The sequence below is a fragment of the Kitasatospora acidiphila genome, assembly GCF_006636205.1.
Lineage (GTDB): Bacteria > Actinomycetota > Actinomycetes > Streptomycetales > Streptomycetaceae > Kitasatospora > Kitasatospora acidiphila.
In genome coordinates, this window is sequence record NZ_VIGB01000003.1 from 4,847,851 (window position 1) to 4,959,427 (window position 111,577).

Here is a 111,577-nt window from a genome sequence, read left to right on the forward strand (position 1 = left end):
GGGCCTCCGCCAACAGCATCACCGTGGTGGCGCCGTTCTACGGCTACTCCCGGCAGGACAAGAAGCACAAGGGCCGGGAGCCGATCTCGGCCCGGCTGGTCGCCGACCTGCTGACCGCCGCCGGGGCGGACCGCATCATCACCGTCGACCTGCACACCGACCAGATCGTGGGCTTCTTCGACGGGCCGGTGGACCACCTGTTCGCGCTCCCGCTGCTCGCCGACCACATCGCCGCGCACACCGACCAGTCCCGGCTGACCGTGGTCTCCCCGGACGCCGGACGGGTGCGGGTCGCCGACCGCTGGTGCGACCGGCTCGGGGCGCCGCTGGCGATCGTCCACAAGAAGCGGGACAAGGACGTCGCGCACCAGGTCACCGCGCACGAGGTGGTCGGTGAGGTGGCCGGCCGGGTCTGCGTGCTGGTGGACGACATGGTCGACACCGCGGGCACCATCTGCGCCGCCGCCGACGTGCTCTACGCGAACGGCGCCGCCGACGTGATCGTGGCGGCCACCCACGGCATCCTCTCCGGGCCCGCCGTGGACCGCCTGAAGAACTCCCAGGTCAGCCGGTTCGTCTTCACCGACAGCCTGCCGAGCGCCGCGGCGGTCGACCTGGACAAGGTGGAGGTGCTCTCCATCGCTCCGGTGATCGCCCAGGCGATCAAGGAGATCTTCGAGAACGGCTCGGTGACCAGGCTCTTCGAGCAGTAGACCGGGCACGGAAGACGCCGTCCCCGGCATCCCGATGGGGGTGCCGGGGACGGCGTCCGGCGTTTCAGCCGCTGTTCCGTCCGGCGTTTCGGCCGGTCTATCGCCTGGTGTCTCGTCCTTGCCGACCCAGTGGGCCGCGCTATCCGGCGGTTTCCTCCCGCAGCGCCTCAAGTGCCTTGGCGAGCACCTTCGTTCGGAACGGGTTCGCGGGATCCAGCGCCGCGGCCACCGCCACCGCCTCCTCCAGCAACGCCGCACGGGCCTCGGGCAGTTCGCGCACCCGGGGCGAGCGGGCCGCCGCCACCAGCACATGGGCGAGCTTCGAGCCGTAGACCTCCGGGCTGACCTGGGTCAGAACCCGGTACACCCAGAGCGCGTCCGGGCCGCGCAGCACTCGGCGGTTGCTGCCGAGCAGTAGCACCCGGGCCCGAAGTACGGTGTCCTGATTCATCGTTACCCCTCCGTCGGTGCACTCCCCGGGCCGGCCCCCGCCGGCGGCGGGGCAGCACGGCGGATGTGCCGGCGCCCGGGTGGGACGCCGGCACATCGGCCGGGAACGTGGATGACGTCGAGTGTGCGGGTCGCGGGGGCGGCCGAACAAGGCCGAAGCCGCGTGCGCTCCGTCCTACCGAGATGCCCGGCGACCAGGCATGATGGAGTCGACACTTTCCCGCGCCGGTGCCCTCCTGCGCCGGTGCTCTCCCGCATCGCTTGTCAGGCCGCGAGCGGCTGACCGGTGATCGCCGGGCGGACCTTGGTGAGCATCAGGTCGATGAACTGGTCGGGGTGGCGGAAGCTCGCGAAGTGGCTGGCGTTCCGGATCAGCGCGAACTCCTTGACCGGTGCGCTGACTTCGTCGAAGAACCGCTTGGCGGGCTGCGGCGGGGTGAGCACGTCGCCGTCGCCCTGGAAGATGAAGAACGGGATCGCGAAGTCGGTGCCCTCGGCGCGCTCGTCGATGGTCGCGGCCTGCACCTGGAGCTGCTCGGACCAGGTCATGGCCTTGAGGTACGCCCGCAGGCCGCGCAGCGTGTGCAGGGGTGAGAACCAGAGCGAGCGGATCACCACGGTCTTCATGGTGTCGTAGGAGAGCGGGTCGCTGGTGAGGACCAGCTTGTTGAACTCGGCGACCTGCTTGACCGTCCAGCTCCTCCGGTCCGCGCCCATCTCCAGCGCGGTGGCCAACTCCCGCTTCTTGCCCGCCTTCTGGAGCCGGGCCAGCATTGCGTCATAGGCGGTGTGATCGCGGCCGCCGTCGATGATGTTCTGGTCGGTGCCGACGTAACCGGAGTACAGCTCGGGGTGGTTGCGGGCCAGGCGCAGGCCGAGCACGGTGCCGAAGGAGTTGGCGACCAGCAGCAGCTTCGCCACGCCGAGTCGGGCCCGGACGTACTCGGTGACCTCCAGGGCGTCGCGGTGGAGCCGGTCGTAGTTCAACTCGCCCTGCCCGTCGGGGCCGCCGGCGGCGAACGTGAAGCCGGCACCGCGCATGTCCCAGCGCACGATGGTGAAGTGCTTCTCCCAGACGTGGGTGCGGGGGAGGAAGACCAGGTTGGAGGCGCCCGGACCGCCCAGGATCTCCAGGATCACCGGGTTGCCGAGGTCCTCGCCGCGGATGGAGATCCACTGGTCGATGCCGCCGATCCGGACGAACCCGGACTCGTCGATGGAGTTCGGGGCGGTGATGCGGATCTTCTTGGCGTTCGCGGCGCGCTTGAGCTGCCGGTAGCCCAACAGGCCGGCGGTGGGAGCGGTGAGGGCGGCGACGGTGGCGGTGGCGATGGTGGCGATCACGGTTACTCCCCTAAACTGTTTATCGCGTCAGCGGATGCGTTTAAGGTATATACAGTTCTGATGGCGTGTCAACAGACATCGCCGAGCCGATGTGGAGGGAGAGCCGAGATGGCCAAGGAGAAGGCCCGCGACCTGCGGACGGGCATCGCGCTGCTGTGGGGCGAGCAGGACCAGCCGACTCGCGGACCCAAGCCGAGCCTGACTCCCGGCCGGATCGCCGAGGCTGCGGTGGCCATCGCGGACGCCGAAGGCCTGGCCGCGGTCTCCATGAGCAAGGTCGCCGCCACCTTCGGGGTATCCGCGATGGCGCTGTACCGCTATGTGCCCGGCAAGACCGAACTCATCGAGCTGATGGTCGAGTTCATCCTCGCCGAGGTCCCCGACCTGTCGGCGGTCGCCGGCGGTTGGCGGCCGCGCATCACCCAGTGGGCCCGCCTCTCCCAGCAGGTCCACCGTGCCCACCCCTGGCTGCTGGCCGCCGTCGCCATCCGCCGCCAGGCCATGGGCCCGCACCAACTCGGCTGGTTGGACGCCGCGTTCGCCGCCCTGAACGGCACCGGCCTGCCCGCCGCGCAGCAGCACCGGATCTTCGTGCTGATCGCCGGCCTGGTCCGCACCGTGGCCCAGGAGCAGCAGGACTTCGACCAGGCCCAGGACGAGGAGTGGAACCGCCTCACCGGCGAGCTGATCGCCCGCCACGCCGACCGTTTCCCGCACCTGACCCAGGCCATCGCCGCAGGCGCGTTCGCCCCCGAGCCCGCCGACCCGCTGGAGTTCGCCCTCACCCGAGTCCTCGACGGTGTGGCGGCCCTCATCGACCAGGCGGGGCGGGGGTAGTCCCGGGGCCCCGGCTCGGGCGGAAGGGGGATTCGACCGCGTCGGGCGGCGGCGGCCACTTCCTTGCCCGGGCGCGTGGGCCGGCTACGCCCCGTGGATCCGCGACCTCAGCGTTGAGCGCGACGGAACTCGCCTGGGGTGCGGCCGGTTTCGCGGGCGAAGAACTTGCCGAAGTTGGTGGCCTCGGTGAAGCCGAGCGCGCGCCCGATCGCGGCCACGGGCAGCTCGGTGTGGGCGAGCAGCCGCTGTGCCTGCAAGGCGACGCGGGCGTCGGCGAGTTGCTTGGCGCTGCGTCCGGTGGCGGCGAGGCAGGCGCGGGTGAGGGTGCGCGGGGAGTAGCCGAGCCGTGCGGCGTAGTCCTCGACGGAGCGGGTGGTGGCGAAGGAGCGTTCCAGCTCACGTCGGAAGGCGAGGTGGATGTCGGCACCGGGCGGGCGGGTGGCGGGGTGTTCGCCATGGACCGCGAGGCGCGCCAGCCGGATCAGCAGCGCGCCGAGCAGCTGGCGCATCAATGCGCCGGTCAGCTCGGAGAGTTGGTCATCGCGTAGCGCCCGGTACTCCTCGGCCAGCTCCATCGCGGCGCGATCGAATGCGTCGAATTCGGTGGGTGCCAACTGCCATGCGACCGGACCGAATCCGTCGAGCACCTCGCGGGTGGCGGGCAGCGGCGGAGGGAAGTCGGCGGTGAACAGCAGCAGAACGGCGTCGAGGTCGGCGGGGCGGCCGCTCGGGTCGGACGGCAGACGCTGCACCTGACCGGGCCGCAGGTGCAGCAGCGTGCCGGGGGTGCACGGGTGGGCGACGAAATCGACCATTGCGGTGCCCTTGCCGCCGCGCACCAGCATGACCTGGTGGAAGTCCAGGCGGCTCGGGCGGCGGGCAACTGAGCTTCGCAGGCGCGACTTCAGGGTGCTGAAGGTCAGCACCTCAAGACCGGAGGGCAGCCGGTCGGGGTTGTCATAGGCGATGTCGATGACATCGCGCTGTCCACTTTCGACCATCTCAGGTCGCGACTCTACCTCGTGGGGAGGGCGGCCACCGGGACATCGTGGATGCACGGCCGAACGGCCACTCCCACACCGGAAATGAGGGCTTTCACGATGTCCCCTGTCGTCACCGATCCCGCGAAGCTGCCGATGGTGTTCCAGGACGCCCTGAACGCCGGCGACATCGACGGCGTCCTCGCGCTGTTCGCCCCGGGCGCGGCCATGCGCACGGTCGCCCGCGAGCACATCACCGGCACCGAGGCGCTCCGTGCGGAGATCGCCGGTACCGTCGCCGCCCATGGCAGGCTGACCAACGTTCCACGGCACACCCTCGTCGGCGCGGACACCGCCCTCCTGGTCACCGACTGGACCATGGAGATCGACGGCCCCGATGGCTTGTGGGGGCACCTCCCGGCCGAAGGCCGGGGGAGGATCGCCCCGACCGGCACCACCGCCAACATCGCCCGCCGGGACGCCGACGGCGGCTGGCGCTTCACCCTCCTCAACCCGCTCGGCACCGCCTGAGCGGACACAACGCGACACAACGCGACACAACGCGACACAACGCGACGCAACGCGACGCAACGCGACGCCGCCCAGCCGGTGGCGCGGCGCCCGCTCGGGAACCCCCGGGGCGGTCGGCGGTGTCAGCCGCCCACCGCCCCCGCCTGGCGCGCCGCGGCGGCCAGGCGGGCGGCGGCTTCGGCGAGGTCGGCGGGTTCGGGGGCGGCGGCGAAGCCGAGGCGCAGGTGGGCGGCGGGCGGCTCGGCCGGGAAGTAGTGGTGGCCGAGGTTGACGGTGACCCGGTGGGCCGGGGCCGCGTCCGCGACGGCCGCCTCCGTGAGGCCGGGCGGGAGCCGGAGCCAGAGGTGCAGGCCGCCCTCGGGCACCCGCAGGAGCGTCCAGTCGGGCAGCTCGCCGGCCAGGGCGTCGGCCAGGACGGCGCAGCGGTGCTGCAGCGCGCCGGCCAGGGTGCGCAGATGGCGGTCCCAGGTGGGGGCGCTGAGCAGTTCGACGGCGGCTTCCTGGAGGGGGCGGGCGATGAAGAAGTCGTCGACCCGCCGCATGCCGAGCAGGCGCCGCATGACCGGGCCCCGGGCGATGACGGCGCCGATCCGCAGGCTCGGCGAGGCGGGCTTGGTCAGCGAGGTGAGGTGGATGACGGTGCCGTCGCGGTCGTCGGCGACCAGCGGGCGTGGCACCGGGCGCCCGTGGCCGAGGTGGCGGGCGAAGTCGTCCTCGATGAGGAAGGCTCCGGCGGCGCGCGCCACATCGACGATCTGCCGGCGTCGTTCGGGGGAGAGGACGGTGCCGGTGGGGTTGTGGAAGGTGGGCTGGCAGTAGAGCAGCCGGGCGCCGGTCATGGCGAAGGCGTCGGCGAGCAGGTCGGGGCGCAGGCCGTGCTCGTCCATCGGCACGGGCACCGGTTGCAGCCCGGCGGAGCGCGCGGCGGCGAGCGCTCCGTGGTAGGTCGGCGACTCGACCAGGACCGGGTTGCCGGGCGCCGCGATGGCGCGGAACAGCATGGACAGCGCCCCCTGCCCGCCTCCGGTCACCAGGACGTCGTCCTGGCCGACGTCACCTCCGGCCTGCCGGGCGAAGATCGTGCGCAGCGTCGACAGTCCCGCCGCCGGGGCGCGGCGCCAGGCGTCCGGGCGGCGGGCGGCGCGGGCCAGGGCGCCGCCGAGCAGCCGGGTGGGCTGGAGGCTCTCGTGCAGGTAGCCGCCGGACAGCGCGATGGTGCCGGCCGCCGGGGTCTCCGACTGCTCGTCGGAGCGCTCCGGCAGGAACTGACGGCCGGCCAGGGCGACCGCCTGCCAGGAGGTGTCCGGCTCGCTGTCGGCCGGCCGCGGCCGGCGGGTGGCCACGTACGTACCGCTGCCCGGCCGGGTGACGACCGCGCCCTCGGCGGCCAGCAGGGCGATCGCGCGGGAGACGGTGACCGGGCCGACCCCGTGACGTGCGATCAGATCCCGGCTGCTGGGCAGGCGATCGCCCGGGGAGAGACGGGCGATCTCGGTTCGGAGGATCGCCACCAGGGCCTCGATACTGCTACCGTCATACATGAAGAACCACGATAGCGCTTTCGTCGGTACCTCGGAACCGCTCCTCGACCTCGCCGCCCTGCGAGCCGACACCCCCGGGTGCGAGGAGGTGATCCACTTCAACAACGCCGGCTGCGGCCTGATGGCCCGTCCGGTGCTCCAGGCGATGCTCGACCACCTGCGCCTGGAAGCGACCATCGGCGGCTACGAGGCCGCCGCCGCCCGGGCCGCCGAGGTCGCCGACTTCTACGCCTCGCTCGCCGAACTCCTGGGCACCCGCCCCGGCAACATCGCCTTCGCGGCGAGCGCGACCCACGCCTACACCAAGGCCCTCTCGGCCGTCGACTTCCGCCCGGGCGACGTCATCCTCACCACCCGCAACGACTTCATCTCCAATCAGATCGCCTTCCTCGCGCTGCGCAAGCGACACGGCGTCAGGATCGTGCACGCCCCCGACCACCCCGACGGCAGCGGCGTCGACGTCGACGCCATGGCCGCGCTGATGCGCTCCCACCGACCGCGCCTGGTGGCCGTGACGCACGTACCCACCAACTCCGGGCTGGTCCAGCCGGTCGCCGAGATCGGCCGGCACTGCCGCGAACTCGACCTGCTGTACCTGGTCGACGCCTGCCAGTCGGTCGGCCAGTACCCCGTCGACGTTGAGGAGATCGGCTGCGACCTGCTCACCGCGACCTGTCGCAAGTTCCTTCGCGGCCCCCGCGGTTCGGGCTTCCTGTACGTCTCCGACCGGGTGCTCCAGGCCGGTTGCGAGCCGCTGTACATCGACATGCACGGCGCGCGCTGGGTCGCCCCCGGCTACTACCGCCCGGTCGAGGGAGCCGCCAGGTTCGAGGAGTGGGAGTTCCCGTACGCCACCGTGCTCGGCTGCGCCGCCGCGACCCGCTACGCGCTGCGGGTCGGCCTGGAGCCCGTCTCACGGCGCACCCCGGCCCTGGCCGGGCGGCTGCGCGAGCAGTTGGCGGCCCTGGCCGGTGTCCGGACGCTGGACGGGGGCGCTGCTCCCGCCGCGCTGGTCACCTTCACGATCGAGGGGTGGGAGGCGGCGCCGTTCAAGGCGGCCCTGGACGCGCGCCGCGTCAACTCCGCACTCAGCTACCGGGAGTTCGCCCAGTACGACTTCGCCGACAAGGACGTGGAGTGGTGCCTTCGCCTGTCGCCGCACTACTACAACACCGAGGACGAGGTCGACGCGGTGGTCGGGGCGGTCGCCGAACTGGCAAGGAGCGCCCGATGACACAGCTCTCCTCCCCAGCGGTCACGACGGACGCACCGACCTCCCCGAGTCTGTGGCGCAACGGCGACTTCCTCAGATTCTGGCTGGGCGAGACCGTCTCACTGCTCGGCACCCAGGTGACCAACCTCGCCCTCCCGCTCACCGCCATCGGCGCGTTCGGCGCGACCGACGAACAGGTCGGACTGCTGCGCTTCCTGCAACTCGTGCCCTACCTCGGGCTCGCCCTGCCGATCGGTGTCTGGACCGACCGGAGCCGCCGACGGCCGGTCATGCTGGGCGCCAACCTGGTCCGGCTGGTCCTGCTCGGCCTCGTCCCGCTGCTCTACTGGTGGCACCTGCTCAACCTGCCGCTGCTGATGGTGATCACCTGCACGGTCGGCATCGCGTCGGTGGTGTTCGACGTGAGCTGGATGTCGTACGTGCCGGTGCTGGTGAAGAGCCCGGACCACTACGTCGAGGCCAGCGCCAAGATGGGCGCCAGCTCCTCCACCGCCGACGTGGCCGGCCCCGGACTGGCCGGTGTCCTGGTCTCCGCGCTCGGCGCCCCGATGGCGGTGGTCGTCGACTCCTGCTCCTACGCGGTGTCCGTCGTCTCGCTCCTGCTCATCCGCACACCCGAGCCGCGCCCCGAACCGGTCGCCGAACGCCACCTCTGGCGCGAGCTCAAGGACGGCCTCGGCTGGGTCCTGCACGACAGGGTGCTGCGCGCCCTCGCCCTGATCGGCTTCTGCTGCAACTTCTCGATGATCACGGTGTGGACGATGTTCCTCCTCTACGGCACCCACGACCTCCACCTCGGCTCGACGACCCTCGGCGCCGTCTTCGCGACCGCCTCCGTCGGCGGCCTGGTCGGCGCGCTGATCTCGCGCAAGGTCATCGCACGGTTCCCGCTCGGCCGCGTCTACCTGGTCGCCCAGTCCGCCCTGCTGCTCGGCCCGTCCCTGATCCCCGCCGCCGGCGGGCCGCGACCGGTGATGATCGGGATCTTCGTGCTGTCCTTCTTCACCACCTACCTGGGCCTGGGCGTGGCCGGGGTCATCATCGTCAGCCTCCGCCAGGCCGTGACACCGCAGTCGATGATGGGGCGGATGACCGCGGCCTTCCGCACCCTGCTGTTCGGCGGCGGCGCTCTGGGCGGCCTCTGCGCCGGCCTCCTCACCGGCCAATTCGGCGCCCGCACCGCCCTGACCGTGGCCTCCGCCGCCTCCGCCACCGTCGTCATCGGCCTGCTGCTCTCCCCGGTCAGTCGCCTGGGGACCCTGCCGGCCGGCCCGCGACAGGCGGCAGCCAACCACTGAGGACCGGAGCGCCACACGGGCGAAGGCCCGGACCGCGCGATGCGGTCCGGGCCTTCGGGCCGGTGGAGGACGCGGGATCCCACGCTCAGCGGGTCGGTGCGTCCGGGCGCATCATCTCGTTGTCCTCGTGGTCGATGATGTGGCAGTGCCAGACGTAGCCCGGTCCTTCGACGGGGTCGAAGGGGTAGCGGTTCTCTCCCGGCGCGACGGCCGCAACCTCGGTCGTACCGGGCGCCCAGCGGGTGATCAGCCTGGTCACCTGTCCCGGATTGGCGTTGACGGTGTCCTTCCAGCCCGCCTCGTTCGGGTCCGGCGGCAGCACCGGGCCGGTCAGGAAGGGGCTGAAAGCGGGATTGCCGCCGAGCGCGCCGTCCGCGTTCGGGGTGGGGTAGGCGCGGGGCGGCCCGTAGCCCGGGATGACCGTGCCGGGCTGGTGGTCGACCTAGGAGAGCGCCGCGAAGCCGGTGCAGAGCAGGCGGATGCTCTGCGCGAACTTCTCGTCCTGGCTCAGGCGTGGCATCAACGGGCTCATGACCAGCGGGAACTGCTCGCGCAGTGCCGCATGGAGCTCGGCGGTGACGGGTGGTGGCGTCGCCGGCTGGTTCTGCTCCTGCAGCACGAAGCCGGTGACGTGGCTGAGCAGGGTGTCGGCGGCGATGCCGCAGTGGTCGGCGGGCAGGCCGGCGTCGACGAGGGTGCGCAGCAGGCGTTCCATCAGGGAGAGGGCGCCGGGGCTGAGCACGCCGGGGCTCTCGGCGAGGAGTTGGGCGCCACCGGGGTGCTGCTTGATGCTCAGGCGCAGGGTGGTGGCCTGGGCGTGGACGCGGTCCTGCCAGGTGGCGGCGGACGGGAGGGCGGCCAGCGCCTCGGTGCCGGCGTCGTACGCCCGGCGGCAGACCCGGTCGGCCATCAGGGCGAGCAACTCGTCCTTGCCGCGCACGTGGTAGTAGAGGCTGCCCGCGTGGGCGTCCAGGCGGTCGGCGACCTGGCGCATGGACAGGTTCTGGTAGCCGACCTCGGCGAAGACGGCCATGCCCGCGTCGACGATGCGCTCCTTGGTGAGCTTCATGCGGCCCACCGTACAACGTTTTCCAACACCGTTCGAAAACTGTGCTAGCTTTGCGCCATCAGGTTTTCGAACGGCGTTGGAAACGCCGCAAACGGGGGAGAAGCAGGCATGGGGGCGATCCTGTTCAACGTGACCACGGCCGCGCTGATGGTCATGATGGTCAACTGCGGGCTCGGCGTGGTCGGCCGCGACACCCTGCGCGGCCGGCCGATCCCGTGGGCAGCGGTCGCCCTGACCGCGCTCGCCGTCGGCGGCGTCCTGCTCCAGCTGCTCTGGTCCGGCGCCATGGACGCGCTGGACGCCGACCCCGCCAAGTCCGGCTGGTGGCGCGAATTCACCTCGGTGTTCATGCAGAACGGCGGCCTCTTCGGCGGCCTGTGGAACCTCGTCACCCTCGCCGCCATCGCCGCGCTCGCCCAGTGGTACTGGGGCGGCTCGCTCACCCTCGGCTTCTTCCTCGCCGGCATCCTGCTGCCCAGCCGGATCGACACCCTGCTCGGCTTGGGCAGCGGCCCCAGCACCGACCCCCGCAACTTCGCGGGCAGCTCCGGCGCCACCTACTTCCTCGGCGCCACCCTCGCCCTCGCCTTCCTCACCCGCACCCGCCTCCCCAAGGAGATCGCCCTGGCAGCCGGCGTCCCGGCGCTCGGCCTGGCGATGTGGTTCGCCCAGGAGAACGGCCACGGGCTGGTGTCCGTCTACGGGTTCGCCCTCGCGGCGGCGGCGTGGGCGGTCCGCCGCCGGCTGGCCCGGCCGGCCGGTCGCGCGGCCTGACCCTTCGGACGAAGCAAGCAGGACGACGAGGGCGGCGTCCGCTCAGACCCGCCCGTACCGGACTGTCCGCTCAGACCCGCCTGTACCGGACCGTCCGCTCAGACCCGCCCGTACCGGACCGTCTGGTCGGCGAACTCCCGGGCCATCTCCTCGGACACGGTCGGGCGGGTGCGGTGGATGACGTCCAGATAGTCCTGGGTGCTGGGCTGGGTCCGCCTCCCCGTGTCCAGCGTGCGCTCGAAGGCGCTCTGGGCGACCGCCATGGCGACCTGCCTGATGTCGGCGGGAGTGAAGCCCTCGCTGGCTTCGGCGAGGACCGCCGTGTCGGCAGCCGTACCCGTCTTCGCCGTGTAGCCGCCCCACAGCGCGTCGCGGGCCACGGAGTCGGGCGGCCCGACCGGCAGGACGTAGTCGAACCGGCCGTGGCGCAGGAACGCCGGATCCAGGGCGGCCACCGAGTTGGTCGCGCAGACGAGCAGCCGGCCGTCGCGGTCACGGAACCGCACGATCGACTTGAGCAGTTCGTTGACCACGCCGACCGACGCGGGGGCGGCGAGGTGGCGCGTACCGGCGACCTCCTCGACCTCGTCGATGAAGAGCAGCACGTGGTCCAGCTGCGCCACCTCCTCGAAGCGGCGGCTGAGCCCGGCGGCCAGCCCGTCCTCGGACGCCAGCCGGGACGGGAAGAGCTCGACGAACGGCCAGCCGAGCCGACCGGCCACGGCCTTGGCGAAGGTGCTCTTGCCCGTGCCCGGCGGACCGAACAGCACGACCGCGCGGGGCGGTTCCACCCCGTGGGCGTCCGCCAGCTCGGGATTCGCCAGGGGCAGCACCAGGCGCCGTTCGATGAGCCGCTTCTCGTCGGCCATGCCCGTGAGCCGATCCCAGAGGCGGGCATCGGGCATGACCGCGCCCAACATGGCCAGGACCGCCGTGCCCTGAGCGCTGACGGCCTCCGACTTCTCGAAGTACGTGAGCCCCCGACGGGGGCGGAACCCCGAGTTGACCAGTGCCGTGGCGCCCGTCTCCTCATCGGGCAGCAGCGCCGCGACGATCCTGGCGCCGGTGTCCCGCAGCCGATGCTCCAGCGCGGACAGCAAGGCGGTACCCAAGCCCAGGTTCCGCCACGCCGGGTGCAGCGCGATGCGCAGCACCCATGCCCGGTCCCCGTCCACCCGGCCCATCGCCGCACCCACGAGATGCCCGTCGGCCACCGCGACCACGCTCGGATTCCGTGCCTGCAACGCGGCGACGACATCGGAGAGGCGGAAGACGGCGGGGAGCCCCGTGGTGGTGCTCTCGCCGTCGAGCCGAACCACCGCTTCGAGGTCGTCCGGTGTGAAGTCCCGGACATGCCATACAGCCATACGCCGCTCTCGAACATCGCGCGCCCCCGGACTTCCATCATCGGGCGCCCCCGCCGCTACCGCCCGCCCGGCCGAGCGGCCACGACCGTTCGGCGAGGTGGCGCAGCTCGGGCAGCCCGTCGGGCCCGCGCGGTTCGGCGGTCCCCGGCCGCTTGGCGGGCGATGGGACCCGGACGACTCCAACGGCCACCGCGTGCCGGATGATGGGTACAGCGGACGTGAGGGGCGGCGCAGTGACAGACAGCGGATCCATCGGGTCGGAGTCGGACCTCCGGTCGGACCTCCAGTCGGACCGTGAGGAGTCCGAGACCGTCGTGGTCGTCACCCGGCCTGCGGCCGAGGCGGCACCCGTGCCGGGTGCACGGACCCCGGGCGGGAGCGCGAGGCGTCGGCGATCCCTGCCCCGGCGACTGGCCGTGGTCGTCCTGATCCTTGTGGTTCTGTGCCTCCCGCCCTGGTGGACGCTGTTCGCCTCCGGCGTCGACTGGCCGTTCCCGGTCTTCCTGGGTGGCACGGTCGTCTTCGCCGGCTGGCTGGTCTCCTTCCCCCTCCTGATGGTCGCGGGCCACGGGGCGCGGCGGGACGACCGGGCCGCTCGTGTCGCGGACACCTCCCTCGGTGTGGTCTGGGTGCTGTTCACCTGGTCGGTGCCGGGCGGCTTGGTGGACCTCGTGCTGATCGGGCTCGACATCGGCGGCGCCGACCGGGCCAGGGCCGTCGCCCTCGCCGTCGCCGTGGTCTCGGCCGGACTGCTGGCCTGGGGCACTACGAGGCGATGCGGGTGCCCCGGGTGAAGCGGCTGGACGTTCACGTGCCGCGGCTCGGCGGTGGTCTGGACGGGACCCGTGTGGTGGTGCTGGCCGACACCCACTACGGGCCGATCGACCGGGCGGCCTGGTCGGCGCGGGTTGCCGAGGCGGTCAACGCGCTCGACGCGGACGTCGTGGTCCACGCCGGCGACATCGCCGACGGCACCCCCGTCCAGCGTCGGGAGCAGTCCGCGCCGCTCGGGGCGATCCGGTCCCGGCTGGCGAAGGTCTACGTCACGGGGAACCACGAGTACGGCAGTGAGGCCCAGGGCTGGCTGGACCGCATGGCGGAGCTGGGCTGGGAACCGCTGCACAACCGCCATGTCGTGGTGGAGCGCGGTGGGGACGCCCTCGTGCTCGCCGGCGTGGACGACGTGACCGCGGAGTCCTCCGGCCTGGCCGGACACCGCGCGAACCTGGCCGGGGCGCTGGCGGGAGCGGACCCGGACCGACCCGTCCTGCTCGTCGCCCACCAGCCCAAGTACGTCCCGCAGGCCGCTGCTGCCGGCATCGACCTGCAGGTTTCCGGGCACACCCACGGCGGCCAGATCTGGCCGTTCAACTTCCTCGTCCGGATCGACCAGCCGGTGGTGCACGGCCTCAGCCGGCACGGCGAGCGGACCCAGCTCTACACCAGCCGGGGCACCGGCTTCTGGGGGCCGCCCTTCCGGGTCTTCGCACCGAGCGAGATCACCCTGCTCACGCTGCGCTCGGGCGGCCCGTCGCCCGCCGCGTAGCGCACCAGAGCCATCACCACGACACGCGCGGTCCGGGGATGCTGTTCACCGCGCCGAGGCGGCTGCCTCCAGTGCCCGGCGCGTGGAGGGATCCGCCGGGTGGCGCGCGACGAGGTGCAGGTCGGGGTCTTCTGCGGCGATCAGCTTCGCCTGCCGGAAGGTCAGCAGTCCCAACTGCGGGTGGTCGAAGCGCTTGAGCGCCGGGGTGAAGCCCGCAACGTCGTGGCGCTCCCAGCGCTCGGCGAACCCGGGGTCGGCACTGGAGACGTCCTCGACGATCTCGGTGAAACGCGGGTCGCCCGGGTGGCGGTCGGCGGAGGCGCGGAACTGGGCGAGTATCGCCCACGACTCGGTCTCCCAGTTCTTCAGGACGGTTCGCATCGGATGCCAGCCGAAGTACAGCCAGATCATGTTGCGGCGCTGCACCGGCAGTTCGTCGAGGCCGCCGTACAGGGCAGCCTCGGCGTCGTTGTAGGAGAGCACGTCCCAGTGCCGGTCCAGCAGGCAGGCCGGGTTCGGCGCCAGCGCGGCGACAGTGGCGCGGAGATGGTCGCCCACGGCAGGACAGCCCTCGGCCGCCGAACGCGGACCCGAGTCGCTCTCGCCGGCGAGGTCGAAGACGTGACGGCGTTCGGCTCCGGTCAGACGCAGCGTGGTGGCCAGCGCGTCGAGCACCTGGCGCTGGTGCATCGGATCCTGCCGCACGGGCTGGCGGCCATCGGCGGCGGATTCGTGGTCGTCGGATACACGGCGGCGGCCGTGGATCCCACCGTGTGGACCTATGCGCTCGTGGCCGCGCTGTTGGGCGCGGGCTGGGCGTTCCTGCACTCGACGCTCCAGGCGCGCGCGGATCGGCCTGCGTCTGGTGACCAATCCGCTGATATCCGGCCCGGGTGGATACCGCCTCGACCTGGACCGCCTGGAACGCGACTTCGCCGCGGGACCGAAGGCGTTCCTGCTGTGCAACCCGCACAACCCGACCGGAACCGTGTTCACGCGCGACGAACTGTCAGCCGTCGCCGACCTCGCAGAACGCCACGACGTCCAGATGGTCGTCGACGAGATTCTCGCACCACTCGTCCACTCGACGTCGCGACAGCACATTCCGTTCCCGTCGCTGGACCGGCCTGCCGCCGCCCGTGCGGTCAGCCTCGTGTCGGCCTCCAAGGCGTGGAACCTTGCCGGACTCAAGGCCGCACTGGCTGTGCCCGGCCGTGACGCGCACCCGATGGTCGCCGCCATGGACGGAGAACTGGACGAAGCTGCAGGCCTGTTCGGGGTCCTGGCCTCCGAGACCGCCTTCGCCGACGGCGAGCCCTGGTTGGACGAAGTCCTTCGCGCTCTGGACGGCAACCGACTACTGCTTGCCGCCGAACTGGACCGCCGGCTCCCCGACATCGGCTATCGGCCCCCGACGCGGGCTTCACGGCCTGGCTCGACTTCCGTGCGCTCCACCTGCCTGAGGACCCTGCCGAACGGCTCCTGCGCAGAGCCAGGGTCGGCGTCTCCTCCGGACTCCGGTTCAGTTCCCACGACCATCCAGGAGCGGACGGTTCCGGGCGAGGACACGTCCGGCTCAACTTCGCGACGCGTCCGGACCTGGTCGTCGAGGCCGTGCGGCGGATGGCGGCAGCGCTACTCCCGAAAGACGAGCGCGCGCCCGCCGGCGCAACGCATCAACTGACCGGCAAGAGCACACGGCCGCCCACGCCCGCAGGCTGAGCAGGGGGCAGACTCGTGAGGGGTTGCCCCCAACACGCCTTCCAATTCTCCTCGGCACTGTCCAGTGTTGTCCGCACGTGCTTCGACCTGCGACTTCCCAGCAGTTGAGAGGAGCGACTGAACCTGTCTGAACAGCGTTGAATGAGACCAGAACTGAGAGTATGTCGATCCGGTCCGGAGGTCAGCTGTCGGTGTCCTTCGGGTGGCGGGTGGACGCGTAGACCAGATGCACTGTGTGGCGGGGTTCGTCGATCAGGTATCGCACGCGGCCTCCGGCCGTCACCTCGTACTCCCACTGGGGATAGGTCGTGCCACCGAGCGTCGCGGTGGCAAGCCGACCGCGCAGTCGATGCTGCCGGTCGGGGTCGCTGTTGGAGGCCGGGGAACTACGCAACGCCTCGAAACAACGCCGGCTGTTGCCAGGTGCTTCAGCACAAAGCTCCCCCCACCCCTTGGCGGCCTCGTTCGTGGCGAATCGCAGGCGCCACTCGTCGTCGATGGGTGGGGGTGGAACGTCATCACCGCGCTTGGGGCTCACGGGGCAGGCACCTCGCCGTGGTCCTCGTCGGGGAGGGCCCGGGTCAGCTGAGCAGTGAGGTCGGGGTCCGCCAGGATCCTGGCGGTGGCGCGCCATTCGACTATGACGCGGTGGAGGTTGGAGTGGACATCCAGTTCGGCGGCGTCACGCGTCGCGTTGACGAGGTCCACTACGAACTCGCGTACCTCCTCGGCTGACAGGTGCCTGCTCCACGGGAACACCTCGGGCAGGGCCAGCAGCACGGCCCGCGCGCCTTCATCGCTGCGGATCAGGGCGCTGAAGAGACGGGCGGTGACGTCGGCGGTCTCCTCCCGCTGCTGATCGTGGCGGGCAGTGGTGAGGTAGAGGTCCTCGCCATCACGCCGCGTGACGTGAACGCGCTGGGCGCGCTCGACGGTGTCTGCGACCCGCTTGGAGTTCTTCGACAGGTCAGAGAACGACACGGTGAGAGTGGACATATGGGGCACGATAATTCGGAATATGTTCCGAAGTCAACTGCACTTGCGTTCGGGTAAATGGTGGCCTGTACGTACAGACTTCGGCGGCGCGGGCCTGAAGGATGCGGGAGGAAGTCGTTCACGGCGCTGAGCGGAGGCCTGTCGTGCGGAGAGCCGACGTCGAATGGAGCGCTTTCGCCATGTGGGGGGCGATGTTCGTCGGAGCCTTGCTTGGGTGCGTGCGGGTGCTCCTGCAGAGACTGGTCGCTGTCGTGCAGGCCTGGCGCGACCTCCGCCGCTTACTCCGGCGTTCGGATCGAGGGCCGGTTCGTCGCGGGTGAACGACGAAGGCCCGGGCCGCTGAGCGGTCCGGGCCTTCGTGAAGGCGGAGGATACGAGATTCGAACTCGTGAGGGGTTGCCCCCAACACGCTTTCCAATTCTCCTCGGCACGGTCCAGGGGCGTTCATAAACGTTCTGACCTGTGGTTTTCTGGCTGCTGGGCTGACGATTGAACCCGCCTGAACGGCGGTGGATGAGACCAAGACTGAGACCACGCGCGAGGTTGGTGCTCGGCGTTCGACGACGATAGTGCCACTGGGAACGGCCAGCGGGAAGATCGGCTGGCGCGGGTGTGACTTGGAAGCCAGCAGGCGAGGCAGTGACTGTCCGTAGCGGCCGACAGGGACGGTATGCGCCTTGTCGGCACCTGGGGCGTGCGGCAGATCAGACCAGGCCGTCGGCTGGCGGCGGGTGTCGCAGCCTGGAACCGGGCAGAAAGTCGGCCTCGCCCGTGGGTGACGGCGGCCTACCGGTGGGCGGTTCTGCCCGAACAGATGCAGCGTGCCTCAGTGACCGTCCTCCGGGATGGCGGGGCGGTCGTCCTGAGGTGAGTCGTTCCCCTGCGTACTCGTCTTCTGCGTGCGGGCGGCGTCACGCTGGTCGATCAGGGCATCGCGTTCCCTGCCGGCAGTGGCTGTCTCGCGGCGCGACTGCTCGAGCTCGCGGCGCGCGGCGTGGCCACGCCTCGAGGCGCGGCGCGCGCCAGTCAGGAGCAGACTCAGCCCGAGCAGGGCTACCGCTCCGACGATGACGCCGTAGAGGAACAAGGTGCCGGTGGAGCCGTTCACGTGGTAGCCGAAGACTGCGAAGCTGTCGTGGGTGAGCGCATGCCCGCTGCCGGTGTTGGTGACAACGCCGACGACGCCGACGACCACGGCGGCGACGAGGATGATGAGCCCGAGAACGATGATCATGGCGTGCTCCGATGATTTTCTCCGCGGGCAAACGGTGGAACCGCGTTGTTCGGGAGGCCGAGCTGAACCAACGGCGAGGCCGGGGCGCTGGTCGGCGCGCCGAAGATCATCGACCCGGTACGAGACCGACAGCCTCACGGAAAGACGACGTGTCCTTCGCCACGGGTGTGCCTCAGCCTGCTCCCGGCTGCGTGGAGTAGGCCGCCCTGCAGAGGGCCGCTGGCGGGGCAGACGGGTTCGGGCACCAGGCCGGGGCGCCGCCTGCCGGCCAGGGGCGAACAGGTACAGCGTTCTGGAGCCGGGCCTGCCGCGGAAGCGGGCGTCTCGCACTGGGGATGGCACGTCAGCGGGTCGGGCGTCGGCCTGAGCGCTGGGACCAGCGGATGCCGGCGTAGGCCATGTCGGCGACGAAGAGAATGATCGCGATGATGAGGAGGAAGAACCATCCGTTGGCGACGGCGCCGATGATGCCCAGCACGATCGCGACGATAACCAGAGCCAGGATGGGGACCATGGCGCGTCTCCTCGGTCGGGTGTAGGCGCTCAGCGGCGGGCGAGCTGCCGCTCGCCGCCGGCACCCTTCTGGTAGGTCAGGGCGTAGTACTGGAAGACGGCTTCCTCGTCCTCGGCGGGCAGGATGTCATCCATGCCGATGGGAGGGCAGTCCCTCACGAGTGCCTTGTCGTAGGCGACCTTGAGGTAGCCCGGTCCGACGCTCGCATCGTTCAGCGGGACGAAGACCAGCCGGTGCTGGGTGGGCATGCCGATCTGGACGGTCGCCATGGCCGGTTCGTCAGTGCTGGTATCCACGTAGATCGCCTCCAGCGTGCCGATCTTGTTCCCATCGGCATCGACGACGTCGTGGGTCCGCCACTCCCGGATATCCCCTACCTGGATCATCATGTCTCCCTTCACGCGGCCCGGTCACCGGGCGCGGGCCTGGCAGGCGCACCTGGCCGGTGGCGTGGAGCCTTGCAAATATCAGCCTGCCTCGGTCTGAGGGCCGAGGCCAACGCGAGCACCCCTTCCAGCAGCCGGAGCAGTCCGCACTCGGTCTCCCGGGTCGGGGCAGGTCCACGCTCTCGCAGGTTGCACCAAGGCCTGAAGACTCTCGTCTCGCCGGGGCCGCGCACACGGTTTCTCCCGCTTCCAGAAGATCCACCGCATTCTTACCATTGCCCCGTCGCGCGTGGGTCAACCAAGGAGGCCCGCACCGGTAGCTCTGCGGACGCGGCACCGGCCCGGGGCGCAGCGCGTCGCGCAGCGCGCCCGAAAGTGATCACGCTGGGTCCTGCCGGCATCGATCACTTGGTGATGAAACAGCAGGTCAGGACGTTAGTCCGTGATCCACGATCTGGTCCGAACCGGCATGTGCTGCGCCGTCCGCTCACGCATGGCTCACGCAGAGGCGCCGGCGAGGGCTCCGGACCCCGCCCCCACCGGCCTTGTCCCGCCCGGTCGGCAGTGCCAGCCGAAGCGATCTTGATTTGCCCACTCACATCAGATGCCCAGCGAGGCGCTCAGCGAGTTCCTCGGGTGTGATGGTTTCGATGCCCAGGGCCCGGGCCTTGTCGAGCTTGCTGCCGGCGTTCTCTCCGGCGACGACCAGGTGGGTGCGGGCGGAGACATTGGATGAGGCGCGGCCCCCTGCCCGGGTGATCAGTTCGGTCATCTCGGTGCGGGAACGGTCCGCGAGAGGTCCCGTCATCGCGCCGGTGACGACCACGGTCATCCCGGCCAAGGGCAGCTTGCTCCCGGTCGTCTGGGCGGTCGTCTCCGCGTCGACTCCGGCATCTGTGAAAGCTGGTGGGACGAAGCTGGGCTGCTCCATGTTCACGCCCGCGGCGACGAGTTTGTCGATCAGCGGGGCGAGGTCGGCCAGTTCCGCCACGATCACTGGGGCCTTCTCGCCGCCGATGCCGTCGACCTGTTCCAGGGCGACGGCATCGGCGTCTCGGATGGCCTGCATGGAGCCGAAGTACGTGGCGATGCGCAGGGACATGGAGCGGCCGGTGCCCAGGACGCCGAGGGCGCAGAAGACGCGATTGAGGGGTTTGGTCTTGGCGGCCTCGACGGCAGCCATGAGGTTGTCGGCGCTCTTGGCTCCCGTGCGGTCCAAGGTGAGCAGCTGGTCGCGGGTGAGGGTGAACAGGTCCGCGAAGTCCTCGATCAATCCCTTGTCGACGAGTTGCACGATGATCTTCTCGCCGAGACCGTCGATGTCGAGCGCGTCGCGGGCGACGGCGTACCGGATCGCCTCTGTCCGGCCGCAGGCGCGTCCCCGCTCACAGCGCCAGCGCTCCTGGCTGCGGTCGATGTTGGCGCCGCAGCGCGGGCAGAGTTCGGGGAAGACGATGGGCTGCTCGCTGCCGGTGCGCAGGCCGGCAGCCGCGCCTTCGACACGGGGGATGACTTCGCCGGCCCGGTAGACGATGACGTGGTCCCCGAGCATCAGACCGCGGCGGGCGATGTCGGCCGGGTTGTGCAGGGTGGCGTAGGTGATGGTGGTGCCTGCGACGTCCACCGGGTCGAGGACGGCGCGCGGGGCGATTACCCCGGTGCGGCCCACGCTCCACTCCACGGCGCGCAGCACAGTGATCTTCTGGGCGGCCGGAAACTTGAAGGCGGTGGCCCAGTGCGGGGTGCGGGAGCCCATCCCGGCCCGGGTCTGGTCGGCCGGGCTGTCGGCCTTGATCACGGCTCCGTCGAGTTCGAAGTCGAGCTCCGCCCGCAAGGCGCCGATCTCCCGTACGCGCGCCACCACCTCATCCAGGGTCGCGCAGGCCATGGTCGCGACCGAGGTGCCGGCCGTGGTCCCCAGCCCAAGGGCGGCCAGGCGGGCGACGAGCTGGGTGTGGGTGAGCCCGGCGAGAGTGCGGTCGTCGGTGTGCGCGGGGTCGGTCAGTGCGGCGTAGGCCAGGAAGGTCTGCCCGATCCGGTACGCCCGGTCCTTGGCGCGCAGCGAGCCCGACGAGGCGTTGCGGCGGTTGGCGAAGGCCGTGGCCCCGTGCGCGGTCCTCCGCTCGTTCGCGGCGGCGAACTGGGCCTCGGTCATGAGGACTTCGCCCCGCACCTCGATCGTGACCGGTTCGGCCAGGGTCAGGGGCAGGCCCGTGATGTCCCCGATGGCGTGGGACACGTCCTCCCCGGTTGTCCCGTCGCCCCGGGTGACCAGTTGAACCAGCCGGCCGTCGCGGTAGCGGGCGGCCAGGGCGACGCCGTCGAGCTTGGGCTCCACGGCCCAGCCCGCCACCGCCGCCCCGCCCAGTCGCCGCTCCAGCGACGTGGCCCACGCCTTCAGCTCCTCGTCCGAGAAGACGTTGCCCAGGCTGAGCATCGGCACGGTGTGTGTGACGTCGCCAGTGGTCACCCCAGCTGCGACCTGCTGGGACGGGGAGTCGGCCGCGATCTGCCCGGGGTGCGCGTCCTCCCAGGCGGTGATGCCGCGCAGCAGCCGGTCATAGGTCTCGTCGTCCAAGTCCGATTCGCCGGACCCGTAGTAGGCATCGGCGGCCTTTCGCGCCTGCGCTACGGCTTCAAGGTAAGCGGCCTCGTCAGCAAGGTCGACAGCGGGCGCCGCTGCGGAAGGCTTCGTCATGCTGCTCATTCTGCGGACCGGTACCGACAGCACGGCGGTGGCGCTGCCGCGATTCACCCTTGGTGCCGCGCGGGCGTGATCGGGCAGGGTTCCGTCCGTGGGCTCTGTAGGACGGAGCGACCGGACGGCGCCCGTTCATCGGTCCGGGATGGTGCTGGGGAGAGCCCGAGTGTGCGGTAGAAGGTGTTGTTCTCGAAGCGTCGGTGCGGGTCGAACCTGCTGACGGCCCGGCAGAACTCGGGGAAGCCCTCGGTGTTGGAGGCGGGCAGCAGTTCCGGGGTGAAGTACTTGCCCCAGTGCGGCCTGCCGCCCAGACCGTAGAGCAGGCGCTGGATGTCGTCGAACAGCGGACGTGCGGCGGTGATCAACCCCTCGGCGGTCATGTAAGACACGAAGCCGAAGTACGTAACCGGAACTGCCTGCGCGGGACTCAGGTGGCCACGGGCAGGGCCGGTGGTGCGCAGGATGACGGGGTAGTGCAACTTGTACGGGGAGGCGGGCAGGAGCTCCTTGAGGCCGGCGTATGCCTCGGGGACCGCGTCCAGGGGGACGGCGATCTCCATGTTCAGCTGCGGGGCCGGGATGCCGTTCTTGAAGATCTCGTGGAGTGTCCCCTTGGAGTCGGTCGCGCCGAGGAACTTCTCCAGCGTCTGGGCGGCCGGTGTCCGACCCTGACCGTCGCCGATGTCAGACATCAGCTGACGGCGGGTGTGTGTCACGATGCGATCCAGGTCAACTGGGCTCTGGGCAGCGGGGTCCGTGGGCGTCCAGGCGTCATCGTGGGTGACCCAGGTGTGCACGACCTGGTGTTCGGTGAACCACCAGCTCTTGGCGGCCACGGATTCGCGGTTCCAGGCGGCGTAGCGCTCGGGCAGGCTGTCCTCGGCGACGGTGAAACGGGTGCAGCGCAGCTCGGTTGCCGGTCGGCCGCGAAGTTCCAGGCCGACGACCACGCCGAGGCATCCGAGGTTGAGGACGGCAGCGTCGAAGTCGGCGTCACCGGGGGTGAGCCGGTGCAGGACCCCCGTCCCGTCCATGAGCTCGATGGCGGCCAGGCAGTCGGAGAATGTGCCGCCGGACAGGCCCTGTGCATGGGTGCCGGTGGCGAGGGCGCCGGCGACCGTCTGGCTTGTGATCACGGGCGGGCAGGCGCTGGGCTCCAGTCCGTGGATGTCGAACGCCCGCCACACGTTTTCGAGCAGGGTGTCCCCGGTGACGCGCAGGTGCTCGCCCCGCAGTTCCCCTGCGCCCCGGCCGGGGAGGTCGAGGAGGATGCCGTGCGTCCCGTCCAGGCACTGCAGTTGGGCAGGGTAGGTGAACCTGGACCCGAGGACGCGCAGTGGTCCTTCCTCGCGCGTCAGCAGCGACTGCAGCTGTTCCAGGGACGTGATGCGGGTCCAGTCGCCCTGGGCGGCGATGGTGACGTTGCCGCCCCAGTTGGTGAGAGTCATTGGAGAAGTCCTCACTGGTCTTGCACCACGACGGACAGCTATCTCGCCCTGGCGCTGGTGTGCCTGTGCTCGAACTCGCCGCCGTGGTCCCACGGGTACAGCTGCGAGTGAGAGGCGGAGGGATTGGGCGGCGCGGGCCCTGCCACGGACCCGCGCCGCGTCTCGCTTTTCAGGCGGGGCCGAACATGTGCTGCGTGGGCGGGTGCGGGTGGGGGCACGAGGTGAACTCGGGCCCGAAGCAGCAGGCGTGGGCCTTCGTCCAGGTCTTCAGATCGATGGTGGGTCGCCCCAGGATCAGCTCGGCGGTCCAGGTGGCTGGGGCGTCCCCTTCGGTACTGATCCGTTCCCACAGGCCGAGGACCTGCGCTGCGGCGTCGCGGCGCATCCCGTACCTGGCCAGGCTGGCCACGAAGTGCTCGTCCGTCTGGCACGCGAATGTGATCGGCCGCCCGCAGGCCTCGCTGAGGACCGACGCCCACTGGGCGCAGGTCGCCTGCGTGAAGTGGCTCATCAGGGCACCGCGCAGATCGACCGAGTCGGGAGAGAGGATCTTGCGGCAGAACAGCTCGGCGGCGTCGTCGCAGCTGATGTAGGAGAACGGGCGGTCGGCGTCGACGGGGAAGGTGAACGACCCTGTCTCGGCGATCGACTGGCACTGGTAGAGGATGTTCTCCAGGAACATGGGCAGTTGGACGAGGTCGAACGCGATCCCGGACTTCGCCAGGAGTGCCTCCAGCGCTGCTGCTTCGTCGGCCATCGTGCACTGTCCCGGGGCGAACTGGATGCCCAGGCAGACGATCTGCTGCACGCCGGCCTTCTGCGCCGCCCGCAGGTACATCCCGCCGATGTCGACTCGCCGGTCGATCGGAGGCACCATCAGCATGGTGTCGGTCCCGGCCAACGCCTCGGCCAGCGAAGCGGGGTCCATCGGCTCCCAGTCCCGAAGCTGCACCTCGATGTCGCTCACGGCGCGCCCGGCGATCCGGGCTTCGGGAATCGCCAGGCGCAGCGTCAGCTGCGGTGCTTCAGCGGCGAGTCGACGCAGTGTGTAGTGGCCGACCTTGAAGAAGTTCCGGGTCGCCCCGAGCACGGTGACGACCTTCGGCGAGTCCGTCATCGCGCGCACCAGCTCTCGGTGCTCGTCGGGTCCTTGTACAGGTCAACCGGGTTGACCTCGCTCGCGTGGTAGCCCAGCAGCATCCGGCTCTGCGGAGAGAGATGGTCGGCTGCGATGGCGGGGTCACACGGGTGGTCGTACGGGCGCAGCCACGCCTGCCCGAAGCGGATGATCGCGCTGCGTCGCTCCTGGGTCCGGTTGGGCAGCACGGCATGCCACATGGTGTTGCCGAAGACAACCGCGTCGCCAGGTTCCGCGTGGATGCTCAGGGCGCCGTCGGGAAGCACGCCCTGGGCGAGGGCGTCGTTCGCCGCCTCCCAGTAGGCGTCGTCCTTGCGGTTGGCCGGCCACCAGTGCGAGGTGGGGATGAGCACGAGGTTGCCGCTGTCCCTGGGCCGGGTGTCGGTGAAGAAGACCTGGGTCTTGAGGTGCAGAGGTCCGTTGAGCTTGTCGTACGGACGCTCCAGGTAGGGCCCGGAGTCGCGGTGCCACGGCTCGTGGGCCTGCTGGTAGATCCCCCGCCGCAGTACCTCGCTGCCCAGGACCTGGAGCGACCCGTTGAGGATCCGGTGGGGGACGGACATCAGGGCGCCGCACTCGAAGAGCAACTGGTACTCGGGGATGATGTTCGCGGCGTTGCGCACGTGCGTCAGGGCCGGGTTCGTGTTGAACGAGCTGTGCGTCAGGTCGGGGTCGCGGTCGTCGGTGAGCTTGCGGACGGCCGTGTCCAGCGTGCTGACGATGCTGTCGGGGACGGCCTGCTTGAGGAGCAGGTAGCCCTGTTCGGTGAACTGGGCGACGGCGTCGTCCGGTGAAGTCGTCACGATTGGCTGCTTTCTGCTTCGGCCATGGGCGGCAGCGGGTTGTTGAGGGCCGTGCGCAGGCGCTGTGCGACCTCGTCCTTGCGGGCCGGATCGGCCAGTCGAGGGAAGACGACGATCGAATCGCCGTCGTAGCGCGGCACGACGTGGATGTGGAAGTGGAAGACGGTCTGATGAGCGGCCCGGCCGGTGGCGTGGACCAGGTTGATGCCGGACGCGCCGCAGGAGTCCTGCAGAGAGTTCGCCACCTGCTTCGCAGCCGCCATGACGTGCTGGAACGACTCTTCCGGGATGTCGGAGAGGTCCCGGTAGTGCTGCTTGGGAACGACGAGGACGTGCCCGTAGGTCGCCGGGAGGTGGTCCAGGAAGCACACGGTGTCTGCCGTCTCGGCTACGACGTGGGCGTCCACCTCGCCGCGGACGATGCCGCAGAAGACGCAGGAGGACTCCGCGTTGGCGACCGAATCCTGTGCCGGGTATCGAGACAACCACTGGGGGTCGAAGGTCAAGGACATGGCGCAAGGGGCCCTTCTCTAGGGGAGCTGCCCACCAGCCGGAGGGGCTGGTTGGGCATGGCGGCATGGCCCGTTGGCGATCGATGCGTCGGGGCGTCGCCGGGTACCCCAGCTCAGGTGGAGGAGCTGAAGACGAGGGGGAGGGGCCGGGCGGCCTGGATCCGCTGGCGCAGCTGCTGCCGCTGCGCGGCGCTCGGCTGGGCGGCCAGAGTCAGTGTGGCCAGAACCCGCTTTCCGTGCTCGGTTGCCTGCGATGTCCAGCAACCGTCGGTGAGGTAGTCGACGATGAACAGACCGCGTCCGTGCTCGGCGTCGTCGGCGGCGGCGCGGAGTTCGGGCTGGGCGCTGCTTCCGTCGAGCACGTCGAGGGTCAGCGCCCGCTCACTGCGGCTGGCGTACAGGCCGAGGGTGACCAGCTGGCCGTTGCTGTGGGTGAACGCGTTGGTGAGCAGTTCGCTGACCAGCAGGGCCACGTCATCGGCCCGGTCACCCAGTTCGAAGCCCCACAGCCGCAGGGTGGCGATCACGAGCCTGCGGGCGAAGCCCACCGCGCCGTCGAACGGTGTCAGCGGCCAGGCCGCTCCCAGGACGTCGTCGTCGGTCATGACTCGTCCCGCTGCTGGTCGTCGGAGGTGGCGGTGGGCGGCTCGGGCACGTCGGCGTCGGGCCATGCCTGCCAGCCGCCGGTCTCGTGCCGAGCCCTCGCTTCGCGGACGCGATCGCCACGGATGCGCTTGGGCAGGGGCGGGAAGTTCGGGATGGGGGGATGCACCGGAAGCCTCCTGCTGGTTCGAGGATCGTGGCCCTGGCCGATGGGTTCGCTTGGCGGCCGGGGTCGGTGGCGTTGAGGGCCCGGAGGAAAGCCGGTCATCATGTCGGGCTCCGTCCTCGGGTTGGGTGACCGGTCGCTCCCCGGTCGGGGGATTCACGGGCTCGGCCGGGCGGCCGGAGCAGAAGGACGCGGGTGTCGGCCTCGGCGAGGCGTTTGCGACGGGCGGTGGCGACGGCTCGCGGGCCGAGGTGTGAGGCGGCGGGTAGGACGACGCCGTAGGTGTCGGGGAGGGCCAGGACATCGAGCAGGCCAACGAAGGCGGCGGAGCGCTCGCCCTGGGCCGGTGCGGTGCGCTCGGTGAATATGGCGCCGAGCAGCAGTTCGTGCTGGCGGCAGTACTCGGTGAGCGCGGCCGTGAGCGCGCTGCCGCGTCCGGCGGACGCCTTGACCAGGTGCAGGAACCCGTAAACAACGGGGCCGTTGAGGGGGCGGTGCTCGGTCAGAGGTTCCATTTGGCAGACCGTCCTTCACCGTGGGAGGCGGGGTGCTCTCGGGATGTCTTGAGCGTGCCGCCGCACTGGTTCTCGCGGGAATGACCACCTGTTGCACTTTCGCTGCACTTCTGCCGCACCGGGTGCGTCTGTGGTGCTTCGATGTGTGCGAAGGGAGGCAACGACGTGGCCACGGTGCACCGTTGGACTGGGCTTGAGGCCGCTGCCCTGCGCGCTGCCTTACGGATGAGCATGCGGGTCTTCGCCGAGCACCTGGGTGTCGCTCCTCGCACGGTCGCCAAGTGGGAGAAGCACCGTGCCGACACCGAGCCCTACTCGGACAACCAGGCCATCCTCGACACAGCGCTTGCTCGGGCCAGCCCGGCGGTCCACATGCGCTTCGAGGTGTTCCTCTCCGAGGCCGGCCAGGCCACGGGCCAAGCCCCGCGCGTCACGGCCGCCGGCCCGCGCTTGTGGGAGTACGAGACCTGGACCGAAGACCTGGAGCGCTCCGTCGTGGCACTCAACCGCCAGAACTTCGGCTTCGCCCACAGCCTGCTCTCCCGCTGGAGCACCCGCTGGCCGGTCGGTGAACTGGACGACCGCGGGCTGTACCTGCTCGGCCGCACCACCGTTCTGGAAGCCGACCTCTACCGCGACCAAGGCGTCCTGGTCGGCCCGATGTCCGCGCACCACGCCTACGCCAAGGCCCGCCAGATCTTCACTCAGCTCGCTGTCCCGCGCCGGATCGCGCAGATTGAACTGTCGCAGGCCGTCGTGGCTGAGATGTCCGGCAAGCTGGACGCGGCAGCCCACCACTACGAGGCTCTCGCCGTTGACGAGCGACTCTCACGCCGCGACCGCGCCCGCGCCCGGCTGTGGGTCGGGACCGCACTCAGCAAGGACGGCAACCAGGACTACGCGGCCCGGGTCATGCTGGCCGCCAGCCGTGACTTCGAGGATCTCAGCGAGCCCGACGACTGGTCCGTCGCCCAGCAGAAACTGGCCCTGGCCTACCGTGGCGCCGGCGACCTGACCCGAGCCCTGCAGTTCATCGACACCGCCCGCGCGACCGGCACCACCGACACCCCGATGCAGCGCGTGCGCCTGGATACCGCGCACGGCCACATCCTGCTCTCCGACCCAGCGACCGTAGATGATGGTCTCCATGTCCTCGACCATGCGGCGGCAGTGGCGGCCCAGTTCAGCCTCAGCCACCAACTCCGCGCCATCGAGGGCATCAGGACCTCTTTCCGAGGGCTTCCCAGCCCCCGGCCACGGTGACCAGGGAGAGCGCGTGACGCACGAGGACAAGCCCGGCCTGACCGATCAGCAGCGCAAGGCGGCCCAGCTGATCTGGGACTACCACCAGATGCACCACCAGCTCCGGCCCTGCGACGCGGCCATCGCCCTCGGAAGCCACGACCTGGGCGTGCCCGCCTACAGCGCCGAGCTGTTCCGCGCCGGCCTCTTCCCAACCCTGGTCTTCTCCGGCGGTCCGAACCCCACCGCCCCCGACCGCTTCCCGCGCGGCGAGGCGATCCACTTCCGCGAGCACGCCCTTGACCTCGGCGTACCGACCGACGCGATCCTCATCGAGCCGAACGCCACCAACACCGGCCAGAACATCACCCTGTCGCGCCAGGTCATGGCCGATGCCGGCATCCGGCCCGGCACGCTGATGCTGATCGCGATGCCGTACATGGAACGACGCGCCTTCGCCACCGCCCGCAAGGTCTGGCCCGAGGTCGAGATTGTCTGTGCTTCCCAGCCGATCGACTTCGACGACTACCTCAAGGGCATGGGAGACGAACGCAAGGTCGCCGAGATGCTCGTCGGAGACCTGCAGCGGGTGATCGAGTATCCGAAGCTCGGCTTCGCCGTCGAGCAGGAAGTCCCTGGGGACGTGCATGACGCCTACGATGCCCTTGTCCGCGACGGCTTCACCAGCCGCCTCCTCAACTGACCTTCTCCCCAGGCGGGGTGGGGTCTGCGCGATCCACCAACCCAACTTCCTGCCCCGGCTCAGCACCCTGGCCAAGATCTTTGCGGCGGACTACTGGATCGTCCTCGACGACGTCCAGTTCGCCCGCCGCGACTACCAGCACCGTGCTCGCATCGCCCCACTTGACCGCCCCGACCGGCAGCACTGGCTGAGCCTGGCCACCCAACTCCCCAACGGCCGAGCCACCTTGATCCGCGACGCCCGGCTGATCGACCCGCAGCACAGCCGTCACCAGACCGCACAGGCAGTCCGCCACTGCTACCGGCGCAGCCGCCACTGGCGGCACGTCAGCGACGTCCTGGACCGTGTGCTTACGGCGTTCACCAACTCAGACCGGACCTGGGTGGTGGCGGAGGACTCCACCAGGGCCCTCCTTGACCTACTGGGCTGGCAAGGCCGGACCATCCGCAGCAGTCAGCTCCCAGCACGCAGCGAACGCTCGCAGCGGCTCGCCGACCTCGCGACGGTGACAGGAGCGACCACGTACCTCTGCGGCCCAGGCGGACTCCGGTACCTCGATCACGGTCCGTTCAACGCTGCCAAGGTGCCGGTGGAGCCGTTCCTCACGCCTTCTGAGGGCCTCTGGAGTGACAGTCGCCGACTGTCGGCGCTGCACACGCTCTCTGTCCTGGGGGCGGCCGGCTTCGCAGGCGCGCTCGCTGAGACTGCCCGGCGACCGGCAAGCTGAGAAGGGGAATCATGAAGTAAGCGCGGCTGAGGTCGGACTCGGGCTGGAACAGCCAAGTCGGGCACCCGACAGCCCGCTGGGAAGGAAGCTGGCGCTTGAAGACTGCACCGCTCGCCGTCCTGCTGGTCGGCATCACTGGCTCCGGTAAGACCGTGCTCGCCCAGGCTCTCGCCGAACGCGGCCTGATTCGTTTGTCCGTGGACGAGGAAGTCCACCGCCTCCATGGTCGCTACGGCGTCGACTACCCCGAGAACGAGTACTTCGAGCGTGAACGCCCGGTGCTCGATTCCGTCCATAGACGGCTGACCGAGCACCTGGCTGCCGGACAGGATGTCGTCCTCGATCACGGCCTGTGGCGCCGCTCCGATCGGGAGGCGTGGAAGAAGGCGGTGGAGACCGCTGGCGGTCGTTGGCTGCTGGTCTACCTTCCTGTTGAGAGGGCCGAGCTGTTGCGGCGCCTGGAGCAGCGCAACCAGCGCGTGGACGCCAATGCGCTCACCGTCACGCCCGATGCGTTGGACGACTTCTTCGCGCGGTTCGAGGCTCCGATCGAGAGTGAGGACGCCGTCCTCTACGACGGAGATCCCGAGGCGATTGTCCGAGCAGTTGGCCGACTGCTGTCGGAGGCCTCGAGCGAGCGAGCTGAGTTTTTGGGGTCAACGCTGAACGGCGTTGACCCCGAGCAAACTTGAGCTCAGCTCCATGTGGTGCCGGCAAGCAGACCGTCGTAGGCAAGTGCTCGCATGGCGGCGTCGAAGTCGTCCCACTCGCGTTCGGGCGCGGTGAAGTGCAGGTCGAAGTAGGCGCGGGTGAGGTCGGGCTCGTGCCACTCGGTCGCGCAGCGGCAGCGGACGAAGACCTGGTGGCGGACGTTGAGGAGGAGCCAGTCGCGGCGGGCGCGGCAGTTGGGGCAGGTGATGGGGATTCCGCGGGCGTCGAGTTCACCAGGGTGGGGGACGGCGCGGATGACGACTCGGTGATGCTCGTTGGGGTCAGAGCCAGGGTTGGTCAAGTGGTGCCCTTCGGTGTCGGGTGACGGTCGGCAAGCACACACGACGCACGGCGGCCGGGATGGTTCCCGGCCGCCGCAGAAAGACATCAAACCGACATCTCAGCAGGGCCGTTGACCCGCGGGCGGGGACGGTCAGCTGTGCTGGAGCGTTGCCTCGGGCTGGGTTTCGAGGGCGATGAGGCGGTGGGCGAGGGTGCGGGCCTTGTCGGTGAGGCCGTCGAGGACCTGGCGGGTGTGGAGGCTGTCGGGGTGGTGGGCGAGGGTCTGGAGGGCGTCCCAGCGTTCGGCGATGGCGGTCAGATACTGCTGGTCGTTGCGGACTTCCTCCTGCCGCTGGCTGAGCAGTTGGGTGGCGTCGTCGAGGGTGAGGTGGCCCTCGGTGACCTGGACGGCGAGGTCGGGGGCGTGGCGGCGGAGGTTTTCGTGCTTGGCCTGGATGGCTTCCGCCTCGGCCTTGCGCTGGCGTGCGACGTCGGCGGCGGCATCGAGTCCGAGCTTGCCGTCGCGGACCTTCTCGGCGAGGTCGCGGGCGTACTTGAGGACGGTGTTGGCGAGGGAGAGGCGGGTGCGGCTGATGTCGTGGAGCTTGGCGTGGGTGCGCAGGGAGTGTCCCGAAAGTGAAAGGAACATCGCGTGGACCATGGCGCGCTGGCCTTCGCTGAGGTGCCGGCGTACGACGTTGGACAGGTAGATGTACTCGCGCTGGTCGGTGCCGGTGTGGGTGGTGAAGCGGGGTTCGACGCCGGCGAGTTCGCAGGCGGCGAGGCGGTTGCGGCCGTCGAGGAGGACACCGTCGGGGTCGAGGACGATCGGCAGCAGAAGGCCGAACTCCTTGATGCTCTGGGCGAGGTCGTACAGCTCGTGCTCGGGGAGCATCGGGTACTGGGTGGCGTCCGGGTGGATCTTCAGGGTTGGTCTCCGTAGTGGGTGGGAGTGCCGGGGCACCGGGCCGGTGCCCCGGCGTGGGGTGGCCTGGCGTGAAGGGCAGGGCCGTGGGTTAGCGGGTGTGGCGGGGCGGGGTGCCGGCCGGTGGGCGGGGTGTGGTGGTCGTGTCGGTGAGGGTGGGCTGCTGGCCGAGGGGCTTGGCGACGGGTGAGCGCAGGCGGGCGGCTTCAGCGGCCGGGTTGTGGTTGGGGTTGCGGCTGGTGTGCTGGATGCGGCCGAGGAGGACCTTGGCGGGCATGCGGGCGGTGGTGAGTTCGCGGCGGGTGGCGGCCTCCTGGAGGAGTTGTCGGGGCTGGTGGCCGAGGGCCTTGGCGTCGGCGAGGACGGTGGCCAGGGCGGGCCAGTTGGGGTCGGCGAGGATTCGGGCGGCGTGGTCGGGGACGGCGGAACGGATGTCCCCGGCGAGGGTGTTGGCGACCTCCGGTTTCGGTTGGCGGTGGGCGAGGGCGGCGAGTTGGTCGGCGGCGGCGTGGTCGTAGGTGGCCTGGAGGTGCTGGACGGCCTGCTGGGCGGCGTGGGCCTGCTGCTGGTGGCCTCGGGCCTGGTGCCAGCGGCTGGTGAGGATCGCTGCCCACACGAGGGCCGCGATCATCACGGTGAGGGCGTTGCCGTCGGGCCCGTCGCCCGCGTGGATGATGTCGCGGGCGGCCCGGCGAAGGTCGGCGGCGGCCTGGTGGTCGGCGCGGATCTGGGAGCGCTGGGCTCGCGCGAACGCCCGTGTGGCGGCTCGCAGTTCTGCCCGCAGCTCGGTGGGTACGGTCTGGGCTGTGGCGTTGATGATGTCGCCCAGCGCGGTGATCTGCGCCTGCGCCAGCGAGCCATCCCCATCCCCGCCGCCGGCAGCGTCGTCGGTGAGGTGCTGGTGGGCGTGGTCGAGGGCGTCGGTGGTGCGCTGCCAACTGCTGGAAGGCCGGTTGCGCCGGGCGGTGGGGTGCTCCTCGGGTGCGGTGACGGCGAGGAGGGTCTGGAGCCTGGGGAGGGATAGGTCGGGGGCGATCTTGCCGCCGGGGATGTAGATCTGCTCGCCCTTGGCGTTGAGGTCGCCGGGCCGTCCGACGGAGTAGCCCTGGAGGTCGCCCGAGGGGAGGCGGCGCGGCTTGACCTCGACGCCGTCGGCCTGGAGGTAGGCGAAGAGCTCCTCGACGTTGGTGGCGTGGGGGATGGCGTCGCGGATGCGGTCCTGCAGCCAGGCGCGGCTGGTCTGCTGCCAGCCGAGGCGCTCGGCCTTGTGCATCTCGGCCTGGGTGGGACGGCGCTCGCCGGTACCGTCGCCAGGCTGGACCTGGTGGAGGCCGAGTTCCTTCTCGATCAGGCGGGCCTCGGCCTGGGCGTTCTTGCCGCTGTTGTGGCGCTTGGGTCGGCGGCCGTCATGGCGGACGGTGGTGGCGAGGATGTGGATGTGGTCGTCGGCGTGGCGGACGGCGATCCAGCGGCAGCCGTGCGGGTCGCGGTCGGGGGCGATGCCGGCGGCGTGGACGATGCGGCGGGCGATCTCGCCCCATTCGGCGTCGGAGAGGTAGCGGTCGGTCTTGGCGGCGCGGACGGGGCAGTGCCAGACGTGGTCGGTGACCTTCTTGCCGAAGCCGCTGTTGCGCAGGTTGACCGGCTCGTCGAGGATCCGGGCGAGCTGGGTGAGGGTGGCGTGCGGGTCTCGTCCGGGGTCGCGCAGGCCGAGCGGGCTGAAGGAGGCGACGATGTGCGGGTCGAGGTGTTCGTCGTTGCGGCCGGGCCCGTAGAGGTAGGCGAGCAGTCCGCGGGTGTTGTTGCCGGGGTCCTTGATGGAGGGGATCACGTGCTGGCGCCTCCTTCGGGGCGGGTGGTGGGTATGAGCAGGGCTTCGGCGATGTCGGTCAGCAGGTGGTCGAGGCGTTCCAGGCGTTCGCCGATGTCGGGTTCGACGCGGTCGTCGCGGTGGAGCACGTGGACGAGTTGGTTGATGTTGTTGCCGATGCGGCCGATCTGGTGGAGGACCTCGGCGCGGAACATCTGGAGGGCGAGGCGGTCGGTGTGCAGGGGCAGGTCGACGGTGAACTCGCCCCGGATGAAGGCCAGCGAGATGTCGCCGAGGTATCCGGAGATCGTGTTCCCGTAGCCGTGGCGGTCGGCGGCATCGAGCAACTCGGCGTGCTCCGATGGGGTGTAGCTGACCGGTCCGACCCGCTCCTTGCGGCGGGTTCCGGTGTGCGGCCGGATCTTGCCCTTGGGCATCGGCTGGGCGCCGGCGGGAGCGTTCAGTTTCGGGACGTCGAGGGCGGCGGTGTTCTCGTGCAGGAACGCGGCACGGGCGACGCGGATGCTCTCGTCATCGACGCTGGCGGGCGGCTCGGTGCTCGGCTGGTTGGTGTGGGTGCGGGCGAGGATGTCGAGCTGCAGCGTGTTGAGTTCGTCCGGGCCGAGGGCCTTTGCCTGGTCCAGCGCGCCCTCGCGCCGGACCTCCTCCGCCACCCCCGGGGCGGAGGACCCCAGACCCGCGCGAAGTGTCGGAGACTGGGTACAACTGGCTACGCCAGGAGCGGAGTTGCCGAACGCGCGGAGTAGACGGCCGATCAGCCTACCGCCTTTGGCGTCCTGTGCGGGGACGGTTTCGGCGAGGGTGTGCCGGTCGTGTGGGGCGGGCATGGGGTCCTCCGGATTTACTGTCGGGACGCGCTGGTGGCGGGCGCGGGGTGTGCGGGGATACGGCGTGATCGTCCGGCTGGGATCCCGGTTCGGCTGTGCGGGATATCCGGTGCAGAAGGCGGGAGTTCGGGACTTCCGGAGCGTCCGGGCGGGCGCGTGCGAGTTCCGGTGAACGCCGGTCAGTGCTGGTGAGGGGCCGCTCGCCCGGATCGGTTGGGCCGGTGCTCGGGCGAGCGGCGGGGCGTCAGGCAGCCGAGGGCTGGGCTTGGGACTCGGCCTGCTGGGAGGCCTGCTCGTCCTTGAAGCGCTGGGTCAGCTTGCCGAGGCGGTCGCTGGCGATTGGTATGCCGGCCTCGCGCAGGGCCGTCCGGATCACGGCCTGGGTGGGGCCGTTCTCTTCGACGGCCGGGCGGGCGATCTCGGCCAGCTCGTCCATGGAAGCGGCGGGCCTGCGTCCGGTGCGCTTGGCCCCGAGCACCGGTTCCCGCCCGGCGGGTTGGACGGCGTCGCCGAGTACAACCACCGGCTCGTCGTCGGACAGGGCATCCTGTCCCGCTTCCGCCACCGGAGCGGGCTCGGCTGCCGGCCTCAGGCTGGCCCTGCCATCCGCCGCGGGTGCATCGGTGGTGGGGGTTGTGCCATCTGAGGGAAGGTCGGGCTCGGCCGCTCCCGCAGCCGGGCGCGGGGCGGTGGCGGTGGTCGGGCTGTGGAGTCGGCGCAGGATGATCGGGCCGACGTGCCCCCAGCCGAGCAGGAGGACTGGCGCCACAGCGTCGAGGAAGGCGCGTCCGTAGTGCTGCGCGAGGACGGGTTCGGCGGTGTTGAGGCCGAGGGTGAGCAGGCCGCACAGGTGGAGCAGGCGGGTGACGGCGCGCAGCTCGTCGGGGGTGCCGGTGGCGGACAGGTAGTGCAGGGCGACCAGCAGCCCGACGACGGACAGGTCCACCATCGGGGCGATCAGCGGCGCGATGGGGTGCGCGACGCCGAGCCGCAAGGCCAGGGCCCAGACGTTGCCGAAGGAGAAGGTGAAGGCGAGGCAGGCGGTGGCGGCCATGACCAGGGTGATCGTGAAACGGCCGAAGATGCCGGCCGGGCGGGTGGCCGACGGGATGGTGCTCATGTGGGCAGTGGTCCTCGGGAGCGCGGTGGGGATGGATGCTGGAATGCCGTCTTTGCCGTCTTGCCGTTGCAGGGTGGGCTCGGCAGAGGCGGGCGCGGCTGGCCGGTGGCGTCTTGGACGCAGCGGTGTTCACTCTCGGGACGGTGCGCGTATCCGTCTTGGGACTCGTACCCGTCCCGGCGGCATGGGCCTGTGACCTGTGGTTTTACGGCAGGGACGGTTGGGACGGCACAAGACGGATGTGTTTCCCGTCCCGGGCGGGCCCGCCGCTCGCGCCGGGGTTCGGGCGGCGGCGGGCCGGTGGCGGAGTGGGATGGTTGCCGTCCTGCAGGTGGTGTCCTGCCGTCCCGGGACGGATACGGCTTCCGTCTTGGGAGGCCGATCCGTCTCGGCAGCGGGTGCTGTGACTTGCGCTGTTACGGCAGGGACGGCAGGGACGGCAACCGGTGAGGGCCCGTCAGCCTCTCGCGCCCGTGCCCATGGCGCTGGGGGCCTGGGGGTGGACGCTCGGGCAGTACCGCCGCCAGGCGTCGGCGAACTTGTGGCGCGTGTAGCCCTTGCGCTGGGTCCCGTCCCCGATGCGGACGTTGCCGGAGGAGATGCCGAACTCGCGGAGCATCGCACCGAGTCCACGCGGGGTCAGTCCGCCCCGGCCGGACTCCGCCCACGGGGCCTCGGGGTCGCCGTTGAGGGTGAACAGCAGCTGGTCGGTGGTGATGCCGTCCGGCTCGTTGTTGGCGTGGAAGATCCGGCGGATGTCGGCGAGGATCCGCGCCCCGCCGGGGTTCTCCTCCTCGGTCTTCGCCTCGGCATCGACCATGCGCTTGCACGCTTGGCGGGCGAGGCGGGGCCAGGGGCCGCCGGCGAGGTCGGCGACGATCACCAGGGGCTCCCAGGTGTCGGCGGCGCGGTCCTCGACCGGCATGCTCGGTTCCAGGTGCAGGGCCGGGTCCGCCAACGGGGCGGTCCAGCGGGCGATCCGGTCCCGAATCCCGTGCAGGGCGGGGCTGTCGCGCTTGGTCCGGTATGGCGCGACCTTCTCACCCTCGGCACGTCGGCGCATGCGGATCACGATCGAACGGTCCATGACCGTGTCCGGCAGGTCGCCGATCCCGGCGATGGCGGCCATCGCGAAGGTGTGGAAGCGGCGCGGGGTGTGATCGTTGCCGACAACACGCAGCACGTACCGGTCGCGCTGGTGCCCGGCGTTCAGCAGGCCGCGCATCTCCTCGTTCTTCTCCGCCATCTTCGGGCTGCCGAAGATGGTGTCCGCCTCGTCCACCAGCAGGGTCGGCGGCTCCTCGGTGATCGAGCGGAACACCGCGGCTGGGGTCGAGTTGACCGTCAGCACCGGCTGATGGACCGTCTCGGTGAGCACGTCGAGCAGCCGCGACTTGCCGCAGCGCTTGGCGGGACCGACCACCGCCAGGCGCGGGGCATGCTGCCACGAGCCCTGCAGGTGGGTCGCCGCCACCCACAGCGTCGCGGCATCCAGCGCCTCCTCGGAGGGCAGGATCACGAACTTGGCGATCAGGGCCTTCAGCTGCGCGAGCAAGTCGGCGCCCTCGGTCGCTTCGGTGTCCGGCATCAGGTCGATCTCGTCCGGGGCCGTGGGTGCGGCAGGTGCCGCCTCCTCGTGGACCTGTCCACAGTCTGTGGACAGGTCCACGGCCTGCTGGGTGGGCAGGTAGGCGCCGGGCTCGCCAGGCTTGGCGACGGGTGGCCATAGGGCAGGGGACGTGCCCGCTGAAGGGGGTACGGGGGAGGGGCGGGAGGCGGTAGCCTCGCTCATGGAGATCCTCACTCGGCGGCTCCGGGGGGCAACCCGGTTCGCCGTAGGTCGACTGTCCTGGGATGGGCGGTGGCGAGATTTCCGATCGGCCCCCGGTGTTCGTAGCGCCGGGGGCTTCGCGTTTTTTCTCGGGACACTCGGGCCGCCGTTCGGCCCGGTCTAACCTCCTTCCGGTTGGATTCTTCATGCTGACGGGATCGTTTGTAGCACCACGCGCAAGCCGCTGTCAAGCGATAGGCGCATGGATTTCTCAACCTGGGCCAGCATCTCTACTGGCGAGGATGATGGTGGAGATTTCGTGTAGATCAGCTCAACCGCTTGAAGGTTGGCCATCCCATGCTGCTACAGTCTTTTCATCGCCGCGTTGCCACTGCTCGCAATCGAAGGGAGGTTGGTATGGTCAACCCCATGGTGCATCGCTTCAAGGCCCTGGAGGGCGAGGCCCTCGTGGCCCACAACCTGAAGGTCCTGCGCAAGGCAGCCCGCCTCTCCCAGGAGGACGTGGCCGAGCGCATGACCCGGCTCGGCTTCAAGTTCCACCAGACCCAGGTCGCCAAGATCGAGAACGGCACCCGCCCGGTCCGTTTCGACGAGGTGATCGGCCTGGCCAAGGCACTCAGCGTCCCGGCAGCCAACTTCATGACCGAGGCCGTGGCCGGCCCCGACGAACCGGACTACGAGCTGCAGGAAGCCGGCTTCCGCGTCCAAGCCGCCGAGCAGGAGTGGAGAACCGCCCACGACCTCGAACAGGCGGCCAAGGCCCGGCTGGACGAAGCCGAGCGCGAGTACAACGAGATCGCCGACCGCCTCGCGGCCCAAGGCATCGACGTCGGCCCCGAGAGCTCCGAGCCCGAGTGGTACCCGGCGCCCAACTCGCCCTGGGATCCGCTCCGCAAGGACCCCTCGGCCGACCGGTAGGCCTGCTCGTGCAGCCCGCCTTGGGGCGCGACGGCCGTACGGCCATCGTCTCCGCGACCCGGCCGAAACCGTGAAGAGGCCGACCCAGCCCGCGGGGCCAAGATCTTTTTAGGTTCCTGGCCGGGGCCGCCGTAGTGTCCCCGTCCCGCCCGCTGCACCAGCCTGCTCAGCGGTGAAGGGATCGCCTTTTTGGAGAACGGCCGGACTCGCTCCTACCGTCTCCCCGCTGCCCTGACCGCCTCATCCCCGCTGTCCGACCCTCGGTGCTACGAACACCGAGGGCTGCCATGCGGGTTCATCTGTCCACCGCCCATCCCAACAGTCGCCACGGCGGCGCGTTGCCCCGCGCCGCTGGGAGGAATGCCCATGCCCGAAACGTCCCTGTCCCTTGCGCGTCTTGCCGGGGCGCTCGGCCTCACCGAACACCAACTCCTCGGTCTCGTCGCCAACTGCGGTACGGAGGTGCCGGACCCGACGCTGGTCGCTCTCACGGTCGAGGAAGCCGCCCGTCGGCTCGGTGTCGGCCGGACGACGATGTACGCCCTGGTCGCGTCCGGTGAAGTCCCGTCCGTGACGATCGGCCGCCTTCGCCGAGTGCCTGCCGAGGCGCTCAAGGAGTACGTGGCCGCCCGCACACAGGCCGCCACTTCGACCGTCGCGCTCGCGGCCTGAGGGGGAGCGAATGGCGAACACCCGCAAGCCCAACGGCGACTCCTCGATCTACGAGGGCAGCGATGGTCGCTGGCACGGCCGCGTCACAGTCGGCGTCAAGGACGACGGCACCCCCGACCGTCGCCACGTCAGTGCCAAGACCCGCCCGAGGTCACGGCCAAGGTCCGCAAGCTGGAGAAGCTGCGCGACAACGGCACCGTGCCCAAGGCAGGCCAGAAGTGGACGGTCGGCAAGTGGCTGACCCATTGGATCACCGAGATCGTGCCCGGCACCATCGGCGAGAACACCCTTGCCGGGTACGAGGTGGCGGTCCGCGTGCACCTCGTCCCCGGTCTCGGTGCCCACCGACTGGAGAAGCTGGAGCCGGAGCACCTGGAGCGCTTCTACCGGAAGATGCAGGACTCCGGCAGCGCGGCCGGCACTGCCCACCAGGCCCACCGCACCATCCGGGTCGCCCTCGGTGAGGCCCTGCGGCGCGACCACCTGACCCGCAACGTGGCCACGATCGCCAAGGCCCCCAAGCTCGAAGAGGAGGAGGTCGAGCCGTTCGAGATCGAGGAGGTCCAGGCGCTGATGGACACGGCGCGCAAGCGCCGCAACTCCGCCCGCTGGATCTTCGCGCTCGCCCTCGGCCTGCGCCAGGGCGAGGTGCTCGGGCTCCAGTGGAAGGACGTCGACTTCAAGCGCGGTGTCGCCTGGGTCAAGCGCGGCAGGCTGCGGCCCAAGTACCGGCACGGCTGCGGCGACCGCTGCGGGCGCAAGCCCGGCTTCTGCCCGCAGAAGGAGCCGATCCGACGCGAGACTAAGGACACCAAGTCCCGGGCCGGGCGACGTGCGGTGCCGCTGCCCGAGCCGCTCGTCGTGATCCTCCGGCAGCACAAGGAGGAACAGGACCGCGAGCGGGCCCTCGCCCGGGACCTCTGGGTGGAGAAGGGGTACGTCTTCACCTCGGAGATCGGCGCGCCGCTCAACCCCAGCACCGACTACCACCACTGGAAGCGGCTCCTGCGCGAGGCCGGCATCCGCGACGGCCGTCTTCATGACGCCCGTCACACCGCCTCGACTGTCCTCCTCCTGCTCGGTGTGCCAGAGCGGATCGTTATGGCGATCATGGGCTGGTCCTCGACCTCGATGGCCCAGCGCTACCAGCACGTCACCGAGCCGATGCTGAACGATGTCGGCAAGAAGATCGGCAAGGCCTTGTGGGGCGAGGCCGGACTGGGCCCAGAAGAGCCCGGTGAAGATGCGGCCTGAGGCCCAGAACCCCAACTGAGACCAAAACTGAGACCACGACACGAAGAAGGCCCCGACCGGAAACCCGGTCGGGGCCTTCAACTGCCCAGCTGGGCAAAGGCGGAGGATACGAGATTCGAACTCGTGAGGGGTTGCCCCCAACACGCTTTCCAAGCGTGCGCCCTAGGCCTCTAGGCGAATCCTCCGTGGGAGAGCTTAGCCCATGTTGAGGGGTGCTCGCGAACAGCTATCTCGCAGGTGAGGGGGCGGGGGTCGCCTGCGGATCGGAGATGGGGGTGGTGGTCGGGGGAACGGCGGGGATCCGCTACTCTTGTGGGCAGCCCCTCGTGTGGCGTTATCTCTCTGAACCCCCCCAGGGCCGGAAGGCAGCAAGGGTAGGAGGGCTCTGGCGGGTGCACGGGGGGTCCTGTCTTTTCGGGGGCCGACGCGTTTGTCGGTCTGTCCCGATATCGTCGGTGGCGTGTCCCTAGCTCTGTACCGCCGCTATCGCCCCGAGACCTTCGCCGAGGTCATCGGGCAGGAGCATGTGACCGCTCCGCTTCAGCAGGCCCTGCGCAACAACCGGGTCAACCACGCGTACCTGTTCAGTGGCCCGCGCGGCTGTGGGAAGACGACCAGTGCGCGGATCCTGGCGCGCTGCCTGAACTGCGAGCAGGGGCCGACGCCCACGCCGTGTGGTGAGTGCCAGTCGTGCCGGGATCTGGCGACCGGTGGGCCAGGCTCGATCGACGTGATCGAGATCGACGCCGCCTCGCACGGTGGTGTGGACGACGCACGTGAGCTGCGCGAGCGGGCGTTCTTCGCGCCGGTGCACAGCCGGTACAAGATCTTCATCCTGGACGAGGCGCACATGGTGACCTCGGCCGGCTTCAACGCGCTGCTGAAGGTGGTGGAGGAGCCGCCGGAGCACCTCAAGTTCATCTTCGCCACCACCGAGCCGGAGAAGGTGATCGGGACGATCCGGTCCCGGACGCACCACTATCCGTTCCGGCTGGTCCCGCCGGGCACGCTGCGGGACTACCTGACGGACGTCTGCCGGCGGGAGGACATCCAGGTCGAGGACACCGTCTTCCCGTTGGTGGTGCGGGCCGGTGCCGGGTCGGTGCGTGACTCGATGTCGGTGATGGACCAGCTGCTGGCCGGCGCCGGGGAGCAGGGGTCACGTACCAGATGGCCACCGCGCTGCTCGGGTACACCGACTCGGCGCTGCTGGACGAGGTGGTCGACGCCTTCGCCGCGCAGGACGGGGCGACGGTGTTCCAGGTGATCGACCGGGTGGTCGAGGGCGGGCACGATCCGCGCCGGTTCGTGACGGACCTGCTGGAGCGGCTGCGCGACCTGGTGATCCTCGCCACAGTGCCGGACGCGGGGGAGAAGGGGCTGATCGACGCCCCCGCCGACCGGGTCGCGGTGATGCAGGCGCAGGCTGAGCGGTTCGGGGCGGCCGACCTGAGCCGGGCCGCCGACATCGTCAACACCGGGCTGACCGAGATGCGCGGCAACGCGGCGCCCCGGCTGCAGCTGGAGCTGATCTGCGCCCGGGTGATGCTGCCGGGGGCGTACCAGGACGAGCTGTCGCTGATGGCCCGGGTGGACAAGCTGGAGCGCCGCGCCACGCTGGGGGGCGGGCAGGGGCTTGCGGGGATGGCGGCGGCCGTCCCGGCGGCTGCGCCTGCCGTGTCAGCCATGCCTGCCGCGCCCGCGATGCCTGCCGCGCCCGCGATGCCTGCCGCGCCCGCGATGCCTGTCGCGCCCGCGATGCCTGCTGCGCCGGCCGCGCCGCCGCAGGTGCAGGCTCAGGTTCCGCAGGTTCAGGCGCCGCCGGTGCAGAGTCAGCCGATGCCGGTTCAGGCGGCCGCACCCCAGCAGTCCGCCCCCGGCGCCTGGCCGATCCCGCGCAGCTTCCCCGCCGCCGGGGCGCCCGCCGCCCCCGCGCCCGCCCCGGTGGCCGCACCCGCGCCCGCGCCTGCCCCGGCACCCCAGCAACCCCAGCAGCAGCCCCAGCAGCCGCCGCAGCAGGCGGCGCCGAGCGCGCAGGGCCAGCAGGGCGCTGCCCAGGTGCGCCAGTTGTGGCCGCAGGTGCTGGAGGCGGTGAAGAACCGCCGCCGCTTCACCTGGATCCTGCTCAGCCAGAACGGCCAGGTGGCCGGTTTCGACGGCAGCACGCTCCAGGTCTCGTTCATCAACGCGGGGGCCCGCGACAGCTTCGTCTCCAGCAACAGCGACGAGGTGCTGCGCCAGGCGCTGGCGGACGCCCTCGGGGTGGACTGGCGGGTGGAGTGCATCGTCGACCCCTCGGGCGGCGCGGGCAACGCTCCGGCGCCGCAGGCTCCGCCGAGCGGCGGGGGCGCCGGGGGCGGCTGGGGCACGTCGCGGCCGCAGCCGGCCGCGACGGCCACGGCGGTCGGCGGCCACCAGGCGGGCCAGGGCGGCTTCGGTGCACCGCCGGCGGCACCGGGAGCGCCTTCGGCGGGTCAGCCGCAGGCCGGCCCGGTACAGCCGGCGCCGCAGGCCCAGGCGCCGGTCCAGGCCCAGGCGCCCGCCCAGGCGTACCCCGCTGCCCGGACCTCACCGCCCCCCGCCGGATCGCAGCCCGCAGCCGGGGGAGCCGCGGCGCCCCCGCCGCCGGCCCCCGCCGACGAGTACCCGGACGACTTCCCGCCCGAGGACTACCCGATGGAGGCGCACCCGGACGTGCCGTCCGGCCCGCCGACCCAGGGGCCGTCGGGCGAGGAGCTGATCATGCGGGAGCTGGGCGCCACCGTGCTGGAGGAGATCCAGCACGGCAGCTGAGAAGTTGAGCGACCAAGCAGTCGGGGCAGCCGGGGCGGCTGGGCCATCGGGCCACTGGGTAGCCGAGCAGTCGCCGGACGACGGCGTGGGGCAGTCAGGACATAGGCTCGGCATGAAGGTGTCCGAAGCAGATCAGTCAGGAGAGTGACCCCGTGTTCCCTGGTGGCGGGCAGCCCAACATGCAGGCGCTGCTGAAGCAGGCCCAGAAGATGCAGCAGGACCTCGCCAAGGCTCAGCAGGAGCTGGCCGAGGCGCGGCTGACCGGTTCGGCGGGCGGCGGTCTGGTGGAGGCGACGGTGACCGGCAGCGGTGAGCTGACCGCGCTGAAGATCTCCCCGCAGGCCGTGGACCCGGAGGACACCGAGACCCTGGCGGACCTGGTGCTCGCCGCCGTCCGTGACGCCAGCGCTGCCGCGCAGAAGCTGCAGGCCGAGCGGATGGGCCCGCTGACCCAGGGCCTGGGCGGCGGCGGCATCCCGGGTCTCCCGTTCTGACCCGTTCTGACCGTTCCGACGCTCAGCCGGTAGCCGGGCGGGCCCTGCGGTCACGGAGGCGACGACCCGAGTAGCGGCCAGGCCGCAACAGCGCTCCCCGCGTGCTCCCGAGCACTCGGGGAGCACGCGGGGAGCACTCACGAAGCGCTCGACGAAAGCGCTCAAAGAAGCAGCACAAGATCTGAACAACTAAAGATCAGGTCTGAACGTTTGACGACTTCAGGGCGCCGGGCGCTGTGCCCGGCGCCCCGATCGTTGGATGATGAGGACGAACACGACGACCGGCGCGACCAGCGCGGCAAGGAAGGCGGAGCGGTGTACGAGGGCGTGGTGCAGGATCTGATCGACGAGCTGGGCCGACTGCCCGGTGTCGGTCCCAAGAGCGCCCAGCGGATCGCCTTCCACATCCTGCAGGCCGACCCGGTCGACGTCCGCCGGCTGGCGCACGCGCTGCTGGAGGTCAAGGAGCGCGTGCGCTTCTGCGTGACCTGCGGGAACGTGGCCGAGGCCGAGCAGTGCCGGGTCTGCCAGGACCCGCGGCGCGACCTGACGGTGATCTGCGTGGTCGAGGAGCCGAAGGACGTGGTGGCGATCGAGCGGACCCGCGAGTTCCGCGGCCGCTACCACGTGCTGGGGGCGCGATCAGTCCGATCGAGGGTGTCGGCCCTGACGACCTGCGGATTCGCGAGCTGCTGGCCCGGCTCTCCGACGGGACGGTCGGCGAGCTGATCCTGGCCACAGACCCCAACCTGGAGGGGGAGGCGACCGCCACCTATCTGGCCCGGCTGTGCAAGCCGATGGGCCTGAAGGTGACTCGGCTGGCGAGCGGCCTGCCCGTCGGCGGGGACTTGGAGTATGCCGACGAGGTCACCCTCGGCCGGGCCTTCGAAGGGAGACGACTGCTCGATGTCTGAGATTTCTGAGATGTCTGGAATGTCCAGGATTTCCGGAGGATCCGGTAAGTCCGGAGCATCCGGGATGTCCGAGAACCCTGCGCTGCAGATGCCCGAGAACCTGCCGGAGCCGGACGACTTCGCGGTGCAGATCGCGGACTCGGTCAAGAGCTTCGTGGTCGCGGTCACCGAGATCGCCAAGGGCGACGAGCCGGGCAGTGCGATCTCCCTGCTGCTCCTGGAGGTCTCCCAGCTGCTGCTGGCCGGCGGGCGGCTCGGCGCGGTCGAGGACGTGGTGCCGGACGACCGGTTCGAGCCGGACGCCGGCCCCGAGCCGGACGGTGTGGAGCTGCGCGAGAACCTGGCGGAGCTGCTGGCCCCGATCGACGTCTACCACGAGGTGTTCGACCCGTACGGCCCGCCGGAGCGCCCGAACGCCTTCCGGATCTCGGACGACCTGGCCGGCGTGGTGAGCGACCTGCGGCACGGGTTGACGCACTACGAGGAGGGCCGGGTCAGCGAGGCGCTCTGGTGGTGGCAGTACTCCTACCTGTCCACCTGGGGCTCGACCTGCACGGCGGTGCTGCGGGCGCTGCAGTCGCTGATCGCGCACGTGCGGATGGACAGCCCGATCGGCGCGGTGCCGGACGGCGCGGACACCGACGACGACGGCCTGACCGACGAGCAGCTGGAGCAGCAGGCCGGCGATCTGATGGCAGCCGAGCTGGGGATCTGATCCGGGTCGAAACCCTGAAGGCATCCCCCGGTGCCCGCGGCAGCCTGCCGAACCGGTCATCCGCGAAATTATCGGAAGAAATCTTCGCGCGGATATTTCCAGTGCCGCCCGGCCCTCGGCGCGAAATTCTTCTCCGGGGGTGCCCGACCCTCCGTAGACCTGCCCGTTCACCCGTCTGCTGGGCGTTCAACTCGTGAAATGGCAGTCTCATCATATGGAAAGCGTCGGATGGGTCGCCCCTGCTCGCTAGACTGGCGAGCGACCGCAGTACCCCCTGCCCAAGGGGTCTGGGGGGATCGGGCGGCGCCACCCGCGTCGGGCACCACCCCCCGAAGACGACTTAGTCGAGGAGCGCACGTGGGCCTTGTCGTGCAGAAGTACGGCGGCTCATCCGTTGCGGATGCCGAGGGCATCAAGCGCGTAGCCCGTCGAATTGTCGACACCAAGAAGGCCGGCCATGAGGTCGTCGTCGTGGTGTCCGCGATGGGCGACACGACGGACGAGCTCATCGAACTCGCCGAGCAGGTTTCCCCGATTCCTGCCGGCCGTGAGTTCGACATGCTGCTGACCGCTGGAGAGCGGATCTCCATGGCCCTGCTGGCGATGGCGATCAAATCCCTGGGACACGAGGCCCAGTCCTTCACGGGCAGCCAGGCCGGTGTGATCACCGACCAGGTCCACAACAAGGCGCGCATCATCGACGTCACGCCCGGCCGGATCCGCTCCGCGCTGGATGACGGCAACATCGCCATCGTGGCCGGGTTCCAGGGCGTCTCGCAGGTCAGCAAGGACATCACCACGCTGGGCCGCGGCGGCTCGGACACCACCGCGGTGGCGCTGGCAGCGGCCCTCAAGGCCGAGGTCTGCGAGATCTACACCGACGTGGACGGCGTCTTCAGCGCCGACCCCCGGGTGGTCAAGAGGGCGCGCAAGATCGACTGGATCGGCTACGAGGACATGCTCGAGCTGGCGTCCTCCGGGTCGAAGGTGCTGCTGGACCGCTGTGTGGAGTACGCGCGGCGCTACAGCATCCCGATCCACGTACGATCGTCCTTCTCCGGTCTACCGGGGACCATCGTCAGCAACACCAACCCGAACGAGCCCGAAGGGGGCGAGATGGAGCAGGCCATCATCTCCGGAGTCGCCCACGACACGTCCGAGGCGAAGGTCACGGTCGTCGGCGTCCCCGACAAGCCGGGCGAGGCGGCCCGGATCTTCCGTGCCATCGCGGACGCCGAGGTCAACATCGACATGGTGGTGCAGAACGTCTCCGCCGCCTCGACCGGGTTGACCGACATCTCCTTCACGCTGCCCAAGACCGAGGGCCAGAAGGCGATCGACGCACTCGGCCGGGTCAAGGAGGGCATCGGCTACGAGTCGCTGCGCTACGACGACGCGATCGGCAAGATCTCGCTGGTCGGCGCCGGCATGCGGTCCAACCCCGGGGTCACCGCGACCTTCTTCGAGGCGCTCTCCGAGGCCGGTGTGAACATCGAGCTGATCTCCACCTCGGAGATCCGGATCTCGGTGGTCACCCGGGCCGAGGACGTGCCCGAGGCGGTCCGCGCCGTGCACAGCGCCTTCGGGCTGGACAGCGACTCCGACGAGGCCGTCGTCTACGGCGGGACCGGACGGTAACCGTCGCGGCGCAGGCGATGACCGCAACGGCGGCCGAACCGGCCGCCTGAGGTCACCCCGGGCCGTCCCCTGGTCGCTTTTGACCCGGTTTCGACATGCTTTCGGAACGCAGCCCCCTTCCTGGTGGAGGGGGCTGCGTTGGGTACGGAAGAATGTCGGTCGAACGGGGCAACCCTGAGGGGGATCAAGTGTCCAACGGGCGTGACAGACCTGGCAGTGGTGGGTGCGGTGGCGAGGCCGTCCCGAGTGCGCCCAGCCCCGCAGAGCGGCGTGCGCTCGGATCCCGTGCGGCGACCCGTTGAGGCGGAGGTGACGACGGCGGCAACCGAGGCGGTCGGCGCGAGCGTCGACCTGCTGACCACCACTTACCAGGCCCACTACCGCTCGCTGCTGCGGCTGGCCGCGCTGCTCCTCGACGACCAGTCCTCCTGCGAGGACGTCGTGCAGGAGGCGTTCATCCGGGTGCACTCGGCCCGGCGGCGGGTGCGGGAGCCGGAGAAGATCCTCGCCTATCTCCGGCAGACCGTGGTCAACCTCTCGCGCAGCACGCTGCGGCGGCGGATCCTCGGGCTGCGCCTGCTGCCCAAGCCGATGCCTGACATGGCCAGTGCAGAAGAGGGTGCCTACGATGCACTGGAACGCGACCAGTTGAAGGCCGCGCTGCAGCGCCTGCAGCGCCGCCAGCGGGAGGTCCTGGTGCTGCGCTACTACGCGGACCTGACGGAGGCCCAGGTCGCCGAGGTGCTGGGGGTCTCGGTGGGTGCGGTCAAGGCCTATGGCTCACGCGGCCTGGCGGCCCTTCGGGTGCTGATGGAGAGCGGTCATGACTGAGGAGCAGGTCGACGGGGCAGGCGCGGTGCCCGCGTCGCGCGGCCCGGAGCCGGAGCCCAGCCCGGGCGACGAGCAGGCGGTGCGGGCACTGCTGCACCGCGCGGTGGCCGAGGTCCAGCCGGCGCCCGACGCGCTGGCCCGGATCCGCCGTGCCGTGCCGGCCCGCCGGGCCCGCTACCGCCAGGCCTGGACGGGGGCGGCCGTGATCGTGGCCCTGACGGCCGTCGCGGTGCCCACCCTGAACGGGCTCGGCGCACTGCAGCTCTCCGACGGCTCGGCGCCCGGTGCGGCGGCCCAGGCCGGCACCGAGGCGGCCCGGCCCGGCGGCGGCCCGGTGCAGCGCAGCACCAGGCCTGCCGTGCCGGTGCCGGTGCCCGGCGACGGCTCGGCCAGCCCGGTCGGCGCCAGCGCGGCGCCGACCGCCGCCGGCCAGTCGGCCTCGCCCAGCAGCAGCGCCTCGGGCCCGTCGGCGCCGGCCGGTGCCACCGCGCCGCCCAGCACGGCGCCCGCCTGCGCCCGGACCGACCTGGGCGGCGGCAGCGTGACGACCGGGCAGGCCGACGCCACCGGGCGGGTCTACGGCGCGTTCACCGTGACCAATGTCTCCGGCCACCCCTGCCTGCTCGGCGACCCAGGGACGATCGGCGCGATGGTCAGCGGCGGCGGTGCGGTCCAGGTGGTGGCGCACACCGCCGGCGACCCGGCGCCCAACCTGCCGCCGCCCGCGCCGGACAGCCCGCGGCTGCTGGCCGCCGGGGCGAACTACCGCATGGTGTTCGCCTGGGTGCCGGACGCGGTCTGCCCGAGCACCGGGCCGGCCCCGCAGGCGACCGGCAGCGGCCAGCCCACCTCGGCCGGCTCGAGCCCGAGCAGCGCGGCCACCGCGGGCGCGGTCAGCGGGGCCGGAGCGCAGCCGGGGGCGCCAGGGCAGCCGCGCCCTCCCCGGCGTCCGGGGCCGACGGCGGCGGCACCGCCGGGCCCACCGGGCAGCCGGCCCCGCCCGCCTCGGCGTCCGCGACCCCGGCGCCGTCGCCCGCGGTCACGCCGGGCACCCTGGCCCTGGGGTACCGCCCGCTGGGGGCGGCACCGGACGTGGCGAGCGCCACCATCGGCGGCGTCTGCGGCGGCGGCACGGTGTACCGGGCCGCCGTCCAGTAGTGCCCCCTGCGCGAGGGCCGAACGTAATGGTGGTTACCGTGGGGGTGTGTACCGGTTCCTCCTGACTCCGCGATGGCTCGGCAGCACCGTCCTCGCGGTCGCCGCCATCGTGGCCTGCCTCTGGCTGGGCAGCTGGCAGCTGAGCCGGTTCGAGGCCCGGGTGACCCCGCAGCACGCCGCCGGCACCGCGCCGACGGCTGCCGCGAGCCCGCTGGACACCGTGCTGCCCGGCCCGGTGGCCAAGGTCAGCACGGTCACCGTCGGCCACCCGGTGACCGTGACCGGCAGCTACGACCCGGCGCACCAGCTGGCCGTGCCCAACCGCACGGTGGACAACCGCCAGGGCTACTACCTGTTCACCCCGCTGCGCACCGCCGACGGCCGGGCCGTGGCGGTGGTGCGCGGCTGGCTGCCCGGCGCACCGGGGGCGCAGCTGCCCGCGCCGCCGAGCGGGCAGCAGACCGTCACCGGCCGGCTGCAGGCGCCGGAGAGCAACGACACCTCGGGTGCGGTGGCCGGCGGCCTGCCGGCCGGGCAGCTGGGCATGATCAGTCCGGCGTCGCTGGTCAACCTGCTGCCGTACCCGGTGTACGACGGATGGGTGGCCGCCGATGACGTGCCGGCCGGGATGACCGCCGTGCCCACCGCGCAGCCGTCCGGTGGCGACGGGCTGACCGCCCGGGCGTTCCAGAACCTCGGCTACACCCTGGAGTGGTTCGTCTTCGCCGGGTTCGTCGGCTTCATGTGGTTCCGGCTGGCCCGCCGGGAGGCGGAGGCGGCCCAGGACCGGGCGCTGGGCCTCGACCCGGTCCTGGAGTAGCGACCGCTAGCCGCCGAGGTGGCGGCGGACGAAGTCCAGCTCCAGCCGCAGCTGCTTGATCCGCTCCTCGACCACCAGCGAGCCGTGGCCGGCGTCGTACCGGTACACCTCGTGCGGGACGCCGAGCTCGTCGAGCCGGGTCACGTAGTTGTCGATCTGCCGGATCGGGCAGCGCGGGTCGTTGACGCCGGCGCTGATGTAGACCGGCACCCGGACCTTCTCGACGTAGCTCAGCGGCGATGAGGCGTGCCAGCGCTCCGGCACCTCCTCGGGGGTGCCGCCGAACAACGTGCGGTCCAGCGACCGCAGTGCCTCCATCTCGTCCGCGTAGGCGGTCAGGTAGTCGGCGACCGGGACCGCGGCCAGGCCCAGCGACCAGGCGTCCGGCTGCACGCCGAGCCCGAGCAGGGTCAGGTAGCCGCCCCAGGAGCCGCCGGAGAGCACCAGCCGCTCCGGGTCGGCGAGGCCGGCGCCCACCGCCCAGTCGCGCACCGCGCCGACGTCCTCCAGCTCGATCAGACCGACCCGCTCCTTCAGCGCGTCGGTCCACGCCTGGCCGTAGCCGGTGGAGCCGCGGTAGTTGACCCGGACCACCGCGAAGCCGTGGTCCAGCCAGGCGGCCGGACCGGCGGCGAAGGCGTCGCAGTCGTGGTGGGTCGGCCCGCCGTGCACCTCGAAGACGGTGGGGAACGGGCCGTCGCCGGCCGGGCGCTGCACCAGCGCGTGCACCCGGCCGCCCGGGCCGTCCACCCAGACGTCCTCGACCGGCACCGAGCCGGGCGGCACCGGACCGGCCGCCCGCAGTACCACCCGTCCGGCGGTGGAGCGGACCACCGACGGCTCGGCAGCCGACGACCACAGGTACTCGACGGTGCCGTCCGGGCGCGGCGAGGCGCCGGCCACGGTGCCGCGCGGGGTGTCCAGGCGGGTCAGCACGCCGGTGGCCAGGTCGTAGCTGAACAGCTCGCTGCGGGCCTCGTACTCGTGCTCCACCAGCAGGGCGGTGGCATCGGGCCGCCACTGGGCGGAGACGTCGCCGGGCAGCGGGCGGCCGTCCTCGGTGCGCAGCTCCAGCTCGGTCTCGGTGCCGGTCAGCGGGTCCCAGAGGATCGGCTCCCAGCGGCCCCGGCGCTGGTGGGCGAGGAGCAGCCGGCCGTCGCCGGGGACCGGGGCGAAGCCCAGGCAGGCCAGCCCCCGCGGCTCCTGGCGGCCAGTCACCTCGTCGAGTTCGGCGACGGTCCGGCCGTCCGCGGTGGCGACCACCCGGATCGCGTTGTGCATCGCGTCGCCGTGCTCGGTGTGGTCGATGGCGAGCAGCGTGCCGTCGTGCGAGAGGTCGCCGACCCCGCCGTACTCGGCGTGCCGGTAGATCTCCACGGCCTCGGTGGCGCCGGGGCGCAGCAGGTGCAGGGTGGTGCCGTCCTCGTCGGTGGAGCGGCCGACCACCACGGTGCCGTCCCGGCCGAGCGCCAGGCCGGCCTCGTAGGAGGGGGCCAGGCCCGGCACGGCGGGCTCGTCGGCGCCGCCCTCGAACGGCTGGCGGCGCCAGATGCCGAACTCGTCGCCATCGGTGTCGTCGAACCACCAGACCCAGGCGCCGTCGGGGGAGAGCACGGCGTCGGTGGTGCCGTGCGGCCGGTCGGTGACCTGGCGATGGCTGCCGGTGGCCCGGTCCCAGGCGTAGACCTGGTAGGTGCCGGTCGTGTTCGACACGTACAGCGAACGGTCGGGGGCGTCGTCCGCCCAGTCGGGGAGGGACACGCGTGCCGCCCGGAAGCGCTGCTCCCAGGCGGGCACGTCGTTCTTCTCGCTACTCATCCGAGTCACTCTGGCACGGGAGCCCTCGGGCTGGTCAACAGGGGCTCTCAGTTGTCGGCCCTTTCGGTCAGACCTGTCGGTCGGCACCCGGCAGGGCCTGGACCAGCAGGGCCAGCAGCAGCTCCAGGGCCACCAGGGCCAGCAGGCTGAGGCTGAAGGCGTGGCTGAAGCCGTGCCGCAGGCTGCTGTAGAAGAGGTTGCCGAGCAGTGCGATCCCGAGGGCGCCGCCGACCTGCTGGACGGTGGCGAGCACCCCGGCCGCCGAGCCGACCAGCTGCGGGCGCACCCCGCCGAGCACGGTGCTGGTCAGCGGGCCGATCACCAGGCCCATGCCGAGGCCGTCGACGAACAGGCCGGGCGCCAGCCACCAGGCGCTGCCCGAGGTGCCGACCTCGGCCGCCGTGACCGCCATCAGGCCCAGGCCGGCGGCGAGCACCACCGCGCCGAGCGCGATCGCCTGCCGGCCCAGCCGGGCGGCCACCCGCGGCGCGGCGACGGAGGTGATCAGGTAGCCGCCGCCGATCGCCGTGAAGAGCAGCCCGGAGTTCAGGGCGTTCAGCCCGTGGCCCTGCTGCAGGAAGACGGCCAGCACCAGGAAGAACGAGCCCTGCCCGAGGTTGAAGACCAGCTGGGCCAGCGAGCCCAGGCCCGCCGCGCGGTCCCGCAGCAGCCGGAAGTCGACCACCGGGTCGACGGCGAACCGGCACTGGTGCACCGCGAAGCCGGCGAAGAGCAGCGCCGAGCCGGCCAGGCAGAGCCAGGTCCAGAGCGGCCAGCCCTGCGCCTGGCCCTGGATCAGCGGCAGCACCAGGGCGGTGACGGCGGCGGTGACCAGCGCGGCGCCCGGCAGGTCGAGCCGCTGCTTCTGCGGGGCCCGGGACTCGGGGACGCAGCGGCGCACCATCGCCAACGTGGCCAGGCCCACCGGCAGGTTGATCAGGAAGCAGCTGCGCCAGCCGAGGCCGAACAGGTCGGCCTGGATCAGCAGGCCGCCGATCAGCTGGCCGAGCACCGCGCCGATGCCCATCGTCATGGCGTAGGAGCCGAACGCCTTGGCCTGCGCCGGGCCGGTGTAGGCGGTGCGCAGGATGGCCAGCACCTGGGGGCCGGTCAGCGCGGCGGCCAGGCCCTGCGCCACCCGGGCGGCGACCAGCACCCCGGCGGTGGGGGCCAGGCCGCAGGCGGCCGAGGTGACGGTGAAGAGCACCAGGCCGAGGGCGAACATCCGGCGCCGCCCGAACCGGTCGCCGAGCCGGCCGGCGGTGACCAGGCCGGCCGCCAGGGCCAGGCCGAAGCCGGCCACCACCCACTGGACGGCGGTGGGGCCGGCCCGCAGGCCGGTCTGTAGTGACGGTATGGCCACGTTGACGATGAAGAAGTCCAGGGTGGTCATGAAGGTGGCGGTGAGCACCACCGGGAGCAGGCCGCGCGGGGCCGGTGCGGGGGCGTCGACGACGGGGAGGGGGCGGGACAGGGTGGTGGCCACGGGGGGCTCCTATCTGGGTGCTTCCGGCGGGGGCGGGCGCCGGCGCTGGTCGGCCGGCGCCCGCAGGGAGGTGGGGGTCAGGCGGACGGGACCTTGTCCAGGAAGCCGAGCACGGAGGCGATCCGGCCCTCCTCGTCGGCCACCAGCACGTCGAAGCCGACCACCAGGGGCTCGGCACCGACCGGGCCGAGGTTCCAGGTGAACCGGGCCTGCTGGTGGTGGGCGTCCACGCCGGCCTCGCCGAGGCTGAACTCCAGGCCGGGGAACTGGGCCTGGACGGCGCCGATGGTGGCGTCGATCGCGTCCCGTCCGGCGGCCTCGACCAGCGGGTCGGTGTAGCTCGCGTCGGCGGCCCAGTAGGTGTCGATCAGCTTGCGGCGCTCGGTGGCGTCGGCGGTGTTCCAGGTGGCGATGTACTGCTCGGCCAGCTGCTGAAGGGTGCTCATCTCGGTTCTCCTGTCGGTTTGTTGCGGCTCGTTCTTGCTGGTCATGACGTTAGGCAAGATGCGCGGCGGCCGAATCGGTCAGCCATAGGTAGGCTGCGGGCATGCTGTACGGACGGGCGGGGGAGCAGGCATCCGTCGATGCACTGCTGGCGGCGGCACGGCAGGGGCGCAGCGGGGTGCTGGTACTGCGCGGCGAACCGGGGATCGGCAAGAGCGCGCTGCTGGAGTACGCGGCCGAGCGGGCCGAGCGGGCCGAGGGGTTCCGGGTGATCCGGGCGACGGGGGTGGAGTACGAGGCCGATCTGCCGTTCGCCGGACTGCAGTTGCTGCTGAGCCCGGCGCTGGACCGGCTCTCGGTGCTGCCCGCGCCGCAGCGGCGGGCGCTGGAGGCGGCGTTCGGGTTGGCCGAGGGCGGCGGGTTGACCGAGCGCCTGCTCAGCGCGCTGGGCACGCTCGGCCTGCTCGCCGAACTGGCCGCCGAGTCCCCGCTGCTCTGCCTGGTGGACGATGCGCAGTGGCTGGACCGCTCCTCGGCCGACGCCCTGCTGCTGACGGCCCGCCGGCTGGATCGCGAGGGCGTGGTGCTGCTCTTCGCGGCCCGGGACGGCGAAGGGGAGTTCAGTGCGCCCGGGCTGCCCGAACTGCGGCTGGAGCCGCTCGACCCTTCCGCGGCCGCCGAGTTGCTGGCGGCCCGGGCTCGGACGGCAGACGGCTCGGCGGCCGACGCCGGCCTGCGCTACCGGGTGCTGGCCGAGGCCCGGGGCAACCCGCTGGCGTTGACCGAACTGCCCGCCGCCGCGGCGGCCGGACCGGTGGGCAGCGAGGGCCCGGTGCCGCTCACCGGCCGGCTGCGGGAGGCCTTCCTCGGCCAGGTGGCCCGGCTGCCCGCGCCGACCAGGACGCTGCTGCTGGTGGCCGCCGCCGAGGAGCAGGGCGAACTGGCCACCGTGCTGCGGGCAGCCGAGGCCCTGGGGGTCGGGGCCGCCGACCTGCCGCCCGCCGAGCAGGCCGGGCTGCTGCGCCGCACCCCGGGTGACGGCCGACTGGCGCTGCGGCACCCGCTGTTGCGCACCGCGATCCTCGAAGTCGCCGGGCTGGAAGAGAAGTTGGCCGTCCATCGGGTGCTGGGGGCGGTGTTGCTGGCGAACGGCCAGGAGGATCGCGGAAGTTGGCACCTGGCGCTGGCCACCACCGGTCAGGACGCCGAGCTGTCCGCCGCGTTGGAGCGGGCCGGCCATCGGGCCGCCGACCGGGCCGGCCACTCCGGGGCGGCGGCGGCCTTCGAGCGGGCCGCCCGGCTGGCCTCGGACCGGGAGAGCGCGACCCGCTGCCTGACCCTGGCAGCCGAGGCCGCGTTGGACGCCGCGCAGGCCCCGCGGGCCAGGGAGCTGGCTGAGCGGGCCGCCAAGCTCACCGAAGAGCCCTTCGTGCTGGCCGTGTTGGAGTGGGTGCGGGGCACCGCCGCCTTCTGGCGCGGCGACTACCCGGAGGCCCACCGGCTGCTGCTCACCGCGGTCGGGCGGGAGATCGACCAGGCGATCGCGGCCCGGGGGCTGCTACAGGCCTTCCACACCGCCTGGTACCTCGGTGGCGAGCACGTCCGGGAGGTGCTGCGCCGGCTGGCCGCGCTGCGGCTGCCGGCCGAGGACGCGCTCGGCCCGCTGGTCGGGCAGCTGCTCGCGATGGTCGGTCCGGCGTTCGCGGAGGCGGTGCCCGACGCCGGGGAAGCCTCGGCCGACGGTGGTGTGCCCCCGCTGCTGGCCGCCGCCCGGGCGGCGCGGGCCGCCGGCGCGGACAGCCCGCGCGACCTGGTGCAGTTCGCCGGCGCCGCCCTGGTCGCCGGGCGGGACGCCGAAACCTTCCTGCTCGCCGACGAGTTGATCGCCGAAGCCCGTGCCGCCGGCGCGGTCGGCCTGCTGCCCACGCTGCTCTTCTTCCGCGGCGAGGCCGAGCTCTTCCACGGTCGCCATCGGGACGCCGAGCTGGCCGCCAGCGAGGGGCTGACCCTGGCCAGAGACCTCGGCCAGCCGCAGTGGACCAGCCAACTCGCGGCGCTGGACGCCTACTTGGCGGCCCTTCGGGGCGATGCCGAGCTGGTGGCGACCCGCACCGCCGAGGCACTGGGCGAGGCCGTGACCGCCTGGGGCGCCCCGGCGGCCGGCACCTCCTGGAGCCAATGGGCCCTGGCGGTCCACGACTTGGGGCAGGGCCGGGCCGCCGAGGCGGTCGAGCGGCTGGCCGGGCACACCGCCGGGCCCTACCGTCACCATGTCTCGGCGATCCGCACCGTGCCGGATCTGGTCGAGGCGGCGGTCCGGCTCGGCGCCCCGGAGCGGGCCGAGGCCGCGTTCGAGGAGTTCGCGGCCTGGTCGGCCCGGATCGGGGCCCCGGCCTGGACCAGGGCGCTGGTGCTGCGCTGCCAGGCGCTGCTGGGACCGGCCGAGTTGGCCGAATCCGGCTATCTGGCCGCCCTGGAGCTGCACGAGGGCGCTGATCGGCCGTTCGAACTCGCCCGGACCAGCCTGCTGTTCGGCGAATGGCTGCGCCGCGGCAAGCGCAAGACCGAGGCCCGCGCCAGGCTGCGCACCGCCCTGGAGGTCTTCGAGCGGCTCGGCGCCACCCCCTGGGCCGAGCGGGCCCGCGCCGAACTGGGCGCCGCGGGCTCCGCCGCGCCGCTGACCGCGCCGGTCGGGCCGCTGGCCGGGCTCACGCCGCAGGAGGAGCAGATCGCCAGGCTCGCGGCGCGGGGGCTCTCCAACCGGGAGATCGCCGCCCAGCTCTTCCTGAGCCCCCGCACCGTCGGCCACCACCTCTACAAGGCGTATCCCAAGCTGGGCATCGCCTCACGCGGTGAACTGGCCGCCCTGCTCTCCGCCTGACGCCACGTTCACCGGGTCGGCAGCACCTTGGTGTGCTCGTCGCGAACCGCCTGCAGCGACTGCGGGTTGAGGCCGAGCAGCTTCAGGATGGTCGGCGCGATCTGCTTGGTCTGCACCGGGGCCGACTCGCTGCGGTGGCCGGGGGTGCCGGCGCCGGAGAGCACCAGCGGCACGTTCAGGTCGTCGGCGTGCGCGCCGCCGTGCTCGGCGACCTTGCCGTGGCCGCCGGTGTACACCACGCCGTACTGCGAGATGCCGAAGATGTCGGGCACCCGGGCGTCGCCCGGCTTGACGCCGAAGTAGTCGGCGGCGTCTTCACCGGCGTAGACCTTGGTCAGGCCGGAGGCGGTGAAGGCCCTGGGCTTGCCGTTGATGTCGTTGCCGGTGCCGTGCTGGGCGAGCAGGTAGTTCTTGGCGAACTCGGTGGCGGCCGCGGAGCGGTCGTTCAGCCAGAGCAGCATGCCGTCGTCGTCCACCGAGTGGGCCACCAGATCGCCGGCGCCCGGGTGGGCCTGCTTCCAGGCGGCGTTGAGGCCGTCCAGCAGCGGGCCGTCGTCGATCCGGGTGAGCGCCTGCGGGTCGGTGGGCGACTGGCCGTGCTTGGCGGAGAGGATCACCGTGGTGCTCTTGTCCAGGTGCTCCTTGCGCAACTCCTCGGTGAGCGCGCCGACCTGGGCGTTGACGTAGTCCAGCGCCTTGGCCAGCAGCGGGCCGGGCACGTCCTTGGCGGCGTAGCCACCGGTCAGGCCGGCGGTCGAGGGCAGCTTCTGGGCGGTGGAGACGCTCTGGAAGTTCAGGCCGAAGACGGCGGGGACGCCGGCCTTGACGGAGCGGCTGTGGTCGTAGCCGTCGATCTCGTTGAGGACCGCCCGCACCTTGTAACCGTCGTACTGCTGGGTGGCGTTGTTGTCCTTGGTCCAGTCGTCGCCGGCCGGGTAGCCGGTCGCGGCCGAGTTGATCTCCGGCGCGAACAGGTCGTCGATGCCGTTGCCGGACGGGCCGTTGAGGATGTCGTAGGCGACGTGCTTGTCCGACCAGGCGGTGTGCAGGCCGGCCTGCTTGGCCACGTCGAAGACGGTGTTCACCTGGAGGTAGCTGTGCGGGTAGACCGGCTTGCAGGTGTGCGGGTCGACCGGCAGCTTGCTGGGATCGATCAACTCCTGGGCGTTGCCGGTCATCCGCAGGATCGAGCCCGGCAGACCGGACAGGCCCTGGCCGGCGTCGATCGAGTCCTTGTTCTTGTCCAGGTCCTCGGTGAGGTCCACCTCGACGCCGGGCTTGGCACCCTTGCAGTCGGTGGTCCCGGCCGGCAGCAGGGCGGCGTTGTAGGTGTCGTCGTAGTAGACGCCGGTGGTGCCGGGGCCGCCACCGGTGACCTGGGCGACCATGCCCGGGAACGAGTCCGAGGGGGTGGTGGTGCCGGCATCGGTGTACTGCACACCGCCGTTGACCAGCCGGGCCAGCGCGGACTGCGGGTGCTGGGCGAGGTACCAGCTCAGGTCCGACTGGTGCAGACCGTCGACCGAGATCAGCAGCACGTGCTGGGCGGCTCCGTGCTGATGGCGGCCGGCCGGGTCGGCGCCGGCGGCGTAGGCCTGGCTGAGCGAGCCGGCGGCCAGCGCACCGGTGGCGCTGAGAACGGCGGCGAGGCGGACAGAGCGTCGGGTCACGGGGGCGTCTCCTGAACTCAAGGCGGGGGAGCAGTAGTTGCTGCGTCATGCGTAGTGTCCGGCGGTGTACCGGGGGAAGCGCGGGCATGAACGGCCGGCGAAGCGTCGGCGCGCGGCGCGGGCCGCAGCTGTGCCGGGTGTCGCTACGCTGCTGCTCGGCCCCGCCGAAGTCGGGGCGGGCGGGTTCGGTGCAGCGCGTGGAGGCGGGAGGCAGCCGATGGAGTTCGAGGACCGGGTTCCGTTCGTGGTCCGGTTGGACACCGAGGACCGGCAGGCGCTGTTCGCATCCGGGAAGCGCATGGCCTTTCCGGCTCGGCAGGTGCTGCTGCGCGAGCACGAGCCCTCGGCGCACGTCCTGATCCTGCTCTCCGGCTGGACCAAGGTGACCTCCGCCGCGGCCAACGGCTATGAGGCGCTGCTCGCACTGCGCGGGCCCGGCGACATCGTCGGTGAGGGTGCGGTGCTGAGCGGGCGGCCCCGCTCGGCGACCGTGACGGCGCTCGGGCGGGTGGAGGCGCTGGCCGTCGAGGCCGACCGGTTCGGCACGCTGCTCGACGAGCGGCCGGGGATCGCGAAGAAACTGCTCGCGCTGATCGCGGACCGCACCCGGGACAGCGACCGCCGGCGCGTGCAGTACGCGGCGCTGAACGTCCAGGAGCGGCTGGCCCTGCTGCTGCTGGAGCTGATCCGCAGTCACGGGCAGGAGACCCAGGACGGGGTGCAGGTGGCGCCCGGCCTCACCCAGAGCGAGCTGGCCGGCTCGGTCGGCGCCTCCCGGGAGGCGATCGCCCGCCTGCTGAAGGGGCTGCGGGAGCGCGGCGTCGTCCGCACCGAGCGCCGCGGCCTGGTGGTGCTCCGGCCGGAGGTGCTGCGGCAGATGTCCCGCCAGGGAACGGGTTGAGCGGGCGGACGACCAAGCCCGGCGCCCACTCTGTGTACACGGTCACATTCCGAGTGTGCTAATTTCCGTCGCCGGACACCCGGTCGTCATGGCACCTTCGTCGGTGTCCAGACGGGCCGTGCCTGGCCCCCTGTCGCCAACGGAAGGCAGCCATGCGTGAGCCTGTGAACCGGACCATCCTGCTGCTCGACATCGAGCGGTTCAGTCGTCGCGACGACGTCGTCCAGGCCGTGCTGCGGAGGTCCCTGAACGCCGTCGTCGACCAGACCATGCGCTCCGCCGGGGTGGAGGCCACCCAGCAGTACCGCGAGGACCGCGGCGACGGCCTGATCGTGCTGCTCGACGGCGATGTGGCCAAGACGGCGGTGCTGCGGTCCCTGCTGACCACGACACCCGAGCTGCTGTACGAGCACAACCGGCTCGCCTCGGCCGGCGCGCAGCTGCGGCTGCGGCTGGTGCTGGCCTCCGGCGAGGTCGCCTACGACCCGCAGGACGGCACCGTCGGCGGGGTCGTCGGGCACGATCTCAACCAGGCCTGCCGACTGCTCGACTCCGCCGCGCTGCGGGACGCCCTGGCTGCGCGGGCGGACGAACCGTGTGTGCTGATGGTGAGCGGCACGGTGTACGACGGCGTGGTGCGGCACGGCCACCGCGGGGTGCGGCCGGAGCTCTTCCGGCACACCGAAGTGGTCGTCAAGGACGGTGTGCTGGAGGCGTGGCTGCACGGCGGGAGCGGGCCGGCCCAGGACACCGGTGGGCCGCAGCAGGCTTCCGCCGTCCCGGCCGCGCCGCAGCGCCCGGCCGCACCCGCCGAGCGGGCACCCGAGCAGCCGACCGGCCCCGTGATCCACTTCCATGGCGCCCCGGTGGTGCACGGTTCCGTCGTCGTCGGGAACCAGCACGGGGTGAGCGGCGGCCAGGTCACCGGCAACGTGGTGCTCGGCGGGTCGACCGGGAGCGCCTCGTGACCGATCCGCACGGCCCGCAGGGCGCGGCGTCCGGCGAGCCGCTCGCCGAGCCCGCTCAGCCGGGTTCCGCCGCCGAGAACGACCTGGCGGCCGCTCAGGCACCTGACCAGGCCGAGCCCGAGGACCGGGCGGGGCACGCCTGGGACTCCCGCCGCGACCTGCTCCGGCACAGCCCCGGCATCATGCTCGGCCGTGCGGCGACGCTGGGCGGCTCCCTCGTCGGTGGGGACCAGCACGGGGTGAGCGGCGGCCAGGTGATCGGCGACGTCATCCTCGGCGGCAGCAAGGTGGAGTACCACCTCGGCGGCGACGACGAGGAGCGGTCCGGCGAGATTCCCGTCGCCGAAGTCGAGGCGCTGGCACGGCACTTCGTCCAACCAGCCGCTGCTTCGGTTGCTTCGGGCGAACCCGCCGGCGGGCAGCCGGACAGCGGTACCGCGGACGCGGACGCCGGGTGGCAGGCGGACAGCCCGTTCGGCGTCGCGGTCGAGGAACTGCGCAAGCAGCGCGTCGTGGTGCTCTCCGGGCCGGCCACGACCGGTCGCCGCACCGCCGCCCTGATGCTGCTGCGGGCCGTCCGCGCGACCGCCTACCGGGCGATGGACCCCGGGCTGGCGCCGGGCAGGCTGGCCGGTGAGCTGCGGGAGCACTGCGGCCACCTCCTCGCGGACTACGCCACCAGCGCCGAACGGCCGCTGCGCGAGCACCACCTGCGGGCGCTGAGCGAGCGGTTGGGCGCCACCGGCGGCCACCTGGTCATCGTGGTCGGGCCGCATCCTGTCATCCAGGGCGGCAGCGGCCATGTGCCGTGGCAGCCGCCCGCGCCGGAGCTGCTGCTGCGCGGCCACCTGCGCCACAAGGAGCTGGGCGGGCGTGGGATAGACGAGCTGCTCGCCCTGCCCGAGGTCCGGTCGGTGCTCGGGCACCCGCGCCCGGTGGCCGAGTTGGCCCGGTTCGCCGACCGCGTCGCCGAGTACGCGCGCGGAGCCCGGCCGCTGGACAGCCTCGCGGCGTTCGGCCACTACGCCGCCGAGCGGCAGGTGCGGGAGTGGTTCGACGACACCGTGCAACCCCCGCAGGACGGCCGGCAGCCGCTGCACGACAAGGCCTTCCTGATCGCGCTCGCCGCCTTCGACGAGGGCCCGTACGCGCTCACCGCCGAGCTGGGCGACGACCTCTTCGGGCGTCTGCAGCGCATCGAGGACCCGGGCGAGCCGGCCCGCATCCCCGTCTTCGGTACTTCCAGCGCCCAGCGGGTGGAGTACGCCCGTGCCGACCGCTACGAGGAGGCCGAGGAAACCGAGTGGGGGCCGGTGCTGCAGACCAAGATCCAGTTCCGGGATCCGCTCGCCGCGATCACGCTGCTGCGTGAAGTGTGGACCGGCCACCCGTCGTCGCGTCCCGCCCTGGTCGGGTGGCTGCGCCGGATGGCGACCGACCCGCGTCCGCTGGTCCGGACCCGCGCCGCCTCCACCACCGCCGTCCTCGCCGAGACGGACCTGTCCTCGACCATGGCGCTGCTGATCACCCGCTGGGCCGCCGGCCGGCTGTTCCGGGAGCGGCTGGCCGCGGCGAACGCCCTCACCCTGGCCCACCACCTGGGCGCACCGCATGTGCCCCGCATCCTGCGGGGCTGGTGCACCGACCCCGACCACCGGCTGCGGTGGACGGCCGTCCGTGCCTACGCCCTGGTGGGAGACACATTCCCGGAGCAGGCCGTCGCGGCGCTGGTGGAGGCCGTGCGCGCGTACGAGGGCCGCGGGGGAGCGGCGCGCGCCTGGAGCGAGGAGCTCGATGAACTCGCGCAGTCGGCGGCCGCGTTGCTGCTCGCAGCCGGCCAGAACGGCGCCGAGCCGGACGGCGGCCCGGGCGGAGCGGACGCGGCGACCGACCTGTGGCCCACACTGGTCCCGCTGACCACAGGGCGGGGGCGGCTGCGGGAGTTCGTCCTGCGCACCGTCATCCACGCATGCGGTCCGGCGGACGGCGAACCGGGCATCGGGCGCCCGCTGCTGCTCGACCAGTTCGCCCGCGCCGACCGGGCGCCCGGTACCCCGGGGGCCCTGCTGCGGCAGGCGCTCGCCGCGCTGTGGCGCACGGTGCTCAACGACGCGATGACCTCGCAGGCCGGCCTTGAGGACATGCGCCGATGGGTCCGGGCCGCGGACCGCGACCCGGAGGCCGAACAGGCTCTCGGTGAACTGCTCCCGAAGCTGGCCGTCTCGGTCGAGGACGGCAAGCGGCTCGCCTACCTGCTGGAGAACCTGCGCGGCGGCGAGCCTGAGCAGGAGCGGCCTGCCGTGGCCATGCGGCTGCTGGCGGTCCTGCGGCAGCCGAGTGCCACGGCCCACCAGGCGCCGCACCACCTGGTGTCGTAGGCCCGCGGCATCATCCGGTCACGGGTCGGCATCCGTGACATCGCGCCGCCGTGGCCCAGAGGTCACGGCAAGCCGTGACCTCCCCACGGTCGAACCATCCCAAGGAGAACAAGCCCATGCCCCAGCCGCTGCAGTGGCAGCAGGATGTGAACCGCCACTCACAGCTCGCCGATCCGGTCGTCACCATCCAGGAGCTGTCGCGGTTCAAGCCGCTGCGGACCACCCGCATCGACTACGCCCTGGTCTTCACCACGGCCCAGGGCGGCCTCGACACGTATCTGCCGCCCAACCGCCCCAGCCGCACCGAGCTGGCCACCCGCAGGTGGAGCAGCGTCTATGAAGTGGACACCGGTCAGCACGGGTTCGACGCCGTGCTGGCACTGCCCAGCCGGGACGACGCCTTCCTCTTCGAGGTCACGCTGAACTGCGGCTGGCAGGTCACCGGACCGGGCGACTTCGTGGCGAGCGGGGTGCGCGATGTCCCCGCCATGGCACAGGGGTTGGTCGACCAGCTCATCCGGCCGGTGCTGCGTCAGTACGCCATGGCGGACAGTGCCATCGCGGAGAAGGCGGCTCAGGAGACGCTGTTGGCGAACGAGCCGCTGGGCGCGACCGCCGGCTTGTGGCTCGGGTGCGTCATCCAGATCCGCCAGGACGAAGAAGCCCTGCGGCACGCCAGGGAGTTGCGCGAGATCGAGTTCGCCCAGCAGAAGCTCGACCCGCGGCACGCACTGCACGTGCGCGAGGACGAACTGGCGGCGGAGCGCGCGCTCGCCCAGGGCCGGCATGAGCACCTGCTTGCGCTGCAGGAGCAGAACCTCGCCCATGAGCGGGAGTTGACGCGCAGCCGGCAGGAGCTGGAACTACGGGAGTACGAAGCGAAGAAGATCGAGTACTACGCGTACTACCTGGAGCGGGGCGGACCGCAGGCCATGGCGATGCAGCTCGCGCAGCATCCCGAGGACGCGCAGCTGATCATGGCAAACCTGCGGGAGGATCAACTGCGGCTCATGCAGAACCAGTTTGACGTCGCGATGCGGGCGCTCGGCGGCGGCCCCGGCGGCCTGGAGGAGCACCAGCTGGACGGGCTGCGCGGGCTGGCCGCCAGCGTGACCAGGGAGCTTCTCAGCGCCAGGTTCGTGTCGGCGCCCTTCGGGAGCGGGTCCGCCGCCGTGGCGGGTGCGCCGCACCCGGCGAGCGCCGACGGCGAGACCGACCCGGCACCGGCCGATGCGGCTGCGGCCGACGCGGCTCCGATCGCCGATGCGGTTCCTGCCGCAGACGGGACGCACGCGGCCGCCGCCCCCGTGGACGGCTCCGGCGCCGAACCGGCCCACGCGGGACCGGTCTTCGGCTACCGCGTCCCGACCCAGCCGCCGGCCCGATGACCGTCGCGGAGTCGGGAGCGGGGCCGGGGGCAGGGGCGGAGTCGGAGCCGGCCGCCCGGACCGCCGTTCCGCAGGCCGCCGAGAAGCTGCTCGCGGACCTGCGGCAGGAAGCGGCGCGGGCGGACACCAAGGGGTCGGTGCTGGTGGGGGTTCAGGGCACCGCCGCCGCCGCGCTGGTCGGCGTGCTCACCGCGCGGGGCTGGAACCCCGGCACGCTGAGCGCACTCGGACAGGCGGTGTGGTGGACGGGTGCGGCCTGCTTCCTGGCCTCGATGGGGGCGCTGCTGATGGCGGTGCTGCCGAGGTTCCGGTCCCGAGGATGGCGGCCGGGCAAGCCGATCACCCACTTCGCCGACATACGGGGCGCGGCCGCGCTCGGGCCGGCCGCGCTGGAGGCGGCACTGCTGGAGACCGAACGCGCGCCGCTGGCGGCCCTACTGGCCGCGCTCACCGAGAACAGCCGGATCGTCACCGGCAAGTACTGGTGGCTGAGGGCCGGGATGGCCTGCTTCATGGGCGCGCTGGTGCTGCTACCGGGCTCCCTGCTCGCGGGCTGAGCGCGGGCGCCTTCTTCGCACGACATCCAGGAGTTGTGGATCCATGACCACCTACCAGCCCCAGCCTGGCCCGCACCACGCCGGCGACCTCGACGCGCCGCCTCCGTACCCGGGGAGGAGCCGCCCGCCTACCCTGCGGCTCCGGCCTACCCGGGGAGGCGCCTGTCTCTTCTGCGGCGCCGGTCTATCCCGAGGCTCCGGCCCGCACGGCAGCGGCGCCTGTTTACCCGGAGGCTCCGGCTTACCCGGGGGAGGAACCGCCCGCCTACCCGACGGCGCCGGTCTACCCGGAGGAGGCGCCTGTCTCTCCTGCACCGCCGGTGTACCCCGAGGCTCCGGCCCGCACGGCAGAGGCGCCCGCCTACCCCGAGGCACCGGCCTACTCGGGGGAGGAACCGCCCGCCTACCCCGGTGAGCCCCCGTTCCCCCTGGCCCCGCCCACCCCCGCTCCCGTGGCCGACCCGCCCCCGCCTACCCGTCCGGCCCGGCTCCCGCCTACCCGGCTGCGGGCACCCCGGTTGCCACCCCCACCGCACCGCCCGTGACCCCGCCGGCCCCGGACTGGGTCTCCGAGTTGCCGCCGCAGCCTCCCCACCCACCGGCGGCAGCGCCGGGGGAGCAGGACGACCTGGTCCTGCAGTCGGGCCGCAAGCATCTGAAGGCACGTCAGCGGGGCGTGGACGGAGCTGCCTTCTCACAGCTGGTGGTGGCCCTGCCGATGGCTCTGATCAGCCTGGTCGTCGTGGCGGTCGTCTCCTCCATGGTCCCGCTGGCCGGAGCGTTCGTGCCGCTCGTGTGGTTGCTGTCCGGCCCGTTGGTCTTCAACTCCCGTGTCGAGGCGGTGATCGCCCGACACCTGCTGGGCATGCGGCGCCCCGAGCCGGCGGACGCCCAGCGGCTGGCAGAGGTCTGGGGGGAGGTGACCCGTCGCGCCGGAGTCCGGCCCGACACCTACGAGTTGTGGATCCAGGAGCGCGCCGAGCTGAATGCCACGGCAGCGGCCGGTCACATCGTCGGGGTGACCCGGCATGCGATGGACCGGCTGCCGAACTCGCAGTTGGCGGCGGTGCTCGCCCATGAGCTGGGCCACCATGTGGGCGGGCACACCTGGGCGGGGCTGCTGGTCGACTGGTACGCGCTGCCGGCCCGGACGGCGGGCCGGTTGATCGCCGTCGTGCTGTCCAAGACGCTGAAGGCGAAACCCGCATGCGGCGGCTGCCTGCTGGTGATGGTCGTGTGGTTCGTCGCGTTCCTGTCGTTCTTCCAGGGGCTGTGGTGGCTGGTGCTCTCCGTCGCGGTCGCCCCGCTGATGATCTCCTGGCTGCACCGGCGCGCCGAGTCCCGCGCGGACGACTATGCCGCCGGGCTCGGCTTCGGTGCGGAGCTGAAGGCGGTGCTCCGCCAGGAGCTCCAGAGCCGCCCCGCCCCGGCGCCGGGCTCCGTGGCCCGGACCCATGGTTGGCCCCCGCACCCCGGCGCCCCGTACTCACCCCAGGCGCCCTGGCCCCCGGCCCCGCCGCAGACCCCCGGATGGCCCCCGCACCCCGCCAACTCCCCGTTCGCCGCCAAGCCCGCCAAGCCGGACCCCGCCCAGGTTCTCGCGCGGGCCGCGCACCGCAATGTCGAGGCCCGCCTGAAGCACCTGGGCCGCAGCGAACGCGAACCGCGTGAGCCGATGGGCAGGTAGCCACCACCGCAGGTGACTCACCCGCCCGGCTCGGCCCCGTCCATCAGGCGGCTCTCCCAGGCCCAGGCGGCGATCTCCACCCGGTTGCGGACGCCGAGTTTCTGCTGAACGGCCGTCAGATGGCTCTTGACGGTGGAGAGCGAGATGAACAGCTCGGCGGCGATCTCCTGGTTGGTGCGGCCGCGCGCGATGAAGCGGATCACCTCGACCTCGCGGGCGGACAGCGGCCGGGCCGTCGGGGCGGTGGACGCGGCGCGGGCGGGGGCCAGTCGGCGGAGCAGCCGCAGGGTGACGGACGGGGAGATCAGCGCGTCGCCGGCGTGCGCGGCACGCACCGCCTCGATCAGCAGGGCCGGGGCGGCGCCCTTGAGCACGAAGCCGACGGCACCGGCGTGCAGCGCGCCGTGCACGTACTCGTCGAGGTCGAAGGTGGTGACGACCACCACCCGGAGCGGCTCGGCCACCCCGGGGCCCGCCAGGGCGCGGGTCACCTCGATGCCGTCCAGCCGGGGCATCCGGATGTCGACCAGGCAGACGTCCGGCCGCAGCCGGCGGGCCAGCTCGACCGCCTCGGCCCCGTCGGCGGCCTCGCCCACCACCGTGATGTCGTCCTGGTCCTCCAGGATCAGCCGCAGGCCGGAGCGGATCATCGCCTGGTCGTCGGCGAGCAGCACCCGGATGCTCATCGGGGCTCCCGGGCCGGCACCGGCAGACTGGCCAGCACCGACCAGCCGCCACCGGGGCGCGGGCCGGCGGTCAGCCGGCCGCCGAGCGCCTCGACCCGTTCCGCCATGCCGATCAGGCCGAACCCGCCCGGCTGCCGGTGCCGGGGGTGGCCGGGCGGGGCGTCGTCGGTGACGGTGACCGTGACGCCCTCCGGGCCCTGGGCGACGTCGACGGTGGCCGAGCGGGCGTGCGCGGCATGCCGGGCGATGTTGGTCAGCGCCTCCTGGACGATCCGGTGCACCGTGCCGGCCACCTCGGGCGGCCAGGTCGGAGCCGGGTCGTCGGGCAGGAGCAGCCGCACCTCGGGACCGTGGCCGTCGAATCGCCGCACCAGCTCCGACAGTTGCTCGGGGCCGGGCACCGGGGCCGCCGTGCCGACCGCGTCCTCGGTGTCGCGCAGCAGGCCGACGACCCGGCGCATCGCGACCAGCGCGTCGCCGCCGGCCTCCTCGATGCCCGCCAGGGTGCCGTCCAGGGTCTCGGGCTGCCGGCGGGCCATGATCCGGGCGGCCTGCGCCTGGACGACCATGCCGGTGACATGGTGGGCGACCACGTCGTGCAACTCCCTGGCCAGCGCCAGCCGCTCCTCCCGTCGCACGGCATCGGCCGCTGCGCAGCGCCGGTAGTCCAGGAAGCGCAGCCCGAGCCCGGCGCCGAGGGCCAGCACCCAGGCCTGGCTGCCGACCCGGAACGGGGTGCTCGGCGCCGCAGAGGTCAGCAGGCCGGTGATCATCAGCGCCAGCCCGGCCAGTGCGGTGCCGGCGGCCGGCCGCCAGGGCAGCGTCCGCAGCGCGGAGCCGCCGAGGACCAGCAGGCCGAGCACGGCGGCGGGGCCGGGCTCGCCGGGCAGGTGGGCGACCCGCGCGGTGATCGCGGCGGCACCGGCGACGACCAGGCCCAGGGCGGCGGCGCGGCCCCGGTCGCGTTCCCGGCCGAGCGCGATCAGGCAGACGACCGTGCCGACCGCCGCGTCGAAACCCCAGACCCGGTCCTGAGCGGCGTACTGAGCGGCCATCAGCGCCAGCACCACCGCGAACAGCACCCCCAGCGCCGCGTTGACCGCCTTCCCCGTGCGCACCATTGTCTTCACCTCGCCCACGCTAGGGGATGCCGCAAGCCATCGAACCAGCCGAAAGTACGACTCGGCAGGGCCAGGACCGTACCTTCGGCCGCTGCGGCGCCCGCGGCCTGGCCAGCAGGCTCTTGGCCATGGCACTCTCCACATCCCTGGCGCTGGCTTCCGCTCTTGCCGAGCACACCGCTCTGGCCGAGCACACCGCTCTCACCGCGAACGCCGCTCTCACCGCGAACGCCGCTCTCACCGCGAACGCCGCCCTCACCGCGAACACCGCTCTCGCCGAGAAGACCGAGCGCAGTCCGCTGCTGTACGCCTGGCTGACCGTCCAGGTGGCGTTCCTCCTCGCCCTCGGTTACGGCGCCTACCGGCTCGTCAGGGCCTGGCGCACCAACCGGCGTTCGCGCGGCTGATTCCGGGGGAGCAGACGATGACACCAGTACTCGAAGCGTCCGGGCTGACCAAGCGGTACGGCCACCGGACCGCCCTCGCCGACTGCGACCTGTCCGTTCCGGCGGGCCGGGTGATCGGGCTGGTCGGCGCCAACGGCGCCGGCAAGTCGACGCTGCTGCACCTGGCCTGCGGGTTGACCGCGCCCACCTCGGGCACCATCCGGGTGCTGGGCGCCGCGCCCGCGGCCGGCCCGGCCCACCTGGCCAGGGTCGGGTTCGTCGCCCAGGGCGCCCCGCTCTACGCCGAGTTGTCCGTCGCCGACCACCTCAAGCTGGGCGCCAAGCTCAACCCGCGCTGGGATCCGGACCTCGCCCGACGGCGGCTGGCCCGGCTCGACCTGGACCCGCGGCAGCGCGCCGGCCGGCTCTCGGGCGGCCAGCGCGCCCAGCTCGCCCTGGCGGTCGCCGCGGCCAAGCGGCCCGACCTGCTGATCTTCGACGAGCCGGCCGCCGCCCTCGACCCTCTGGCCCGGCACGCCTTCCTGGACCATCTGATGGAGTCGGTCCGCGAGTTGGGCGCCGCCGCGATCCTCTCCTCGCACACCCTCCCCGACGTGGCCCGGGTCTGCGACTACCTGATCGTGCTGGCCGGGTCCCGGATCCAGCTCGCCGGCGAGGTGACCGAGCTGCTCGCCACCCACGCCCGGATCACCGGCGACCCGACCGCGCTGCCGGCCGCCGCGGAGACCATCAGCCGCAGCGACCGGGGCGCCGTCGTCCGGCTGCCCCGGCCGCTGCCGGTCGACGGTCCGTGGCAGGCCGACCCGCTCGACCTCGAAGAACTGGCCCTCGCCTACCTCGACCGCGCCGAACGACTCCCCACGGAGGCCCACCGATGATCTGGCTGACCTGGCGGCAGTTCCGCGTCCAGGCCCTGGTGGCCCTCGGGGCGGTGCTGCTGCTCGCCGGCTACCTCGCCGTGCTCGGCCGGCAGGTCCACACCGCCCACGCCGACGCCCTCGCCCACTGCGCCGGCCACGACACCTGCGCCGCCCTGCTCGGCGCCTTCGCCGACCACTACCGCCTGCCGACCGAGCTGCTCGGCTACCTGCTGCTCGCCGTGCCCGGGATCCTCGGGGCGTTCTGGGGCGCGCCGCTGATCGCCCGCGAACTGGAGAACGGCACCCACCGGCTGGTCTGGAACCAGAGCGTGACGCGCGGCCGCTGGCTGGCGGCCAAGTTCGGCGTCGTCGGCCTGCTGAGCCTGGCCGTCACCGGCCTCTTCAGCCTGCTGCTCGGCTGGGCGACCGGCCCGGTCACCGCCGTGATCGGCAACCGCTTCGAGCCGGAGGTCTTCGCGGCCAGTGGCCTCGCCCCGCTCGGGTACACCGCGTTCTCCTTCGTGCTCGGCGCCACCGCCGGCCTGTTCTGCCGCCGCACCGTGCCCGCCATGGCCGCAACCCTGCTGGCCTTCACGGTGCTCCAGGTCGCCACCCCCGCCCTGATCCGCCCGCACTACGAGACTCCCGTCCACGTCTCGGTGCCGCTCACCGCCGATCTGATCGGCCATCTGACGAAGATCGGCACCTACGGCGACATCGACGGCCTGCGGGTCCCCGGCGGCCCCTGGCTGGTGACCACCACACCGATGCTCGACCCCACGGGCAACACGGCGGGCCACGCCGCCTGGTTCCAGGACTGCATGAACAACAGCTCCTTCGCCGACCTCCCGGCCTGCCTGGCCAAGGGCAACCTGCACGTCGACATCACCGAGCAGCCGGCCGCCCGCTACTGGACCTTCCAGTACGCCGAGACCGCCCTCTTCACCACCCTGGCCGCCCTGCTCGCCGCCCTCGCCACCTGGCGCATCCGCCGCCGGCTCACCTGAGGCGCTCGTCGCGGTCGTCGAGTTCCCTGGGCCGGCTGCCACGCCGCTGCCACGGGCGCGGCGGATCGTTGCCGCGTCGGGCCGAACCGGCCGGGCGATCCAACAGAGCGAAACAGGAGGGGACATGGACACCAAGAAGACCGAGAAGGCCGGCGCGGCGAAGGTTGCCGTGGTCAAGATCGAGGTCCGCAAGCTGGACAAGGTCGAGGCGACGGGCTACCCGAGCATCCTGTTCGTCGTTCGGTAAGTCGGCCGCAGTGCCCCGCCCTCCCGGACGGCGCTTGCCCGCCGTTCGGGAGGGCGCGTCCCGACCAGCAGCGCGGAGAGGAAGCCGACGACCAGGGCTGGGACCGCTACGCCGCCGATGACAAGTGGGAGGAGAACAACCCCGTCTTCCACTCCGACGTGGGCAAGCAGCTCGACCCCTCCCACGTCCGCCGTGCGTTCCGCACCGCCATCGCGAAGGCCGAAGGGGTGAATGCCGCCGAATGGACGCCACGTGAGCTACGTCACAGCTTCGTTTTCCCTGCTCTCCGGCAGCGGGGTGCCGCTGGAAGAGATCTCACGGCTCGTCGGGCATTCCAGCACGGCCGCCATCGAGGAGGTCCACCGGAAGCAGATCCGCCCCGTGATCCAGACCGGCGCCGTGGTGATGGACGACCTGTTCCAGCAGGGGCCCTGAGCGGTAGTCACGCAGCTGGTCACGCACAACGAGGAAGGGCCGTACCGGATCTCTCCGGCAGGGCCCTTGCCTGCTACTACTGGGTCGGGGTGGCGGGATCTGAACCCACGGCCTCTTCGCCCCGAATCGCGGGCAGGGTGGTCGCTGGGGTCATCTATGCAGCTCAGAGGTGGTGTCGGGGGCGCTGGCGATCACTGTTGGATGGTGCGGTTGCGGTACTTTGCTGCTGTACTTCTACGCGGCGACCGGTCTGACGGCGGCTGACGCATGCCGGGGCGCACCAGCCGATGCTCGTACGCGAAGATCACCGCATGCACCCGGTCGCGCATGCCGAACTTTGCGAGTATGCGCCCGACGTGTGTCTTCACCGTCCCCTCGGAGAGGAACAGCTCCTTGGCGATGGCCGCGTTGGACGCACCGCGCGCGATCAGCAGCAGTACCTCGCGCTCGCGGTCGGTCAGCGCGTCCAGCGGATCCGGGCCCGCCAGCGGTGCGGGGAGCTCTGCGGCCATCTGGTCCAGCAGACGCCGCGTGGTGGACGGGGCGATCACGGCGTCGCCGCGGTGGACGGTCCGGATCGCGGCGAGCAGGTCCTCTGCTGGTGCGTCCTTGACCAGGAAGCCGCTTGCGCCGGCCTGCAACGCGGCGAAGGCGTATTCGTCGAGATCGAAGGTGGTCAGCACGATGACCTTCGGCGGATCGGCGCGCGCGAGCAGTTGCCGGGTCGCCTCCACCCCGTCCACCCTGGGCATGCGGACGTCCATCAGCACGATGTCGGCGGTCGTCGTGGCGAGCCGTTCCAACGCCTCGGCGCCGTCCCCGGCCTCGCCGACCACCGTCATGTCGTCCTGTGCCTCCACCACCATCACGAAGCCGGCTCGAACCATGGCCTGGTCGTCGACGAAGAACACCCGGATCGTCACGTCGAAGCCCTCTCGGGACGCTCCGCGCGCCTCGGCAGCCGGGCGCTGACCAGGAATCCACCGTTCGGCCCGGCCCCCGTCCGCACTGTGCCGCCGGCGACCGCCATCCGCTCGCGCATCCCGACAAGGCCGTGCCCCGCTCCGTCGCTTGGCCCGGGCCCCCGCCCGTTGTCGCTCACTTCGATCACCACCGTCTCGGCCGACCAGCAGAACCGTACCTCGGAGCGGGCGCCAGGACCGGCGTGTTTCAGAGTGTTCGTCAGCGCCTCCTGGACCAGCCGGTAGACGGCCAGTTCCGCGGTCGGCGTGAGCCGGTGCGGCGTGCCGGTCTCGGTGAGGTCGATGTCGAGGCCGAGGCCGCGTACTCGTTTCAGCAGTTCAGGCAGTTGAGTGAGATCGGGCTGCGGGCTGAAACCGCCGTCGTCTTCACTGCCGCGCAGCACTCCCAGCAGCCCGCGCATGTCCTCCAGTGCCTGCCGTCCGGCCTCCTCGATCGTGCCGAGGACCTCTGCTGCCCGCTCGGGCTTGGCGCGCGCCGCGTACTGGCCGCCCCGCGCCTGACTGACTATCACCGCCAGCGTGTGCGCGATCAGGTCGTGCATCTCGCGGGCTATCCTGGCCCGTTCGTCCAGTGTGGCCCGGTGGGCCCGTTCCTCTCGCTCGGCCTCGGCTCGGACGGCCCGGTGCTCCAGCTCGGCGACGTAGGCCAGGTGGATCCGGCGGAACCGCCCGAGGCTGAACGCCACCAGCACGATCGCGAGCAGGAAGCCGAACAGGATCACCGGTGGCAGCGGCATCCCCGGGACCGGGTGACGCCGGCCCAGGCCGCGGTCCCGGCAGCGCCCAGGGCGCCCACCGCGATCCCCGTCAGCGGTGCGCGTCGGCCGCCGTACGCGCAGTAGCCGTACAGCGCCAGGGGGAACGCCAGCAGCGAGGGCAGCAGCAGGAACCCGTTGAGCACCACGACCTGCACCCCACAAGCCACGCTCACGGCGGCGAAGGACACAGGGGGTGCGCCTCGCCGCCACGCCAGTGCTGCAAGGCCGACCATCGCGGCCGGTGCCAGCACAAGCGTCCATGACCTCGGCGCCGCCAGCCACAGCAGCAGCAGGCTCCAGCCGCCGACCGGGACGCCGACGGCCAGCGCGAGCAGGGCGTCCGAGCGGGTCGGACGTGCCACCCCGCTCAACGGCCGCACACCTGGCACGCGGCCTGGGTCTGCCGCCGGTAGGCGTTGGTGGCACCAGCGAGCGCGAGCCCGAAGAGCGCCCAGCCGCCGTACACCAGCAGGATTACCCAGGAGTTCGCACTACCGGAATCGAACGGAAGCTTCGGCCCGCCGAGCAGATGGTTGACCGCGGCGAAGGCCGGGATCATGCCCTGCAGCACCAGGGCGCCAGACAGGCCCACCCCTGCGGCGACCGGCAGCAGGCGCGGCACCCGCCGGTCGGCCAGGAAAGGCACCCAGATCGGGAACGTTCGCCCCCACGGCCGTACCAGCGCGAGGGACAGCACCACGCCCCCGACCAGCAGCATGGTCTCCATGACCGGGAACCCCTCCGTGTATACACCGGGCCGCCCGATGCCGCCGCCCGCCCACCAGTAGTACTTCACACTCGGATAGACGATGGCCAGCATGCACGCCGTGTACCCCAGCCACGCGGTCGGCCGGTCCCGGTGGCCGGGGCGCAGCCCGCACCGGTCGCAGCCGTCCCCCGTGACGCGCTGGAAGGCGAGCGTGCACCGGGCCAGGGCGATCGTGGCCGCGAGGGCCACCGTACGGGTCAGGAAACCGGGCCAGTCCACCTTGGAGAAGTCGCCGGCGGGAATCCCGGTGGCCCAGAAGAACGCGCGGAACACGTCGAAGACGATGCCGACCGCGGTCCACAACAGCAGCACGCCTGCGGCCCACCCGGCGCACGTCGTCAGCCGCCGGCGTGTGCTCTGAGGGGCGGACGCCGCAGCCATCGCCAGCGCTGCCGCCACGCCGGCTCCGCCACCAGCCCACGGTGCCCATGCGGGCACGACGCCCTTGGAGGAGAGGTAGTCCTGGGCACCGGGAATGTGCGGCTCCGCCGCACAGGCCAGCAGCACAGCCGCGCTCGTCGCCAGAGCAAGCCATGGCCGGATGGGTCGGGGCAGGTCTGCCGCGGAGGCGGCCCTACCAGTCAGCGGAACGACGCCCTGTGGCATCTCGGACTCCTCTCCCGCGCAGGTGGCGGTGATGGTCGTGGCGAACAGGATCCCGACCACCGTGGCAGGCCTCGCGCGGGTGCCGCGTCTGCCTCAGGTCTCGCGCAGGTATGACCTGCGGACGACTACCGGTGGAGTGGGACGCCGCACAGTGAGCGCCACTTCCAGAAGGTGCTGCTCGACACCCTGAAGGCGCCAAGGTGCTCAAAGACGAGCGGATGGCCACCTGGACGGGTCGGTGCAGGCCGGCTACTCGCACGTGACCGACGAGATGCGCGAGGAACTGGTGGACGGCCTGACACGGATTTGGGAGGCCGCCCTCGAAGCCCGGCGGCGGATGTGTCCCACGTCACCCGTGGCCGTGCTCAGCGATCTGCTGAGGGGCGGTCAGTAGAAGACCCCGGGAGAACGATCCCAAGATCTTTTCTCCCAAATTTCTCCCAAACGGCCCCTGAGAACCAGTCAGGGCCGGTCTCCCTTGTGGGAGACCGGCCCTGAGCTGGTCTTACTGGGTCGGGGTGGCGGGATTTGAACCCACGGCCTCTTCGTCCCGAACGAAGCGCGCTACCAAGCTGCGCCACACCCCGGTCTTGCGTTTGTCGCTCCGTCTCCTTCGCGACGAGTAGAACTCTACCCGACGCAGGTCAGGAGACGAAATCCGGTTAGCGGGGGCGAGGGGTCAGGGTCATCAGGGTGGCCTCCGGGGGCAGGCGAAGCGGACGGGGGTGTAGCGGTTGGTGCCGCAGCCGGCGGAGACGTGCAGGTAGGACTGGCGGCCGCCGGCGCGGTGGGTGGAGAGGCCCTTGACCCGCTTGGCGTCCAGGTCGCAGTTGGTGACCAGGGCGCCGTAGAAGGGGATGCAGAGCTGGCCGCCGTGGGTGTGGCCGGCCAGGATCAGCGGGTAGCCGTCGGCGGTGAAGGCGTCCAGGGTGCGCAGGTAGGGGGCGTGCACCACGCCGATCGACAGGTCGGCGTCGGCGGACGGGCCGCCGGCCACCGCCGCGTAGCGGTCACGGCGGATGTGCGGGTCGTCCAGGCCGGTGAACTCGAGGTTCAGGCCGGCCAGGGTGAGGCGGCCGCGGGTGTTGGTGAGGTCGATCCAGCCGGCGGCGTCGAAGCCGTCGCGCAGCTTCTCCCACGGGTTGTGGATGGCGCCGGTGATGCCGGCCCGGCCGGTGCCGTCGGCGTTGTTGAGGCCGTGGTTGCCGCTGGCCAGCGCCTTCAGGTAGCGGGTGGGGCTCTTGCGGGCCGGGCCGTAGTAGTCGTTGGAGCCGAAGACGTAGACGCCGGGGAACTCCATCAGCGGGCCGAGCGCGTCCAGCGCGGACGGCACGCCCAGGGGGTCGGAGAGGTTGTCGCCGGTGTTGACCACCAGATCCGGCCGCAGCCCGGCCAGGCTGCGCAGCCAGCGCTGCTTCTTGCGCTGCCCGGTCACCATGTGGATGTCCGAGACCTGCAGTACCCGTAGCGGCTTGGCCCCGTGGGGGAGGACCGGGACGTCCACCCGGCGCAGCCGGAATGCGCGGACTTCGTACCCGGCGGAGTAGGCGAGTGTGGCGGCGCCGGTCGCGGCGACCGCGAGCGGGACGGAGTACAGCTTTCGCATCGGTCCATGGTCGCAGACGGGTTCGGTTCCGGTGAACCTGGCCTTGGCCCGGGGTGGGCACGACCGGAGACGGAGCGGGACTGCGTGGGGTCGGTGCCCGCTTACGCACCGTCAGCTGACGGCGAGCTCGGGAGCTGTTCGACTGCGAGTGAGCGGGCGTGTGCGTGAGGGCGCAGGTGTCGCGCGCTCGCGCCCCGCGGGTCTGGGTGCGGCGGCTTTCGGCTTGCGATCTGGGGCGCCGGGAAGGGCAGCGGCGTGCGGGGCTCCCTCTTCGTCAGGGCGCCGACTGGGGCCAGTCGGCGCAGCAGCGGGACGTCGCGGCTCCAAGGGCTCCTGCCCGGCGGCCGGGATTCGCGGCGCCATCCGCATCACAGATCAACTCCCGTATATCGTACGGGTACTTGACGCGGACTTTCGGTTCGTGGACTACTGATGATGCATCAATAGTCCGATTCGCTCGCCAAGAAGCGGATGTCACCGGCCACGGCCGCCTGCACGGTGCTGGAGCGAGGGGGGAAGTCCGTTCTGATCTCCATCGATACCTCGACCGAAGCGGGTCGGGCGGTGGTCCGGTGCGACCGGTATCCGACTCTCAAGCAAGTGGCGTCAGCAGCACATGAGTTGGCGGAACGATGGCCGGACCGCTGTCGACTGCGCATCATCGGCACCTCGCGTGGCGGGCGGCCACTGCAGCTGCTCTCCATCGGCACGGCGCCCGAGCAGGCGCTGGTGGTGGCCGGCGCACACGCCAATGAGTCGCGGCTGGGCGGGGCCAGCATCGTGGAACTGGCCCAGCGGGTGCTGGCCGATCCGGCCCAACACGCTGCGGTCACCTGGAACTTCCTGCTCTGCCTGGACCCGGACGGTGCCCAGCTGGCTGAGAGCGGGCCGCGCGAGCCGAGCCAACTGCTCGACAACTTCCGGAACTTCTACCGGCAGGCGCCGGACGAGCAGCCGGAGTGGGCCCCGTCAGTCGGGCGGATGCTGCCCGAGAGCCGGGCGCTGCTCGACCTGATCGACGAGCTGCGCCCGGTCGTGCAGTGCTCCCTGCACAACTGCGAGATGGGCGGCACCTTCGTCCAGGAGACCGGCGACATCCCGGGCCTCGCCGAAGAAATCGCCAAATCGGCGGCCGAGTTGGGGATTCCGCTGGATCTCGGCAGCTATGACGCGCTCTACTGGCCGAGCCCGGGCCCGGGCGTCTACCTGATGCCGGGGGTGGCCGAGGTCGAACACTCCCAGGCCTCCTCCTGGGCGGTCGGGACCACCACCTGGCATGCACCGAATCGCTATGGCGGGGTCACCGCGATCGTCGAGGTCCCGCTCTGGCCCACTGAACGGGTGGCCGCCGCGGAACCGGTCGCCGATCCGGCGCCGAGCCTGCTCGCCGCGGCCGAGCAGCTCCGGCAACGCGGCCGGCTGGTCGAGGAGTTCCACGCCACCGCCGCCGCGCTGCTGGGGGACGGGGACTGGCCGCTGCTGCGCGCCGTCGCGGGGATGCTGCCGGTCTTCCGGCCGCTCGCCGACGAGTGGGATCCGCGGGTCGCGCAGCCGGGGGCGCCGCCGCTGCCGCCGATGACCGGTGCCCGGCTGGCCGGCATCGAGGTGTGGGCGCACTGCGTGCCGCTGCGGGCCGTCGCGATGCTGCACCGGGCCCTGGCCCCGGTCCGCGACGGGGCCGCGGAGCCGCGCGGGCGGTTGTCCGCCCTGGTCGAGGCCTGGTGCGCCGAGTACCAGGACTGTCTGCGCGGCAACTGGCTGCCCGTCACGCGGCAGGTGGAGCAGCAGGTCCGCATCGTGCAGGCGGCGGTCCGGCTGGCACGACGGCCCTGACCGAGCTCCCGCCCAGCCAGGCCGCCAGAGGCTCAGTGCCCGCCCAACCATGCCGCTGGTTCTGACGGTGTTCCCGCTCAGCCAGGCCACTGCTTCCGACCCAGCGCCCGCCCGGCCGGGCCGCCGGTTCTGTCTGATCACCCGCCCGGCGGGGCCGCCGGTGCCGACCGTGCGCCCGCCCGGCCGGGCGATCCGCGCTCGCCGAGTGCTTATTCATGGGCAGATCGGCAGCCGAGATGTGAGGATTGCCCCATGACAACGCTCAAGGAGCGGCTTCGGGACGACCTGACGGCCGCCATCAAGGCCCGGGACGAGCTGCGCTCGTCCACGCTTCGGCTGACCCTGGCCGCCGTCTCGGCAGCCGAGGTGGCGGGCGAGGAGAAGCGCGAGCTCAGCGATGACGAGGTGCGCCTGGTGGTGCAGGGCGAGGCGAAGAAGCGGCGGGATGCCGCGGATGCCTTCGCCAAGGCCGGCCGGGCCGAGCAGGCGGATCGGGAGCGGGCCGAGGGCGTCGTGCTCGCCGAGTTCCTGCCGCAGCAGCTCAGCGACGAGGAGCTCGCCGCGATCGTGGCCGCCGCGGTGGCCGAGAGCGGTGCGACCGGTCCGCAGGGCATGGGCGCGGTGATGAAGCTGGTCCGCCCGAAGGTCGACGGCGTCGCCGAGGGCGGCCGGGTGGCCGCCGCGGTGAAGGCCGCCCTGGCCGCGAAGTAACCCCTGGGAACGCTGGCCGCGAAGTAACCCCTGACCGAACCGCGCCCGCCGAGCGGGCGCCCAGCGAAAAGCGCCCGGCGCCCCTCCGGAGAGGGGCGCCGGGCGCTTGTGCATACCGATCAGTGGTGGTGCTTGCTCGGCCCGGGCTGCGGCTGCCCACCGGTCCCGCCGCCGATCAGACCGGGCGGGAGGCTGAAGCCCGGGAACGGGTTCTGGGACGGCGGAGGCGGCGTGGTCGCCGCGGCGTCGGTGGCGCCGCCACCCGGGGCGGCCGGCGGCGGGGTGTTCTGGTCGGGGTTGGGCGTGGAGCTGCTCGGCGCCGACGGCGGCTGCTGCACCAGGGTGAAGGGGGTGGCCGGCGTGCCTGCCAGCGCCTGGTTCATCGCCATCTGCCAGATCGGTCCGGGGCCGGTGGCGCCGTAGACGCCGCCGTCGGCACCGAAGTCGTGGCCTCCGATGGTGATGTTGGTCATCGGCACGGTGTACTCCGGGCCGCCCAGCCAGACCACGCCGACCAGGTCGGGGTGTAGCCGTCGAACCAGGCCGCGTTGCGGTGGTCGGCGGTACCGGTCTTGCCGGCGATCATGCGGCCGTCGTCCAGGCCCAGCTGGGAGCCGGTGCCGCCCTTCTCGGTGACCCCCTTCAGCATGGTGTTCATCTTGTCGGCGGTGTCCTGCGTGATCACCTGGCTGCAGTTGGCCTTCGGCACGGCCAGGTTCTTGCCGTCGATGCCCACCACCGAGGAGATCGCGATCGGGTCGCAGTGCATGCCGCGTGCGGCGAAGGTGGCGTAGACGCCCGCCATGTCGAGCGGGCTCATCTCCTCCGTGCCCAGCGCCATCGACGGACGCTCCGCCAGGGGGTCGCCGTTGGCCGTGTTCTTGATGCCCAGCTTGTTGGCCATCTGCTTGACGGCGCACATGCCGATGTCCTGCTCCAGCATGATGAAGTAGGTGTTGATCGACGCCGCCATGGCGTCGGTCATCGTGTACTGGCCGTGCTCGGTGTCCGGATTGTCGTTGGAGACCTGCTCGTTGCTGGTGTTCACGTAACGCCCGGAGCACATGGGCTGGTTCGGGTAGGGCATCTTGGCCGGGGAGTCATAGGTCTGACTCAGGTCCTTGCCGCCGTCCAGGGCGGCGGCGGCCACGATCGCCTTGAAGGTGGAGCCGGGCTGGAAGCCGTTGCCGCCGCCCATCGCCGCGTCCACGTTGAGGTTGAGCACGGTCTGGTGCTTGGTGGCGTCCAGGCCGTACGGCCGGGTCTGGGCCATCGCCTGGATCTCGCCGGTACCGGGTTTGATCATGGTCATGGCGGCGGCGACCGAGTCGGTCGCATAGACCTTGGTGGTGACCGCCTTGTTGGCCGCGGCCTGCTTGTCCGGGTCGATGGTGGTGGTGATCTTCAGGCCGCCCTGGGTCCAGAGCTTGTTGCGCGCGTCGGAGGACGCGCCGAAGGCCGGGTCGCTGAGCACCACCCGGCGCACGTAGTCGCAGAAGAAGCCCATGCCGGCCTGCGCGGTGATGCAGCCGTTCTGCGGGTCCTGGTAGTCCAGTCCGAGCCCGGTGGCCTTGGCCTCCTTGGCCTGCTCGGGCGTGATGTGGTGGTACTCCGCCATCTTGTCGATCACGGTGTCCCGGCGGGCCTGCGCGGCCTTGGGGTGCGCCAGCGGGTCGTAGGCGGTGGGGTTCTGCACCAGCCCGGCCAGCAGTGCGGCCTGGGCGATGGTCAGATCCTTGTTGGGCTTGTTGAAGTAGCGCTTCGAGGCGGCCTCGACACCGTAGGCCTGGTGTCCGAAAAAGGTGATGTTGAGGTAGTTGGTGAGGATCTGGTCCTTCGACAACTCCTCTTCCAGCTTGATCGCGTACTTCAGCTCCTGGACCTTGCGGCCGACCGTCTTCCGGGTCGCGTCCAGGAACGCCGCCTGGTCGTCGCCCGCCTCCTCGACGAAGACGTTCTTGACGTACTGCTGGGTCAGCGTGGAGGCGCCCTGGGCATCCGCGCCGGAGGAGGCGTTCTTGGCGATCGCGCGCAGCACGCCCTTGGGGTCGATGGCGCCGTGCTGGTAGAAGCGGGCGTCCTCGATGTCGACCTGCGCCTCGCGGGTCAGCGACGACATCTGATCCTGCGTCACTATCTCGCGGTCGCGGGCGTAGATCATGGCGATCTGGTTGCCCTTGGCGTCATAGATGTACGACGCCTGGGAGAGCGTGGGGGTCGTGAAGTCGGCGGGCAGGCTGTCGAATCCCTGGACGCCGTCCTTCGCGCCCAGTCCGATCGCGCCCACCGCGGGCAGCGCCAGGCCGGCCACCAGGAGGCCGGACAGAAGGCTGACGCCGAGGAAGGTCAGTCCATGCCCGGCCAACTCCAGCGGAGCACTGCGCTGTCGGCGGGGGCGGGATGCTGAGGAACGCTTCGGTGCCATGGGAGGACTCTACGTTGTCGTTTCCGACCCATGAGGGCAGGTGTTCGCTTACGCTTGTCACAAGCCTGCGACAGCTCCGCTCCGTGCATCCCAAACACTCCTGTGAGTGTTGAGGGTTGTCCGATTTGACTGGATATGAGGCGACTGCCCTGCAGACTATTCCAAGTCAGCGGCCTTGGCGGGCGGGAGCGTTGTGGCGCTGCGTGACGAAAGGGGCGTTCGGGACCTTCGCAAGGCCCGCGACCTGCGATCACTCCAACGAGTGATCTGACCGGCACCCATAGTCCGATCGGGTCATTCGAGATTGGACCCCAAGGGGCTGTTGCGCTCCGCCAATCTTCCGTAACGTCCTCAACTGGCAACGGTGAATATGCCGTTGCCGCCGTGGTGGGGGAGCCTCGATGTATCGGGAGAGGACGGCGGGGCATGGGCTGGGTTGATGACTGGAGTGCGCAGGCCGCCTGTCGCACGAGTGATCCGGACGAGCTGTTCGTCCAGGGGGCGGCACAGAACCGGGCAAAAGCCGTGTGCAGCGGCTGTCCGGTGCGTACCGAGTGCCTGGCGGATGCGCTGGACAACCGGGTGGAGTTCGGTGTCTGGGGAGGGATGACCGAGCGGGAGCGCCGCGCGCTGCTGCGCCGCCGCCCGACGGTGCTCTCCTGGCGCCGGCTGCTGGAGACGGCGCGGACGGAGTACGAGGAGTCCCTCGCCACCGGCGTGATCCTCTCGGACTACGCGCAGGCGGGCTGACCAGGCTCGGTCTGCGCAGCTGACAAGGGGTCAAGACCCCTTCTCTGCAGCTGACAAGGGTTCATGACCCCGCATCCCGGGGTGGTTGTGATCAATCGGTCGACCCGGCCAGCTGACGGCCGATCAGCCGCAGCCCGTCCAGGTCGTGCACGTCGCCGGCCAACGCCGGCACCTCGACCACCGGCACATCCGGGTAGACCGCCACGAACCGGTCCCTGGTCCGCCGTTCCCGCCCGATCACCTCGACCCGTTCGGCGTGCAGTCGCAGCAGTCCGGCGGCCAGCGCCTCCGCCTCGGCCTGCCGGGGCTCGTGGTCGGCGCCGTTCTCCTCCAGTGCCTGCGCCGCGGCCTGCGCGCGCTCCGCGGTCAACTGCGGTGCCCCGGTGCCGTGCACCCGGTTGAGCACCAGCCCGGCCAGCGGCATCTGGTCGGCGGCCAGCCGGTCCACGAAGTAGGCGGCCTCGCGCAGTGCGTCCCGCTCCGGCGCGGCGACCACCAGGAACGCCGTGCCCTCCGCCTTGAGCAGCTGGTAGGTGCTCTCGGCGCGCTCCCGGAAGCCGCCGAACATCGAGTCCATCGCGGCCACGAAGGTCTGCAGGTCGGTCAGCAGTTGGGCCCCGAAGATCTTGCCCAGGGTGCCGGTGAGCAGCCCCATCCCGACGTTGAGGAACTTCATCGCGCTGCGCCCGCCGACCTTGGCCGGGGTGGTCAGGATCCGGATGAGCCTGCCGTCCAGGAACGAGCCCAGCCGCCCGGGTGCGTCCAGGAAGTCGAGGGCCGAGCGGGACGGCGGGGTGTCGACCACGATCAGGTCCCACTCGCCGGTGGCGCGCAGCTGGCCCAGCTTCTCCATCGCCATGTACTCCTGGGTGCCGGCGAATCCGGCGGAGAGCGACTGGTAGAAGGGGTTGTCCAGGATCGCCCGGGCCCGCTCCGGGTCGGCGTGGGCGAGCACGACCTCGTCGAAGGTCCGCTTCATGTCGAGCATCATGGCGTGCAGTTCGCCGGGCCCGTCGGCGGTGTCCGCGCCCTTGACCGGGCGCGGGGTGTTGTCCAGCTCGGTCAGGCCCATCGACTGGGCCAGCCGCCGGGCCGGGTCGATGGTCAGCACCACGGTGCGCCGGCCGCGCTCCGCGGCCCGCAGGCCGATCGCGGCCGCCGTGGTGGTCTTGCCGACCCCGCCGGACCCGCAGCAGACCACGATCCTGGTCTGCGGGTCGTCGATCAGCCGGTCCAGGTCGAGGACCTCCGGCGTGCCGGTCATGCCGCCCCCTGTCGCTTGAGTTCACCGGCGAGCCGGTACAGGCCGCCGAGGTCGACGCCACCGCTGAGCAGCGGGAGTTCGTAGCCGGGCAGGTCGAGGGCGGCCAGTTCGGCCCGCTGGTCGCGTTCGAGTGCGACCCGCTCGGAGTGCTCCCTGGCCTGGGCGAGCAGCGGATCGAGGAGCGGCTCCACGGCGGTCCGCCGGGTGGCCGCCGAGCGGGAACGGCCGCCGAGGCCGGCCTCCACCAGGGCCCGGGCCACCTCCTCGCGGTGGTCGCCGTGGGCCGCGGCCACCGCGGCGGCGTCCAGCACCGGCGGGCGCACCATGTTGACCAGCACCCCGCCGGCCGGCAGCCCGGCCTCGCGCAGCTCGGTGAAGCCGTCCACGGTCTCCTGCACCGGCATCTCCTCCAGCAGCGTGACCAGGTGCACCGCGGTCTCCGGCGACTTGAGCACGCCCATCACCGCCTGGGCCTGGCTGTGTATCGGCCCGAACCGGGCCAGCCCGGCCACCTCGGAGTTGACGTTGAGGAACCTGGTGAGCCGCCCGGTGGGCGGGGCGTCCATCACCACCGCGTCGTAGACCCGGCGCCCGTCCGGCCCCTTGCGGCGGGCCGCCTCGCAGGCCTTGCCAGTGAGCAGCACATCGCGCACGCCCGGGGCGATGGTGGTGGCGAAGTCGACGAAGCCGACCTTCTGCAGCGCCTTTCCGGCTCGCCCGAGCTTGTAGAACATGTCGAGGTACTCGAGCAGCGCCTGCTCGGTGTCGATGGCCAGCGCGAACACGTCGCCGGAGGTCTTGGGCCCGGACAGGCCCAGCTGGGCGGAGGAGACGGAGGCCACCCGGCGCTCCTCGTAGGGCAGCGCGGCGATCCCGAAGAGCTCGGCGATCCCCTGCCGGCCCTCGACCTCGATCAGCAGGGTGCGGCGGCCTTCGGCGGCCAGCGCCAGGGCGAGCGCCGCCGCCAGGGTGGTCTTGCCGGTGCCGCCCTTGCCGCTCACCACATGCAGTCGTACGCCCTCCCAGTCCACGCTGCCTCTCCGTCCGCTCGAAGTCCTCGTCCTGCTCGAAGTCCTCCTCGCGAGCGTAACCAGCCGCCGCGCCGGATGCCGGGAGCATCCGGGTGCAGGCCCGGTCGGCAGCCCGCTTTGTGTCCCACCTCACATCGGCTGTGCCAGGTCGCCGACCGTCTAGAGTCACCCCATGACCAAGTGGGAATACGTGACGGTGCCGCTGCTGGTGCACGCGACCAAGCAGATCCTGGACACCTGGGGCGAGGACGGCTGGGAGCTGGTCCAGGTGGTGCCCGGGCCGAACAACCCGGAGCAGCTGGTGGCCTACCTGAAGCGGGAGAAGAGCTGATGAGCAAGGTCGAGAGCCGGCTCGCCGAGCTGGGCCTGACGCTGCCCGAGGTGGCCAAGCCGGTGGCGGCCTACGTTCCGGCGGTGCGCAACGGCGACCAGGTGCTGACCAGCGGCCAGCTGCCGGTGGTCGGCGGCGTGCTGAAGCAGACCGGCAAGGTGGGCGCCGAGGTGACCGCCGAGGAGGCCAAGGCGCTGGCGGAGGTCTGCGCGCTGAACGCGCTGGCCGCCGTGAAGTCGGTGATCGGCGACCTGGACCTGATCGACCAGGTCGTCAAGGTGGTCGGCTTCGTCGCCTCGGCGCCCGACTTCACCGGCCAGCCGGCCGTGATCAACGGTGCCAGCGAGCTGCTCGGCAAGGCGCTCGGCGAGGCGGGGGTGCACGCCCGCAGCGCGGTCGGCGTCGCGGTGCTGCCGATGGACGCGCCGGTCGAGGTGGAGATCCAGGTCCGGGTCAAGGCCTGACCTGTTGCCCCTTCTCAGCAGCCGGTCCGGGTGCATAGCATCCGGACATGGCTGCTGACTCTGCTGATGGAAACGGGGCCGGTCGCAACGCGGCCGGGATCGCGATGCCGCCGAGTTGGCCGGCCCGGATCCGGGCGCTGGCCGACGGGCGGCTGACCCCGCTGGTGCCCAAGCCCTCCGCCACCGTGGTGCTGCTGCGCGACGGCGCCGACGGGCCGCAGGCGTACCTGCTGCGCCGGCGCGGGTCGATGGCGTTCGCCGCCGGGCTGTACGCCTACCCGGGCGGCGGGGTCGATCCGCGGGACGCCGAACAGCCGCCGGCCTGGGCCGGGCCGAGCCCCGAGGAGTGGGCCGAGCGGCTCGGCGTGGACCGGGCGACCGCGCAGGCGGTGGTCTGTGCCGCGGTGCGGGAGACCTTCGAGGAGGCCGGCGTGCTGCTGGCCGGGCCGGACGCCGACACCGTGGTGGCGGAGCGCGACTGGACGGCCGAGCGGGCCGCCCTGGAGGCGCACGAGCTGTCGTTCGCCGAGTTCCTGCGCAAGCACGACCTGGTGCTGCGCAGCGATCTGCTGGCGGGCTGGGCCCGCTGGATCACCCCGGCCTTCGAGGAGCGCCGGTACGACACCTGGTTCTTCGTCGCAGCGTTGCCGCCCGGCCAGCAGGCCGCCAGCGAGGTGGGCGAGGCCGACCGGGTGACCTGGCTGACCCCCGCCGAGGCGGTGCGCGGGCACGCCGAGGGCCGCTACGGGATGCTGCCGCCGACCGTCACCGTGCTGCGCGAGCTGCTGCCGGTGCGCACCCCGGCCGAGGCGCTGGCGGCGGCCGGGCGGCGCACGCTGACCCCGGTGCTCGGCCAGGCCGAGGTGATGGGGGATCGTATGACTGTCCGGTGGCCAGGGTATGAAGAGCTGACCATCGACGGGCACTACCCCGAGGAAGGACAACCATGATCCACAATGACGTGGCTCGCGTGCGCGACATCCCCGCCCGCCGCCTGGCTGCCCGTGCCCTCAACCGCCGGCTGAGCAGCGATGACGAGGCCCTGGCCGCCGACCCCACCCCGCGCACCCTGATCCGTCCCCTGGACGGCCGCCCGCTGACCCGCGAGCTGGAGGCCGGCCGGTGAGCAGCGGCCTGCCCGGAGACCCCGCGCCCACCGTCGGCGGTGCCGCCACGGCGCGTGCGCTCTGCGTGCTCGCCCCCAACCCGTCCCCGATGACGCTGGACGGCACCAACACCTGGCTGCTCTGCGAACCGGGCTCGGACCAGGTCGTGGTGATCGACCCCGGGCCGCTGGACGAGGGCCACCTGCGCGCCGTGATCGACGCCGCCGAGCGGCAGGGCCGCCGGATCGCGCTCACCCTGCTGACCCACGGCCACCATGACCACGCGGCCGGCGCGGCCCGGTTCGCCGAGCTGACCGGCACCAAGGTGCGGGCCCTCGACCCGGCCCACCGGCTCGGCGACGAGGGCCTGACGGGCGGCCAGCTGATCGAGGTGGGCGGCCTGGAACTGCGCGTCGTCGCCACCCCGGGCACACCGCCGACTCGCTCAGCTTCCACCTGCCGGCCGACGGCGCGATCCTCACCGGGGACACCGTGCTGGGCCGCGGCACCACCATGGTCGCCCACCCGGACGGCGTGCTCGGCGACTACCTGGACTCGCTGCGGCGGCTGCGCACCCTGGCCACCGAGCACGGTGTGCGCACCGTGCTGCCCGGCCACGGCCCGGTGCTGGCCGACGCGCTGGGCAGCGTCGAGTACTACCTGGCGCACCGCGCGGCCCGGCTGGCCCAGGTGGAGACGGCGGTGGAGGCGGGCTGCCGCACCGCCGAGGCGGTGGTGGCCCGGGTCTACGCGGACGTGGACAGGGCGCTCTGGCCGGCCGCCGAGCTCTCGGTGCGGGCCCAGCTGCAGTACCTGGAGGACCACGGGCTCATCTGAGCACCGTGGTCCCCGGCTGTCGGAGTCAGCGGGAGCGGCGGGAGAGCCGCTCGACGTCCAGCAGCACCACCGCGCGGGCCTCCAGCTTCAGCCAGCCACGGCCGGCGAAGTCGGCCAGCGCCTTGTTCACGGTCTCCCGGGAGGCGCCGACCAGCTGGGCGAGCTCCTCCTGGGTGAGGTCGTGGGCGACGTGGATGCCCTCCTCGGACTGCACGCCGAACCGGCGCGACAGGTCCAGCAGCGCCTTGGCCACCCGGCCCGGCACGTCGGAGAAGACCAGGTCGCTCATCACGTCGTTGGTCCGGCGCAGTCGGCGGGCGATGGCCCGCAGCAGCGCTATCGAGACCTCGGGGCGGGCGTGCAGCCAGGGCTGCAGGTCGCCGTGGCCCAGGCCGAGCAGCTTGACCTCGGTCAGCGCGCTGGCGGTGGCGGTGCGCGGCCCGGGGTCGAAGAGCGAGAGCTCACCGATCATCTCGCTGGGACCGAGCACCGCGAGCATGTTCTCGCGGCCGTCCGGCGAGGCGCGGTGCAGCTTCACCTTGCCCTCGGCGACCACGTAGAGCCGGTCGCCCGGGTCGCCCTCGTGGAACAGCGACTCGCCGCGCGCGAGGGTCACCTCGGTCATGGAAGCGCGCAGCTCGCCGGCCTGTTCGTCGTCGAGCGCCGCGAAGAGCGCGGCGCGCCGCAGAACATCGTCCACGTGCTTCCTCCTTCTCGGCCGTCCGCCGTGGAGCGGCGGGCGGTCATGTGCTCAAAACAGTGCTCTTCATCACCAAGCATGGCGCATGTCGCTCTGATCATATGAGGAGGGGGTGCGCGGTGGTGGGCGGTACGCGGCCATCCGTACGCATCGGTAGTCGGTCTCCGGGGGCCGCGGAGGCACTCTTGAGCACCGCCCCGGCGGGAACTACCGTCCGGTCATGGCATTCACCGAGAAACTCCTCCAGGCGCCCGCGCCGATCCAGGTGGGCGGCTACCGGCTGAAGCGCTACCACGTCACCGCGGACCCGGGCGGCATCGATCCGGCGGTGGAGAAGGCGGCCTACGCGGCCCTGCCCGACCTGCTGCCGGCCCCGACGGCACCCCGCAGGCCGGCTTCGTGGTGGTCCACCGCGGCGACGACACCGGCGCCTACCTCAATGTGTACTGCTGGGCTTGGAACAATGTGCTGAGCTTCGCCGGCGCGGTCGCCGGGCAGCCGGCGCTCGGCTGCCCCGACCAGGACCCGACCCACTTCATCCGGCTGACCCGGCCGCTGATCGGCTGCGTCTGGGAGCTCGCGCCGATGCGCCACGAGCGCGACGCCTGGGTGCGCCACGTGCTCGCCCCCGAGCGCCCCGACCTCGACGGCTACCTCGCCGATCACTACCGGGACGGCAGCACCGGCCCGGAACCGGCCTGACGGACCGTCACTCCAGCTCCGGCAACCGGAACGGCCTCCGCCGGGGCGGCGGTTCGGCGTAGCCTTCGGGCATGGCAGAGAGCAAGGTCCGCAAGACGGCAGCCACGGCGGTGGCCAGTAAGACGCCCAGCCCGGAGTCGCACCTGGCGCTGGTCCGGCGGGCCCGGAAGATCAACCGGGTCCTGGCGGAGACCTATCCGTACGCGCACCCGGAGCTGGACTTCGACAACCCGTTCCAGCTGCTGGTCGCCACCGTGCTGTCGGCGCAGACCACCGACCTGCGGGTCAACCAGACCACCCCCGCGCTGTTCGCCAAGTACCCCGGCCCCGAGGCGATGGCGGCGGCCGCCCCCGAGGAGCTGGAGGAGCTGATCCGGCCGACCGGCTTCTTCCGCAACAAGGCCAAGTCGCTGATCGGGCTCTCGATCGCGCTGCGGGACGAGTTCGGCGGCGAGGTCCCGCGCACCCTGGAGCAGATGGTCACCCTCCCCGGCGTGGGGCGGAAGACGGCCAACGTGGTGCTGGGCAACGCCTACGGGGTGCCCGGCATCACCGTCGACACCCACTTCGGCCGGCTGGCCCGCCGGTTCGGCTGGACCACCGAGGAGGATCCGGTGGCGGTCGAGGCCGCGGTCGCCGAGCTGTTCCCGAAGTCGGAGTGGACCATGCTCTCGCACCGGGTGGTCTTCCACGGCCGCCGGATCTGCCACGCCCGCAAGCCCGCCTGCGGGGTCTGCCCGGTCGCCCCGCTCTGCCCCTCCTACGGCGAGGGCGAGACCGACCCGGAGAAGGCCGCCAAGCTCCTCAAGTACGAGCTGGGCGGCCAGCCGGGCCAGCGACTGCGCCCGCCGGCCGACTATCCGGGCACCGCGGCGGCTCCCGGCGCGTTGAGCCAGGCGACGGAGTCGGCGACCGGGAGGGTCGAGTGAAGAGCAGCGGTGCGCCGGTGGCGATCGTCCGGGACGGGCTGCCCGACTGGCTGCTGCCGGTGCGCCGGGCGGCCGAGACGGTGCGGCCCGAGCAGCTCAGCCGGTTCCTGCCGCCGGCCGAGGGCGGGCGGCACTCCGCGGTGCTGCTGCTCTTCGGTGACGGGCCCGGCGGCCCCGACCTGCTGCTGACCCAGCGGTCCACCGCGCTGCGGTCGCACCCGGGCCAGGTCTCCTTCCCCGGCGGCTCGCTGGATCCGGTGGACGGTGATCCGGCCGGGCCGGGGCCGGTGGCCGCGGCGCTGCGCGAGGCGGCCGAGGAGACCGGGCTCGACCCGGCGGGCGTGCAGGTCTTCGCCACCCTGCCGGCGCTCTACATCCCGGTCAGCGACTTCGTGGTGACCCCGGTGCTCGGCTGGTGGCGCGAGGAGTCACCGGTCACCGCGGTGGACCCGGCGGAGACCGGCGAGGTCTTCCGGGTGCCGCTCGCGACGCTGGCCGATCCCGCCCACCGCGGCCGCTACCGGCATCCGTCGGGTTTCATCAGCCCGGCCTTCCAGACGAACGGGCACCTGGTCTGGGGTTTCACCGCCGGTGTGATCGACCGGCTGCTGCACCACAGCGGACTGGAACAACCTTGGGACAGTTCGCGCCTCATCGAACTGCCGGTGGGCGGGTAGGCAGCCGCAGAGCGGTAGCGCGGGACGTAACGGACAACCGGGGCAGCTGCCGGACGGCGGGCGGTCCATGGGAGGGTGGCAGGGTGAACGTGCTGGATCTGCTGCTGCTCGCCGCCGCGATCGGCTTCGCCGTGTCCGGGTACCGGCAGGGCTTCGTGGTGGGCATCCTCTCCGTGCTGGGGTTCCTCGGCGGCGGCCTGATCGCGGTGCAACTGCTGCCACTGGTGCTCAGCCACCTCAGCCCCGGCACCACCGCCTCGGTGATCGCCGTGGTGGTGGTGATCGTCTTCGCGGCGATCGGCCAGGCCGCCACCACCCAACTCGGCTGGAAGCTGCGCGGCCGGATCGACCGCAGTCCGGCCAAGGCGCTGGACGCGCTGGGCGGCTCGGTGGTGAACGTTCTGTCGATGCTGCTGGTGGCCTGGTTGATCGGGTCGGCGCTGGCCGGCACCTCGATGCCGACCGTCTCCAAGCAGGTCCGCACCTCCCTGGTGCTCGGCGGCGTGCAGGACGCGCTGCCGTCGGACGCGCCGAACTGGTTCTCCGACTTCAGCAAGGTGCTGTCGCAGAACGGCTTCCCGCAGGTCTTCAACCCGTTCGAGCACGAGCCGATCACCGAGGTGCAGCCGCCCGACCCGTCGCTGGTCGGCAGCCCGGCGCTGCAGAAGGCCCGGCAGAGCCTGGTCAAGGTGGTCGGCACGGCCAACTCCTGCGGCAAGACCCTGGAGGGCAGCGGCTTCGTCTTCGCCCCGCACCGGGTGATGACCAACGCCCACGTGGTCGGCGGGGTGGACGAGCCGACCGTGCAGATCGGCGGCGCCGGACAGCTCTACGACGCCACCGTGGTCAGCTACGACTGGCAGCGCGACATCGCCATCCTCGAGGTGCCGAAGCTGAACGCACCGCCGCTGGCCTTCGCCGGCGAGGCGCGCAGCAACGACAGCGCGATCGTGGCCGGGTTCCCGGAGAACGGCGCGTTCAACGTCCAGCCCGCCCGGATCCGCGGCCGGATCCAGGCCAACGGGCCGGACATCTACCACCGCGGCCAGGTGGTCCGGGACGTGTACTCGATCCGTTCGCTGGTCCGCCAGGGCAACAGCGGCGGGCCGCTGCTCACCCCGGACGGCGAGGTCTACGGGGTGGTCTTCGCCAAGTCTCTGGACAGCTCGGACACCGGCTATGTGCTGACCGCGGCCGAGGTCAAGGCGGACGCGGTCGCGGGCACCACCGCCGACACCCAGGTCGACACCCAGGGCTGCGCGCTCTGAGTCGCCGAGCTGTCCCCGGCCTGCCGTCGGCCCTTCCTCCGGTCCGTCTCCACCGTTGCCCCTGATCTGCTGACACACCGTCGGAGCGCCTGCCATGAGCGGGATCCGGCGGTCCGTCAGTTCCTCCTGGTAGCGTCGGCCGCGCTCACCCGTTCGGCTCAGTCCGGGCGGGTGGCGTGCCAGCCACACACCATGAAGGAGTCACCGGCCATGATGGGTCACTCGCACGCGGTCAGCGGTGCGATGCTGTATGCGGCCGCCGCGCCGATACTGCCGCCACTACTGCTGCACACCCACCTCAAGCCGGCCGACATCCTGTTGGGCACCGTGCTGGCGGCGGGCGCGGCGCTGCTGCCCGACCTGGACCACCACGACGGCACCATCGCCAACTTCCTCGGCCCGGTCTCCAAGGCGCTCTGCCGGTTCGTCGCCTGGATCTCCGGCGGGCACCGGCACGCCACCCACTCGCTGCTGTTCGTCGCGCTGATGGGCGGCGGCAGCTGGGCCGGCGTGCACTACCTGGGGCGCTGGTTCACCCTCGGTCTGACGTTCTTCCTGCTCGCCATGGCCATCAAGGCGCTGCGGATACATCTGCCGGGCGAGGGGCACACCACCTGGCTGAGCGTCGTCGGCCTGTCGACGGTCGGGACCTTCGTGATGGACCAGTGGATGCCGTCGGCCCCGGGCTGGCTGCCGTACGCGGTCGGACTCGGCACCCTGGCCCATCTGCTGGGCGACAGCCTCACCAAGATGGGCGCGCCGTGGCTGTGGCCGCACAAGCAGCGCTACGAGATCGTGCTGATCAAGCGCAGTGGCAATGACATGGAGACCAAGGTGCTGGTCCCGATCATGTCGGTGGCCACCGTCGCGCTGCTCCTCTTCAGCACGGTGGGGCCGACCGTCCTGGGCTGATCTCCATCCCGCCGCCGAGTCGGCACGTGCCGTGCGGATCCACCGGATCCGCACGGCATTCGCGGTTGCTGGGCTTGCGCGGTGGCGCGGCCTCTGTGGTTGTTCAGCCCTCGCGGTGACTCGGCCTGCTGCGGCTACTGGGCCTTCTGCGGCTGTTCGGCCTTCTGCGGTTGTTCAGCCTTCGCGGCGCAGCCGGGCGCCGACCCAGCGGGCTCGGCGCCCGAGGATGCGGGGATTCCGAGCGGGTGTGGTGCGGCGGGCCGGTCCCGCGGCTCGTCCGGCCAGTCGAGGCCGAGGTCGCTGCTCGGGGCGGTGGCATTACGGGAATCGACGTGCTTGGCGCGTCGTCCGCGCGCGGCGGCGCGTTCGGGCATCCAGGTCATACCGGATGGATGCCCCCCGGCGTGCATAGGTAACCACCCTCGTCCGGGCGAACTGGCTTATGCCATGGGCATACCAACACATCGTTCACGTCTGACGGATCGTCAGATATGCCTCCCGCAGAGGCTGCCTACTTGTGCTCGGAGATCCAGGCGAGCAGCTCGGCGGTGACCTCGTCGGGCGCTTCCTCGTGCGGGAAGTGGCCCACCCGGGCAGCAGCCGCCAGCGGTACGGAGCCGACACGTACTCCCCGGCGCCCAGTGCGGTGCGGGCCAGCAGCACCGGGTCGGCGGCACCCTGGATGTGCAGGGTGGGCGCGGTCACCGGCTTCTTCATCCGGCGGGCGAACTGGATGCCGTCCGGGCGGGCCATCGAGCGGACCAGCCAGCGGTACGGCTCGATCGAGCAGTGCGCGGTGCTGGGGATCTGGATCGCCTGGCGGTAGTTGAACACGGCCTCGGCATCCAGCAGATGGGGCCGGTCCAGTCCGCCAGGTATTCGGCGATCAGTGCGGCGTCGTCGGCGACCAGGCGCCGCTCCGGTATCCAGGGACGCTGGAAGCCCAGCACGTGCTCGTAGGCGGCCATCTGCCGGCGGTCCCGCAGCAGGGCGCGGCGCAGGTGGCGCGGGTGGGCGGCGGACAGCACGGTCAGGCTGCGGATCACCGAGGGCCGCATCACGGCCGCGACGAACGCCAGCGAACCGCCGCTGTCATGACCGACCAGATGGGCGCTGTGCTCGCCGAGTGACCGGATCACACCGGTGATGTCCAGGGCCAGGTTGGTCGGATCGTAGCCACGCGGAGTGCGGTCGCTGCCGCCCATGCCGCGCAGGTCCAGGGCGACCGCCCGGAAGCCGGCCTCGGCCAGCTCGGCCATCTGGTGGCGCCAGGCCCACCAGTACTGCGGCCAGCCGTGCACCAGTAGGACCAGCGGGCCGGTGCCCTGCTCGGTGATGTGGAACCGGGCGCCGTTGGCCGCCAGATCGCGGTGCGTCCACGGTCCGGCCGCGCGCACGTTCCAGGCGCCGCGGCCGGCCGCGGGCGCCGGCGGCTCGGCGGCGCCGGGCAGGCCGGCGTCGGGGCGCGGGCCTGCGGTGGCGGGCACGGCGGGCTTCTGGTCCAGTGGCATACCGAGAGCGTTTCACATCCCGGCCGGGAACGTGGTCCCGGCGGTCATCTGGGGTGGCGCGGGCAACCGCTGAACGGTCGTCTGCTGAATGGTCGTCCGCTGAGTGGGCGCTCGTCCGTCGCGGGTGCGGTGAGCGAGCGCTTGCTTGTCGGGGGTGCGGTGACTGGGCGCCGGCTCAGCCGGCATCCGCCGCCTGAGCGCTTGCCGAGCGCTCCATCGCTGCCAGCTCCTCGGCCGTGGCCGGTCGCGGCTTGGCGTTCTTCAGCACCTCGGCGGTCGCCTGGGCGCCCTCGATGGTGCGGTTCGGCTTCTCGATCTTCTTGAAGAACCGGACCGCCAGCAGCGCGAGCAGCACGCCCAGCAGGACGTAGGCGCCTGCCACGACGAGGAAGGAGAACCCCAGGCCGATGTGCGAGGCCGCGTTCAGCCCGTAGGCCGCGGCGAAGCTGAACATCGGGATGGAAGCCAGGAACGCCACGCCGGCGATGATGCCGGAGGTGCTGCCGGTGAGCGCGCGGATGACGTCCCGTCGGATCTCGGCCTTGGCGAGGGCGATCTCATCATGGACCAGGGACGAGAGGTCGGCGGTGGCCGCGGCGAACAGCTGCCCGACCGAGCGCTCGCCCTCGTAGGGCGCGCGCGAGCTACCGGACGGGCCTGCGGAGCCTGCGGACATCTGGTCTTCTCCTCTGCTGAGATTCCGGATAGTTCAGAATCATGCCCCTACCGACCAGTCAAGCACCACTTCGGGCCACTCCAGTCGGACGATGTGTCACCCGCTCCGCTCTGCCCGTGCCGCTCTGCCCGCGCCGCCCGCCCCGCTCTGTCCGGCCCGCCCCGGCCGTCCTCGGATGGCCGGTCAGCAGCCCATCAGCCGACCGCGTCGTCCAGTTCCTCCTCCTCGCAGAGCCGCCGGTAGTGGCGATTGCGCAGCTTGAGCAGCACGGTGGCGACCAGGGCGCAGAGCAGCGAGCCGGTCAGCACCGCCGCCTTGGCGCGGTTGGCCAGCACCGGGTCGTCGGGGAAGGCCAGGTCGCTGATCAGCAGTGAGACGGTGAAGCCGATGCCGGCCAGCACCGAGACGGCGAACAGGTCGGCCCAGCGCAGCCGGGGATTCAACTCGGCCCTGGTCCATCTGGCGGTCAGCCAGCTTCCGCCGAAGACCCCGACGGTCTTGCCGACCAGCAGACCCAGCACGATGCCCAGCGGCATCGCCTGGGTGAACACCTCGCGGAGCGCACTCGGCGAGACCGTCACCCCGGCGGCGAACAGCGCGAAGACCGGTACCGCCACGCCGGCCGACAGCGGCCGCACCAGGTGCTCGATGTGCTCGCCGGGCGAGTACGGCTCGTCCCCTCGCGGTGGCAGCGCAGCGCCAGGCCCATCGCCACGCCCGAGACCGTCGGATGCACCCCGCTCTCGTGCATCAGCGCCCAGATCACCACGGCGAGCGGGACGAACAGGTACCAGCCGTGCACCCCGTGCCGATGCAGGTACCAGAACAGCACCAGGCCGGCCAGCGAGGCCACCAGCGCCCAGGGAGTGAGCCCCGAGCTGTAGAAGATCGCGATGATCAGGATGGCGATCAGGTCGTCGACCACGGCGAGGGTGAGCAGGAAGGCACGCAGAGCGGAGGGCAGGTGGCTGCTCACCACGGCGAGCACGCCGAGCGCGAAGGCGATGTCGGTGGCGGTCGGAATCGCCCAACCGCCCGGATGCCCGCCCGCACCGCTGTTGGCGGCGGCGAACAGCAGTGCGGGCAGTGCCACCCCGCACATCGCGGCGACCACCGGGAGCAGCGCCGCGCTCGGGGTGCGCAACTCGCCGGCGACGAACTCGCGCTTGAGCTCGATCCCAGCGACGAAGAAGAACAGCGTCAGCAGTCCGTCGTTGGCCCACGCCTCCAGTGTCAGGTGCAGATGGAGCGGAGTGGACGGGCCGACGGCGTAGTGCAGCACGCTCTGGTAGCCGGCCGGCCAGACATTGGCCCAGATGAGGGCCGCCACGGCGGCGATCAGCAGCAGCACGCCACCGACCGTCTCGGTGCGCAGCGCGTCGGCGATGTAGCGGCGCTCGGGGAGGGAGAGCCAGCCGAGGAACTGGCGGCGCCCGGTGCTCCCGGCCGACGCCTCGGGGTTGGCGGGCTGACCACGCGGATGCCTCCTGCCGCTTCTGGCACGAATGTCTGTTTTGCATCCTTTCATAGATTTATGGGTCCTTGCCGTGAGCGCAGGGAGTGCATGCCGGGGCAAGTGGAATGACGGTTCGTCAGGCAGTCGATCCCGGCGACCCGCCACCGGCCAGTAGTCGAGCGCCGCACTCGGTCTCGACGTACTGCGAGAAGGTCAACACTGCCGGCGCCGGATCGGCTGCCCGCAGCTCCAGCACCGCGTACAGGTTCTTGTTCGTTGCGGGCAACGGCATCCGAATCTCCGGGGTGGCCAGGGTCGGCGTCAGTTCCTGCATAGAGCCCGGCGCTTGTCCGCAATTCGCCCGCCACCTCGTAGCGGTGCAGCAGCCCGGCCCGCAGCATGGCCAACTGGCCCTCCGCACACGCCGGTTTCAGCCCCAGCGTGCTGAGCAGCAGGGCGCGCGGCCAGCGGCAGGCTCGGCAGGGAGTGCCACCGCTCGTGCCAGGAACGGTCCGAAAGGCGCTCACCCGGCGGGGACTTGGGAGTCACCGGGTCAGTTCGCCCCGATCCTGCTCGGACGCACGGTGCCCTGCCGCATCGATGTGCGGCAGGGCACCGGGGACGGTCCGGGCGCGAGGCCCGACCGTGACGCGAACCGTCAGTTCTCGGCGGACCCACCCGGCAGCTGGGACTGGATCACGTTCATCACGGAGGAGTCGGCGAGCGTGGTGGTGTCACCGACCTCGCGGCCCTCGGCGATGTCGCGCAGCAGTCGGCGCATGATCTTGCCGGAGCGGGTCTTCGGCAGCTCGCTGACCACCTTGATCTGCTTCGGCTTGGCGATCGGGCCGAGCGTCTTGCCGACGTGGTTGCGCAGCTCGGCGACCAGTTCCTCGCTGTCGGTGGCGTTGCCGCGCAGGATGACGAAGGCGACGATCGCCTGACCGGTGGTGGCGTCGGTGGCGCCGACCACGGCCGATTCGGCGACGGCCGGGTGCCCGACCAGCGCCGACTCGACCTCGGTGGTGGAGATGTTGTGGCCGGAGACCAGCATCACGTCGTCGACCCGGCCGAGCAGCCAGATGTCGCCGTCCTCGTCCTTCTTGGCGCCGTCGCCGGCGAAGTAGCGCCAGGCGGGGTCGGACTCGTCGTACCCGTGGCCGAAGCGGGACCAGTAGGTGTCGAGGTAGCGCTGGTCGTCGCCCCAGATGGTGCGCAGCATCGACGGCCACGGCTCGGTCAGCACCAGGTAGCCGCCGGAGCCGTTGGGCACCTCAACGCCGTTGTCGTCCACCACGGTGGCCGCGATGCCCGGAAGCGGGCGCTGGGCGGAGCCCGGCTTGGTCTCGGTGACCCCCGGCAGCGGGCTGATCATCATCGCGCCGGTCTCGGTCTGCCACCAGGTGTCGACGATCGGGGCGCGGCCGGCACCGATGTGCTCGCGGTACCAGACCCAGGCCTCCGGGTTGATCGGCTCGCCGACGCTGCCCAGCACCCGCAGCGAGGACAGGTCGAACTTCGCCGGGATGTCGTCGCCCCACTTCATGAACGTACGGATCGCGGTGGGCGCGGTGTAGAGGATGGTGACCCCGTACTTCTGGACGACCTCCCAGAACCGCCCCTGGTGCGGCGTGTCCGGGGTGCCCTCGTAGATCACCTGGGTGGCGCCGTTGGAGAGCGGGCCGTAGACGATGTACGAGTGGCCGGTCACCCAGCCGATGTCGGCGGTGCACCAGTAGACGTCGGTCTCCGGCTTGAGGTCGAAGACCGCGTGGTGGGTGTAGCTGGCCTGGGTGAGGTAACCGCCGGAGGTGTGCAGGATGCCCTTCGGCTTACCGGTGGTACCGGAGGTGTACAGGATGAAGAGCGGGTGCTCGGCGTCGAGCGCCTCGGGGGTGTGCTCGGACGACTGGCGCTCGGTGATCTCGTGCCACCAGACGTCGCGGCCCTCGGTGAACGAGGTCTCCTGGCCGGTGCGGCGGACCACCAGGACGTGCTCCACCTCCGGGCACTTGGCCAGCGCCTCGTCGATCGCGGGCTTGAGGGCGGACGGCTTGCCGCGGCGGTAGCCGCCGTCGGCGGTGATGACCAGCTTGGCGTCGGCGTCCTGGATCCGGGAGGCGACGGCGTCGGCGGAGAACCCGCCGAAGACCACCGAGTGCGTGGCACCGATGCGGGCGCAGGCGAGCATCGCGACGACCGCCTCGGGGATCATCGGCAGGTAGACCGCCACCCGGTCGCCCTTGCGGACACCGAGCTCCAGCAGTGCATTGGCGGCCTTGGAGACCTCGTCCTTGAGCTCCGCGTAGGTGATCGAGCGACCGTCGCCCGGCTCGCCCTCGAAGTGGATGGCGACCCGCTCGCCATGGCCCGCCTCGACGTGCCGGTCGACGCAGTTGTAGGCCACATTGAGCTTGCCGTCGGCGAACCACTTGGCAAAGGGCGGGTTGGACCAGTCCAGTGTCTCGGTCGGCTCGACAGCCCAGCTGAGGCGGCGCGCCTGCTCGGCCCAGAAGCCGAGGCGGTCCTCGGACGCCTGGGCATACGCGGCCTCGGTGACATTGGCGCCCGCGGCGAGCTCGGCGGGCGGGGCGAAGCGCCGCTCCTCCTTGAGCAGATTGGCAAGGCTCTCGTTGCTCAACGCGAACTCCTCATCGAGTCTGTTCATGGCGCTTTCCCCGTGGAGAGAAGCCCAGTGCTGTGGGATCCGTCCCCGCCTAGGGATTGTCCCGTGTGTCCCAGTACACAGCTCATCAGGCGAATGGGGCGGTTGACAAGGGTCTTCGAGAAATTGGTGTAGACCTTTGAATGACTTGTGATCAGGTGTGCGCTGCCTTTTCTGGGTTCGCGCCAGGTCATCGAACACGGTTCGCAAACGACCGAGCGCCTTGGCGGCGCGAGGGGCGCACCGAGGGAGCCGGGGGATGCCGATCGGGACGGCGATGATGCGCGCGGCCGGGGTTCGGGGGACTGGGGGCGGGGGTTGGTCCAGACGTGTCCTGAGGTGTGGTGGGGGCGCGGCGACGGTGGGAGTCGGGGTGGGGATGCGCGGTCGGTGAGGGTGGCATGGGTCACACTGCTCTCTGCTGACTGGAGTGGCCGGGTGGTGCCGGCGGTGCTCTGCGGGTCCGGGCGATGGGCGCCGGGTATTCGATCCGCTTGTCTGTTCGGGCGTGTGCGCCATGTCGCGCGCGGGCCGTTTGCACGTGATGGGGCTAGATGGGGGAGAAGGTGTCCTGACGTCTTGACGGGGAGTAGTCGTCGTACTCCACTGCGGGTACACCGGCTCGATCGGGACATCGGCTCAGCCAGTTCCCTGTTCGACCGGTCGCCTCTGCCGGCGCGGCACCCTAGGGGAGTTGAGCAATGTCGGATCCTTCGGAAACCCCCTCATCAGACACCTCCCAGTCCACAGAAGCCATGGGCGCAGCCGCAGAGGCCGCTCCCTCGTCCAGCACGACGTTGGCCGCTGACGCCAGGTCGACTGCGGGCGGAACCTCGACCACTGACACTGCGGCGGCTACGGGAACAGGTGTCGCTGCTGGTTCAGCGGTGCCGTCGCCGTCGCCTGCCCTGGACGACGCGGTCACTCCGAGTGCGGTTCCCGCGACGGCGGAGACCACCCGTTCGCCTCGCCCCGGTGACTTCGCCGTGGTGCGGATCACCGGCGGAGTCGGCCGGCTGATCAGGATCGGTCAGTGGCTCAACGGGGACGGGTACGCCGACTACGAGCACGCCTTCATCCTGGTCGGCGACGACATGGTGATCGAGGCTCAGCCGGGTGGCGCCCGGAAGACTCCGCTCGCCACCTATCAGGACAGGCCGATCCGCTGGTCCAGTGAGCGCTTTCCCCTGACGAACAATCAGCGTGCGGCGATCGTCTCGGCGGCACACCGCTACCTCGGAGTGCCGTACAGCTTCCTTGACTACCTGGCGCTGGCAACCCATCGGTTCCGGCTGCCGGGCAACGGCCTGCTCAAGGGATTCGTTGCCGACAGTCGTCACCAGATCTGCTCGCAACTGGTCGACCAGTGCTATCGCGATGCCGGGGTCAGCCTCTTCCCCAACCATCGCTGGCCGGGATACGTGACCCCTGCGGAGCTCGCTCGCCTGCTGAAGTAGGCGGGCCTGCTGGGCTCTTCGACAGCGGATCGGCTACGGGTGAGAGCCGGGCGGATCCGCTGCCGGGAGGGGTGCTGCGCGCGGGTGCGACTGGCCTGTGGCGCCGTCAGCGGCGGCCTGCGGGTGCCGCCGGGCGGCCGGTCATCAGGCCGGCACCTCCCCGATGGTGAATCAGACCTCAGGCTGCGCTGATGATCCCCTGGCGGCTGGCCACGGCGCCGAATCGCCCGGTTGCCTGGTCGAGCACGTAGGCCTGTGCGGCCGCGAAGTCGAAGTACATCCCGATCAGCTGCAGTTCGCCGCCGAGCACCCGCCGCTCGACTGCCGGGTTGGCCATCAACTGGTCCAGCTGCTGCACCACATTGGTGATGCACAGCTGCTCCACCCGATCGGCGACCGGCCGATCCGCGAACTCGGCCGGCACGCGGGCCAGCCGGGCGAGCGAGCCGCGCCCGTTCCGCAGCCAGCGGGCCAGCGGTGTCGGTCTGCCCGGCTGCTCATGAACCCCGTCGAGCAGTGCGTTCATCGCTCCGCAGCCCGAATGCCCGCAGATCGTGATGCTGCGGACCTGCAACACCTCGACCGCGTACTGCACAGCCGCTGCCACCGAGTCGTCGGCGGCGCCCGGTTCATGCGGGACGGGCACCAGATTGCCGATGTTTCGCACGGTGAACAGGTCTCCCGGACCGCTGCTGGTGATCATGCTGGTCACCAGCCGGGAATCGGCACAGGCAAGGAAGAGCTGCGAGGGCCGCTGGCCTTCGCGGGCCAGTCGGGCCAGCTCGGGGCGGACCAGCTCCGCCGTATGCGCCTGGAAACCGCGCACGCCCGCCAGAAGCCGCCCATGCGGATCACCGCCGGGCTGCTCCATGCAGTGGTGGCCGACCCATGGCGTCCAGGGGCGGCAGCGGTGCCCGGCCGGGTGCGGTGCGTGGCTGTCGACGGCGCCGGCGTCGCACTGGGAGTCGTGTGAGGTGTGGAGGGTCATGGTCCTCTCCTCTCCTGAGGAGTCGGGTGTGGCGGGTGCAGTTACCGTCGAATTCACCAAAGCGCTGACGAGATGTCACGGATGGGCCGGGCCGTCATCCCACAGCACCAAGAGTTGGTAAATGATCAGTAATGGAAGCTTCGCACAGCACGTGGGAGGGTGGGAGTCCTGACAAACACATTCACTCGGGTGGGTGGCGCATGAGGCCTATCAGGCGCCCCCGGCGCACCGCCGGTGGCTTCGGGGGGCGTGATCGAGCTCGAGAATGCGGTGCTCCGGAATGCCAAGGGGGCGGTGTCCATGCCGAAACGGCGTGGACACCGCCCCCTTGGCGGTGCTGACTGCACAGCGGCTTTGATCAGGCGTCAGACTCCTGCGGCGGCCTGGCTCGTGCCGTCCAGGGCTGCGGGCACATGGGCGCCAGCCGGGGGAAGGGTGAAGTCCGGGTCGATCTGCGCTGCCAGATCGGCGCCGGCCTTGGCATTGCCCCAGCTCTCCGCATTGCGCAAGTGGAAGTGGACGGCCTGCTCGGTGTACCGGCGCGGATCACGTGTCTCGAAGGCGGCATCCGTGGCCTGCTGCAGCGCGCCCAGGACGGCCCGGTTGTCCGGCTCCAGGGAGCTCAGCCCTGGTTCAGCGCCCTGCTCCAGGCGGCGGACCCAGTCCGAGTGGCCGAATGCGGCCAGCAGGTCGTCCCCCACCTCGCGCCTCAGGTAGGCCAGGTCGTCGGCGCTCTGCACCTTGTTGCCGACCACGCGCAGGGCGACGCCGAAGTCCCGCGCGTACTCCTTGTACTGCCGGTAGACCGAGATGCCCTTGCGGGTCGGCTCGGCGATCAGGAAGGTCAGGTCGAACCGGGTGAACAGCCCGGAGGCGAACGAGTCGGAGCCGGCGGTCATGTCGGTCACCAGGTACTCGCCCGGTCCGTCGACCAGGTGATTGAGCAGCAGCTCGACCGCGCCGACCTTCGAGTGGTAGCAGGCGACACCGAGGTCCTCTTCGGTGAAGACGCCGGTGACCATCAGGCGGACCGAGCCCTCGTCCAGCGCCACCGGCCGGGCGCAGGCCGCGTAGATCGGGTTCTCCTCGACGATCCGCAGCAGGCGGGAGCCCTCGCCGGGCGGCGTGGTCTTGATCATCAGGTCGGCGGAGGCGATTCGGGGGTTGCCGCCCCGCAGATACTCCTTGATCTGCGGCAGGTGCGCGCCCAGGGCCGGCAGTCGCGCGGCCTGGTCGTCCGTCAGCCCGAGGGCCGGGCCCAGGTGCTGGTTGATGTCGGCGTCAACGGCGATCACTGGTCGGCCCGCCGCGGCCAGGTGGCGGATGAACAGTGCGGACAGCGTGGTCTTGCCGCTCCCGCCCTTGCCGACGAAGGCGATCTTCATCTGGACTCTCCCGGCTCTCGCTCCGTCGATCACCGCGCACTGGCGCGTTATTAGTAATCGTTATCGTCTTCGATAGGGCTCATGGTAGTCCGGGCTCGGCGGCCGCCGCCCAGGGGAAGGCGCGGATTGCCTCTAACGGGTGATGCCGGGGTTGCGGTGGAGGACTCTTGCGGTGGGTCGTTACTCTCGGGTAGGTGAGCACTGGAACTGATCCGCTGGCCCCGCTTGCCGAGCTGCCCGGGGTGCCCGAGTCCGTCGCCGAGGTCCGCAAGGCCGTTGACCGGCTCTACGGGCACCGGGTGATGCGTCGCCGTGCGCCTGAAGTCACCTCCGAGGCCGCGCTGCGCGGCGCTCGCGCCTCCGCGGCCCTCGCCGGCGCCGACTGGCCCCTGGAGGAGGTGCGGCGGCGCAGCGACTTCAGTGTCGGAGCCGAGGATCGGATCGTCGGTGCGGCGCTGCGCATCTCGGCCGAGGTCGGCCAGCTGCTGAGCATCTGGCGGACGTCTCCGCTGCAGGTGCTGGCCCGCCTGCACCTGCTGGCGGTCGGCGATGCCGATCCTGCGGCCGGGCGGCCGCGCCAGACCGGCGAGGCGGCGGATGAGCTGTTTCCCTTGGACCTGCCGGCCCGGGAGGGGGAGGGCGCCACGGCCGAGTCGGCGGTGGGCGGTGGGGCGCGGCTGTCCGAAGCGCCGTCGCCGGCCGAGGTGGCGGCCCGGCTCGACCAGCTGGCCCAGCTGCTGGTTGCCCGCGCCGGTGCAGGCGGGGCCGAGCAGGGCGCGCCGGCACTGGTGGCCGCCTCCGTGGTGCACGGTGAGCTGCTCGCGCTACGGCCGTTCCGCAGTCACAACGGGCTGGTGGCCAGGGCGGCGCAGCGGCTGGTGCTGATCGCCGACGGCCTGGACCCGAAGGCGATCTGCCCGGTCGAGGTCGGCCTGGCGGAGCTCGGTACGGTCGCGTACCGCGATGCACTGGCGGGCTACCTGTCCGGGACGCCCCAAGGGATGGCCGCCTGGATCGCACACAACGGGCGGGCCGTCGGACTGGGCGTTCGAGAGAGCACGGCCGTCTGCGAGGCGATGCAGCGGGGGATGGTCTGACCGGGGCCGCGCAGGGCTGAAGAGCCCGAATCAGAAGTCGGACCGAGGGCCGAACACAGGGATGCGGCGACATCCTGACTGCTGATGTCGCCGCTGGTACGTCCTTCCGGGTGACCATGCGTGCACCGGAAGTGCCCATCAGGCGGGGATCCTGCCCGTTCGCCTGGTGCGGCGGCCCGATCGCGGGTCGGCTGCACGTGGGTGCTCGGAAGTTGTACGCGGTCCGTGGGGCCTGAACTGCGGTGTCGGTATGACCTCTTCGGGTCCTTCCGGGTCTCGCGGGCCGTGAGTCCTTTGTATCTCGGATCCCGGGCAAACGGAACTCGAATGGCGAAGTCTTTACTTTTTGTCTGCTTTGGTCCGAATATGTGACTTCACTGCGCCAGCGATTCAGGCCCCGGGGCGTCGGCGTTTCGACAGCTGCCAGAGCAGACCGGCGGTCAGACAGGCGGTGCCGATCGCCACGGCGGTCAGTGTCGCCCCGCTCGGCGATTTGAACTCCGGGAGTCGGCGGTGGAGTTCGATCGGCCGGTCGAAATACAGGATCGGCCAGTCGCGGGCCGTGGCCTCCTTGCGCAGTCCGCGGTCCGGGTTCACGGCAGACGGGCGACCGACCGCCTCCAGCAGCGGCAGATCGGTGATCGAGTCGCTGTAGGCGTAGCAGTCGGCGAGCTGGTAGCCCTCGCGGGCGGCTAGTTCGCGGATAGCCGCGGCCTTGTTGTCGGCATAGGCGTAGTACTCGATCTCGCCGGTGTAGCAGCCGTCTTCGATCTGCATCCGGGTGGCGATCACGTGGTCCGCGCCGAGCAGCGCGCCGATCGGCTCCACCACCTCCGAGCCCGAGCTGCTGACGATCACCACGTCGCGCCCGGCCGCGTGGTGCTGGGCGATCAGCGCGGCGGCCTCCTCGTAGATCAGGGGGTTGATCAGCCCGTGCAGCGTCTCGGCGACGATCTCGCGCACCTGCTGGACGTTCCACCCCCTGGTCATGGCCGAGAGGTATGCGCGCATCTTCTCCATCTGGTCGTGGTCGGCGCCGCCGACCAGGAAGACGAACTGCGCGTAGGCGCTCTTGAGTACGGTCCGACGGTTGATCAGGCCGCCCTGGTAGAACGGTCGGCTGAAGGCCAGGGCGCTCGACTTCGCGATGATTGTCTTGTCGAGGTCGAAAAATGCCGCGGTGCGGGCCGGTCGGGCACCGTCGGCACGGTCGGCCGGGGCGGCCGCGATGGTCGGCGCCGGCGAGGGTGGGACGGTGGTGCGGGCGCTTGTGGCGGCATTCGGTGCGGCGTCCGGTCCGGAGTTCTCGGCACCATGGGCGATGTCGGCGTTCTCGGTGGTGTCCACAGGAACCGAGGATAGATGGCGGTTCCGATCAGACCGCCATTCGGTGGACTCGGGGGCCTGCTGGTTTGTGTTTCTGGCCGCTCGGGTACACCATGGAAGTCACGGATCGTTCGCGACCGTGCTAACCCGGTCCGGCTCCTCCCCCCCGAGTCGGGCCGTGGATAGACGACCCCCGCTCTCCCCCCCGGCGGGGGTCGTCGCATGTCCGGGGCCATTTTCCGAGCTCGACCCTGTGGCCTCGGGGGCGTTCGGGGGTGCTGGGGGAGGCGTTCGCAGCGGGGTCGGCGGGGGAGCCAGAACCCTTGATTCGCTACTCTGAGTAATCATCTTGATGGCACTCCGACAAGCCTCGAGAGTGCCGTCAATTGTGCTGATGGCATGTGCCCGGAAGGGTGAAGCGACGCCATCCGGGTGAGTCCGGATATCCACATCCCCGGGGTTATCCACAGGGATTCGGCACCCCGCTGACGGAATCCGATCCACGCGGCACGGTGACAGCAGTCCGCCGCAGCGATGCGCTGCTGGCGGGATGTCAAATCACCAATCCGCCTCGGGGAGAACGCCGTGTCGACGTCGATCGTCCACTCCAGCGAATCCGTTTCCGGCCGGCCGGTCCGCCCGTCCCCGCTGGTACTCACCAGGGACGAGGAGCTGACCGAGCACCTGCTACGGCTCTGTGCCGCCGTCGGCACCGAACCTCGCGTCTGCGCCGGAGTGCCGCCGCCGCAGCTCTGGGAGTCCGCGCCGCTGGTGCTGGTCGGCGACGACCAGGCCGAGCAGTGCGCGGGCCTGCCCCGGAGGCCGGGCGTGCTGCTGTGCGGCCTCGACCTCGACGACTGCGACATCTGGGTGCGCGGCGTGTACCTCGGCGCCGAGCAGGTGCTCTTCCTGCCCGACTCGCAGGCCTGGCTGCTGGACCGGATCACGGACGCGCTGGAGGGCGTGGTCACCCCGGCGCTGACGGTCGCCGTCCTCGGCGGATGCGGCGGTGCGGGCGCCTCGACTCTCGCCTGCGCCCTGGCCGTCACCGCAGCCAGAGCCGGCCATCGCACCGCGCTCATCGACGGCGACCCGCTCGGTGGCGGGTTGGACGTGCTGCTCGGCGCCGAGACCGCCGACGGGCTGCGCTGGCCCGATCTCGCCGCCGTGCGCGGCCGCCTCAACGGGGCGGAGCTGACGCGCTCGCTGCCCCGGCCACACGGGCTTCACCTGCTCTCCTGGGACCGCGGCGAGACCACGGCGATCCCGCCCGAGGCGATGCGCGGCGTTCTGGCTGCCGCCCGGCGGCGCGGTGGCCTGGTGGTCGTCGACCTGCCACGCCGACCGGATCCGGCCGCCGCCCAAGCGCTCGAGCAGGCCGACACCGGCCTGCTGGTGCTGCCCGCCGAACTGCGCGCGATGGCCGCGGCCCGCCGGACCGCGGCGGCCGCCGGGATGCGCCTGTCCGATCTACGGGCGGTCGTCCGGCGATCCGGACGGGTCCGGCTGGGCGGCACCGAGATCGCTCAAGGGCTGGGCCTGCGGCTGGCCGGCGAGATCCCCGACGAGACCGGCCTCGCGGCCGACATGGAACACGGCCGCCCGCCCGGAGCGCGCGGCCACGGCCCGCTCGCCCGCTTCTGTGCCGCCTACCTGGGCCAAGTCCTGCCACCAAGCGAAGGAGGAACCCCATCATGAACGCCGCTGCCCCGCCCCCGGGTCGCCCGCTCCAGCACCACGGCCGGGTGACCAGGCCTGACCACGTGCCCGGCCGAGCCGCGCTGACGGCACTGCGCCGCCGCGCGGGCGCCGGCCCTTCCGCCGGCCCGTCCGCCGGCCCTGGTGCCGTACCGGAGCGAGCCACCGCCCTGCTCGACGCGGTCCGGCTGCGCCTGGCCGAGGCCGGGGCGCCGCCGACCGCCTCGGAGGTCGCGGCTGCGGTCCGGGCGGCCCGCCCGTCGCTGGATGGCGACTCGGTGCTGGACGCGGTCCGCGCGGTCCGTTCGGAACTGGTCGGCGCCGGTCCGCTCGACGAGCTGCTCAGCGCCCCGGGCGTGACGGACGTCCTGGTCAACGGGCCCGATGAGATCTGGGTCGACCGCGGCGACGGGCTGCGTCGGGAGACCTCGGTCCGCTTCCCGAGTGCCGAAGCGGTGCGGCACCTCGCGCACCGACTGGCCACCGTGGCAGGTCGTCGATTGGACGACGCCCGGCCGTGGGTCGACGGCCGACTGCCCGACGGCACCCGGCTGCACGCGGTGCTGCCGCCCATCGCGACCGGCTGCACCCACATCTCACTGCGGATCTGTCGCCCGCGGCCCTTCACCCTGGGCGAGTTGGTGGCGTCCCGGGCCATCCCGCAGACCGGCGCCGACCTGCTGCGCGGCATCGTGCGGGCCCGGCTCTCCTACCTGGTGTCCGGCGGGACCGGCTCGGGGAAGACCACCCTGCTCGCGGCGATGCTGGGGATGGCCGGGCACGGCGAGCGGATCGTCATCGCCGAGGACTCCGCGGAGCTCCTGCCGGATCACCCGCATGTGGTTCGGCTGCAGGGTCGGCCGCCCAACCAGGAGGGTCTCGGCGAGCTGACCATGCGGGACCTGGTCCGGCAGGCACTGCGCATGCGGCCCGACCGGCTGGTGGTGGGCGAGGTGCGGGGCCCCGAGGTGCTCGATCTGCTGAGCGCGCTCAACACCGGGCACGAGGGCGGCTGTGGCACGGTGCACGCCAACGCGGCGGCCGACGTCCCGGCCCGGCTCGAAGCCCTCGGGTCGATGGCGGGGCTGCGGCGACTCGCCCTGCACAGCCAGCTGCTGGCCGGGCTCGACCTGGTGATCCATCTGACTCGCGACCACCGCAGCGGTCGGCGCCGGGTGGCCGAGCTGCACACCCTGGACCGCAACGCGTCCGGCTTGGCAGTCACCGCACTCGCCGTGATCTTCAGGTCGGACGGCCTGGTCAGCTGCGGGCCCGGCTGGGACCGCCTGGTGCGGCTCTGTGCCGCCCGCGGCGTGATGACCCGTTGGGGGAACCGATGAACGGGCGTCTGCTGCCGCTGCTGTCGATCGGCCTGCTGGTGGCAGCCGCCGCCCTCGGGCGGGCCCGGCTCGACCGGCGTGCCCGGCGGTTGCGGCGAACCGCGGCGGTGCTGGCGCAGCCCGCAGCCGAGCTGCCGGCGGCGCGATGGGCCGGGCGCCTGCCGGGCCGTCTGGCCGGTCTGTTCGGACGGCGGCCCCAGGGCGAGCCGTGGCCGTTGCCGCGAGGGCTGGCGCCGGAGCTCGTCCTGCTGCCGTGCGGAGCGCTTGCCGGTTGGCAGTTGGACTCGGTGGTGCCGTTGGTCGGAGCGGCGCTGCTGGTCCTCCCTTGCCGCAGGTGGCGGTTGCGGCACCAGGCTGACCGGTTGGCACGGGAGCGAACCGCGGCGGTGATCGAGCTGTGTGCGGCGGTGGCCGCCGAACTCCGCAGCGGGGCGACGCCCGAGCAGGCGCTCGATGCCGTGGCCGCACAGTCCGGCGAGGTGCTGCGCCGGCTCGGCCCGGAGGCGGCGGCCCGGCTGGCGGCGGCTCGCTACGGGGCCGATGTGCCTGCTGCGCTGCGCTGGCTCGCCACCCTGCCCGGCGCTGGCGGCGCCAACGCGATCGCGGCGTGCTGGCAGGTGACCGCGGACAGCGGGAGCGGTCTGGCGGTCGCCCTGGACCGGGTGGCCGAGGCGCTTCGGGCGGACCGGGCGCTCCGCGAGGAGATCAGCAGCGAGTTGGCGGGGCCGCGCACCACGGCCATCGTGCTCGCGGCGCTGCCCGCCTTCGGATTGGCCCTGGGGACGGCGCTGGGGGCCGGACCGTTGCGGATCCTGCTGCGCACTCCGCTCGGCGTGGGATGCCTGGTGGTCGGGGTGCTGCTGGAGACCGCTGGCCTGATGTGGACCGGGCGGATCGTTCGCCAGGCGATGGCCGATCTCGGGGTTCAGGCCGGCGGCACCACAGGCTCTGCCGACCGTCCCGAGCCGGACCGCCGGCCTGAGCCTCCCCAACCCGCCCAGCCGGGCCGCCGCTTGGTGCTGCGAGGCGGCCAGTGGCGATCGCGCCGACCCGGCGGCCCCAGCCGCGCCATGGAGCGCTGTGGGGCCGGTATCGGGACAGGACCGGGAGGGCAGCCGGTTGCCAGGGGCATCGGCGGCAGGGCGGAGGCGGTGTGATGAGCGCTTATCTCGGCCCACACTCGGGGGCCGCCACCGCGCCTCCCATGTGGCTGGTGGGGTTGACGGTCGGGGTGACGCTCGCCGAGCTGATCGTGGCTACGGCAGTGGTGATCCGGCGTTGGCTCGGGCGCCGGGCCGCTCGCCGCCGGGCAGTTCGGGTGGGGGTGCCGGTGGCCTCTGCCCGCCATGGCCGGGTGAGCAAGTGCTTGATCGCTTGGCGAACCGGCAAGCGGCTCGACCCGGTGGTCGCGGTCTCCATGTTCGCCGGCGCGGTGGTGGCCTGGATCGTTCCGGGGCTGCTGGGCCTGCCCGCCGGGGTGGCGACTGCGGTGCTGCTGCGCCGCCGGCTGCCGTCACCGAGCCCCACCCTCGCCCAGCGGCAGGCTCGGGAGGACGGCCTGCTGCTGGCACAACTGCCACTGACCGCCGATCTGTTGGCGGCCTGCCTGGGTTCGACCGCATCACCGGCGCAGGCAGCGGAGGCGGTGGCGCGAACCGTCGGCGAGCCGATGGAGAGCCGGCTGTCCGCCGTGGCCGCGGAGCTGGCGCTTGGAGCTCCGCCGATGGCCTGCTGGGAGCGGTTCGGCCAGGACAGTGCGCCGCTGGGGTCATTGGCTCGCTGCCTGATCAGGACCACGCTCAGCGGATCGCCACCAGCCCTGCCGCTCCAGGGACTTGCCACCTCGCAACGCGCCGCTGCCCAGCGGGCCGCGCATGCCCGGGTCAAACGGGCGGGAGTGCTGGCCACCGTGCCGTTGGGCCTCTGCTTCCTTCCGGCTTTCGTCCTGATCGGCATCGTCCCGGTGATGGTGGGCCTGGTGTCCTCCATCGCCTTGCAGATCTGACGAGACATCACATCGGCAAATCAGAAATCCAGTTCACGGATCGGAGTGCCTTTCATGAGCCGTACAACCGATGAGTCGGTGCCGGTGGCGACCTTCTCCCCGCTGCCGTCCCATGACCGCTCGGCCGCGCTGCCGAGGTGCCGGGCCGCGCTGCCGGCCCAGCGGGCCTCCTCGTCGCCCGGGCGATCCGCAGCCCCGCCCGGTCCGCGGTCGCACCCGTTCGCTCGTGTCAGGGACTCGGTGGGACAGGGGCTGCGCCGGATCGGTGGGCGCTCCCGCGACCGCTGGGCCGCGTTGCCGGATGCCGGCATGTCGACGGCCGAGTACGCCATCGGCACCGTCACCGCGTGTGCGTTCGCCGGGGTGCTCTACAAGGTGATCACCGGTGGTGCGGTGAGTGACGCGCTGACCGAGTTGGTGAATCGAGCCCTTCATGCGCTCTGACGGCGGTGGCCCCGGCCTGCTCCGACGCCGGCTCGGGGCCGCGGGTCGCGTCTGCGACGGCGGCTACGTCACGGCGGAGACGGCCGTGCTGCTGCCGGCGCTGATCGCGCTGATGCTGCTGCTGGTCTGGGGAGTACTGGTGGCCGCCGCCCAACTGCGGTGCATCGACGCGGCGAGGGTGGCGGCCCGGGCCGCGGCTCGGGGCGACGCGGACCCTGCGGACCAGGCCCGCAAGGTGGCCCCACCGGGAGCGGCGGTGGAGGTGGTCGAGTCCTCGGACACGGTCCGCGTGCTGGTGGAGGCCCAGTGCCCCGGGATCGGCCGACTGGCCTCAACGCTGAAGGTCTCGGCGGTGGCCGTAGCAGCCAGTGAGACGGCCAGCGAGGCGACGGTCAGCGAGACGACAACGGGAAGGGAGTGACTGCGCCATGACCGGGTCTGACCTGGCGAGGGAGAACACGGCGGTTCCGGGGCGGAACGCGACCGGGGGTCGGCCAGCATCTGGCTCGTCGGGCTCGTTGTGGCGGGGCTGGCGGTCTGCGGGGTCGCCCTGTCCCTCGGTGCGGTGCTTGCCGCCCGCCACCGTGCCGAGTCGTCCGCCGACCTGGCCGCACTAGCCGCCGCCGGCCATCTGCTGGTGGATGCCGACGGTGGCTGCGCCCGGGCGGCGAGTCTGGCGACGGCGCAGCGGACCGCACTGGTCTCCTGCACGGTGAACCGCGCGGACGACAGCGTCGAGGTCGAGGTCAGCGCACCCGTGGGCGGCATCCGCTTGCCCGTTGGGCCGGCCAGCGCACGGGCCCGAGCGGGTCCGGTCTGGTCGCTCGGTTGGACGGATGGGGCGGGCCTGCCCGATCTGCCGACTCTCGAAGCGGCGGATCTGCGGCCTGCTGACCGGAACGGGCCACGCAGTCCCATCGGTCGGCTTCCCTCCGAGCCGGCCGTCAGCCCCCGCCCGGTCGCCGACCCCGTCCCGCTCGGCGACCCGCGCTCGGCGGACCAACCATGCGCCCGGGCGGTCCGGCTATCCGGCGGAACCGTTGCCGGCCTCCGTACCCCCTGGCTCGGCAGCCCCTCCCGCCCCCGGGCTCTCCCCTGCCTCCACGCTCCCACCCACCTCTGCGCCCGCTCCCGCCTTTGCGTCGGCTCCTGCTTCCGCTCCCGCCTCCGCGCCGCCCCCGGCCCGCTCCGCGCCCTCGGCATCGTCCGCCGGCGCACCGGCGAGCAGCGCGCTGAGCAGGCGGACCGCGCCGGCCTTGTCCAGCGGATCGTTCCCGTTGCCGCACTTGGGCGACTGCACGCAGGACGGGCAGCCTCGGTCGCACTCGCAGGCTCGGATGGCGTCCCGGGTCGCGGTCAGCCAGCGGGCAGCGTGGCGGAAGCCGTGCTCGGCGAAGCCGGCGCCGCCCGGATGGCCGTCGTAGACGAAGACCGTGGGCAGCTGGGTGTCCGGGTGCAGCGGAACCGAGACGCCGCCGATGTCCCACCGGTCGCAGGTGGCGAACAGTGGCAGCAGGCCGATCGAGGCGTGCTCGGCGGCGTGCGCGGCACCGGGCAGCTGGTCGAACGGGATCACCGCATCCAGCAGCTGGTCCTCGGTGACGGTCCACCAGACCCCCCTGGTGCGCAGGGTCCTGGGCGGCAGGTCGAGCTTGGTCTCGCCGAGCACCTCACCGGTGGCGATGCGCTTGCGCAGGTAGCCCACTACCTGGTTGACCACCTCGACCGAGCCGAAGTTCAGGGTGCCCTCGCCCCACGCCACGGTCTGCTCGGTGGACATGACGGAGATGGAGGTGATGTCCCGGGCGGCGGTGGTGTAGGAGGGGTTGGCGGCGGAGACCAGGGCGACCGAGTGCTCCAGGTCCAGCTCGCGCACCAGGTAGCTGCGGCCCTGGTGGAGGTGGACGGCGCCGGTGTGCACGGTGGTGTGCGCGGCAGCGGCGTCCACGGTGCCCAGCAGCCGCCCGGTGGACTCCTCGACGATCTGCACCGGTGCCCCGCCGGTGCCCCGCAGGTCGACGGCATCGGCCGCGCGTTCCCGTCTGGTCCAGTACCAGGCGCCGTCCGCCCGGCGACGCAGCAGCCCCCGCCGTTCCAGTACCGGCAGCAGCGCGGCGGCGGTCGGGCCGAACAGTTCGACGTCCGCCTCGGTGAGGGGCAGTTCGGCGGCGGCCGCGCACAGGTGGGGTGCCAGGACGTGCGGGTTGTCCGGGTCCAGCACGGTGGCCTCGACCGGCCGGGCGAACAGGGCTTCGGGGTGGTGGACCAGGTAGGTGTCCAGCGGGTCGTCACGGGCGATCAGGACGGCCAGCGCGCCCTGGGCCTCGCGGCCGGCCCGCCCGGCCTGCTGCCAGAGCGAGGCCCGGGTGCCCGGGTAGCCGGCCAGCAGGACGGCGTCCAGGCCGGACACGTCGATGCCGAGTTCCAGGGCGGAGGTGGAGGCCAGGCCGAGCAGTCGCCCCGAGTACAGATCGCGCTCCAGCGCCCGGCGCTCCTCGGGCAGGTAGCCGCCGCGGTAGGCGGCCACCCGGTTGGCCAACTGCGGCTCCAGATTGTCCTGGGCCTGCAGCGCGACCAACTCCGCGGCGCGGCGGGAGCGGACGAACGCCACCGTGCGGGTGCCGGCCGTCACCAGGTCGGTGAGCAGGTAGGCGGCCTCGGCGGTGGCGGTCCGCCGCACCGGCGCGCCCTGCTCGCCGACGTGCTCGGTCAGCGGGGGCTCCCAGAGGGCGAAGACCATCTGGCCGCGCGGTGAGGCGTCCTCGGTCACCGCGTGGGCGGTTAGGCCGGTGAGGCATTCGGCGGTCGCCGCCGGGTCGGCCGTGGTCGCGGAGGCCAGCAGGAACGCCGGGTCGGCGCCGTAGCGCCGGCAGACCCGGCGCAGTCGGCGCAGTACCTGGGCGACATGGGAGCCGAAGACGCCGCGGTAGCTGTGGCACTCGTCCACCACCACATAGCGCAGCGTCTTGAGGAAGGAGGACCAGCGCGGGTGGGCGGGCAGGATGCCCCGGTGCAGCATGTCCGGGTTGGTCAGCACGTAGGAGGCGTACTGGCGGACCCACTCGCGCTCCTGCGGCGGGGTGTCGCCGTCGTACAGCGCGGCGCGCACCCGCTCGGGAGCCAACTCGGTGGCCCGG

At 71.7% G+C, this 111,577-nt stretch carries 100 protein-coding genes, 2 tRNA genes, 1 other RNA gene and 11 pseudogenes (2 of these 114 running past the window's edge); 59 read left to right on the forward strand and 55 right to left on the reverse strand.

Going from position 1 to position 111,577, the window contains the following annotated elements; genetic code table 11:
- A protein-coding gene (locus E6W39_RS22935) for a ribose-phosphate diphosphokinase (protein WP_141635127.1) crosses the window boundary here: on the forward strand, window positions 1-713 show its 3' portion. It extends 259 nt beyond the left edge of the window; only the last 713 of its 972 coding nucleotides appear in the window; its start codon lies beyond the left edge, outside the window; the stop codon is at window positions 711-713.
- Window positions 714-852: 139 nt separating this feature from the next.
- Here E6W39_RS22935 and E6W39_RS22940 read toward each other — a convergent pair whose 3' ends face one another.
- Window positions 853-1,164 carry a hypothetical protein gene (locus E6W39_RS22940; RefSeq protein WP_141635128.1) on the reverse strand — a complete coding sequence of 104 codons (312 nt, stop codon included), beginning with the start codon at window positions 1,162-1,164 and terminating at the stop codon, window positions 853-855.
- 263 nt (window positions 1,165-1,427) lie between these two features.
- A complete protein-coding gene (locus E6W39_RS22945) occupies window positions 1,428-2,507 on the reverse strand; it encodes an alpha/beta fold hydrolase (protein ID WP_141635129.1) in 1,080 nt (359 codons plus the stop codon).
- Between the two features lie 108 nt (window positions 2,508-2,615).
- On the opposite strand from E6W39_RS22945, the gene E6W39_RS22950 reads away from it, so the two are divergent.
- A complete protein-coding gene (locus E6W39_RS22950; RefSeq protein WP_141635130.1) occupies window positions 2,616-3,344 on the forward strand; it encodes a TetR/AcrR family transcriptional regulator in 729 nt (242 codons plus the stop codon).
- A gap of 107 nt (window positions 3,345-3,451) precedes the next feature.
- Here the strand turns inward: E6W39_RS22950 and E6W39_RS22955 are convergent, their stop codons facing one another.
- The gene (locus tag E6W39_RS22955; protein WP_141635131.1) at window positions 3,452-4,345 is read right to left on the reverse strand and encodes a helix-turn-helix domain-containing protein; all 894 of its coding nucleotides are present in this window, start codon (window positions 4,343-4,345) and stop codon (window positions 3,452-3,454) included.
- Window positions 4,346-4,444: 99 nt separating this feature from the next.
- Here E6W39_RS22955 and E6W39_RS22960 point away from each other — a divergent pair, with 99 nt between their 5' ends.
- Window positions 4,445-4,855, forward strand: coding sequence for a YybH family protein (locus tag E6W39_RS22960; RefSeq protein ID WP_181799397.1), 411 nt, complete (start codon window positions 4,445-4,447; stop codon window positions 4,853-4,855).
- 122 nt (window positions 4,856-4,977) lie between these two features.
- On the opposite strand, the gene E6W39_RS22965 is transcribed toward E6W39_RS22960, so the two are convergent.
- Window positions 4,978-6,396, reverse strand: a complete 1,419-nt coding sequence (locus tag E6W39_RS22965) for an aminotransferase-like domain-containing protein (protein WP_141635133.1) — start codon at window positions 6,394-6,396, stop codon at window positions 4,978-4,980.
- Between E6W39_RS22965 and E6W39_RS22970 the strand changes: the two genes are divergently transcribed.
- Window positions 6,395-7,630, forward strand: a complete 1,236-nt coding sequence (locus E6W39_RS22970; protein ID WP_141635134.1) for an aminotransferase class V-fold PLP-dependent enzyme — start codon at window positions 6,395-6,397, stop codon at window positions 7,628-7,630. The two genes, E6W39_RS22965 and E6W39_RS22970, sit on opposite strands and share 2 nt — an antisense overlap.
- Window positions 7,627-8,928, forward strand: coding sequence for an MFS transporter (locus E6W39_RS22975; RefSeq protein WP_141635135.1), 1,302 nt, complete (start codon window positions 7,627-7,629; stop codon window positions 8,926-8,928). Before E6W39_RS22970 ends, E6W39_RS22975 begins: the two co-directional genes overlap by 4 nt.
- 85 nt (window positions 8,929-9,013) lie before the next feature.
- Here E6W39_RS22975 and E6W39_RS22980 read toward each other — a convergent pair whose 3' ends face one another.
- Both E6W39_RS22980 and E6W39_RS22985 read right to left on the reverse strand, forming a co-directional pair.
- On the reverse strand, window positions 9,014-9,250 hold the full coding sequence (locus E6W39_RS22980; protein WP_323809069.1) for a multicopper oxidase domain-containing protein: 237 nt from the start codon (window positions 9,248-9,250) through the stop codon (window positions 9,014-9,016).
- A gap of 120 nt (window positions 9,251-9,370) precedes the next feature.
- Window positions 9,371-9,997, reverse strand: a complete 627-nt coding sequence (locus tag E6W39_RS22985; RefSeq protein ID WP_141635137.1) for a TetR/AcrR family transcriptional regulator — start codon at window positions 9,995-9,997, stop codon at window positions 9,371-9,373.
- A 108-nt stretch (window positions 9,998-10,105) separates the two neighbouring features.
- On the opposite strand from E6W39_RS22985, the gene E6W39_RS22990 reads away from it, so the two are divergent.
- Window positions 10,106-10,771, forward strand: a complete 666-nt coding sequence (locus E6W39_RS22990) for a hypothetical protein (protein ID WP_181799398.1) — start codon at window positions 10,106-10,108, stop codon at window positions 10,769-10,771.
- A gap of 98 nt (window positions 10,772-10,869) precedes the next feature.
- Here the strand turns inward: E6W39_RS22990 and E6W39_RS22995 are convergent, their stop codons facing one another.
- Window positions 10,870-12,138 (reverse strand): ATP-binding protein, encoded by a 1,269-nt coding sequence (locus E6W39_RS22995; protein WP_141635138.1) that lies wholly within the window; start codon window positions 12,136-12,138, stop codon window positions 10,870-10,872.
- A 350-nt stretch (window positions 12,139-12,488) separates the two neighbouring features.
- Here E6W39_RS22995 and E6W39_RS23000 point away from each other — a divergent pair.
- Window positions 12,489-13,684: pseudogene (locus E6W39_RS23000) on the forward strand (metallophosphoesterase).
- Between the two features lie 45 nt (window positions 13,685-13,729).
- On the opposite strand, the gene E6W39_RS23005 reads toward E6W39_RS23000, so the two are convergent.
- On the reverse strand, window positions 13,730-14,374 hold the full coding sequence (locus E6W39_RS23005) for an MmyB family transcriptional regulator (protein ID WP_141635139.1): 645 nt from the start codon (window positions 14,372-14,374) through the stop codon (window positions 13,730-13,732).
- A gap of 175 nt (window positions 14,375-14,549) precedes the next feature.
- Between E6W39_RS23005 and E6W39_RS23010 the strand changes: the two genes are divergently transcribed.
- Window positions 14,550-15,368, forward strand: coding sequence for an aminotransferase class I/II-fold pyridoxal phosphate-dependent enzyme (locus E6W39_RS23010; protein ID WP_181799399.1), 819 nt, complete (start codon window positions 14,550-14,552; stop codon window positions 15,366-15,368).
- A gap of 219 nt (window positions 15,369-15,587) precedes the next feature.
- Here E6W39_RS23010 and E6W39_RS23015 read toward each other — a convergent pair whose 3' ends face one another.
- From E6W39_RS23015 to E6W39_RS23065, 13 genes are all read right to left on the reverse strand, one after another.
- On the reverse strand, window positions 15,588-15,944 hold the full coding sequence (locus E6W39_RS23015; protein ID WP_141635141.1) for a hypothetical protein: 357 nt from the start codon (window positions 15,942-15,944) through the stop codon (window positions 15,588-15,590).
- The gene (locus tag E6W39_RS23020) at window positions 15,941-16,402 is read right to left on the reverse strand and encodes a prevent-host-death family protein (RefSeq protein WP_141635142.1); all 462 of its coding nucleotides are present in this window, start codon (window positions 16,400-16,402) and stop codon (window positions 15,941-15,943) included. Before E6W39_RS23020 ends, E6W39_RS23015 begins: the two co-directional genes overlap by 4 nt.
- 826 nt (window positions 16,403-17,228) lie before the next feature.
- Complete coding sequence (locus E6W39_RS23025; RefSeq protein WP_181799400.1) at window positions 17,229-17,636, reverse strand: hypothetical protein; 408 nt, start codon at window positions 17,634-17,636, stop codon at window positions 17,229-17,231.
- A 343-nt stretch (window positions 17,637-17,979) separates the two neighbouring features.
- A complete protein-coding gene (locus tag E6W39_RS39595; RefSeq protein WP_181799401.1) occupies window positions 17,980-18,150 on the reverse strand; it encodes a hypothetical protein in 171 nt (56 codons plus the stop codon).
- 29 nt (window positions 18,151-18,179) lie between these two features.
- A complete protein-coding gene (locus E6W39_RS23030; RefSeq protein WP_141637897.1) occupies window positions 18,180-18,536 on the reverse strand; it encodes a PRC-barrel domain-containing protein in 357 nt (118 codons plus the stop codon).
- A 595-nt stretch (window positions 18,537-19,131) separates the two neighbouring features.
- Entirely contained in the window at window positions 19,132-21,234 is a 2,103-nt protein-coding gene (gene ligA, locus E6W39_RS23035) for an NAD-dependent DNA ligase LigA (RefSeq protein WP_141635143.1), read from the reverse strand.
- Between the two features lie 53 nt (window positions 21,235-21,287).
- The gene (locus tag E6W39_RS23040) at window positions 21,288-22,685 is read right to left on the reverse strand and encodes a D-arabinono-1,4-lactone oxidase (protein ID WP_141635144.1); all 1,398 of its coding nucleotides are present in this window, start codon (window positions 22,683-22,685) and stop codon (window positions 21,288-21,290) included.
- Between the two features lie 169 nt (window positions 22,686-22,854).
- Window positions 22,855-23,802 carry a Rossmann-fold NAD(P)-binding domain-containing protein gene (locus E6W39_RS23045; protein ID WP_141635145.1) on the reverse strand — a complete coding sequence of 316 codons (948 nt, stop codon included), beginning with the start codon at window positions 23,800-23,802 and terminating at the stop codon, window positions 22,855-22,857.
- On the reverse strand, window positions 23,799-24,626 hold the full coding sequence (locus E6W39_RS23050; protein WP_181799402.1) for a phytanoyl-CoA dioxygenase family protein: 828 nt from the start codon (window positions 24,624-24,626) through the stop codon (window positions 23,799-23,801). Before E6W39_RS23050 ends, E6W39_RS23045 begins: the two co-directional genes overlap by 4 nt.
- The gene (locus E6W39_RS23055) at window positions 24,623-25,138 is read right to left on the reverse strand and encodes an HIT family protein (protein WP_141635146.1); all 516 of its coding nucleotides are present in this window, start codon (window positions 25,136-25,138) and stop codon (window positions 24,623-24,625) included. Before E6W39_RS23055 ends, E6W39_RS23050 begins: the two co-directional genes overlap by 4 nt.
- A 113-nt stretch (window positions 25,139-25,251) precedes the next feature.
- Entirely contained in the window at window positions 25,252-25,743 is a 492-nt protein-coding gene (locus tag E6W39_RS23060) for an ATP-binding protein (protein ID WP_181799403.1), read from the reverse strand.
- Complete coding sequence (locus tag E6W39_RS39600; protein ID WP_181799404.1) at window positions 25,740-25,910, reverse strand: hypothetical protein; 171 nt, start codon at window positions 25,908-25,910, stop codon at window positions 25,740-25,742. Before E6W39_RS39600 ends, E6W39_RS23060 begins: the two co-directional genes overlap by 4 nt.
- A gap of 98 nt (window positions 25,911-26,008) precedes the next feature.
- Window positions 26,009-26,422 (reverse strand): hypothetical protein, encoded by a 414-nt coding sequence (locus E6W39_RS23065; RefSeq protein ID WP_141635148.1) that lies wholly within the window; start codon window positions 26,420-26,422, stop codon window positions 26,009-26,011.
- A gap of 165 nt (window positions 26,423-26,587) precedes the next feature.
- On the opposite strand from E6W39_RS23065, the gene E6W39_RS23070 reads away from it, so the two are divergent.
- From E6W39_RS23070 to E6W39_RS23085, 4 genes are all read left to right on the forward strand, one after another.
- Entirely contained in the window at window positions 26,588-27,685 is a 1,098-nt protein-coding gene (locus tag E6W39_RS23070) for a helix-turn-helix domain-containing protein (protein ID WP_141635149.1), read from the forward strand.
- Window positions 27,686-27,698: 13 nt separating this feature from the next.
- Window positions 27,699-28,367: a YdcF family protein gene (locus E6W39_RS23075; RefSeq protein ID WP_228718302.1), complete on the forward strand. Its 669-nt coding sequence runs from the start codon at window positions 27,699-27,701 to the stop codon at window positions 28,365-28,367.
- Window positions 28,324-29,094, forward strand: a complete 771-nt coding sequence (locus E6W39_RS23080) for a WbqC family protein (protein ID WP_228718303.1) — start codon at window positions 28,324-28,326, stop codon at window positions 29,092-29,094. Before E6W39_RS23075 ends, E6W39_RS23080 begins: the two co-directional genes overlap by 44 nt.
- Window positions 29,095-29,189: 95 nt before the next feature.
- Entirely contained in the window at window positions 29,190-29,786 is a 597-nt protein-coding gene (locus E6W39_RS23085) for an AAA family ATPase (RefSeq protein ID WP_141635151.1), read from the forward strand.
- Between the two features lie 2 nt (window positions 29,787-29,788).
- Here the strand turns inward: E6W39_RS23085 and E6W39_RS23090 are convergent, their stop codons facing one another.
- From E6W39_RS23090 to E6W39_RS23115, 6 genes are all read right to left on the reverse strand, one after another.
- Window positions 29,789-30,106, reverse strand: a complete 318-nt coding sequence (locus tag E6W39_RS23090) for a hypothetical protein (RefSeq protein WP_141635152.1) — start codon at window positions 30,104-30,106, stop codon at window positions 29,789-29,791.
- Window positions 30,107-30,238: 132 nt separating this feature from the next.
- A complete protein-coding gene (locus E6W39_RS23095) occupies window positions 30,239-30,982 on the reverse strand; it encodes a ParB/RepB/Spo0J family partition protein (RefSeq protein ID WP_141635153.1) in 744 nt (247 codons plus the stop codon).
- Window positions 30,983-31,103: 121 nt separating this feature from the next.
- On the reverse strand, window positions 31,104-32,843 hold the full coding sequence (locus E6W39_RS23100; RefSeq protein WP_141635154.1) for a relaxase family protein: 1,740 nt from the start codon (window positions 32,841-32,843) through the stop codon (window positions 31,104-31,106).
- The gene (locus E6W39_RS23105; RefSeq protein ID WP_228718304.1) at window positions 32,840-33,496 is read right to left on the reverse strand and encodes a MobC family plasmid mobilization relaxosome protein; all 657 of its coding nucleotides are present in this window, start codon (window positions 33,494-33,496) and stop codon (window positions 32,840-32,842) included. The genes E6W39_RS23100 and E6W39_RS23105 overlap by 4 nt, the downstream gene beginning before the upstream one ends.
- Before the next feature lie 418 nt (window positions 33,497-33,914).
- Complete coding sequence (locus E6W39_RS23110) at window positions 33,915-34,790, reverse strand: DUF2637 domain-containing protein (RefSeq protein ID WP_141635156.1); 876 nt, start codon at window positions 34,788-34,790, stop codon at window positions 33,915-33,917.
- Between the two features lie 457 nt (window positions 34,791-35,247).
- On the reverse strand, window positions 35,248-36,582 hold the full coding sequence (locus tag E6W39_RS23115; protein WP_141635157.1) for a DUF3631 domain-containing protein: 1,335 nt from the start codon (window positions 36,580-36,582) through the stop codon (window positions 35,248-35,250).
- A 408-nt stretch (window positions 36,583-36,990) separates the two neighbouring features.
- On the opposite strand from E6W39_RS23115, the gene E6W39_RS23120 reads away from it, so the two are divergent.
- From E6W39_RS23120 to E6W39_RS23130, 3 genes and pseudogenes are all read left to right on the forward strand, one after another.
- Window positions 36,991-37,500, forward strand: a complete 510-nt coding sequence (locus E6W39_RS23120; RefSeq protein WP_181799406.1) for a helix-turn-helix domain-containing protein — start codon at window positions 36,991-36,993, stop codon at window positions 37,498-37,500.
- A 366-nt stretch (window positions 37,501-37,866) separates the two neighbouring features.
- Complete coding sequence (locus E6W39_RS23125; protein ID WP_141635159.1) at window positions 37,867-38,172, forward strand: helix-turn-helix domain-containing protein; 306 nt, start codon at window positions 37,867-37,869, stop codon at window positions 38,170-38,172.
- 10 nt (window positions 38,173-38,182) lie between these two features.
- Window positions 38,183-39,426: pseudogene (locus E6W39_RS23130) on the forward strand (tyrosine-type recombinase/integrase).
- A gap of 100 nt (window positions 39,427-39,526) precedes the next feature.
- Here E6W39_RS23130 and E6W39_RS23135 read toward each other — a convergent pair.
- Window positions 39,527-39,611, reverse strand: a tRNA-Ser gene (locus E6W39_RS23135).
- 130 nt (window positions 39,612-39,741) lie between these two features.
- Between E6W39_RS23135 and ffs the strand changes: the two genes are divergently transcribed.
- The 8 genes and pseudogenes from ffs to E6W39_RS41895 all read left to right on the forward strand — a co-directional run bounded on the left by ffs (window position 39,742) and on the right by E6W39_RS41895 (window position 48,789).
- Window positions 39,742-39,838, forward strand: an RNA gene (gene ffs / locus E6W39_RS23140) — signal recognition particle sRNA small type.
- A gap of 48 nt (window positions 39,839-39,886) precedes the next feature.
- Window positions 39,887-42,219, forward strand: a pseudogene (locus E6W39_RS23145) (DNA polymerase III subunit gamma and tau).
- A gap of 152 nt (window positions 42,220-42,371) precedes the next feature.
- Window positions 42,372-42,713, forward strand: coding sequence for a YbaB/EbfC family nucleoid-associated protein (locus E6W39_RS23150; RefSeq protein ID WP_101380955.1), 342 nt, complete (start codon window positions 42,372-42,374; stop codon window positions 42,711-42,713).
- A gap of 315 nt (window positions 42,714-43,028) precedes the next feature.
- Window positions 43,029-43,627, forward strand: a pseudogene (gene recR, locus E6W39_RS23155) (recombination mediator RecR).
- 64 nt (window positions 43,628-43,691) lie between these two features.
- Window positions 43,692-44,342 carry a DUF5063 domain-containing protein gene (locus E6W39_RS23160; protein WP_141635160.1) on the forward strand — a complete coding sequence of 217 codons (651 nt, stop codon included), beginning with the start codon at window positions 43,692-43,694 and terminating at the stop codon, window positions 44,340-44,342.
- 357 nt (window positions 44,343-44,699) lie between these two features.
- Entirely contained in the window at window positions 44,700-45,980 is a 1,281-nt protein-coding gene (locus E6W39_RS23165; protein WP_141635161.1) for an aspartate kinase, read from the forward strand.
- A gap of 309 nt (window positions 45,981-46,289) precedes the next feature.
- A complete protein-coding gene (locus E6W39_RS23170; protein ID WP_407658440.1) occupies window positions 46,290-46,811 on the forward strand; it encodes a SigE family RNA polymerase sigma factor in 522 nt (173 codons plus the stop codon).
- Window positions 46,804-48,789 carry an SURF1 family protein gene (locus tag E6W39_RS41895; RefSeq protein WP_228718306.1) on the forward strand — a complete coding sequence of 662 codons (1,986 nt, stop codon included), beginning with the start codon at window positions 46,804-46,806 and terminating at the stop codon, window positions 48,787-48,789. Before E6W39_RS23170 ends, E6W39_RS41895 begins: the two co-directional genes overlap by 8 nt.
- Window positions 48,790-48,795: 6 nt before the next feature.
- Here E6W39_RS41895 and E6W39_RS23180 read toward each other — a convergent pair whose 3' ends face one another.
- The 3 genes from E6W39_RS23180 to E6W39_RS23190 form a co-directional block, all read right to left on the reverse strand.
- Window positions 48,796-50,607, reverse strand: a complete 1,812-nt coding sequence (locus E6W39_RS23180) for a S9 family peptidase (RefSeq protein WP_141635163.1) — start codon at window positions 50,605-50,607, stop codon at window positions 48,796-48,798.
- 67 nt (window positions 50,608-50,674) lie between these two features.
- A complete protein-coding gene (locus E6W39_RS23185; RefSeq protein ID WP_228718307.1) occupies window positions 50,675-52,093 on the reverse strand; it encodes an MFS transporter in 1,419 nt (472 codons plus the stop codon).
- A gap of 77 nt (window positions 52,094-52,170) precedes the next feature.
- Window positions 52,171-52,539 (reverse strand): nuclear transport factor 2 family protein, encoded by a 369-nt coding sequence (locus E6W39_RS23190; protein WP_141635164.1) that lies wholly within the window; start codon window positions 52,537-52,539, stop codon window positions 52,171-52,173.
- Window positions 52,540-52,640: 101 nt separating this feature from the next.
- Between E6W39_RS23190 and E6W39_RS23195 the strand changes: the two genes are divergently transcribed.
- The gene (locus tag E6W39_RS23195) at window positions 52,641-55,418 is read left to right on the forward strand and encodes a helix-turn-helix transcriptional regulator (RefSeq protein WP_141635165.1); all 2,778 of its coding nucleotides are present in this window, start codon (window positions 52,641-52,643) and stop codon (window positions 55,416-55,418) included.
- 8 nt (window positions 55,419-55,426) lie between these two features.
- On the opposite strand, the gene E6W39_RS23200 is transcribed toward E6W39_RS23195, so the two are convergent.
- The gene (locus tag E6W39_RS23200) at window positions 55,427-57,088 is read right to left on the reverse strand and encodes an alkaline phosphatase family protein (RefSeq protein ID WP_141635166.1); all 1,662 of its coding nucleotides are present in this window, start codon (window positions 57,086-57,088) and stop codon (window positions 55,427-55,429) included.
- A gap of 217 nt (window positions 57,089-57,305) precedes the next feature.
- On the opposite strand from E6W39_RS23200, the gene E6W39_RS23205 reads away from it, so the two are divergent.
- From E6W39_RS23205 to E6W39_RS23230, 6 genes are all read left to right on the forward strand, one after another.
- Entirely contained in the window at window positions 57,306-57,989 is a 684-nt protein-coding gene (locus E6W39_RS23205; RefSeq protein WP_141635167.1) for a Crp/Fnr family transcriptional regulator, read from the forward strand.
- Between the two features lie 152 nt (window positions 57,990-58,141).
- Window positions 58,142-58,957 (forward strand): hypothetical protein, encoded by an 816-nt coding sequence (locus E6W39_RS23210; RefSeq protein ID WP_141635168.1) that lies wholly within the window; start codon window positions 58,142-58,144, stop codon window positions 58,955-58,957.
- The gene (locus tag E6W39_RS23215) at window positions 58,954-61,335 is read left to right on the forward strand and encodes a hypothetical protein (RefSeq protein ID WP_141635169.1); all 2,382 of its coding nucleotides are present in this window, start codon (window positions 58,954-58,956) and stop codon (window positions 61,333-61,335) included. Before E6W39_RS23210 ends, E6W39_RS23215 begins: the two co-directional genes overlap by 4 nt.
- 116 nt (window positions 61,336-61,451) lie before the next feature.
- Window positions 61,452-62,723: a PE-PGRS family protein gene (locus E6W39_RS23220; RefSeq protein ID WP_141635170.1), complete on the forward strand. Its 1,272-nt coding sequence runs from the start codon at window positions 61,452-61,454 to the stop codon at window positions 62,721-62,723.
- Window positions 62,720-63,280 carry a Pycsar system effector family protein gene (locus E6W39_RS23225; RefSeq protein WP_220140257.1) on the forward strand — a complete coding sequence of 187 codons (561 nt, stop codon included), beginning with the start codon at window positions 62,720-62,722 and terminating at the stop codon, window positions 63,278-63,280. Before E6W39_RS23220 ends, E6W39_RS23225 begins: the two co-directional genes overlap by 4 nt.
- A 541-nt stretch (window positions 63,281-63,821) precedes the next feature.
- Complete coding sequence (locus E6W39_RS23230; RefSeq protein WP_181799407.1) at window positions 63,822-64,967, forward strand: M48 family metalloprotease; 1,146 nt, start codon at window positions 63,822-63,824, stop codon at window positions 64,965-64,967.
- A gap of 17 nt (window positions 64,968-64,984) precedes the next feature.
- Here E6W39_RS23230 and E6W39_RS23235 read toward each other — a convergent pair whose 3' ends face one another.
- Both E6W39_RS23235 and E6W39_RS23240 read right to left on the reverse strand, forming a co-directional pair.
- Complete coding sequence (locus E6W39_RS23235) at window positions 64,985-65,653, reverse strand: response regulator (RefSeq protein WP_141635172.1); 669 nt, start codon at window positions 65,651-65,653, stop codon at window positions 64,985-64,987.
- Entirely contained in the window at window positions 65,650-66,774 is a 1,125-nt protein-coding gene (locus tag E6W39_RS23240) for a sensor histidine kinase (protein WP_141635173.1), read from the reverse strand. The genes E6W39_RS23235 and E6W39_RS23240 overlap by 4 nt, the downstream gene beginning before the upstream one ends.
- 128 nt (window positions 66,775-66,902) lie before the next feature.
- Between E6W39_RS23240 and E6W39_RS23245 the strand changes: the two genes are divergently transcribed.
- The 5 genes and pseudogenes from E6W39_RS23245 to E6W39_RS41900 form a co-directional block, all read left to right on the forward strand.
- Window positions 66,903-67,181: a hypothetical protein gene (locus tag E6W39_RS23245; RefSeq protein ID WP_141635174.1), complete on the forward strand. Its 279-nt coding sequence runs from the start codon at window positions 66,903-66,905 to the stop codon at window positions 67,179-67,181.
- A 17-nt stretch (window positions 67,182-67,198) separates the two neighbouring features.
- Window positions 67,199-68,059 (forward strand): ABC transporter ATP-binding protein, encoded by an 861-nt coding sequence (locus E6W39_RS23250; RefSeq protein ID WP_141635175.1) that lies wholly within the window; start codon window positions 67,199-67,201, stop codon window positions 68,057-68,059.
- A complete protein-coding gene (locus tag E6W39_RS23255; protein WP_141635176.1) occupies window positions 68,056-69,048 on the forward strand; it encodes an ABC transporter permease subunit in 993 nt (330 codons plus the stop codon). The genes E6W39_RS23250 and E6W39_RS23255 overlap by 4 nt, the downstream gene beginning before the upstream one ends.
- A 124-nt stretch (window positions 69,049-69,172) precedes the next feature.
- Complete coding sequence (locus tag E6W39_RS43075) at window positions 69,173-69,295, forward strand: hypothetical protein (RefSeq protein ID WP_267286704.1); 123 nt, start codon at window positions 69,173-69,175, stop codon at window positions 69,293-69,295.
- A 77-nt stretch (window positions 69,296-69,372) separates the two neighbouring features.
- Window positions 69,373-69,730: pseudogene (locus tag E6W39_RS41900) on the forward strand (tyrosine-type recombinase/integrase); the annotation flags it as partial.
- Between the two features lie 191 nt (window positions 69,731-69,921).
- On the opposite strand, the gene E6W39_RS23265 reads toward E6W39_RS41900, so the two are convergent.
- The 6 genes and pseudogenes from E6W39_RS23265 to E6W39_RS23285 form a co-directional block, all read right to left on the reverse strand.
- Window positions 69,922-70,653, reverse strand: a complete 732-nt coding sequence (locus E6W39_RS23265; RefSeq protein WP_141635178.1) for a response regulator — start codon at window positions 70,651-70,653, stop codon at window positions 69,922-69,924.
- Window positions 70,650-71,450: a sensor histidine kinase gene (locus tag E6W39_RS23270; protein WP_181799408.1), complete on the reverse strand. Its 801-nt coding sequence runs from the start codon at window positions 71,448-71,450 to the stop codon at window positions 70,650-70,652. The genes E6W39_RS23265 and E6W39_RS23270 overlap by 4 nt, the downstream gene beginning before the upstream one ends.
- Window positions 71,432-71,833 (reverse strand): DUF7134 domain-containing protein, encoded by a 402-nt coding sequence (locus tag E6W39_RS39610; RefSeq protein WP_456152141.1) that lies wholly within the window; start codon window positions 71,831-71,833, stop codon window positions 71,432-71,434. The genes E6W39_RS23270 and E6W39_RS39610 overlap by 19 nt, the downstream gene beginning before the upstream one ends.
- Before the next feature lie 5 nt (window positions 71,834-71,838).
- Window positions 71,839-72,846, reverse strand: coding sequence for a hypothetical protein (locus E6W39_RS23275; RefSeq protein WP_141635180.1), 1,008 nt, complete (start codon window positions 72,844-72,846; stop codon window positions 71,839-71,841).
- A 513-nt stretch (window positions 72,847-73,359) separates the two neighbouring features.
- A tRNA-Pro gene (locus tag E6W39_RS23280) sits at window positions 73,360-73,433 on the reverse strand.
- 75 nt (window positions 73,434-73,508) lie between these two features.
- Window positions 73,509-74,452, reverse strand: a pseudogene (locus E6W39_RS23285) (metallophosphoesterase).
- Between the two features lie 600 nt (window positions 74,453-75,052).
- Between E6W39_RS23285 and E6W39_RS23290 the strand changes: the two are divergent.
- Window positions 75,053-76,285 (forward strand): M14 family zinc carboxypeptidase, encoded by a 1,233-nt coding sequence (locus E6W39_RS23290; protein WP_181799410.1) that lies wholly within the window; start codon window positions 75,053-75,055, stop codon window positions 76,283-76,285.
- A gap of 252 nt (window positions 76,286-76,537) precedes the next feature.
- On the forward strand, window positions 76,538-76,996 hold the full coding sequence (locus E6W39_RS23295; RefSeq protein ID WP_101380972.1) for a GatB/YqeY domain-containing protein: 459 nt from the start codon (window positions 76,538-76,540) through the stop codon (window positions 76,994-76,996).
- 119 nt (window positions 76,997-77,115) lie between these two features.
- On the opposite strand, the gene E6W39_RS41905 is transcribed toward E6W39_RS23295, so the two are convergent.
- Together E6W39_RS41905 and E6W39_RS23300 are read right to left on the reverse strand one after the other, a co-directional pair.
- Window positions 77,116-77,469 (reverse strand): hypothetical protein, encoded by a 354-nt coding sequence (locus tag E6W39_RS41905; protein WP_228718308.1) that lies wholly within the window; start codon window positions 77,467-77,469, stop codon window positions 77,116-77,118.
- On the reverse strand, window positions 77,466-79,421 hold the full coding sequence (locus E6W39_RS23300) for a transglycosylase domain-containing protein (protein ID WP_228718309.1): 1,956 nt from the start codon (window positions 79,419-79,421) through the stop codon (window positions 77,466-77,468). Before E6W39_RS23300 ends, E6W39_RS41905 begins: the two co-directional genes overlap by 4 nt.
- A 426-nt stretch (window positions 79,422-79,847) precedes the next feature.
- Here E6W39_RS23300 and E6W39_RS23305 point away from each other — a divergent pair, with 426 nt between their 5' ends.
- Window positions 79,848-80,171, forward strand: a complete 324-nt coding sequence (locus E6W39_RS23305; protein WP_101380974.1) for a WhiB family transcriptional regulator — start codon at window positions 79,848-79,850, stop codon at window positions 80,169-80,171.
- A gap of 91 nt (window positions 80,172-80,262) precedes the next feature.
- On the opposite strand, the gene E6W39_RS23310 is transcribed toward E6W39_RS23305, so the two are convergent.
- Together E6W39_RS23310 and E6W39_RS23315 are read right to left on the reverse strand one after the other, a co-directional pair.
- Window positions 80,263-81,435: an ArsA family ATPase gene (locus tag E6W39_RS23310; protein ID WP_141635182.1), complete on the reverse strand. Its 1,173-nt coding sequence runs from the start codon at window positions 81,433-81,435 to the stop codon at window positions 80,263-80,265.
- Window positions 81,432-82,466, reverse strand: coding sequence for an ArsA-related P-loop ATPase (locus tag E6W39_RS23315; protein WP_181799411.1), 1,035 nt, complete (start codon window positions 82,464-82,466; stop codon window positions 81,432-81,434). Before E6W39_RS23315 ends, E6W39_RS23310 begins: the two co-directional genes overlap by 4 nt.
- 172 nt (window positions 82,467-82,638) lie before the next feature.
- On the opposite strand from E6W39_RS23315, the gene E6W39_RS23320 reads away from it, so the two are divergent.
- The 6 genes and pseudogenes from E6W39_RS23320 to E6W39_RS43080 all read left to right on the forward strand — a co-directional run bounded on the left by E6W39_RS23320 (window position 82,639) and on the right by E6W39_RS43080 (window position 85,204).
- Window positions 82,639-82,797, forward strand: coding sequence for a DUF4177 domain-containing protein (locus tag E6W39_RS23320; protein ID WP_095874066.1), 159 nt, complete (start codon window positions 82,639-82,641; stop codon window positions 82,795-82,797).
- Complete coding sequence (locus tag E6W39_RS23325) at window positions 82,797-83,261, forward strand: RidA family protein (RefSeq protein ID WP_141635183.1); 465 nt, start codon at window positions 82,797-82,799, stop codon at window positions 83,259-83,261. Before E6W39_RS23320 ends, E6W39_RS23325 begins: the two co-directional genes overlap by 1 nt.
- 47 nt (window positions 83,262-83,308) lie before the next feature.
- Window positions 83,309-84,211, forward strand: coding sequence for an NUDIX hydrolase (locus E6W39_RS23330; RefSeq protein WP_228718310.1), 903 nt, complete (start codon window positions 83,309-83,311; stop codon window positions 84,209-84,211).
- A complete protein-coding gene (locus E6W39_RS23335; protein ID WP_141635184.1) occupies window positions 84,208-84,387 on the forward strand; it encodes a hypothetical protein in 180 nt (59 codons plus the stop codon). The genes E6W39_RS23330 and E6W39_RS23335 overlap by 4 nt, the downstream gene beginning before the upstream one ends.
- A gap of 89 nt (window positions 84,388-84,476) precedes the next feature.
- Window positions 84,477-84,892 (forward strand): annotated as a pseudogene (locus E6W39_RS41910) (MBL fold metallo-hydrolase); the annotation flags it as partial.
- Window positions 84,881-85,204 carry an MBL fold metallo-hydrolase gene (locus E6W39_RS43080; protein ID WP_267286767.1) on the forward strand — a complete coding sequence of 108 codons (324 nt, stop codon included), beginning with the start codon at window positions 84,881-84,883 and terminating at the stop codon, window positions 85,202-85,204. The pseudogene E6W39_RS41910 and the gene E6W39_RS43080, both read left to right, overlap by 12 nt.
- 25 nt (window positions 85,205-85,229) lie before the next feature.
- Here E6W39_RS43080 and E6W39_RS23345 read toward each other — a convergent pair whose 3' ends face one another.
- Window positions 85,230-85,904: a Crp/Fnr family transcriptional regulator gene (locus E6W39_RS23345; protein ID WP_030288117.1), complete on the reverse strand. Its 675-nt coding sequence runs from the start codon at window positions 85,902-85,904 to the stop codon at window positions 85,230-85,232.
- 220 nt (window positions 85,905-86,124) lie between these two features.
- On the opposite strand from E6W39_RS23345, the gene E6W39_RS41920 reads away from it, so the two are divergent.
- From E6W39_RS41920 to E6W39_RS23370, 6 genes and pseudogenes are all read left to right on the forward strand, one after another.
- Window positions 86,125-86,376, forward strand: a complete 252-nt coding sequence (locus E6W39_RS41920) for a hypothetical protein (RefSeq protein WP_228718311.1) — start codon at window positions 86,125-86,127, stop codon at window positions 86,374-86,376.
- On the forward strand, window positions 86,304-86,606 hold the full coding sequence (locus E6W39_RS41925; RefSeq protein ID WP_228718312.1) for a hypothetical protein: 303 nt from the start codon (window positions 86,304-86,306) through the stop codon (window positions 86,604-86,606). The genes E6W39_RS41920 and E6W39_RS41925 overlap by 73 nt, the downstream gene beginning before the upstream one ends.
- Window positions 86,607-86,677: 71 nt before the next feature.
- The gene (gene nth / locus E6W39_RS23355; protein WP_141635185.1) at window positions 86,678-87,535 is read left to right on the forward strand and encodes an endonuclease III; all 858 of its coding nucleotides are present in this window, start codon (window positions 86,678-86,680) and stop codon (window positions 87,533-87,535) included.
- Window positions 87,421-88,212, forward strand: a pseudogene (locus E6W39_RS23360) (NUDIX hydrolase); the annotation flags it as partial. The gene nth and the pseudogene E6W39_RS23360, both read left to right, overlap by 115 nt.
- An 83-nt stretch (window positions 88,213-88,295) precedes the next feature.
- The gene (locus tag E6W39_RS23365) at window positions 88,296-89,480 is read left to right on the forward strand and encodes a MarP family serine protease (protein ID WP_141635187.1); all 1,185 of its coding nucleotides are present in this window, start codon (window positions 88,296-88,298) and stop codon (window positions 89,478-89,480) included.
- Window positions 89,481-89,690: 210 nt separating this feature from the next.
- Window positions 89,691-90,392, forward strand: coding sequence for a metal-dependent hydrolase (locus tag E6W39_RS23370; protein ID WP_181799412.1), 702 nt, complete (start codon window positions 89,691-89,693; stop codon window positions 90,390-90,392).
- 134 nt (window positions 90,393-90,526) lie between these two features.
- Here E6W39_RS23370 and E6W39_RS23375 read toward each other — a convergent pair whose 3' ends face one another.
- The 6 genes and pseudogenes from E6W39_RS23375 to acs form a co-directional block, all read right to left on the reverse strand.
- The gene (locus tag E6W39_RS23375) at window positions 90,527-90,775 is read right to left on the reverse strand and encodes a hypothetical protein (RefSeq protein WP_141635188.1); all 249 of its coding nucleotides are present in this window, start codon (window positions 90,773-90,775) and stop codon (window positions 90,527-90,529) included.
- A 128-nt stretch (window positions 90,776-90,903) separates the two neighbouring features.
- Window positions 90,904-91,903 (reverse strand): annotated as a pseudogene (locus E6W39_RS23380) (alpha/beta fold hydrolase).
- A 175-nt stretch (window positions 91,904-92,078) separates the two neighbouring features.
- Entirely contained in the window at window positions 92,079-92,579 is a 501-nt protein-coding gene (locus tag E6W39_RS23385) for a phage holin family protein (protein ID WP_141635189.1), read from the reverse strand.
- Between the two features lie 194 nt (window positions 92,580-92,773).
- Window positions 92,774-94,107, reverse strand: a pseudogene (gene nhaA / locus E6W39_RS44245) (Na+/H+ antiporter NhaA).
- Window positions 94,108-94,171: 64 nt separating this feature from the next.
- The gene (locus E6W39_RS39615; RefSeq protein WP_181799413.1) at window positions 94,172-94,327 is read right to left on the reverse strand and encodes a hypothetical protein; all 156 of its coding nucleotides are present in this window, start codon (window positions 94,325-94,327) and stop codon (window positions 94,172-94,174) included.
- A 366-nt stretch (window positions 94,328-94,693) separates the two neighbouring features.
- Entirely contained in the window at window positions 94,694-96,676 is a 1,983-nt protein-coding gene (acs, locus tag E6W39_RS23395) for an acetate--CoA ligase (RefSeq protein WP_141637906.1), read from the reverse strand.
- 1,010 nt (window positions 96,677-97,686) lie between these two features.
- Between acs and E6W39_RS23400 the strand changes: the two genes are divergently transcribed.
- Window positions 97,687-98,157, forward strand: coding sequence for a C40 family peptidase (locus tag E6W39_RS23400; protein ID WP_228718313.1), 471 nt, complete (start codon window positions 97,687-97,689; stop codon window positions 98,155-98,157).
- Between the two features lie 178 nt (window positions 98,158-98,335).
- Here E6W39_RS23400 and E6W39_RS23405 read toward each other — a convergent pair whose 3' ends face one another.
- A complete protein-coding gene (locus E6W39_RS23405; protein ID WP_141635190.1) occupies window positions 98,336-99,145 on the reverse strand; it encodes a carbonic anhydrase in 810 nt (269 codons plus the stop codon).
- Window positions 99,146-99,510: 365 nt separating this feature from the next.
- Window positions 99,511-100,530 (reverse strand): ATP-binding protein, encoded by a 1,020-nt coding sequence (locus tag E6W39_RS23410; protein ID WP_141635191.1) that lies wholly within the window; start codon window positions 100,528-100,530, stop codon window positions 99,511-99,513.
- A 194-nt stretch (window positions 100,531-100,724) separates the two neighbouring features.
- On the opposite strand from E6W39_RS23410, the gene E6W39_RS23415 reads away from it, so the two are divergent.
- Window positions 100,725-101,627 (forward strand): Fic family protein, encoded by a 903-nt coding sequence (locus E6W39_RS23415; RefSeq protein ID WP_141635192.1) that lies wholly within the window; start codon window positions 100,725-100,727, stop codon window positions 101,625-101,627.
- A 390-nt stretch (window positions 101,628-102,017) separates the two neighbouring features.
- Here the strand turns inward: E6W39_RS23415 and E6W39_RS23420 are convergent, their stop codons facing one another.
- Window positions 102,018-102,857: an HAD family hydrolase gene (locus E6W39_RS23420; RefSeq protein ID WP_141637908.1), complete on the reverse strand. Its 840-nt coding sequence runs from the start codon at window positions 102,855-102,857 to the stop codon at window positions 102,018-102,020.
- Between the two features lie 681 nt (window positions 102,858-103,538).
- Between E6W39_RS23420 and ssd the strand changes: the two genes are divergently transcribed.
- The 7 genes and pseudogenes from ssd to E6W39_RS40525 all read left to right on the forward strand — a co-directional run.
- Window positions 103,539-104,651, forward strand: coding sequence for a septum site-determining protein Ssd (gene ssd, locus E6W39_RS23425; RefSeq protein ID WP_228718314.1), 1,113 nt, complete (start codon window positions 103,539-103,541; stop codon window positions 104,649-104,651).
- Window positions 104,648-105,991, forward strand: a complete 1,344-nt coding sequence (locus tag E6W39_RS23430; RefSeq protein ID WP_141635194.1) for a TadA family conjugal transfer-associated ATPase — start codon at window positions 104,648-104,650, stop codon at window positions 105,989-105,991. The genes ssd and E6W39_RS23430 overlap by 4 nt, the downstream gene beginning before the upstream one ends.
- Entirely contained in the window at window positions 105,988-107,148 is a 1,161-nt protein-coding gene (locus tag E6W39_RS23435; protein WP_141635195.1) for a type II secretion system F family protein, read from the forward strand. The genes E6W39_RS23430 and E6W39_RS23435 overlap by 4 nt, the downstream gene beginning before the upstream one ends.
- The gene (locus tag E6W39_RS23440) at window positions 107,148-107,996 is read left to right on the forward strand and encodes a type II secretion system F family protein (protein WP_141635196.1); all 849 of its coding nucleotides are present in this window, start codon (window positions 107,148-107,150) and stop codon (window positions 107,994-107,996) included. The genes E6W39_RS23435 and E6W39_RS23440 overlap by 1 nt, the downstream gene beginning before the upstream one ends.
- Window positions 107,997-108,050: 54 nt before the next feature.
- Complete coding sequence (locus tag E6W39_RS43620; protein WP_323809072.1) at window positions 108,051-108,440, forward strand: DUF4244 domain-containing protein; 390 nt, start codon at window positions 108,051-108,053, stop codon at window positions 108,438-108,440.
- Entirely contained in the window at window positions 108,430-108,861 is a 432-nt protein-coding gene (locus E6W39_RS23450) for a TadE family type IV pilus minor pilin (protein WP_141635197.1), read from the forward strand. The genes E6W39_RS43620 and E6W39_RS23450 overlap by 11 nt, the downstream gene beginning before the upstream one ends.
- 72 nt (window positions 108,862-108,933) lie before the next feature.
- Window positions 108,934-109,242: pseudogene (locus E6W39_RS40525) on the forward strand (Rv3654c family TadE-like protein); the annotation flags it as partial.
- Window positions 109,243-109,464: 222 nt separating this feature from the next.
- Here E6W39_RS40525 and E6W39_RS23460 read toward each other — a convergent pair.
- Window positions 109,465-111,577 carry the 3' portion of a DEAD/DEAH box helicase gene (locus E6W39_RS23460; RefSeq protein ID WP_141635198.1) on the reverse strand. The gene runs 386 nt beyond the window's last position, so 2,113 of the gene's 2,499 nt are visible here — the last part of the coding sequence; its start codon lies off the right edge, out of view; its stop codon occupies window positions 109,465-109,467.

What these genes read in the sequence shown, in the direction of transcription:
- E6W39_RS23220 (WP_141635170.1), top strand. Translation starts at nt 61,452, where the DNA reads ATGCCCCAGCCGCTGCAGTGGCAGCAGGATGTGAACCGCCACTCACAG.
- E6W39_RS22950 (WP_141635130.1), top strand. Translation starts at nt 2,616, where the DNA reads ATGGCCAAGGAGAAGGCCCGCGACCTGCGGACGGGCATCGCGCTGCTG.
- E6W39_RS23440 (WP_141635196.1), top strand. Translation starts at nt 107,148, where the DNA reads ATGAGCGCTTATCTCGGCCCACACTCGGGGGCCGCCACCGCGCCTCCC.
- E6W39_RS23120 (WP_181799406.1), top strand. Translation starts at nt 36,991, where the DNA reads ATGGTGCATCGCTTCAAGGCCCTGGAGGGCGAGGCCCTCGTGGCCCAC.
- E6W39_RS23180 (WP_141635163.1), bottom strand. Translation starts at nt 50,607, where the DNA reads ATGAGTAGCGAGAAGAACGACGTGCCCGCCTGGGAGCAGCGCTTCCGG.
- E6W39_RS23045 (WP_141635145.1), bottom strand. Translation starts at nt 23,802, where the DNA reads ATGACGGACTCGCCGAAGGTCGTCACCGTGCTCGGGGCGACCCGGAAC.
- E6W39_RS41895 (WP_228718306.1), top strand. Translation starts at nt 46,804, where the DNA reads ATGACTGAGGAGCAGGTCGACGGGGCAGGCGCGGTGCCCGCGTCGCGC.
- E6W39_RS23125 (WP_141635159.1), top strand. Translation starts at nt 37,867, where the DNA reads ATGCCCGAAACGTCCCTGTCCCTTGCGCGTCTTGCCGGGGCGCTCGGC.
- nth (WP_141635185.1), top strand. Translation starts at nt 86,678, where the DNA reads ATGGCAGAGAGCAAGGTCCGCAAGACGGCAGCCACGGCGGTGGCCAGT.
- E6W39_RS39615 (WP_181799413.1), bottom strand. Translation starts at nt 94,327, where the DNA reads ATGCCGTTGCCCGCAACGAACAAGAACCTGTACGCGGTGCTGGAGCTG.
- E6W39_RS23335 (WP_141635184.1), top strand. Translation starts at nt 84,208, where the DNA reads ATGATCCACAATGACGTGGCTCGCGTGCGCGACATCCCCGCCCGCCGC.
- E6W39_RS23005 (WP_141635139.1), bottom strand. Translation starts at nt 14,374, where the DNA reads ATGCACCAGCGCCAGGTGCTCGACGCGCTGGCCACCACGCTGCGTCTG.
- E6W39_RS23065 (WP_141635148.1), bottom strand. Translation starts at nt 26,422, where the DNA reads ATGGAACCTCTGACCGAGCACCGCCCCCTCAACGGCCCCGTTGTTTAC.
- E6W39_RS23225 (WP_220140257.1), top strand. Translation starts at nt 62,720, where the DNA reads ATGACCGTCGCGGAGTCGGGAGCGGGGCCGGGGGCAGGGGCGGAGTCG.
- E6W39_RS43075 (WP_267286704.1), top strand. Translation starts at nt 69,173, where the DNA reads ATGGACACCAAGAAGACCGAGAAGGCCGGCGCGGCGAAGGTTGCCGTG.
- E6W39_RS41905 (WP_228718308.1), bottom strand. Translation starts at nt 77,469, where the DNA reads ATGACCAACATCACCATCGGAGGCCACGACTTCGGTGCCGACGGCGGC.
- E6W39_RS23110 (WP_141635156.1), bottom strand. Translation starts at nt 34,790, where the DNA reads ATGAGCACCATCCCGTCGGCCACCCGCCCGGCCGGCATCTTCGGCCGT.
- E6W39_RS23210 (WP_141635168.1), top strand. Translation starts at nt 58,142, where the DNA reads ATGCGTGAGCCTGTGAACCGGACCATCCTGCTGCTCGACATCGAGCGG.
- E6W39_RS23205 (WP_141635167.1), top strand. Translation starts at nt 57,306, where the DNA reads ATGGAGTTCGAGGACCGGGTTCCGTTCGTGGTCCGGTTGGACACCGAG.
- E6W39_RS23240 (WP_141635173.1), bottom strand. Translation starts at nt 66,774, where the DNA reads ATGGTGCGCACGGGGAAGGCGGTCAACGCGGCGCTGGGGGTGCTGTTC.
- E6W39_RS23025 (WP_181799400.1), bottom strand. Translation starts at nt 17,636, where the DNA reads ATGATCATCGTTCTCGGGCTCATCATCCTCGTCGCCGCCGTGGTCGTC.
- E6W39_RS23195 (WP_141635165.1), top strand. Translation starts at nt 52,641, where the DNA reads ATGCTGTACGGACGGGCGGGGGAGCAGGCATCCGTCGATGCACTGCTG.
- E6W39_RS23055 (WP_141635146.1), bottom strand. Translation starts at nt 25,138, where the DNA reads ATGTCCTTGACCTTCGACCCCCAGTGGTTGTCTCGATACCCGGCACAG.
- E6W39_RS23385 (WP_141635189.1), bottom strand. Translation starts at nt 92,579, where the DNA reads ATGTCCGCAGGCTCCGCAGGCCCGTCCGGTAGCTCGCGCGCGCCCTAC.
- E6W39_RS22960 (WP_181799397.1), top strand. Translation starts at nt 4,445, where the DNA reads ATGTCCCCTGTCGTCACCGATCCCGCGAAGCTGCCGATGGTGTTCCAG.
- E6W39_RS23020 (WP_141635142.1), bottom strand. Translation starts at nt 16,402, where the DNA reads ATGTCCACTCTCACCGTGTCGTTCTCTGACCTGTCGAAGAACTCCAAG.
- E6W39_RS43620 (WP_323809072.1), top strand. Translation starts at nt 108,051, where the DNA reads ATGAGCCGTACAACCGATGAGTCGGTGCCGGTGGCGACCTTCTCCCCG.
- E6W39_RS23370 (WP_181799412.1), top strand. Translation starts at nt 89,691, where the DNA reads ATGATGGGTCACTCGCACGCGGTCAGCGGTGCGATGCTGTATGCGGCC.
- ligA (WP_141635143.1), bottom strand. Translation starts at nt 21,234, where the DNA reads ATGACGAAGCCTTCCGCAGCGGCGCCCGCTGTCGACCTTGCTGACGAG.
- E6W39_RS23410 (WP_141635191.1), bottom strand. Translation starts at nt 100,530, where the DNA reads ATGAAGATCGCCTTCGTCGGCAAGGGCGGGAGCGGCAAGACCACGCTG.
- E6W39_RS23115 (WP_141635157.1), bottom strand. Translation starts at nt 36,582, where the DNA reads ATGAGCGAGGCTACCGCCTCCCGCCCCTCCCCCGTACCCCCTTCAGCG.
- E6W39_RS23250 (WP_141635175.1), top strand. Translation starts at nt 67,199, where the DNA reads ATGACACCAGTACTCGAAGCGTCCGGGCTGACCAAGCGGTACGGCCAC.
- E6W39_RS23310 (WP_141635182.1), bottom strand. Translation starts at nt 81,435, where the DNA reads ATGACCGGCACGCCGGAGGTCCTCGACCTGGACCGGCTGATCGACGAC.
- E6W39_RS23030 (WP_141637897.1), bottom strand. Translation starts at nt 18,536, where the DNA reads ATGATCCAGGTAGGGGATATCCGGGAGTGGCGGACCCACGACGTCGTC.
- E6W39_RS22940 (WP_141635128.1), bottom strand. Translation starts at nt 1,164, where the DNA reads ATGAATCAGGACACCGTACTTCGGGCCCGGGTGCTACTGCTCGGCAGC.
- E6W39_RS23040 (WP_141635144.1), bottom strand. Translation starts at nt 22,685, where the DNA reads ATGACTCTCACCAACTGGGGCGGCAACGTCACCATCGCCGCCCAGGGC.
- E6W39_RS23305 (WP_101380974.1), top strand. Translation starts at nt 79,848, where the DNA reads ATGGGCTGGGTTGATGACTGGAGTGCGCAGGCCGCCTGTCGCACGAGT.
- E6W39_RS22965 (WP_141635133.1), bottom strand. Translation starts at nt 6,396, where the DNA reads ATGTATGACGGTAGCAGTATCGAGGCCCTGGTGGCGATCCTCCGAACC.
- E6W39_RS23270 (WP_181799408.1), bottom strand. Translation starts at nt 71,450, where the DNA reads ATGCCGCTGCCACCGGTGATCCTGTTCGGCTTCCTGCTCGCGATCGTG.
- E6W39_RS23190 (WP_141635164.1), bottom strand. Translation starts at nt 52,539, where the DNA reads ATGAGCACCCTTCAGCAGCTGGCCGAGCAGTACATCGCCACCTGGAAC.
- E6W39_RS22975 (WP_141635135.1), top strand. Translation starts at nt 7,627, where the DNA reads ATGACACAGCTCTCCTCCCCAGCGGTCACGACGGACGCACCGACCTCC.
- E6W39_RS23080 (WP_228718303.1), top strand. Translation starts at nt 28,324, where the DNA reads ATGCCCTTGTCCGCGACGGCTTCACCAGCCGCCTCCTCAACTGACCTT.
- E6W39_RS23375 (WP_141635188.1), bottom strand. Translation starts at nt 90,775, where the DNA reads ATGACCTGGATGCCCGAACGCGCCGCCGCGCGCGGACGACGCGCCAAG.
- E6W39_RS22955 (WP_141635131.1), bottom strand. Translation starts at nt 4,345, where the DNA reads ATGGTCGAAAGTGGACAGCGCGATGTCATCGACATCGCCTATGACAAC.
- E6W39_RS23095 (WP_141635153.1), bottom strand. Translation starts at nt 30,982, where the DNA reads ATGCTCCCCGAGCACGAGCTGTACGACCTCGCCCAGAGCATCAAGGAG.
- E6W39_RS23430 (WP_141635194.1), top strand. Translation starts at nt 104,648, where the DNA reads ATGAACGCCGCTGCCCCGCCCCCGGGTCGCCCGCTCCAGCACCACGGC.
- E6W39_RS23435 (WP_141635195.1), top strand. Translation starts at nt 105,988, where the DNA reads ATGAACGGGCGTCTGCTGCCGCTGCTGTCGATCGGCCTGCTGGTGGCA.
- E6W39_RS23275 (WP_141635180.1), bottom strand. Translation starts at nt 72,846, where the DNA reads ATGCCACAGGGCGTCGTTCCGCTGACTGGTAGGGCCGCCTCCGCGGCA.
- E6W39_RS23235 (WP_141635172.1), bottom strand. Translation starts at nt 65,653, where the DNA reads ATGAGCATCCGGGTGCTGCTCGCCGACGACCAGGCGATGATCCGCTCC.
- E6W39_RS22995 (WP_141635138.1), bottom strand. Translation starts at nt 12,138, where the DNA reads ATGGCTGTATGGCATGTCCGGGACTTCACACCGGACGACCTCGAAGCG.
- E6W39_RS22985 (WP_141635137.1), bottom strand. Translation starts at nt 9,997, where the DNA reads ATGAAGCTCACCAAGGAGCGCATCGTCGACGCGGGCATGGCCGTCTTC.
- E6W39_RS22970 (WP_141635134.1), top strand. Translation starts at nt 6,395, where the DNA reads ATGAAGAACCACGATAGCGCTTTCGTCGGTACCTCGGAACCGCTCCTC.
- E6W39_RS23255 (WP_141635176.1), top strand. Translation starts at nt 68,056, where the DNA reads ATGATCTGGCTGACCTGGCGGCAGTTCCGCGTCCAGGCCCTGGTGGCC.
- E6W39_RS23320 (WP_095874066.1), top strand. Translation starts at nt 82,639, where the DNA reads ATGACCAAGTGGGAATACGTGACGGTGCCGCTGCTGGTGCACGCGACC.
- E6W39_RS23325 (WP_141635183.1), top strand. Translation starts at nt 82,797, where the DNA reads ATGAGCAAGGTCGAGAGCCGGCTCGCCGAGCTGGGCCTGACGCTGCCC.
- E6W39_RS23405 (WP_141635190.1), bottom strand. Translation starts at nt 99,145, where the DNA reads ATGACCCTCCACACCTCACACGACTCCCAGTGCGACGCCGGCGCCGTC.
- E6W39_RS23330 (WP_228718310.1), top strand. Translation starts at nt 83,309, where the DNA reads ATGGCTGCTGACTCTGCTGATGGAAACGGGGCCGGTCGCAACGCGGCC.
- E6W39_RS23060 (WP_181799403.1), bottom strand. Translation starts at nt 25,743, where the DNA reads ATGACCGACGACGACGTCCTGGGAGCGGCCTGGCCGCTGACACCGTTC.
- E6W39_RS23450 (WP_141635197.1), top strand. Translation starts at nt 108,430, where the DNA reads ATGCGCTCTGACGGCGGTGGCCCCGGCCTGCTCCGACGCCGGCTCGGG.
- E6W39_RS23245 (WP_141635174.1), top strand. Translation starts at nt 66,903, where the DNA reads ATGGCACTCTCCACATCCCTGGCGCTGGCTTCCGCTCTTGCCGAGCAC.
- E6W39_RS39595 (WP_181799401.1), bottom strand. Translation starts at nt 18,150, where the DNA reads ATGGTCCCCATCCTGGCTCTGGTTATCGTCGCGATCGTGCTGGGCATC.
- E6W39_RS22990 (WP_181799398.1), top strand. Translation starts at nt 10,106, where the DNA reads ATGGGGGCGATCCTGTTCAACGTGACCACGGCCGCGCTGATGGTCATG.
- E6W39_RS23160 (WP_141635160.1), top strand. Translation starts at nt 43,692, where the DNA reads ATGTCCGAGAACCCTGCGCTGCAGATGCCCGAGAACCTGCCGGAGCCG.
- E6W39_RS41920 (WP_228718311.1), top strand. Translation starts at nt 86,125, where the DNA reads ATGGCATTCACCGAGAAACTCCTCCAGGCGCCCGCGCCGATCCAGGTG.
- E6W39_RS43080 (WP_267286767.1), top strand. Translation starts at nt 84,881, where the DNA reads ATGGTCGCCCACCCGGACGGCGTGCTCGGCGACTACCTGGACTCGCTG.
- E6W39_RS23300 (WP_228718309.1), bottom strand. Translation starts at nt 79,421, where the DNA reads ATGGCACCGAAGCGTTCCTCAGCATCCCGCCCCCGCCGACAGCGCAGT.
- E6W39_RS23295 (WP_101380972.1), top strand. Translation starts at nt 76,538, where the DNA reads ATGACAACGCTCAAGGAGCGGCTTCGGGACGACCTGACGGCCGCCATC.